This window comes from Acinetobacter sp. YH12151 (genome assembly GCF_013418355.1).
In the GTDB taxonomy this organism is placed as follows: Bacteria; Pseudomonadota; Gammaproteobacteria; order Pseudomonadales; family Moraxellaceae; genus Acinetobacter; species Acinetobacter pseudolwoffii.
On sequence record NZ_VPCG01000008.1, the window covers coordinates 1 to 97,237 of the forward strand.

Sequence of the window (97,237 nt, forward strand, 5' to 3'; positions counted from 1 at the left end):
TTGCTATAGACCACATTTAAGTTTAAATATGAACACCCCGAATCAGACGTATGAGCAAACTAAAACCGAGCTAATTGCTTAACTCGGTTTGAAGTGGAATACTGTCAATCTATTTCAGGACAAGACAGTTTTTATTTTTTCATGAGCCAGCGGTCAAAATAAGGACGTCCTACACCGACTACTCCCAGAAAAATAAACATGGTGCCAAATTGGCGGGTAAATCCTGTCTGGTTAAAGTTGCCATAACTCAGAATATTGTCGACCACACAATAGACCAAAATGGCTACCACCCAGTGCCAGATTGGCATGCGCTTGATGCCGACGGCATAAAAGGCAATCCATAAAATGGCAAAGCTAAAGATCGGCGACCAGATATTCATATTGGCACAAATCACGGCCATCAAAAAAGCCACAATCGGCAGCACGATTTTTAATACGCGATCCACTTGACGTTGATGCTGGCGCTGTTTATCGAGGACATCGAACATTTCATTTTGCTCAGGCGCGACCATAGTGAATCCTTCTTAAGTAATAAAAAACACTCTATTTAACAAAATTTATTCACGAAACACCATGCTATGATAGATATAAAATTTTCATGAGAAAAAACAGATGCACAGCATTAGTGGGGTGATTTATCTCATTTTAGCCGCTTGTCTTTTGCCTTATATATTTACTTTGATTGCAAAGAAATCGGCAGGCTTTAGCGCAAAAGACAATCAGAACCCACGAGAGTTTTTAGCAAAATCAACCGGGCTCTCGAGCCGTGCCAATGCGGTTCAACAAAATAGTTTTGAAAGTTTACCATTGTTTATTGCCGCTATTTTAATGGCTGAATATATGGTGGTCTCTCAAACCCTGGTCATGACCTTCGGGATAGCCTATCTGGTATTTCGTGTGTTGTACGGCATTTGTTATCTGGCCAATTGGGCGACTTTACGTTCGATCGTCTGGCTACTTTCAATCTTATGTCCTGTGGCTTTATTGCTGCTGATCATCAAGATCGTTTAAGCAATCAATTACAGTTCGCGGACATATTTACAGTTCGATATTTTAAAATCCAAACATTTCTTTAAAAACCGTTATAATTGTCGCGGTTTTTTAAAAGATATAACTTGTTAAAGAGTGATGCTATGAGCTACAGCAATATCCCAGCGGGTAAAGATGCGCCAAACGACATCTATGTCATTATCGAAATTCCTGCCAATGCAGCACCGATCAAATACGAAATTGATAAAGATTCTGATGCATTATTCGTAGACCGTTTCATGGGTACAGCAATGTTCTACCCAGCAAACTACGGTTATGTACCTAATACACTGTCTCTTGATGGTGATCCACTTGACGTATTGGTTGTAACGCCACACCCAGTAGAGCCAGGTTCTGTGATCCGTTGCCGTCCTGTTGGTAAACTGAACATGGAAGATGATGGTGGTGTTGATGCGAAACTGGTTGCAGTTCCACACGACAAATTGACTCCAATCTACAAAGATATTCAGGAATATACTGATCTTCCTCCATTGTTAATTAGCCAGATCGAACATTTCTTTCAGCATTACAAAGATCTTGAGCCAGGCAAATGGGTCAAGCTCAGTGGTTGGGAAGGTGCTGATGTTGCGAAACAAGAAGTACTGGATTCAATTGCAGCTTATGCAGAAGCAAACAAATAATTGCTTTCTGTGGTCTAGGTTTTAACTTTTTAAAGCCTGGAATAAAAAAACCTGCACAATGTGCAGGTTTTTTTATGGCTTGAAACTCAAGTGAATTAGAATAATTTCACAGGAATGTCTAACCAGATACGCCATTCATTAGTGTCACCAATGTAGTTTCCGTATTGGTATTCATCACTCGCACGGTAGTATGAGTGACGTACACGTAAGCTAGTGTCTTTAGCAAAACCAGATTGAACTGTATATTTTACCTGATTAAAGAATTCACGTTCTTGAGCATCACTAGTGATTAATTGAGAGCGATCATTTTGATTAGCAACATCAATATCCCAACCATAGACAAATGCAGAAGTCCAAGATAGGCCAGGAACATTCATTGCACCGAAATCATAAGTGTATTGAAGCTGTGCTGATTTTTCATCATTACCAATGAAGTCAGACAGGTATGAATTTGGCATATAAATGGTTTGATGACCATCACCTACACCTTTACCTAAACCATAGTCATAACCTGTATTACCCGTATTTTGTTGGTAAGCAAGCATGACATTGTGTGGGCCTTTATTATAGGTCGTAGAAATTGCCCAAATATTGTTGCTTAAGTTATTAAGGTCATCAGTTGTATGTGAGTATGTATATGCACTGACGTCGGATTTTTTATCCCAATCAGTATGATAGCCACTAAAGTCATGAGTTAAAGTACTACCATTCGCCAATGCATAACTATAATTGGCATTGACATAATGACGCTCTAGGCGGTCTTTAATGTCTGTACCATAGTAAGAAGCATTAACTGCATCATTAAATTTGTATTTTGCACCCCAAACTACTGCGCGATCCAATTCATTACCATCAGATTTGATCTGGCTTGAACGCTGGTTTTCAGTAAATTTACCAGCAACGAGGCTTAAGTTTTCGATTTCATTACTTTCAACCAATACACCTGTAAAGTATTCAGGCACTAAACGAGCAGTATTGCTTGCAAGTACAGGTAAGTCTAAAACCTGAGTACCATAAGTAGCAGTCGTGTTTGAAACACGTGCTTTTACATATGCGCCGCCGCGTGCCCAGTGATCATAAGCTGAACCATCGGGATGTTGAGGAATCATGTCATTACCGGCATGTGCATTTTCACCCAATTTAAATGATGCATCGCCAATAATACCGGCACCAAAGCCGACTACACCTTTGGTAAAACCAGAGTCTAATTTAACGATCGCAGTTTGAGCAGCTGAGCTTGTGTCATTAACAACTTCAAGTGCACCGGTTTGATTGTCGTCATAGTTGGTTTTATCGCGGTGCAAATAACCGGTACGGAAAAGTACAGAACCTTCTGCATCTTCTACAAAACCTTTCGATTCACTTTGCTCGCTAGCGAAAGCAGTAGAAACCAAAGCAGCCTGAATCAAAACTGCCAACATTAATTTTTTTGAATTTTGCATTGGGGAGAGAGCCTTATACAAATTGATCGGAATTTTTAGGAATTGTATAAGAATTGCTGAAAAAATGTCATTTTTTATTGAGCATATTCCACTAAAGTTAAGATTTTTTACAGATTACATAAGAATCTGATTGAATATTGAGTGGTGTATTTTTTTATCTATCATAAAAAATTTATTAAAAACAATAGTATATTTAAATATCAAAATAATGAGCTTAAGCATCTTCATCTTAGAACTGTTCAGTCTATTTACTTTTTTAAAGTTAAAATTCTACAACAAGATCAAGAGTGGTGATGATGCACTATTTTTTAGCACAAATTTTAATCATTACAAAAATAGAATCAAAATGGGGCAAATTGTAAATGATTATGTATAAGTATTAAAAAAGTGAAGAAATACTCTTAACTACATTTATTTAAAAGAAAGCTTAGATAATTCATTTTTTCATAATTTTAATTTTTATTTAAAAACAACGATTTAAATTTTATTTGTCTTTTTAGATTTATTATTTTGGTTCCTTTTAGGCAGATTGGCATAGCTCTTGCAAATTTTGAGCTTGAGTTTAATCAATGATCATAAAAACGTCTCAGACGATCTGGGGGAGCCACACAATGAAATTAACATTAAAAGTATTATCTCTTGCTTTATTGGGCGCTGTATCTTCTTTTACTTTTGCCGAAGAACCTGCTGCTGAACATACGGTATCTGGAAATATCAGCGTACTTTCAAGCTATGTATTACGTGGTAATACAACAGCAGTTGAGAATACAGGGGCGACTTTACAAGGTGGGTTGGATTATAACCACGCATCCGGTTTTTACGCAGGTTGGTGGACATCAACTTTAGGTACAGATTCTTATGGTACTACTAACCCAATGGAAAATAACTTTTACCTAGGTTACGGTGGTTCAATCAATGAAGACGTAGGCTTTACAGTAGGAACCACTTACTATTATTACTATGATGTAGACACAAGTATTTATGATGGTTTTGAGCTGCTATTAGGTCTGGATTATAAAGATGTAAGCCTGACTGCACAGACTTTATTGGAAGATACTGGTTGGGGTAATGCAGGTGATACATACTTAAAAGGGACATATAGCTATGCACTGCCAAAAGACTTTAGCCTAGATACAGCTTTGGGTTTATATATTTACGAAGAATCGGGTAAGTATATTGAAGACAGCAGTGAATCATTTGGCTTCCGCCATTTTGATATCGGTTTAAGTAAACCTCTAGCGGATACAGGTGTGACTGCAAGCATGAATTATATCTTGGGTGGTTATGACCGTGACGATAATAAATTTAAGAACAAGGTCGTATTTGGACTGGGTTATAGCTTCTAATTCTCTTTAGATAAAAAGGCGACCTTAGGTCGCCTTTTTTAATGACTTAAATCTGCTGCTGCCCGCGATAAGAGAGGGCTTCAGACAGATGCTGACTTTGAATATCTGGACTTTGACTTAAATCGGCAATGGTGCGTGCGACACGCAAGACCCGATGGTAGCCGCGTGCTGATAAATTTAGTTTTTGCTGAGCCAGTTCAAGCATATTCTGGGCAGACCGATCTAATGCGGCATATTGCTCTAGCTGCTTTGGACTCAAACTCATATTCAAGGTGTTTTGCCGTTGCATCTGAATTTCATAGGCCGCAATGACGCGTTGTCTGACCGTTTCGGAGTCTTCGGTGGGACGATTATCCTGTAACTCATGCGCCTGTAAGGGTGGTACATCAATGTGTAAATCAATCCGATCCAGCAACGGACCTGAAATCCGGTTCTGATAGCGTTTAATATTTTCTGGTGAACATTGGCAACGGATATCCTGATTAAAGGCATACCCACATGGACATGGATTCATGGCAGCCACCAACTGGAAATTGGCAGGAAAAGTAATCTGGCGTGATGCTCGGGAAATGACGATTTCTTTTGCTTCCAAAGGCTGACGCAGAACTTCCAGTACTTTGCGGTCGAATTCTGGTAGCTCGTCCAAAAATAAAACCCCTAAATGTGCCAGGGTAATTTCACCCGGTTTGGGGTGTGAGCCGCCACCGACCAATGCAACCGCAGAAGCGGTATGATGCGGTGCTCGAAACGGCCGCTGGCCAAAAGGATGATTGGCATTGGCGACTGAATAAATACTGGCAACTTCCAGATTTTCCTGGGTTTTTAAAGGCGGTAAAATACTGGCTAATCGAGATGCGAGTAAGGTTTTTCCTGTCCCCGGTGGTCCTCGAAACAGCAGGGAATGGCCACCCGCTGCTGCAATTTCCAGTGCACGCCGTGGCCGCAATTGGCCTTTGACATCGGCAAGATCACATTTATAAAAATGGTTGGTATCGACTGGGATGGTTTGTATTTCTGCTAAGCACTGCGTCTGAGCAAGATGCTCACACACCTCTTTTAGATGATTGGCAGCAAAGACCTTAAAGTCCGGGAGTTGGCAGGCTTCTTGTGCATTCGGACCCGGCAGCATCAGTTGATGCTGATCATGTTGACAGGCAATCGCAATGCTCAGGATCCCTGTGACTGGGCGAAGTTGACCATCGAGAGCCAATTCTCCAATAAACTCAAGATCATCGGTGCAGTTTTCCGGAAGCTGTCCGGAGGCGACCAAAATACCTAAAGCAATCGGTAAATCCAGACGCGAACCATCTTTCGGTAGATCTGCTGGAGCCAGATTAATGGTCAGGCGTTTGGTCGGAAACTGAAAGCCACTATTTAAAATGGCAGAACGCACCCGGTCTTTACTTTCCCGGACTGCGGCTTCAGGAAGCCCCACAATCGTGAGTGAAGGCATGCCGGAACTGACATGAACTTCGACTTCAATTAAAGGCGCGTGCAGGCCAAGCAAGCCTCGCGTATAAATTTTGGCAAAAGACATTATTATTGTTCCAATTTAGTGCATTATTTTTATCGGTCTTAGGTCTTTTGTGCACTGTACTTGTGCTTATTTTTTATTCGAAATTTTATCTTCTAAGGCTTCAACCTGTTTCAGCAAATCATTGAGGCGATGATTGGCATTATCGAGGGCAGTACGTTGACGTTCAATTTCTTCTTTGGACACCAGATCCATTTTTGTCACAGCTTCATTTAATAGAGCACGAATATTCTGTTCCAGATCTTTCTTAGGTTGTTCAACTTGCTGCAAAATTGCTTGTAATAGGGTTTCAATCATTGTCTGATCCATCGCCATCGAAAGGAAGCGACAGTTTAGCATTGCTCGAATACAGACCCTAGTATTTCAGACAAAATATAGGCTTAATCGATAAGAGATATTGTAAAAATCCACATAAAAAATGTCGGTTTTTTAAAGATTCAAAACCTTTATAAGTATAAAATAAGGTATAAATAAACCGCATGCCGGGCTTTCTAATTTCCCCCGACCTTAGGAATCTTGGCATGAAATTTGAACGTAAAACCTTACTGGTGAAATAAGCCGAAGGAAAACAAACATGAAGCTCGTAACTGCAATCGTAAAACCTTTTAAATTGGATGATGTTCGTGAAGCATTGTCTGAAATTGGTGTTCAAGGCATCACTGTAACTGAAGTGAAAGGCTTTGGTCGTCAAAAAGGCCATACTGAACTCTATCGTGGTGCTGAATACGTTGTAGATTTCCTGCCGAAAGTCAAAATTGAAATCGCGATTAGCGATGACATGGTTGACTCCGTCATTGAATCTATTACGCGTGTTGCTAGCACTGGAAAAATTGGTGACGGAAAAATTTTCGTGACGAACTTAGAACAAGTCATCCGTATTCGTACAGGTGAAACAGGTGCAGACGCTGTTTAACTTGGCACGAAGTTTGCTGAGTACCTAAGAACTCACAAAAACTTGGTTGGGGGATACGAATGAAAAAAATGCTACTTGCGTTCGGCATGGCCGGCGCACTTTTTGGTGGTTCTGTTGCATGGGCTGAAAATGCTGCAACAGCAACACCACCCGCAGAAGACATTGTGCTTGTTGAAGAAACAGGCGAAACCACACTGAATAATACGGCAGATACTCCAGCAGCAATTGCTGAAGCAGCGCCAGTTGAAACAGCAGTACCTGCAGAAGAAGAAGCAACATTAGATACAGGTGATACTGCCTGGGTTTTAACGTCCACCGCATTAGTTTTACTCATGACCATTCCGGGTCTAGCACTCTTTTATGGCGGTATGGTCCGTAAGAAAAACGTCCTGGCGACCATGGCGCATAGCTTTATTGCCGCTGCAGTCGTCAGCATTGTCTGGGTGATTATCGGTTATACCCTGGCCTTCGGGGAAGGGAATGCCTTCATTGGTAGCTTGGACAAATTTATGTTGGCCGGTATTACCACAGAGGCGCTTTCAGGCACCATTCCTGAAATTCTGTTTGTCATTTTCCAAATGACTTTTGCCATCATTACCGTTGCAATTATTAGTGGTTCGATCGCAGAACGGATGAAATTTGGTGCTTTCGTTGCTTTCATTGCACTTTGGGTGGTGATTGTCTATGCGCCGATTACTCACTGGGTCTGGGGCGGCGGCTGGTTGGGTAATGACGGTGCGCTCGATTTTGCTGGTGGTACAGTGGTTCACATCAACTCGGGTGTTGCCGGTCTGGTAGCAGCGTATATGCTGGGCAAACGTATGGGCCTGGGCCGTGAATCGATGGCGCCACACAACTTGACCCTTACTGTGGTGGGTGCATCTTTACTTTGGGTGGGCTGGTTCGGTTTCAACGGTGGTTCTGCCTTGGGTGCGAACGGCTCTGCAGGTTATGCGCTGGTGGTGACTCAGGTGGCAGCGGCAGCGGCAGCGCTCTCTTGGCTGATTACTGAAAAACTGGTACGTGGCAAAGCATCTGTATTAGGCGGCGTATCGGGTGCAGTTGCTGGTCTGGTGGTGATTACGCCAGCCGCAGGTTTTGTGACTGTCGGTGGTGCATTGGCGATGGGTCTGATCGGTGGTGTGGTGTGTTTCTGGGGGATTACTGCGCTGAAACGTGCCTTGAAAGCCGATGATTCTTTAGATGCGTTTGGCCTACATGGTGTAGGTGGTGTGGTCGGTGCAATTTTGACCGCTTTTTTTGCCAGCGAATTCATTATGGGGGATGCTGCGCCAGCCAACATGATGAGCCAGCTTTGGGTTCAAGTTGAAGGTGTACTTGCGACCATCGCTTACTCTGCCATCATGACCTTCATCATCCTGAAAGTGATTGACTTGATCATTGGTATCCGTGTCGCATCTGATGATGAGCGCATGGGTCTGGATTTGAGCCAGCATGGTGAACGTGTCGAATAATAATAAACACACAATAATCAATATATAGTGCAAAACAGCCCAAATGGGCTGTTTTTTTTCTATATGTTGCGTAAGACTCTACAAAGTTTGCAATTTTTGCTACACTCGGAATCCATCTGGATTTGTTCAATTAAACCGCTATGCATTGCCCATTTTGCAATACTGCCGACAGTAAAGTGATTGATTCACGCCTGGCAGCTGAAGGCTGTCAGATTCGTCGTCGCCGTGAATGTGTCAGTTGTAATGAACGTTTTACGACTTTTGAAAGTTATGAAGTGGTGATGCCGCGCGTGATTAAATCGGATGGCAAGAATGAACCCTTTGATGAAGCCAAATTACGTCGCTCCCTGATGCATGCCTTGCAGAAACGTCCGGTAACCCAAGAGCAGATTGAAACAGTTTTGAGCGATATCCAGTTACAGATTCGCCGTTTGGGTGAGCGTGATGTGAAATCGCGTACCATCGGTGAAATTGTCATGCAGTCTTTATTCGCACTCGATCACGTGGCCTATGTGCGTTTCGCTTCGGTTTATCAGGATTTCCAGGATGTTGAAGCTTTTCGTCATCAAATTGAACAGATGCAACAGCGAGAATCACAAGAATAAGCATGTCTGAACTGAATCAAGATCAAGTCTGGATGCGCCGCGCAATTCAGCTTGCCCAGCAAGGTCAATACTCGACCAAGCCCAATCCGAATGTCGGCTGTGTCATTGTCAAAGATGGCGTCATTATCGGTGAGGGTTTTCATCCTCAAGCAGGGCAGCCGCATGCTGAAGTATTCGCGCTGCGTCAGGCTAGTGAGCAGGCACGTGGTGCAACCGCGTATGTCACTTTGGAGCCGTGTGCGCATTATGGGCGAACGCCGCCATGTGCCAAGGGTCTGGTTGAAGCTGGTGTGGCTAAAGTGGTCGTGGCCTGTCCTGATCCAAATCCGCTGGTGGCGGGCAAGGGTGTACAGATTTTAAAAGATGCCGGTATCGATGTTGAAGTCGGGATTGGTCAGGAACAAGCGCATCAGCTGAATCAAGGTTTCCTGAAAGCCATGGCGACCGGCATGCCGTATGTGCGACTTAAAATTGCATCCAGTCTGGATGGCCGTACGGCGATGGCATCCGGTGAATCGAAATGGATTACCGGAGCCGAGGCGCGTCAGGACGTGCAGTATTGGCGGGCCATTTCCGGTGCAGTCATCACTGGGATTGAAACAGTTCTGGCCGATGACTGTCAGCTGAATGTGCGGCAACTCGATGGCATTGAAGATATTGAAACAGTAGTACAGCCCAAGCGTATCATTTTGGATCGTCAGGGGCGTTTGCCATTAACGGCGAAAATTCTAGCGCAAGCCGACACCGTGTTGGTGATGGGACCTTTTCGGCAAGAGCTGGCCGATCTGGGTGTGTTACAATTGCCGGTACAGCCTTTAAAACAATTATTGTCCCAGCTGGCTGAGCAGCATCAGATTTATGATGTCTTGGTGGAAGCAGGGGCGACCTTATCTACGGCATTTTTACAAGAACAATTGGTTGATGAACTGATCAGTTACGTTGCACCGACCTTATTGGGTCAGTCTGCACGAACTATGTTTAATGCAGAATTCAGCCTTATGGCAGAACAACTCCGATTTAAGCTGCGCGATGTGACCCGCTTGGGTGATGACGTGCGCTTCAGGTTAATTCCTTTTCAAGAGACACTATGAGTTCAGAGTCTACGGTTTATCATAAACGTCGCCATGCGGCACGTACCACCGATGAATATCTTTTCCATCAGCTGGTTCCTTATCTGGGCAACAAACGCCGTTTATTACATTTGATTCTGGAAGCACTTGAAATTACAGGAACTCTGAAGCGTGAAGATGGCCGTGCGCCGATTTTTGCTGATTTTTTTGCTGGTTCTGGTGTGGTATCACGCTTAGCCCGTCAAAATGGTTATCGCGTGATTGCCAATGACTGGGAACCCTATAGCCATGCATTGAATCATGCGGTGCTGGCCTGTACTGAAGCACCGGCGTTTAAAGAATTGGGTGGCTATCAGAAAGCCATTGATTATCTGAACCGTCTGCCGGAAGTGAAAGGCTGGGTCACGCATAACCTGTGTCCGCGCAATGATGAAATTTATGATCCCGCCCGTGACCGTTTGTTTTTCAAACGTCGTAATGGCATGCGTATTGATGCCATTCGTCAGCAGATTGCAGCTTGGCAGGCCCAAGGTGCCATTGACGATGTAGAGATGTCTGCCTTGCTGGCACCATTACTGTATTCAGCCAGTTTTGTCAGCAATACCTCGGGCGTTTTCAAGAGTTTCCACCACGGCTGGGGCGGAAAAACCCAAACGGCGCTGGAACGGATTGAATCTTTACTGTGGCTGACCCCAAGCCGCTTTTGCGAGTCGGATCAGAAGAAAGGTATGGCTGCCGAAATGTGGTGTGTCGATGCCCAGCATCTGGCCAATCAGATGAGCGGTTTTGAAGTAGATGTGGCTTATCTGGATCCACCGTATAATCAGCATGCCTATAGCAGTAATTACCATGTCCTGAATGCTTTGACCTTATGGGATCAGGCCGATTTACCGACGCCAGATACCAAGGGCTTCAAGAGCGGGATTGACCGGGCATGGCGCAAAGAGCGTCCGAGCCAGTACAACTCTTCCAAATATGCCAAAGAAGCCTATGAAAACTTGTTGGCGACCATCAATGCGCGTTTCATTCTGACCAGTTATTCAACGGATGGTAATATCAGCGCCACTGATTTATTGCAGGCCAACCTGAAACGTGGCCGGGTGACCTTGCTGACTCAGGATGTACCACGTTATCGGGTCAGCAAACAGCGCCAATCTGAACGTGCACGCGTACTGGAATTTATTGTGATTACCGATACCCATGCCAGGTCAGGTCCACCGATCCGTCAACTCCTCAGCCAGTTGCATCATTATGCAGAATTGGGCGGTGTGGATACCACTGGTGTCAGTACCCAGTTGGCACTCTGGTAAAAGAATAGAAAAGGAAATAAAAATGTTTACAGGTATTATCGAAAGCCTCGGCAAAGTAGACAGTCTGCGAATTGTGGGTGGTGATGTACGTTTACGTATCCAGACTGACCTGGACATGTCGGATGTACATCTGGGTGATTCTATTGCTACAAATGGCATCTGCCTGACAGTCATCGACTGGGGCGAAAACTGGTATGCAGCTGATGTGTCCCGTGAAAGTCTGAACCGGACGACACTGGGCAACTGGAAAGCCGGTCAACCTGTTAACGTCGAAAAAGCCATGTTGCCGACCACGCGTTTTGGCGGCCATATTGTTTCAGGTCATGTCGATGCAGTCGGCGAGATCACTTTGGTGCGTGCAGATGCACGCTCGATTTATTATGAAGTCACTGCACCGGCTGAAATTGCCAGATATCTGGCAGAAAAAGGTTCGGTCACAGTCGATGGTATTAGCCTGACCATTAATCACTTGCGTGGCTGTGTGATTAGTCTGAACTTGATTCCGCATACGGCTGAACGTACCAATATCGGTACCTGGAAAGTGGGTAGCAAGGTCAATCTGGAAGTGGATGTGTTGGCACGTTATATCGAGCGTTTATTGCTCGGTGATAAAGCCGCAGATACTACTGAACAGTCTAAGATCAGCATGGATTTTCTGGCTGAAAATGGCTTTTTAAAATAAGCGGAATGCTTAAATACTGAACAGTCTGATTGAAAAATTAGACTGTTTTTTTATTTTTCGGGATAATCAGCAATTCAATTTGCAAATATTGCCTTGGTGGACGGGTCGAATGCTCGATTTTTTACTCAACTTGGAACAGTCATTACCGCTATTGCTTGATCAATATGGGGTGTGGATCTACGCGATCCTGTTTCTGGTGATTTTTGCGGAAACCGGCTCAGTATTTTTCTTTTTTCTGCCCGGTGACAGTTTATTGCTGGCTGTAGGAGCTTTATGTGCCAGCAGCGATATATTGACCCTGCATTCGATGGGATTACTGCTCTTTACTGCATCGGTACTCGGCTACACCGTGAATTATTACACTGGAAAAGTGCTGGGCCTAAAATATTTTAATCGGCATTCACGCTATTTCAAGCCAGAATATATGGTGAAAACCAATCACTATTTTATGAAACATGGCGGTAAAACCATTCTGATTGCGCGTTTTATTCCTTTTGTTCGTTCATTTGGCCCTTTTGCTGCCGGTTCAGCCCATATGAGTTTTGCCACATTCAGCTTTTATAATATTACGGGTGGTATTCTCTGGATTGGTACTTTATTAAGTATTGGCTATTTGCTTGGAAATGCTGCCTTTATGCTGGCCGATATGCTCTAAAAGATCAAATTAAAAATCCGAATCAGCCGGATGCCAGTTAGTTAAGCAATTGACTGGCATTTTCTTTTTTAAATTCATGATTATATTTGATGGGTGGAAAAGTCATCCGCAACTGTTTGAGGCATGCGGTGTATTGCACCGCAAGATATCTTCCTTGCGAAGCTCTGCTTCTCATTTGGACAAAACCAAATTAACCAATGCTTTACAGATGTTTGATGTAAAACCTTAAGGTTTCGTCGTGAACGACTAAACAGTTAAAGGGTCTATTTCTAAACTCTTTAACTGATCAGCATTACCGAATGAGCAGGCTTTTTATATGAGTTGGGATTTTTAATCAGGTCTCACTTGCTCGGAAAATTCTGAATTTTTCAGTATATAGTCGATTTCTTCTTGGGCCGCCACACGCATTTGTTCTCTTAGTGCATTGATGGTCTGTTCAATCACCGTTTCTGCCTCAAGTTCCAGACGCAAACGCACACTCTCTAATTCGGATAAAATGGTGTGGTCTTGAATCTGGATACGACCTTGGGCAAAGTCAAAACTATGCTCAGGATTTTTCTGATAACGGGCAACATAGTGCTGCATTTCTGTCTCTAGACTGAGGTTTATGTCAGCGAGGGCTTGGGTCTGCTCAGCAAATTTACGCTGTTCATCCTGATATAGCTGTGCAATCGCAGCCTGCTCTACGGCACGTTTATCGGCCAGAGCCTGTTCGAGTGCCAGCTGTCTGCGAATACGTGCAGCCTCAATCAATTCAGCCTTGCGCTGCGCATAGGCTTCTTCAATCTTGCGTTCAGATTCCTGCTGTAAGCGCTGATCACGAATCTGCCATTCTTCTAAAGAGGTTTCAGGCTTTAAAATGTCACAGATCCGAGAGAGGTCATCGATAAAGGTCTGACGTACAGCTTCCGGAACATTTAACCAGCGCTGTTTAAAATCTGGACCTACATTTAATGCCACATGCCTCTCCTTGTGGGTGATATCGGTTAAAGCTTATGGGTGTTGGGCTCAATACCTAAACGACGATATTGTTTGAATTTTTCACGACCCAGCTGTTTAGCCGTTTCATGGTTTTCAATGATCTCAATAATGTGACTAAATTTTGCGTAAGGTTCAAGTGCTTCCGGATTAAAATTGAAAATAATCCAGTCGGACTGTTCAGGCAATGTTGCCGAAATACACACGCTCGCCTCAGGCTGATCAATGCCATGCGGAATGAAACTCGCGGGATCAAAGCTCCACAGGCGTTCATCCAGCTGCTGCTGCAAGGCTGCATCGGCACATAGTAACCAGATCCGCGCCGGCTGGCGCAGAATCTTGCGGCATAAACGACAAGCACTTTCGACTTGTCGTTCAGGACTTTTTTCAAATAAATAAAAGCTGACCTTAGCCATTCGTTTGAACGCGGTTGGCCAGGAACTGCATCAATAATGGCACTGGACGCCCAGTTGCGCCTTTATTGGCACCTGAGTTCCATGCTGTACCTGCAACATCCAGATGTGCCCAGCGATATTCACGGGTAAAACGTTGCAAGAAGCAGGCTGCAGTGACAGAACCAGCTTTTGGGCCACCGATATTGCCAATATCGGCAAATGGTGAATCGAGTTGTTCCTGATAGTCATCTATGACCGGCATACGCCATACCCGGTCAAATGAATGCTGGCCGGCAGTTTCCAGTTCTGCTGCCAATTTATCATCTGGTGTGAACAGACCTGTCAGCACGGAACCCAAAGCCACCACACATGCACCGGTCAAGGTCGCAATATCAATCACCAGAGCAGGGTTGAAACGTTTCACATAGGTCAGGGTGTCACATAACACCAGACGACCTTCGGCATCGGTATTCAGGATTTCAACCGTTTGACCGCTCATCGTCGTGACGATATCACCTGGACGAGTGGCTTTACCAGAAGGCATATTTTCTGCTGCGGCAATGGTTCCTACCACATGCAGAGCTAAGCGGGACTCACACAATGCACGCATGGTACCCAGTACAGAGGCTGCACCGCACATGTCGTATTTCATTTCATCCATACCTGCGCCAGGTTTGAGTGAAATACCACCGGTATCAAAGGTAATGCCTTTACCGACCAGTACCACTGGCGCTTCACTACGCTCTGATTGATATTCAATGCTGATAATACGACCCGGACGCTCTGAACCCTGGCTGACTGCAAGGAAGGCACCCATGCCTAAATCTGCCATCTGTTGTTCATCCAGTACCGTGACTTTCAGTAAATCCGGATATTCAGCAGCCAAGGCGATGGCCTGATCTGCCAGATATTCCGGGAAACAGATATTGCCCGGACGGTTGCCCAGATCACGTGCCAGGTTTTGCCCGCTCTGTACTGCTTGAACCAGTTGCAGCTGTTCTGTCGTTAAAACGCTATGCGTGGCAATCAGGTCGATCTGTTCAAGTACAAATTCATTCTTTTTCGACTTATATTCATCATAACCATAGCTGGCTTGAGTCAAAGCCAGAGCAAACAGATAATGCAATTCTTGTGGAAGTTGTGTCAGGTCTACAGAAATCTGTTTGAATTTTTTTTGAGTGGCCTGAATAATAGTCTGGGCAATTTTTGCGAGTTTTGCTGGTTGCAATTCAGCGACTTTGCCTAAACCGATCAGTGCTGCATGGCTGGACTGGCTGACTTGGCCAATCAGGCTCAGACTTTCAGCCAAAGCTGCTTTGAACTGAGATGCTTCAATTAATCTGTCTAAATTGTTGATTTGATAGGTTGAGGTGGTATTTTGAAGTTGTTCTGAGTCAACTAAAATCAACAAAGATTGACTTGATCCATTCTCTGGGAATGACGTATTAATTGTAAGTTTCATATTCTGTTTTCACGCCTGTCTAGATTTGTAAATCATTCAGTCATTGAACCATTTATCTGAATAGAGTTTCAATGGGTAGGGCCGTCTAGGTTTTATATTTTTGCTATTCGGGTAAACTAGCACTCGTTTTATAGACCTTATTTTGGAAGAATTAATTTGATTATTCGGCGTTATCTGGTCAAGCAAGTTGTCTCGACATCCTTGGTGGTGATTGCCTTATTGACCTTGATCATGATGGGTGGCCGACTGATCAAGTATTTTGGTGTCGCAGCGCAAGGCCGTCTGGATGCAGGCATTTTATTTAGCATCATTGGCTACCGTTTGCCTGAGTTTTTAACCTTAATTCTTCCGCTCGGTTTCTTTATTGGCCTGATGCTGGTATTTGGCCGTTTATATGTCGACCATGAAATGGCGGTGATGAATGGCAGTGGTGTCAGCCGGCATCAATTGGCGCGCCTTCTGGTGCCGATGACCTTGGTGTTTCTCATTGCCCAAGCCGGCTTGATGCTCTGGGCAGCGCCATGGGGAATCCGCCAGTTTGAAGCGCTGACCACCAGTCAGGCGGTACGCACCGGCTTTGATCTGGTACGACCCAAAGAATTTATTTCCTCTGGCCCCTATACCATTTATGCCGGTGATCTGTCTGAAGACCGTAAAAACTTAAAAGATATTTTCTTCTATCAGCGGGCAGAAAAACCCGGTAAACCGGATGTGATGATTCTGGCCCAAGAAGCCACCCGCATCGAGGTGCCAAATGATGCGGCCAATGTGGTCGATCTGGTTCAAGGTCGCCGTTATGAAATTTATCCGGGCACTCCGCAATATACCCAGGCTGAATTTGCAAGCTATCGTCTGCGTTTAGAAAATGATGAGGAAGCACAGTTTGCCAGTGCTGAAGTTGAAGCCCTGCCAACCTCGCAATTGTGGCAGAACCGTCAGGATCCTGTGGTGGCCAGTGAATTAGGCTGGCGGGTATTTGTACCATTTGTGATTCTGATTGCTTTGATTCTGGCCGTGGCCTTGTCTGAAGTGAGTCCACGCCAAGGTCGTTATCTCAAGTTATTTCCGGCGCTCATGATTTTTGCCAGTCTGATTGTGGCGTTAATGGCCGTGAAAACCCGGATCAGTAAAGAGGAAATGGGGATCTGGGCTTATCCATTGATCCTGATTGCTTATGCGATTGCGGGTGCCTTGTTCTCACGTAAACAGAATTTGGCCCCGAAAATCAAGAAACAGATTCAGCGAGTGAGGTCTTAATAATGTTGGCACGTCGTATAGTTGCAAAACATGTGACCCAAACCACTGCGCTGGCGATGCTGGGTGCAACCGCTGTGTTGGCGGGTTTACAGGTGTTATTTACTTATCTGGGTGAGCTGGGTTCACTAAAAGAAGGTTATGGCGCCTGGGATGCCTTGAAATATGTGCTCTGGGGTGCTCCGAATTATCTTTATGAAATTCTGCCGATCTCGGCGCTGATCGGTGCGGTTTTAGGTTTGGGCACATTAGCCTCAAATAGTGAACTGATTGTGATGCGCTCGATCGGGATCAGTCTGTGGCGGATTGTTGGCTGGGTGATCCGTTCAGCATTACTGCTGGTGGTCTTGTCATTTGCCTTGAGCGAGTGGGTGATTCCTTATACCAATGAACAGGCCAAGAGCGTAAAAAGTTCGAGTAAAGCCGCGCAACTGGGCGAAGTGCGGGGTTACTGGACACGGGAAGGGCAGCGCTTTATTTATATTGATTATGCCAATTCGCAAGGTCAGCTGAAAAATGTGCAGATGCTGGATTTTGATGAAAATTATCGCTTACGCGGCACCTTGCAAGCGGATCAGGGTGAATTCGTCACAGATGGCTCCTGGACATTAAGCAATACCGAGCAGTTCGATATTCTGCAAAATGGTAGTGCTACCCTGATCAAGCAGGAACAGCAACCTTTGGCACTGGCATTACAGCCAAAATATGTGCATATGGTCACCATCGATCCTGAAGACTTGTCACCGAGCCAACTGATCAGTTTCACAAGTTATATGCATGAATATAGTCAGGTGCCAAAAACCTATCAACTGGCTTTCTGGCAGAAACTCGGTTCTCCTTTTGCCCTGATTGCACTGGTGGTGATTGCCTGTTCATTTATTTTCGGGCCGCTGCGTCAGCAATCCATGGGTTTTCGTCTGGTGATTGCCTTATTTGCCGGTCTGGGCTTTTTCTATCTACAGGATTTCCTCGGCTATGCCAGTCTGGTCTATGCGCCATCTCCGGCATGGTTTGTCTTTATTCCGATTCTGATCATGTTCGGTATTGGGGGTTACCTGCTGCATCGGGCACGCTAAGACCCAGGAAAATAGAACAAATCAATCGCGATGAGCGGCTTAAACCATACTCTGGTCATGGCCTCTTTTTGCAAACTTCGCTAAAATAGAGCGATTAATTCGTAGACGAACAGAGTATTTCATTATGACGGATGCAACTGCTGGCAAAATCCCTCACGTTTTGGTGATTATGGATGGTGTGGGTCATCGCGAAGCGGTCGAAGACAACGCGTTTTTAGCAGCTAAACGACCAAATTTAACTGCAATGCAGGACAAGCATCCGCATGGTTTGATCTCGGGTTCAGGCGAAGATGTTGGTCTGCCAGATGGCCAGATGGGGAACTCGGAAGTCGGACATATGAACCTCGGTGCAGGTCGTGTGCTGTATCAGGATTTTACCCGGATTACCAAAGACATTCGTACCGGTGATTTCTTCAATCATGAAGTACTCGTCGATGCGGTGGAGAAAGCCAAAGCTTCAGGTGGTGCAGTGCATTTGCTCGGCCTTTTATCTCAAGGTGGTGTGCATTCGCATGAAGACCATATTGTTGCGATGGCTGAACTGGCACTGAAACGTGGTGTCAAAGTTTATTTGCATGCTTTCCTGGATGGTCGTGATACGCCGCCACGAAGTGCCCAACCGTCATTGGAAAAACTGGATGCGCTGTTTGCACAATATCCGGGTCAGGGTCGTATTGCCAGCATGATTGGTCGTTACTTCGCGATGGATCGTGACAACCGTTGGGATCGCGTCGAACAGGCCTATCGTTTATTGACTGAAGGCGAAGCGGCCCGTACAGCTGCCACCGCAGTTCAAGGTCTGGAACAGGCTTATGCCGCAGATGAGTCGGATGAATTTGTCAAAGCCACCCGCATTGGTGAGCTGGCAAAAATTCAGGATGGCGACAGCGTGGTCTTCATGAACTTCCGTGCCGATCGTGCCCGTGAATTGACTCGCGCATTTGTAGAAAAAGATTTTGCTGGATTTGCACGTAAAGTGGTGCCGAACTTAGCCAAGTTTGTGATGTTGACGCGTTACCAAGCAACGATTGATGCGCCTGTGGCCTATATGCCAGAAGCGTTGGTCAACTCGATTGGTGAATACCTGTCAAATCTGGGTAAAACCCAATTGCGTATTGCTGAAACTGAAAAATATGCACACGTGACGTTCTTCTTTAGTGGCGGTCGTGAAGATGAATATCCGGGTGAAAAACGTATCCTGATTCCATCACCAAATGTAGCAACTTATGACCTCAAACCGGAAATGAGTGCTTATGAAGTGACTGATGAGCTGGTCGCTGCGATCAATTCAGGCGAATTTGACCTGCTGGTGGTGAACTATGCCAATGGTGATATGGTCGGTCATACCGGTGTTTTTGATGCCGCAGTGAAAGCGGTCGAAGCGGTCGATACCTGCTTAGGCCGGGTTTATGAGGCGGTGATGGCGCAAAAAGGTCATATGATTGTGACTGCCGATCATGGTAATGTAGAGCAGATGCAGGACTATCACAGTGGTCAGGTGCATACTCAACATACCACTGAATTGGTTCCATTTATTTATGTAGGTCCAACTCAGGCCACGATCGCAGAAGGTGGCGTATTGGCAGATGTCGCACCGACCTTATTAAGTCTGATGCAAGTTCCAGTCCCTGCGGAAATGCAAGGTCGTAACCTGATTCAGCTTGATGCATAATTTTCGATAAAATTCTAAAAAGGTCAAAGAATGGAAAGAACACGCTGGAAGTCTGTTGTAATACCATGCTTACTGATGTGTTTGAGTCATTCAGCTTGGGGTGCGGGTTCAAATGAGCCCGCATTCGATGATATGGAAATGGATGGGCAGGCCTATTCTGAAATTCCTGTAGCATCCATTCAGGAATTCGTACAAATTTATGGCATCGTGAAAGACAATTATATTCAAGATAAAAATGACGATGCCTTATTTCAACAGGCTATTCAAGGTCTGGTCAGTGGCTTAGATCGCTATTCCCGTTATTTGTCGCCTGAAGATTATAAGCAGCTGCGTGAATATACCGAAGGCGATCTGGCCAGCATTGATTTCGATCTGCAATTTAACTCGCAGATGAAGCAATGGATGGTGCAGGGATTGAGCGCCGATGCCGACTCTGCCAAGCAGGGACTGCGTAATGGTGTCACGGTCTATAAAATTGATGATCAGGTACTGAGTAGCCTGAATCAGGAACAAGTCCGGCAGTTATTGAGCGGAGCAGTTGGCTCTACGCTCATGATCCAGCTTTCCCCGCAAAGTCCGGCCGTTCGTCTGGTCCGCAATACTAAACTGGATACTGAAATAAAATCGAGCTTGCACAATAATCAGGTGCTAGTTTTACAGGTCAAGGTTTTTCAGCAAGATACTGCCAATGAAATCAAACGTCTAATCGAAAGCTATGCCGACAAGCGCCTAAAAGCCGTGCTATTTGATTTGCGCAATAACCCGGGAGGCTTATTGTCTGCAGCAGTAGAATCTGCCGATTTATTTTTGAATCAGGGCGTGATTGTCTCGACCAAAAGCCGTGCTGAAGGCAACCAGCAATTTCAGGCCTTGCCGAGTTTTGAGTTCCAGAATTTAAAAGTTGGGGTGCTGATTAACAACCGCTCGGCTTCTGCAGCAGAAGTGTTTACTGCAGCCCTGAAAGAACATAACCGTGCCTGGGTCGTAGGCGAAAAAAGTTATGGCAAAGGCGTAGTACAGAAACTCTTTCCTTTAAGCAATGGTTCGGCTTTACAGATGACGGTATCGCAATACTTTAGCCCGAGCGGCCAGACGATTGAAGGGCGAGGGGTGCAGCCGCATTTCAATTATCCGTTTAAGCAGGAAATGCGTGAGGAGAGCTATCTGGAACATGTTACAGACTTGCTGCTCCTGCAAAAATAATTATTCGTCTTCTTCGGTATCCAGTCCGAACTTTTTCAAGCGATAGCGCAGGGAGCGGAATGACATACCGAGCTTTTTCGCGGCCAGTGTGCGGTTCCAGTGCGTTAGATTCAGCGCATTGAGTAGGACTTCTTTTTCAATCTTTTCTAAATATAGCTCTAGGCCTTCTTCTGGGAGCTTTCTCGGGGCAATCAGGGTGTCAGTCGCAATGATCTCGCTCGTGAGCGTATTCATCTCCTGAGCGCTGTTAAGAGCCTGACGTAACGGTGCACTTTGCAGGTGCTGAAGATCAATGCGTTCTTCATCACTCAAGGTAATTGCACGTTCCATAATATTACGCAATTCACGTACATTACCCGGATAATATTGTTCCAATAAAAATTCTTTACTGCGTTCTGTCAGTTTTTTATTGGCAATGCCCCATTCCTGGCAAATCTTCTGAATAAAATGTTCGGCGAGTAAGAGAATATCCTGACTCCGTTCACGCAGCGGCGGTAAAGTCAGATCCATCACATGAATACGGAAATATAAATCCTGACGGAATTTGCCTTGTTGTACCAAGGCTTCCAGATCCTGATGCGTGGCACTGATGACGCGGAAATCCACATCAATTTCAGTATCTGAACCGAGGGGACGAATGCGTTTTTCCTGCACCGCACGTAACAGTTTGACCTGCATAGCAAGTGGTAATTCGGCAATTTCGTCCAGAAACAGGCTGCCACCATGTGCCGATTGAATCAGCCCCTGTTTGTCCTGAGCGGCGCCAGTAAAGCTGCCTTTCTTATGCCCAAACAGTTCGCTTTCCATCAGTTCGGTGGGAATCGCGCCACAGTTAATTGCAATAAAAGGGCCTTCATTACGGTTGCTCAGGCGATGGACCAGATTGGCCACCACTTCCTTGCCAGTTCCCGATTCGCCAGTAATAAAAACCGGTGCCTGTGAGCGGGCAATTTTTTGTAAGGTAATACGTAAGTGCTGAATCGGTATCGATTGCCCAATCAGCATTTTATGTTCTAAAGCATCATTTGGATTATTATGGGAATAATCCACCGGTTTATTCAGCGCTTTTTGTAGCAGCTGTTCCAGATGTTTCTGATTGATCGGTTTGCTGACAAAGTCAAAGGCACCAGCTTTGAGCGCTGCAATCGCAATTTCCATATTGCCATAAGCAGTCAGAACTGCCACTGGAAGTGCCGGATAAAGATTGCCAATCCATTCCAGTAACTCCAGACCATTGCCATCGGGCAGGTTTAGGTCAGTCAGGCAGGCATCATACTGATGATCTGCAAGGCATTTTTTAGCATCTTGCAGACGATGGGCAATATGCGTACGAATCCCCATGCGCAGCAATGACATTTGCATCAGGGTGCACAAATCTTCTTCATCATCCACCAGTAGCACCAGTGGCTGTTGTTCCACGCTCATTTGCCTTGACCCCTTTATACCGTAATACGTTGGCAGCTAATGCGAAAGCATGCGCCCTGTTCTTGTTGTATATAGTTTAATTGTGCCTGATTTGCTTCACAAAAACTATGTGATAAGTACAGTCCTAATCCGGTTCCACTAATCGAGGTGCTGAAAAAAGGTTGAAATAATAGGGCCTGGTCGTGTATGGCTACACCTGAGCCGAAATCCCGGATATCAATCCAGACCCGATGTTCATAGGGATGTATATTCAGCTGAATGTAATTGGCATCTGCTGAATTGTGACGGATGGCATTGCGAAGCAGGTTAATCAGGACTTGACGAAATTGTGCTTCATCGAACTGAATCAGCAGCGGCACATCAATATTAAATTGAATCTGATCGCAAATATCGGCCAAATCTTCCTGGATAAATAACGGGATAAATTCATTGAGATGAATCGGCACCGGATGGGTTTCTTTATTTTTGACCATATTCAGCGTGTCCTGAATAATCCGGTCGATCCGGGTCGCCTGTCGGCCAATCATCTGGTTGAGTACTTGTTGTTGTTCATTGTCAGAGTCAAGGTATAAATCATTGGCCTGCACAATAGCTGCCAATGGATTACGAATTTCATGCGCAATACTGGCTGAAAGCTGGCCCAGTGCAGCAAGCTTGAGTTGCTGCACCTGTTGATTGAGTTTTTTGGCATCCTGTAACACCAATAACATCAGAGTTTGATGCGGCACAATCAGCTTTTGTACCTGTACATGAATGTTATAGCGACTTTGCTGTGATTCAAATTGAAAACGCTCGCCATTTTCCAGCGTTTCAAACTGGATCAGTTCAAACAAGTCATTAGACTTCCTTCATAAATCATTTTTCAACCAATTTAATTGTTTATCTTTCACCCAATCTAAATTGTATATGCCAGCAAGTAAATTAAACCGCAGGTTTAATCGTTTACGACGATTTCTATATACACAAGATAAAATCTTAAAACATTTCATCCTTCCAAATACATGCTCTACTTGAATTCGTCTACGACCAATCTCTTTATTTAACTTTTTTAATTCAGAATCTAGTTTTTCAGTTTTCTTTGCTTTAGATGGCATGAGGCATCCAAAACCCAATTTCTTTATCCCTAAATACCCCTTATCAACGATAAAAAAGGGCTTAAATTTTAATTTCCTCATGCTTTTTTTAAATATTTTAAAATCATGCATGCTTCCATGACTTCCACATACACTCAGTATTTCACCTGTTGTATAGTGCATAGATAGCTGAAATTTAAAGGTATGTCGCTTTTTTTTACCGCTATACCATTTCTTCTGTTTTTTTTGGACGTTGAACTAATATTTCAGTTGCATCAATCACAACAACTTCCCAATCCACTTCATCTCGATTAGGAAGTTGTTTTGGCAAGTTAAATTTTCCAGAACGGATTAAGGTATCTTCAATAACGCGTGTGATACGAATTGCACTCGTTTCAGATACACCGTAACTCATACCAAGATGGAAAAATGTTCGATATTCTCTCCAATATTCTATACATAAGAGCAAACGATCTTCCAACGGTAATTTATGTGGTCGTCCTTTACCAATATGACAAGGTAACTCCTTATTTAGCTCGGCCAACATGAGGTTAAATGTAGCCCAACTAACACCGGTAAGCCTACGAAACTTAACGTCTGATAATTTTTGAATATCTTTGAATTTCATCCAAGGATTATCCCTTGGATGAAATAATTTTGCTGATTAATTTAAGATCAAATAAATTGTACGTTTTTTGATTTATGACGGAAGTCTATTTTGAGATTGGTATAACGAAAATCTTTCATGGGCATACATTGGTTCAATGCCCAGCAGATGACAGGCAGCTGGATTACTGAGCACCACATGGTAATTCTCATCTAAGACCAGATAGCCAGTTTCAATCTGTTCCAGAATATAGCGGTTAATATTCTGTAAGCGATATAGTTCAAGCGATTGAGAAAAATTTAGGTTTTCTAGAATCTGAAAGCGCCGTACCGCAATTTGTCCTGAGCCATAGACGACAAAAAACAGAAAGGCCAGCAGGGCACTATTCCCGATATTGGAAAGTGAGGAAAAGGCAAAAATACTGCCGATAAAATGCTGATAGATGATACTAATTACCGCAATCAGGGTGATGATCAGGGCTTTCTTGGCATCCAGTAATAATGAGGCTGAAAAAATGGTAATAACAAAAATCAGTCCGAGATGGACATTTGGACCCTGACTGGCCAAGGTCAATAAACTAAGAAAAAAGACATCGCTGGCAAAAATCAGAATGAACTGTGGCTGAATCAGGCGCTTTACCCATCTTAGCGTAAACAGCTGCACAGTATTGACGGCGACGCCAATCATTAAGGCATAGTGATAGAGTTTAGGATACTGATAATCCGCAGTCATATCGGGATAAGTCAGCAGGAAAATCAGCAACAAACCGGTGCTGATCAGTAGGCGATAAGCGCTATACCAGATACCAAGATGATATTGATTGAGTGCAGAATAACTGGATTGTTGTGCCATATGCACCGGAACTCGTTAAAGACTAAGGTTTAATAAGTCCATAGCGCATGGCTAGATGAGTCAGTTTGACATCGCTATCGATATTCAGTTTTTCAAAAATACGGTAACGATAAGTATTCACGGTTTTAACACTTACAAAGAGCTTGTCAGCAATTTCCTGCGCGCTGATACAGTTCACCACCATCATCGCCACTTGCATTTCACGTTCTGACAGTGCATCAAAAGGCGATTGCTGTGTATCAGAAAGGTAAGAACTCGCTAACTGTTCTGCAATGTCGGCACTAAAATATTTACCGCCTTGCATGACTTTATTGATGGCGCGAACCATTTCTGAAATCGGCGCCCCTTTGGTAATATAACCTTTGGCTCCGGCTTTTAATAACAGCGAAGGATAGGGTTCTTCTGCCAGACCGCTGACAGCCAGTACTTTGGTTTCAGGGGCGCTCTGAAGCAGACGACGCGTGGTTTCTACGCCACCAATGCCCGGCATATTCACATCCAGTAAAACCACATTCGGATGATGCTGACGAACCAGAGAAATCGCTTCTTCACCAGATTCAGCCTGTCCAATCACCTGAACCTCCGCATGGTCTTCCAGCATTCTGCAAATTCCAGTACGTACTAATTCATGGTCGTCCACAACTAAAACTGTGATCACCTACGCTCTCCCTCTGTTAAAAAAATCATTTTTTTGTTACATAAAGCAAAATAAGCTTGCAATGAAAGTACAAAATTAGCAATCCTATTCGCAAGATAAAATCTGAAACTTATCACACAGTGTCAAGATCAAAAAATGTTCTGCAATGTGTTTAAATGTAAGGCATATTAGAGGTAATACGCAAATCAATCTTACCTCTGTTAGTTGAGTGAAGAAATAGTGAAGAAAATAAACAAGTCTTTAAGGCATGTATTGGGCCTGTCCGTGTTAGTCAGCATGAGTGCGACAAGTTTTGCTGAAATCATTATGAATTCTGGCACGACAGAGGGCGGATCCAGCATTAGTTGGTCTTCTGAGGAAGTCAATCAGCTGATGAGTGATGATTTCCGTGTGGCTGCTGATGAGCCTTCGCCACCCGGTTCAGCCACCGTGACCACGACCTTGCGTCAGAGTGTACCGAGCACCCAGCAGTCGGTCAGTGTTCAGCAACCAGCAAAAACAACACAGATTTTTGATACAAACAGTTATAGCAATCAACCCTCTGTAAATGCCCGTGCTGCATTGGTTATGGATGCGCAAACCGGTGAGGTACTGTTTAGCAAAAACACCAATACCGCTTTGCCGATTGCATCTATTACCAAATTAATGACAGCAGTGGTGATTTCCGATGCACGTTTAAACATGTCAGAAAAAATCACGCTGCAACAGGCTGATTTCTCTTGCGCAGGTTGTAAAAGCTCAAGCTCGACCTTACGTGCTGGCGATAGCATGAACCGTGCCGAAGCTTTATTGTTTGCTCTAATGAAGTCTGAAAACCCGGCAGCTGCAGCCTTGGCGCGAACGTATCCAGGTGGTCGCAGTGCATTTATTGCAGCGATGAACAGTAAGGCCAAGGCCTTAGGCATGAATTCATCCCGCTTTATGGAATCAACCGGCTTACACCCTGGAAATGTGGCATCAGCACGTGATTTGGGTATTTTAGTGAATACCGCTTCTCAATATGGTTTGATTCGTCAATTCTCGACCACACCAAGCTATGACTTTAACTTGGGTTATCGTGTACTGAAATCGAATAATACCAATGCACTGGTGCGTAACGGCGGCTGGAATATCAATATTTCTAAAACCGGTTTTATTAATGAAGCAGGGCGCTGTGTGGTGATGCACACAACCCTGAATAACCGTCCGGTGGCAGTGGTACTGTTAGGTGCAAATAGCTCACAGGCGCGTACCAATGATGCGACCCGTTTGATGAGCTGGGTCAGCCAGCAACCAAAACGAATCTAATCTCTGCGCTCATAAAAAACCCTGCAAATGCAGGGTTTTTTATTCTGGCTGAAATTACATGTTCGACAGAATAGAGTCTTTTACCTGAGCCATGGTTGCATCGATAGACAGCATCACCGCATCGGCACATTGTTTGATCGCGGTATCTGGATCTTTTAGACCATTACCGGTTACGGTACATACGATTACTGAACCTTCAGCGATTTTCCCTGCTTTTATATCACGGATTGCACCGCCAACAGACGCAGCAGATGCAGGTTCTACAAATACACCTTCATACATCGACAGCAGACGTTGCGCTTCAAGAATCTCCGCATCCGTCAGTTCATCAAACCAGCCGTTTGAATCACGAACGACAGCTTTGGCATGATTGAAGCTTTGCGGATTACCAATACGAATGGCAGTTGCAACAGTTTCCGGATTTTCTACTGGACCACCACGCAGGAACGGAGCAGCACCAGACGCTTGGTAACCGGCCATGATTGGCAAGCCAGCCGGTTTAGGACCAGTGAAAGCATCGGTTTCAGCATCGTAAATCACTTGCTCAAATTCTTCTTTCGACTGATTGGCCACCGCTTCGGTATAGCCCATCCAGTGTGCAGTGATATTACCTGCGTTACCCACTGGCAGGCAGTGGTAATCCGGGGCACGACCTAAAGCTTCAACGATCTCGTAAGCAATGGTTTTTTGACCTTGCAGGCGGTACGGGTTGATTGAGTTTACAATCGTTACCGGTGCCTGATCCGCAACTTCCTTCACCAGACGCATGCCGTCATCGAAGTTGCCACGAATTTGCATGGTGATTGCACCATACATCATCGCTTGGGCCATTTTACCCATGGCAATTTTGCCTTCCGGGATGAGTACGAATGCTTTGATACCGGCACGAGCAGCGTATGCAGCCGCAGCAGCAGAAGTATTACCAGTGGATGCACAGATGATGGCTTTAGAGCCTTCTTCAACGGCTTTGGTCACTGCCATAGTCATACCGCGGTCTTTAAATGAACCAGTCGGGTTTAAGCCCTCGTACTTCACATAAATTTCAACATCTTTACCAATAATGCGTGGAATATTCTCAAGCTTGATCAGTGGAGTATTACCCTCACCCAAAGAGATCGCACGAGTAGTTGCAGACACTGGTAAACGGTCGCGATAGCGGTCAACTAAACCAGTATAACGATTGGCATTCGACATGATGATGTTCCAATTGTGTGTAGAGCTTGGCAAGGGGAAATACTCCCCTTAACCCGATTAATTATCAAGCGATTCTAAACGAATTCGTACAATTTCGCCATGAATGACGGGTAATGCTTGAATTTGTGAGAGCGCTGCATCCATTTTTGATTCGACGATAGGATCGGTCAGAATCACGATCGGAATAAGGTCTTTTAAGCGAGGTTGCTGCATGATGGCATCGATACTGATTCCGGCACGACTGAGGATCGTGGTGACATCGGCAAGCACGCCCATTTGATCTTCGGCATTAATACGGATGTAATAGCCGGTGGTCATTTGTTCACGACTCAAGATCGGTAAATCGGTCAGGGCTTCAAAGGCCAGTTGCGGAATGGTTCCAGCACCGTCTTCGGTATAAATGATATCACGGACAATATCCACCACGTCTGCGACCACAGCAGAAGCCGTTGGGCCTGCACCCGCACCTGCGCCGTAGTACAGCGTTGGGCCAACCGCATTGGCTTGTACCAGTACGGCGTTTTTCACGCCATTGACGTTGGCAATCAGTTCTTCTTCAGGAATCAGGGTTGGATGAACACGGAGTTCAATCCCGGCATCGGTGCGGCGTGCAATTCCCAGGTGCTTGATACGGAAACCGAGGTCTTCTGCATATTTCACATCTTGTGCAGTGACTTTGCCAATACCTTCAGTAAAGACTTTGTCAAACTGTAGCGGAATACCAAAGGCACATGAAGCTAGAATGGTCAGCTTATGTGCAGCATCAATACCTTCCACGTCAAAGGTTGGATCGGCTTCGGCATATCCGAGTTCTTGTGCTTCTTTGAGTACGTCTTCAAAAGTACGGCCTTTTTCACGCATTTCGCTGAGAATGAAGTTACCCGTACCATTGATGATGCCCGCCAGCCATTCAATCTTGTTGGCCGCCAGACCTTCACGAATCACTTTAATAATGGGAATACCGCCAGCCACTGCCGCTTCATAGGCAATCTGCACGGCATTGTCTTCAGCCGCTTTAAACAGCTCATTCCCATGTTCAGCCAATAGCGCCTTGTTGGCAGTGACAATATGCTTGCCATGTTTCATGGCTTCCATAATGATTTCAAAAGCAGGATGAATCCCACCCATGACTTCGACCACCACGTCTACGTCAGGTTGACGCACGATGTCCATCAAGTCTGCACTTTGTTTCACTGATGCAGGTAGGTCCAGATCAGGACGTGGACGACGGGTGCCTACATAGGTAATTTCAATTTCACGACCGGTGCGACGTTTAATCTCAGCAGCATTTTCTTTTAATAGTTTCAAGGCACCACCACCTACAGTACCAAGACCGAGGATAGCCAGACGAACTGGTTTCACGTCACACTCCAAATAAACAGTTTTTTACGAGAACCTAGATCATAGCTAAAAAAACGCCATGACTCTAGGGTCATTTCAGAATATCTTTATGTATAAAATAAAGTTAAATAACGTATTAAAATGAGTTATTTAAGTCGCTTCAATAATTCAGCGCTAGACAGATATCCGCCTAGGTAAACCCCTTCCGAACTATAAATGGCAGGGGTGCCATTGACGCCCATATTCAGGCCCATGTGATATTGATCTTGAACAGGATTTTCACATTTCTCTGCACTAATCTGTGCGCCGGCAATGGCCTGATCAAAAGCACTATGACGGTCAGCACTACACCAGATTGCTTCCATGGCCGGCATATGCTGTTCACCACGCGGCCAGGCGATATAACGAACCTCAATACCTTTACTATTCATTTCATCCATTTGTTCATGGAATTTATGGCAATACGGACAGCTGACATCGGTAAAGACATAGACCACATGCTTGGCCTTGCCTTTGGCCGGATAGATCAGCAGATCTTCTGCTTTCAGTTCGGCAAAGAGTTTGTTGTTGATTCCGGCTTGCAGGTTTTCACTGACATTATGCAGCTGTTTATCACCGAGTCGGATCACGTCGCCCTGAATCAGGTATTTACCATCGCTGGTGACATAGACCGCAGACATACCTTCCAGACTGACCCAGAACAGGTTCGGTACTTCGGTGGTTTTAATATCGATAATTTTGGCACTGATCCCCGCAGTTTTGAAATGCTTTTCCAAGGTAGAGACCAGACGCTGTTGTGCATTGCGTTCGGTCAGGGTAGAGGCTTCTCCCGTTGCTGGTGCACTTGCAGTCAGTGTATCTTGCTTTTTAGTGTTGTTATCGGAATTGGAACATGCGCTAAGCCCCAAACCAGCAGCAAGTGTACAAGCCATAAAAACTTTTGAGCGGGCAAATGTCATAAATAACCCTTTTCTTCTTGGACTAAAAACAGAGCATTAGCATAACAAAAAAAAATACAAACACGTCAAACTTCTCAGTTTATTCCATGTGTAGATGTTTTAAGCCCGTGGATGATGCGCTGCATGCAGCTGCTGCATCCGCACTTGCGCCACATGGGTATAAATCTGGGTGGTCGACAGGTCACTATGTCCAAGCAGCATCTGTACCACACGTAAATCTGCGCCATGATTGAGCAGATGCGTTGCAAAGGCATGCCGCAAGGTGTGCGGTGACAGCTCGGATGCAATTCCGGCCTGTAAAGCATAGCGTTTAATCGCATACCAGAAATTTTGCCGGCTCATGATGCCGCCATGCTGAGTCAAAAACAGATAATCGGTTGAGGTCTTATACAGTTGTGGACGGGCTTCATTCAGATATTTTTCCACCCATTCACAGGCCATGTGTCCCATCGGTACCAGCCGTTCTTTATTGGCTTTACCGACGATGCGTAAATAGCCCTGTTTTAAGTTAATCAGTTCCAGACGTAAGTTAATCAGTTCAGTGACACGTAAACCGCAAGCATACAGCACTTCAAACATGGCACGGTCACGCAGGCCTAAAGCAGTATTGATATCGGGGGCATCAATCAAGGCCTCAACATCGGCTTCAGACAGGTCTTTGGGCAAGGCACGGCCAAGCTTCGGGGTTTTATGCGCTGCCACCGGATTATCACTACGCAGCTTCTGTTCACGCAGAAATTTATAAAATGAACGCAAGGCTGACAGACAGCGGGCAATTGAGCGTGGGCTTTTTTGCTGTTTGGTCAGTGCAATCAATACATCGGAAATATCGTCATGGGTCCATTCTGGCAAAGGCTTGCTCAGACATTCTGCACATTGCAGCAAATCAGATAAATAGGCATTTCGGGTGTGTGGACTAACCGTTTGCGCAATCAGATAATCACGAAAACCCTGTAAATAGCTCAAGGCTTCAGGAATTTGAACCGGGGCGGGAATACGGGGTTTTTTATTCAGCATAGGGTGCAAGGATCTGATCTGAAAAAGCGATGAATTTAATAGGTATTCTCCACTGTAGTTTAATTTCACCAGACTGTCGATGTGATATAAAAACTAATTCAGCATGTAATCAATCTTATTTGTTAATTATTCTCATTTGTTTGTATACTGTACAAAATAGTTCAGGAATTTCACGGTGCGTTTGTCTGATTTAAAAGCAAAACAAATTGCCATCATTCGAAAAGTGAGTCGAACAACTGATGGTGAAAGTGCTCTACACGATGTCGTCGCGAGTCGTTTGGAAACTCTAGGCTTTGTGCCGGGTACGAAGGTACAGGTGATTACGAAAGGTATTTTTGGTGGAGATCCCATTTTGATTCAAGTTGGATTTACCCGTTTTGCTTTGCGTAAATCAGAAGCAGCCAAAATTGAAATCGAACAGGCGGTATCGGCATGAGTGATACATTACGTATTGCCCTTGTCGGTAACCCTAATTGCGGTAAAACTTCATTATTCAACCATTTAACCGGAACACGCCAAAAAGTTGGTAACTATGCGGGGGTCACGGTTGAACGTAAAGTCGGTACGTTTCAGCTTGCTTCAGGCAAAGCGGTGCGGGTACTGGATTTGCCAGGAACTTATAGTCTGGATGCGACCAGTCCGGATGAAGAAATCACCCGTAATGTGGTGCAAGGTAAAATCGCAGAAGAACAGCAGCAGGATGCATTCTTATGTGTAGTAGATGCCACTAACCTGAAACTGCATCTGGGTCTGGTCCTAGAAATGATTGCTTTGGGTCGTCCGATTCTGGTTGTACTCAACATGATGGATGAAGCACGCCGTCGTGGGATGCAAATCAATACCCAGAAGCTGTCTGAACGTCTCGGCGTGCCCGTGGTGGAAACTGTAGCGGTACGCAGTTCAGGGATTGAAAACCTGAAGAATGCCCTGGATCAGGGAAAATTCTCGGTACCGCAGACTGAACTGAGTGGCTTAAAGGGTGACCCGCATCAGCAGGTAGAAGTCATTCTGAACGACGTGGTCAATTTCGTCGATCAGGAAGACAAACGTACTGATTTTCTCGACAGGATTTTTTTACATCCGGTACTGGGTCTACTCAGCCTGGCTGTAATGATGTTCGTGATTTTCCAAGCGGTATTTGCCTGGGCTGCGCCGTTTATGGATGGCATCGAAACCTTCTTTGGTTGGCTCGGTGAATTCCTCGGTGAATATATTGCTCATCCTTTACTGAATAGTCTGGTGGTGGACGGGATTATTGCTGGTGCCGGCGGGGTGGTGGTATTCCTGCCACAGATTCTGATTCTGTTCTTCTTTATTCTAGTCTTGGAAGAATCAGGTTATTTACCACGAGCAGCCTTCTTGCTCGATAAGCTGATGTTTAAAGCGGGCCTGTCAGGCCGTGCCTTTATTCCGTTATTGTCCAGCTTTGCCTGTGCCATTCCGGGCATCATGGCATCGCGTACCATCAGTGATCCGCGAGATCGTTTAACCACGATTTTTGTGGCACCGCTGATGACCTGTTCAGCACGTTTGCCGGTATATGCCTTGCTGATTGCAGCTTTCATTCCACAGCAAACTGTCTGGGGTTTTATGAACCTGCAAGGTCTGGTGTTATTTGGCCTGTATATGGCGGGTATTGTCAGTGCTCTGGCGGTGTCTTTTGTACTGAAATTTTTCCATAAAGATAAATCCCAGCACATGCTGTTGATGGAGCTGCCAAGCTACCGTTTCCCGGATCTGAAAAACGTCTGGATCGGCTTGCTGGATCGCGGCAAAATCTTCTTGAAGCGGGTCGGCGGTATCATCTTTGCCTTATCGATTGTACTCTGGTTCCTGTGTACCTTCCCGCAACCCCCAGAAGGTGCGACTTTGCCGGCGATTGATTATTCACTGGCAGGTATGCTCGGTCATCTGATGCAGCCAATCTTTGCACCGCTCGGTTTTAACTGGCAGATCTGTATTGCCTTGATTCCAGCCATGGCAGCACGTGAAGTGGTGGTTGCTGCATTGGGCACTGTCTATGCACTGTCTGCCGTAGATGACGATGCAATGTCCGAAGGTCTCTCTTCACTCATCAGTAGTGGTGGTGATCTGGGCTGGTCAGTGGCGACAGGTCTGTCTTTACTGGTGTGGTTTATTTATGCACCGCATTGTCTGGCAACTTTGGCGACAGTCAAACGTGAAACTGGTTCCTGGAAAACGGTCAGTATCATGACGGTTTACCTGTTTGGCTTGGCATATTTCATGTCATTCCTGACTTATCAAATTGCTTCATATTATTTGGGCTAATCTCAGGTTGGCCTCGGCCCGTTGAGCTTGCCTGAGTATATGCATGGGAGATTGAGATGATTGAAATTCTGATTGTGGCGGCACTGGTGCTGTGGAGTGCGCTGGTGGTATTTAAAAAGGTGTTTCCGAACACCTCTCACTCAGTCTTCCAGAAGCTGTCTGATGCCTGCGCAGCAAAAGGCTGGACGCGTCTGGCCAAATGGCTGCAACCGGGTATGGCTGCAGGCTGTGGTGGCAACTGTGCCTGTCCGGTGTCGGAGCAAAGTGCACAGGAAAAGCCGGCCCAGCAAGCGGTCAAATGGAAATAAGTTCCTTTTTGGCTGTAATTTTAAAAACCGTCATGAGCATGACGGTTTTTTTACGCATGGACACAAAAAAATATGCAGAAAGCTCAATCAGAAAAGGCATTCAAAACAGCAAAGTGCTACCATTTCGTCAGTTTCAAAATAGACCAAAATATGGGGCGAAAATGTTAATACAACGTGGTGGGTTAAAAGTCGTTGCAGGACTCGGAATATCAGGTGTTGCAGCAGTCAATTTCTTACATGACCAGGGCTACCGCGTTGCAATAACGGATTCTAGAGCCATCCCTCCGGGACATGACCAGATTCCGGCCGAAGTCCAGACCAGTTTCGGCCAGTTTGATGCCGAGCTGTTGCTGTCTGCAGAAGAAATCGTGATCAGTCCGGGACTGGATCCAAAATTGCCAGAAATTCAGGCGGCGATGGCGCAGGGTATTCCTGTGGTGAGTGAAATCCAGATTTTACGCCGTGCTACGGATAAGCCCATTGTCGCGATTACCGGTTCCAATGCCAAAAGTACAGTGACCACTTTGATTGGCTTAATGGCAGCCGATGCTGGCAAAAAAGTCGCGGTCGGTGGCAATCTGGGACGTCCTGCACTGGATTTAACCAAAGATGATCCTGAGTTATATATCTTAGAATTATCCAGTTTTCAGCTGGAAACTACTTCAAATCTGGCGGCTGAAGTGGCGGTGGTACTGAACATGAGTGAAGATCATCTGGATCGGCATGGCGATATGATGGGCTATCACACCGCCAAGCACCGGATTTTTCAGGGTGTGAAAAAAGTGGTGTATAACCGGGATGATTCTTTGACCCGTCCTTTGGTGCCAGATGTGACGCCGATGCAAAGTTTTGGCCTGAATGCACCCGATATGAACCAGTACGGGATTCTTAAAGATACCGATGGTGGCATCTGGTTGGCGCGTGGTCGTGAACGTCTGTTAAAAAGTACCGAGATGTATATGCAGGGCACGCATAATGTTGCCAATGCCCTGGCTTGTCTGGCACTCGGTGAAGCGATTGGTTTGCCATTGGACAGCATGCTAAACACTTTAAAAACCTTCAAAGGTCTGGAACATCGCTGCGAATTTGTCAAAGCAGTGCAGGGCGTACGTTATTATAACGACTCCAAAGGCACCAACATCGGTGCAACCTTGGCGGCTCTCGATGGTCTCGGTATGGCGATTGAAGCCCAAGGTGGCAAAGTTGCGATTATTCTCGGTGGACAGTGCAAAGGACAGGACTTTAAGGCTTTGCGTGAATCATTGAGTAAATATGCCAAGATTGCAGTGCTGATTGGTGAAGACCGTCCGATCATCGAAGCAGCGATTAGGGGCACGACTGAGCTGGTTCATGCAGAGAGTTTGCAGCAGGCCGTAGAAACCTGCCAAAAGCACACCCAGGCAGATGATGTCGTGCTATTGTCTCCTGCATGCGCAAGTTTTGATATGTTCTCGGGTTATCCTGAGCGTGGTCGCAAGTTTGTTGCGTATGTGAATGAACTCAATTAAGAATAACAAGGATTCGTGATATGGCTGGGTTTGCTCAGACTACGATCAATAAACTAAACCAATTTTATAGCCAGTGGGTACCCAAGCTCCCCGCTGAGCTAAATCCACGGAATGTACTAATTTTCTGTGTATTGGCTTTACTGTGTATTGGTTCGATCATGGTGGCATCGGCCTCGATGCCTTATGCTGAACGTATGCATGAAAATGCCTTTCATTATATTAGCCGCCATGGCATTTCGATTTTTGTGGCAGCAGTAGCCGCCTATCTAACCTATAAAATTCCCTTAAAGGTCTGGTTTAATAACACCTTCTTTTTGTGGATTATTACCATTGTACTGTTGGTGGCCGTGCTGGTGGTCGGGACTGAGGTCAATGGTTCCAAGCGCTGGATTCGGGTGGCCGGATTTACCTTGCAGGCCTCGGAAGTGGCGAAAGTGATGATGGCGATTTTTACCGCGGACTATGTGGTACGCCGTGCGGAAGAAGTCCGGAACAATATTAAAGGTTTGGTTCGTTTAAGTGCGATTATGGGTGTGACCGTCGGTTTGATTATTCTTGAGCCGGACTTGGGGGCAACCGTAGTAATTACCTTGACCATGCTTGGCGTGTTTTTCCTCGCGGGTGCGCCGTGGATTCAGTTTGGTGTGGCCTTTATGACCTTGGTCGGTGCATTTGCCGCAGCGATTTTATTAGAGCCTTATCGCTTGCAGCGTTTGATGTCTTTTTCAAATCCATGGGAAGATCCACTGGGTAGCGGTTATCAGCTCTCGAATGCACTAATGGCCTTCGGCCGTGGTGAGTGGGCCGGGGTTGGATTGGGGCACAGCATTCAGAAAATGTCTTATCTGCCTGAAGCGCATACTGATTTTATGCTGGCGATTTTAGGTGAGGAATTTGGCTTTTTAGGTATTGCGACCATCCTGATCCTGTCTTTTACCATGCTGGTCTGCTGTATCCGGATCGGACATCGTGCCTTGCAACATCAATATCTACGCGCCGGCTATCTGGCCTATGGGATCTGTATCATTTTCCTGTTACAGATTCTGGTGAATGCCGGTATGAATATGGGCGTGTTACCGACCAAAGGTTTGACCCTGCCATTTATTAGTTATGGGGGTTCATCATTGATTATCTGTGCGGTGATGATCAGTTTAGTGCTGAAAATTGATTCGACCACTCGGCAGGTCAATCCAAGCCGGGAAGAATCAAGCTTCTAGATTGGAGTTGGACCCGGGCTCCGGCTGAGCATGGTCAAGCACTGTGCTCGGCATTGCAGTTCCGCAATTGGAACAGGTCACAAAAGCAGTTTTAGGCTTGGAAAGTGGAATCAATGGAATAAAAAACAAAGAAAAATAATGACGTTGCTGTTTCAGCTCATAGCCTGTACGGGTTCGGCAGACTGGACACAGGAACTGGCTCTTTTCAATAGTTTTGGTTTTAGGGCCGAATCCAAAAATAAAAAACATCTGCTTTTCCTCTCTGATTTTAATTCTAGAATTCTAGCTTAAGCCAAAACAGGTTTTTATTGATAACAACCTTGTAGCGCTGTTGTATGTGGAATCCGTTCAATGTTCCATTGCGCAACCGCCTGTTGCAGCATGCGTTGTGGCGTATCCAGATCAACTTCAGCCTGATGCAAAGCATTAAGTGCCTGTTTTAAGAGTTGTGGGGCCTGACTTAAATCCAGTGCTTGGGCCAGATTCTGTTTTGAGAGTTTTTGTCCCTGATCATTCATCGCCAGGGGTAGATGCATATAATTCAGACGCGGATAACCGAGCAACTGCCCCAGATAGATTTGCCGTTCGGTATTGTCCAGCAGGTCAGCACCACGTACCACATGGGTCATGCCTTGCAGATAGTCATCGACCACTACCGCCAGCTGATAATTAATAATCCCGTCACGACGTTTTAAGACAAAGTCTCCCAGATCTTTCTTCAGCTTTGAGCAGTGTCGACCTTGTAATTGATCTTCAAAACAGATTTCGATATCTTCGACTTTTAAACGGATCGCTTGATTGTCGAATGCCAGAGCTAGGTCACGGCAGGTATCCTGATAGATATGATTGGAACCGAGCATTTTACGGGTACATTGACAGGCATAAACCAGACCCTGCTGACGTAATTGTTCGATCACATCTGCATAAATATCTAAACGGTCTTTCTGGAAAATGATTTCGCCGTCTGGCTCAAGCTGAAAGGCGTCCATGGCACGCAAAATATGCTCTTCACTGCCCGGATAAATACGCGGAATATCGGTATCTTCCACCCGAACCAGCCATGTGCCGTGGTTGGCTTTGGCATCGCAATAACTGGCAACTGCGGTAATGAGGGAGCCAAAATGCAAAGGGCCGGTTGGCGATGGCGCGAACCGACCCACATAAGCCATCCTATTGTCCCCCTCCTTTTTTAAAGGAGGGGTTAGGGGAGGATTATTCAACAGCATCATTAACCGTTATTTTGCTTCTCTTTGATTTCCGCCAGGGTTTTGCAGTCAATACATAAAGTAGCCGTTGGACGGGCTTCTAAACGACGCAAACCAATTTCGATGCCACAAGTTTCACAGAAACCATAGTCATCATTCTGGATCGCTTCGATTGACTGTTCGATTTTACGGATCAGTTTACGTTCACGGTCACGGGTACGCAGCTCAATTGCAAATTCTTCTTCCTGAGTGGCACGATCGTTGACATCAGGCAGGGCAGTATTCTCATCTTGCATCGTATTCAGCGTACGATCCACTTCTGACATCAACTCGGCTTTCCAGGCCAGCAAAATTTGGCGGAAATGCTGAAGCTGACCTTCAGACATGTATTCTTCATTTTTTTTAGGTTGATAAGGTTCAATACCAAATAAGCTAGCAGTAGAACCACCGTCAGTCGTTTTAGGCTTAGATTTGCGTACGCGCTTTGCAGCTTTCTCTTCTACAACTTCAATTTGATTGTCTAAGACTTGATTTTGGTTGTCATTCGCCATTTAGGGCATTCCTCATCATATGCGTATGATTGCTACGCAAAAAATATGGTGATATGCAATTTTTATCCACCCTGTAGAAGGATTATCCTCCTGTGGGGGCCGTCATCATATAGACTTTTTATGCTTATTGATAGTCTTTGATGTCTGGACTATGCATATCACATTTCCTTTGGTTGCAATAAAGTAATGCAAAAAAAACAAATTGAAAAGTTAATAACCTGAAATTTCAGTATTAATATTTTGCTGACTCAATGCCACCCGTTCAATATAGGTATCAAACTCACCATTTTGTTGCAAATGTAATACACGATAACCGGGCGCCGCCTGATCTAGCGCGAAATCCTGGCTTTTAGGTTTGAACTGCACACTGGTCGATGGCGTGGATAAAAAATAGATACCATGCCATTCATTACAGGAATCCTGATGCACATGACCAAACAAGACCAACTTTATATTCTGGTGCCGTGCCAGGACATCTTTCAGATCTTCGGCATTTTTAAGCCGGTGCTGGTCAATCCAGTGCGATTTCATCGCAAAAGGGTGATGATGACAAGCGATGATGACATGCTGATGCTTAAACTCAAGCAATAATTGGTTCAATTGATCAAGCTGAGCTTGTTCCACCCAGCCATCAACCTTGCCTTGAACCGCACTATTCAACAAAATCATGGTCCAGCTACCAAAATGAATCGCATGTACCTGATTGGCATTCTGATGAAACGGAAAGATCCGGGTGTCATCATGATTACCCGGAATCTGATAATGCGGCACGTTTAAGGACTGGATAAAGTCTAAATAACGCTGATAAGTTCGTTCCACCGGCACCTGGGCCAGATCACCGGTATGAATCAGCGCATCCATTTTGCGAAAGCGCTGCTGAATCTGCTGCATCACTTCATGAAAACTCTGCTCTGGATTCATCCGGGCAAATTCCAGCTCTTCCCGATCCATCAAATGGGTATCAGAAATCTGGATAATGGTCCAGTCTGGCTGTTCGGTTGTATTTGACTGCGAAAAACTCATGTCTTTCCCCTTAGACATATCCCTGCAGTATGAATATGTTGTTGCAACCATTGCAAGGCCATAATGACCGGTGCATTCCTTAAGCGCCCATTGCTGAGTAGTGCGGAAATATCTGCATAATCCAGAATATGCAGCTGGATATTTTCACCTTCATCCGGCATGCCAAAAATCCCGCCATGTTCAGGCAGTTCAGTTTCGGCGACATATAGATGAAACAACTCGGAACAAGCGCCCGCTGAAGGATAGAAGCTGAAAATATGCTGTAACTGATTCAAGCTACAGCCTGATTCCTCGAGTGCTTCCCGGCGGATACACTGTTCAGGCGCTTCATCGCCATCCAGAACGCCAGCAATCACTTCGAGTTGCCACGGTGAATCGACATCGTCCAGTCCGCCAATCCGGAACTGTTCAATCAGGCCGAATTTCTTCTGTTGATGGTTATAGAGCAGCACACCCGCTGCTTCTGGCCGGTGAATCAGCTCACGTTGCAAAATAGGCGTCGAGCTGTCCTGCTGGAATAAACGGTGTCGCAGGCTGACTTTTTCCACCTGAATAAATCCCCGGTACAAAAACTCACGTGCCTCTATGCGAAAGTCTTTTTTATTATAAGAGGCCTGTTTAATAATATTCATATGCTCAGATAGAATGAATTGATTTATTTTCATCCTATCTGAGTTTTTTTTGAAGACAACTGTTTTTTTTAAAGTTTTATAGTTTGTGGTACAGATTTTGGCCAGACTTATGGAAGCTGGCTTTCATCTGATCCATACCTGCTTCAATTTCGGCCTGAGAGCTTGCCGGCTGATCAGGCTTGGCCTGCTGATTGGCATAGTCTCGAACATTCTGGCTAATCTTCATTGAACAGAACTTCGGTCCACACATGGAACAGAAATGTGCAGATTTATGTGCTGCTTTGGGCATGGTTTCATCATGCATGCTACGGGCTGTATCCGGATCCAGACTCAAATTAAACTGGTCTTCCCAGCGGAATTCAAAACGTGCCTTGGACAGCGCATTGTCCCGGGCCTGTGCCCCCGGATGCCCTTTGGCCAGATCGGCTGCATGTGCTGCAATCTTGTAGGTAATAATGCCGTCTTTGACATCTTTCTTATTTGGCAAACCCAGATGCTCTTTCGGGGTGACATAGCACAGCATGGCAGTGCCATACCAGCCAATCATTGCGGCACCAATCGCTGAAGTAATATGGTCATAACCCGGGGCAATATCCGTAGTTAAAGGGCCAAGGGTATAGAAGGGCGCTTCTTTACAGACTTCCAGTTGCAGGTCCATATTTTCCTTGATCATGTGCATCGGCACATGCCCCGGACCTTCAATCATCACCTGTACATCATGTTCCCAGGCACGATGGGTCAGTTCACCCAAGGTTCTCAGTTCAGCAAATTGCGCTTCGTCATTGGCATCTTGCACACAGCCCGGACGCAGGCCATCGCCAAGGCTGAAAGACACATCGTAGGTTTTCATAATGTCGCAGATGTCATCGAAATGGGTGTAAAGGAAGTTTTCCTGATGATGCGCCAGACACCACTGTGCCATGATCGAACCGCCACGCGAAACAATCCCGGTCAGACGGTTGGCTGTGAGCGGTACATATCTTAAAAGCACGCCGGCATGAATGGTGAAATAATCCACGCCCTGTTCCGCCTGTTCAATCAGGGTATCTTTAAAGATTTCCCAAGTCAGGTCTTCGGCTACGCCGTTGACTTTTTCCAAGGCCTGATAGATCGGTACGGTGCCAATTGGCACGGGAGAATTGCGGATAATCCATTCCCGGGTTTCATGGATGTTCTGCCCGGTTGAGAGATCCATAATCGTATCTGCGCCCCAACGTGTGGCCCAGGTCATTTTCGAGACTTCTTCTTCAATCGAAGAACCCAAAGCCGAGTTGCCAATATTGGCATTGATTTTTACCAGAAAATTGCGTCCGATGATCATCGGTTCCAGTTCCGGATGATTGATATTGGCTGGAATAATCGCGCGGCCGGCAGCGACTTCCTGCCGTACAAACTCCGGGGTGATTTCAGTCAGGTTTTTAGCGCCGAAATTTTGTCCCGGATGCTGGCGCATATCGACACCCTCCAGTTGACGCAGGTTTTCACGAATGGCGATATATTCCATTTCTGGCGTAATCATGCCTTTTTTGGCATAGTGCATCTGGGTGATGTTCTGGCCACGTTTGGCTTTGCGCGGTTTTTGAATATGCGCGAAACGGATGGCCGCAGTACGGATATCACGTAAACGTTGTCGGCCAAATTCAGAGCTTAAATCGTCCAGCATTTCCGTATCGTTACGCTGTTCAATCCAGCTGTCACGGATATTGGGCAGGCCTTTATTCAGGTCAATCGTCACATTGGGGTCGGTATAGACACCAGACGTGTCATAAACCATCAAGGGCGGATTATATTCACCGCCCAAGCCGGTCGGGGTTTCACTGAGGGAAATTTCCCGCATCGGTACCTGAATATCAGGACGCGAGCCTGGCAGATAGACTTTACGTGAAGCGGGTAGAATGCGCGTTAAATCACGTGCTTCCTGTTCATGAGCGGAGAGAGAAGTTTCAGAAGAAAGATTCGTTAACTGGTTCATGGCTATGATCCTTATGAATGACATCAACGAATCAAGCACGACCAAAAACGCGGGCAGATTTATCCTGAGCAGATAAAGCAGGGGCTGGGTTTTTAGCTGGCTTGATTCCTACGCAGGTATTAACCTGATCAGGTTCAACGGTACCCATGCTCAATTCCTGATAAAGATAAAAGGAATCACATGATCTCAGCGAGGGATTACTCGCGCTCCGTCAAGCGAGGCTAAAGCTTAGCTCAGTTTATGCCGAATAAACAGGTCTAAATCTCTCAACTTTAGCGATGGTCTCTTCAGGCAGGGGAAGCTGGACTCTGGTCTAAATCGTTCCAGCTAGATACAGAATGCATCCATAAAACAGTCTTTATCATATTTTTGTGAGGGTGGACTGATCTTGGCATAATACAGAATCTGTTCAGCATCCGAACGGTTTCGATAGTCGGCAGGCAAGGCTTGCTGGCGCTGTTGCGGATTCATATCCAGAAACTCCAGAAATTGGCGAGCCTGGGTCGAAAGCGTTGATTTCTGACCGCTGGATAGACCAATAATGGTTTCCAGATGACTGGTATCGACTGCATAACGGTCACGATAATCCTCAGAAATGGGAGATGCTTCGGTGCCTCTAAACAAAAAATAGGTATATTGTTTCAGCAGGTATTCGGCATCCCGCTTATAGCTGCTCTCAGGATAGGTCTTGAGATAATCTTCCCAAAGCAGACTGCGGGCTGCAATGTCAGCTGCTTCAATTTGCAGGCGTTTTTCCACCAGTACCGGCTGCATATTCTGTTCAGCCAGATGTTCAATAAAGGCTTTTTCAGCGTCGGGTAAATAAGGCGCAAAAATGCGGGCCAGATATTCCGGACTACGACGATAATGTAAGTTGCCATCGCCAAGATCCAGCAGTTCGACATAAGCCTGACCTTTGTGTTTTAACAGGTACTGGTCACGTGAGGTGAGCTGCTGAAAATGGGCTTGCTGAATGGTCGGATGCTGGGCCATTTCCAGCGCATACTGTTCAAAGGCGCGTTGCTGGAATTCGGTACGGTCGACGGCTAAAAAGCGCTGATACATTTCAGTAGAACGCAGCATCAGATGCTTCTGCTCCGCCAATTCCATCAGGGGCAGACACACTTTAAGATCCTGATTAACCTGTTCCAGCGCAAAAGTGGTGCGCTGGTCATTAATCTGGGACATATTTTTTTCAATATTCTTGCACATCAGGCTAAAGTCATTGACTGGACTTTGCTTCTGATTGGTCTCAGTCTGTTCAACCTGGATCTGTGGTTCTGACGGCTGCTGACAGCCTGCCAGAAACAGCAGACTGCCGGAAATTAGACAGGCTTTGAATATCGACGGGAATGGCATTAACACTATGTTTCAGGACTCTGTATAGGTGAATTCAGAAAATAACGGCCTTGCTGGGAGATATATTGTATAGATCAAATAAAAATACTATGTTTAGTATTGTGAATTGCTTTGTTACATTGCGGGTATAGATCTTGAAAATTGAATTAATCGTGGATAAAACCCGAGAGTTATATTAAAAAGTTAATAAAAATCATACGCAAAAATGCAAAAAATCTCTTTAGTATGGCTTAGCTTAAAGCGCCAGAATTTTTGATCTGAATGGCTGTTAGGGGTTAACACTATAAAATGAAACTAAAACTCAGTGTCATGGCCGGTTTATTGTGCAGTAGTCCGGCGATTTTTGCCCTGGATTTGCAACAAGCCTATGCGCGCGCCCAGCAAAACGATCCGAACTGGCAAGCGAATCTGTTGCAATATCAGGCCGATCAGCTCAATCTGGGGATTGCTAGCGGAAATTTACTGCCGACCGTGAGCCTTTCAGGAAATATCACCCGTAAAAACCAGTCTGTTGATGCACCTGCCGATCCACAGTTTTCTAATTTCATTACTTCCAGTAATACCACCCGCCAGCTGGCTTTAACTGCACGCCAGCCTTTATTCCGCTGGGATGCCTGGCAAGGCTATAAACAGGTCAAAACTTCGGTCGAACTCAGCGAAGTCAACTTACGTCTGCAAAAACAGCAGCATATTTTACAGGTGGCAGAAGCCTATTTTAATGTCTTGCGTCAGCAGTCTTTGACCACGGCATATTTGCAGGAAGAACAGGCTCTATCTGAGCAGCTGCGCATGATGAATGCCAAACTAAAAGAAGGTCTGGTGGCACGTAGTGAGGTCAGTGAAGCCAATGCCCAGTATCAAAGTGCCCAAGCCAACCGGATTTCGACCCAAGTTCAGCTGGTTCTCGCTCAGGAGCAACTGGCTCAGCTGATCGGGCCTTACCGAGAAAATCTGGCGGTATTACGCAATGACTTCCAGTTTCAGAAACCGATTCCAAGTGACATGCAGTCCTGGACAGATTTGGCACAAAGCCAGAATCTGAACATTCTGCAAGCCCGTCTGCAAAAACGCTATTCTGAAGATGCCAAGCGGGTTGAGCAGGCCGCCCTCTATCCGCAGGTTGAAGCGGTCGGCACCTATGGCTATCTGAAACAGACACCAGAAACGATTATGTCCAGTAATGGTGATTTCGACCAGATTGGGGTGGAAGTCAACTGGAACCTATTTAGTGGTGGCCGTACCCAGAAAAGTATTCGTCAGGCTGGGGTCAATGTACAAAAAAGTGCAGCCCAATTAGACGCTGCGATCCGCAAAGCCAATACCGATGTAAAGCAGTCCTTCATGCAGGTAGAAACCGATCAGGCCAAACTGAATGCGCGTAAAGCAGCGATGGAATCTTCGGAAATAGTTTCACAAGCCTCTAGAGCCCAATATCAGGAGGGCTTAAAGACCATGGTCGATGTGTTGCTGGCCCAGCGCAATGCTTTTTCTGCCAAAACGGATTATCTGAATGCCAAATATGATTATCTGCTGCATGTACTACAGTTACAGGCTTCAGTCGGGCAGCTGACCGAAAAGGAGCTGGCAGAGCTGAATGCCTGGCTGATCGAATATGATTCACCTCAGCCCAGATGACGCTACGATTGTCATCAAACTTTCATCATAAATATGCTTTAATGTGCTTTATTATTGATCATCGCTATATGCCGTTTCAGGAGTAGACTTCCTTGTGTCCAAATAATCCTGTGTTAAGTCATCACATTTCTTCGCAATTTAATGAAGAGTTGCAGGACGTCAATACCAAATTCATGACTATGGGCGGACTGGTGGAACAGCAGGTGGCCAACGCCATTCATGCCTTACTGGATACCGATGTCGCCATGGCGATTGATGTGCAGTTTCAGGACAATGTTGTCAATCAGATGGAAAGAGACATTGATGAAGCACTGACCCTGATTCTGGCACGCCGGCATCCTGCTGCGATTGATTTACGGATGGTGCTTGCCATGTCCAAGGCCAATACCGATCTTGAGCGTATTGGTGATGAAGCGTCTAAAATAGGCCGGATTGCACAAAGCCTGAGCGAAGAGGGTAGCTCGCCGCGCGGTTATATGGAAACCCGGCATATTGGCAACCAGGTTCGGGTGATGATTCATGATGCACTGGATGCTTTTGCACGTCTGGATGTAGATCAGGCCTTGAAAGTGATGTTGGCAGATGCGGATATCGACCGTGAATACCAGTCAGCAACGCGTACTCTCATGACCTATATGATTGAAGATCCGCGACATATTAGTCGTGTTATCAATGTGCTATGGGTGCTTCGTTCACTCGAAAGAATTGGCGACCATGCCCGGAATATTTCTGAACAGGTGATCTATATGGTCAAAGGTTTTGACGTACGTCATACCAGCGTCGAAGAAATTGAGCAAAAAGTTCAGCGTTAAAAACAATTATCTCTCAATAAAAGACCTCCTGCTCGGAGGTTTTTTTATTGGCTTGGAAGAAGCCCTAACCATGGGTTTCTTCCTCGGCATCATCCTCAAAAGTCTTGGCGATTTTTTCAATATTCAGGCTCTTGGCCATGGCATCAAAAATTTCCTTATACACACCTTGCTGATGATAAAGCTGAGCGTGCTCACCATGTTCGGCAATCCTTCCCTCTTTCATCACATAGGTATAATCCGCGTCAATAATTTGCGACAGGCTATGTGAAATGATGATCACGGTACGGCCTTGCTTGATTTGATCCAGACTTTGCTTGATCTGTTCGGTGGCGATGGCATCCAGGCTCGCCGTCGGTTCATCCAGAAAAATAATCGGTGGGTTTTTCAGGAACATCCGCGCCAAGGCAATGCGTTGCTGCTGTCCGCCAGACAGCATGAGGGCATCACTATCATAGCCATCCGGTAACTGTAAAATCTGCGCATGAATCGAGGCTTTTTCTGCCGCCTCAATGATATCGTCCATCGAAGCTGTAGTTTTGCCATAACGGATATTCTCAAAAATGGTGCCTTGGAAAATATGATTTTTCTGCAACACCAGACCAATATGATCGCGTAGATATTGGGTGTCATAGTCTTTCAGGTCAATGCCATCCAGTTTAATCTGGCCTTGTTGCGGCTCATAAAATTTATCCAGCAAGCTGATCAGGGTGGATTTTCCCGCACCGGATAAGCCGACCAAAGCCGTGATCTTATTCGGACGAATTTCCATCTCAATATCTTTCAGGGCATGATGGCCATTCGGATAATAAAAATTCACCCCAGTCAGTTCAAATTTACCAGTCACTTGCGGTTTTTGTTGACCACTTTGTTCAATTTCCTGATCCGCTTCCAGAATCTTAAAGAAGCTTTCTGAATAGATCATGGCATCATTCACTTCATCATAAATCCGGTGCAGTGAGCGAATCGGGGCGGAGACATTATTAAACAGCAGCACATGAAACATGATCATGCCGATACTCATCTGGCCATCCAGCACAAAATAAGAGGTCAGAATAATAATCAGCACAATGCCGATCTGTTCAAGGAACGTTTTCATACCATCAAACAGGAAACTGGTCTGACGGGTTTTCATCTGGTTGTCGGTCAGTTCGCGTTGCAATCCTAGCTGCTTTTCCGATTCAATCACTTCCCGGTTAAAGGATTTGATCACGGTAATTGAATTAATAATACTGAGAATACCTTGACTCTTTTTCTCGCGGCCATCTCTTAAACTGCGGCGCCAACCACCGAGCTTTTGTGCCTGTTTATAGGTCAGCCAGAAATAGATTGGGACAATGGCGGTGGCCACCAGACCGACATACATATTGGCATAGTACATCAGGCCCAAAGCCACAATCGCACTGGTAAATAACGGTAAAATATCAATAAAAAAGATCTGTACCAGACGGGTCAGTGAGCCGATACCACGATCAATACGGGTCTGTAATTTTCCGGCCTGATTATTTTCCTGATTAAAAAATTCCAGACGATATTTTAAGAATTTTTCAATAATTCCTTGGGCCAGATCCTGAGAAACAAAAATCCGTAGCTTTTCTCCATAAAACTTCTGGCCGAACTGGACAAAGGCATTGATAATCTCTTTGCCGAGCAAGATCGCTGAAATCGTAATCAGAATATGCCAGCCTTGCTCCAGTCCCTGACCTTGTTCCAGCAGCGCATTGATACTATCGACTGCATATTGCAGGGTCAGTGCGTTGACCTGTGCGGTAAAGGAACCGATCAGGGTCAAAATCAGCGTGGCAATGACCAGTACCCGATAGGGCTGAACAAAAGGACGAAGTTTCTGAAACAGCTGCCATAAGTTCATAAATGATTATTTTTATTGTGAAAGTTAAATTCAGTTTAGGCAGGAACAGGACAAGTCACAAGAGCAAATCTTGTAGTCATTTGTGAAATACGATTGTACTTTTTCAAAGTCAATGTCAGTATTTTCAGTAAGATACTCGGTCTAATTGAGATGACTTTAGATTTATTTGCGCTCCAACCTGAAACGAATATCTTACCCTTTGATGGGGTGGTGGAGGACTATGGTCTGATTCTGGATCAGGCACAAAGCCAGCAGTATTTGCAGTATTTTCTGAGCCAGTTGGCCTGGCAACATGATGAAGTACGGTTGTTCGGCAAGCACTATGTCACAGCACGCAAGGTGGTCTGGTATGGCGATGCGCACTATCAATATCGCTATTCGGGGACGCTCAAGCAAGCTCAGTTGTGGACCCCGGGATTATTGCGTTTAAAGCAGCATATTGAACAGCTGGTGGGTCATCCCTTTAATTCCTGTCTGGCCAATTTATATGAAGATGGTTCACAAGGCTTGGGCTGGTATAGCGATGATGAGCCTGCCTTATATACAGGAAGTTCTCGGGAAAATGTCATTGCTTCTCTGAGTCTGGGCGCGATCCGTAAAATGAGTTTTAAACATAAAACTCACGGGGATAAAGTCGAGTTACTGTTACACAGTGGCCAACTGATTGTAATGCGCGGCCAGACCCAGCAGTACTGGAAACACAGCATTGGTAAAAGTAGCAAAGTTTTGACACCCAGAATTAATCTGACCTTTCGTTATTTTTATCCTTAAATCATGTTTTTAGGCATAAAAAAGCATCCCAAAGGATGCTGATTTTAAAATTTCATCAGCAGTTTAAGGGGTGATTCCGGCAGGATGGCGATACCAACTTTCAATCAATAAGGCTGCGGCGATACTATCAGCAGAAAGTTTCTTGCCGCGACCTTGCGCCTGATAATGATCCAGCTCATCGCGTGCTTCACGGGTGGTCAGACGCTCATCCACCATCAAGGTTGCAATATTGGTCTGGTGCCGTAAACGGCGCGCAAATTTACGTGCCCGTGTCGAAAGCTCCGATTCACTATCATCCATATTCAGTGGCAAACCGACCAGAAATAGATTCGGTTGATGGCTTTTTACTATTTTGAGCAGTTCATCCCAGTTCGGAATACCATCTTTCATGGGAAATAAAGGTAGGGGACTGGCACTTGCAATCAGGGATTGTCCAACAGACATTCCCATTTTTTGTGTACCAAAATCAAACGCCATAATGGTTTGTGGCGTGTTTACATCAGGCATGTCCAATCTCGGAAGATAACCAGTTGCGGTCGACGCCCATCTTTTTATAGGCAGCATCCCAACGGTCGTTATAAGGTAAGTTAAAAATCAGATCCATATCAGAATCACAAATCAGCCAGTCACCACGGGCAATTTCCTGTTCTAGCTGGTGTTTGCCCCAACTGGCATAGCCGAGTGCGATCTGATAGCGACCCACACCTTCATTATGCGCAATTGCATCCAGAATATCTTTGGAGGTGGTGATACAGACATTTTCGCCCACTGCAATAGAGGAATGCCAGGTCGGCTGACCGGTATGCAGCACAAAGCCGGCCTCAGGGCGTAAAGGGCCACCTTGCAAGACTTCATGCGGATTGACATTGTCTGCTTCAATATCAAGATCATTCAGCAATTCTTTAATTTGAATACCGGCAGGGCGATTGATGATGATGCCTTGTGCACCATCTTCATCATGGCGAGCCAGATAGATCACCGTCTGGGCAAAAAAATCATCATCCGCATGTGGCGGCGCAATCAGACAACGATGTGTCAGAAACTGTTTGGTCACCTGAGCAGTTCTCCTTAAAATCAATTTCTTCGCAAAGAAATCGTATGATCCTAACCGCTACGTTACTCGAGCTTTATGGATTTACCAACTTTTATTTGTCTGGATTGTGATATTTAAACCTGCTGAAATTTCAACTGACGTAACTGACGGGCATGTTGTAAAGTCGTTTCACTGATTTCAACACCACCGGTCATGCGCGCGAGTTCATCAATACGTGCATCTTCTTGCAAACTCAGAATGGTGCTGCTGGCCGGGTCGGTTTGCTGCTTTTTCACGAGTAAATGCTGATCGGATTGTGCGGCCACTTGTGCCTGATGGGTAATACACAGAATCTGCACATGTTGGGCCAAACCTGCCAATAAACGCCCGACAATCTCTGCTGTACCGCCACTGATCCCGACATCAATTTCGTCAAAGACCAGTACTTCGGCTTCGGTTTTTTCTGCATTCATGACCTGCATCACCAGTGCAATACGCGACAGCTCACCACCTGATGCCACGCGAGCTAAGGGTTGTGCCGGAATGCCTTTATTGGCAGTAAATAGGAGTTGAATAAAGCTGAGGCCTTCACTCGATGGCTGTTCCAAAGCTTCAAACTTAAACTCGAAATGGGCTTCTGGTAGTGCCAGTTGTTTAACCTGTTCTGTGAGCTGCTTGGCCAGAGGTGCTGCGGCTTCACGGCGAATCTGTTCCAGATGTTGGGCTTTCTCCAGAAAATCCTGATAAGAGACTGCAACCTGTTCAGCCAGTGTTTCCGGGTCTTCCAGTTGATGCAGCTGTTCTAATTCGGTTTGCCAGGTTTCATATTCTGCCTTGAGCAATTCCGGTTGAGTACGATATTTACGAGCCAGACGGTGGAAAACCTCTAAAGTTGAATTCAGTTCTTCCATGCGTTCCGGGTCAAAACTCTGACGATCCATAAACTGACGTAAATTCGCCGCAGCATCTTCAAGTTCGCTTTGTGCATTTAATAAGGAATTATAAATTCCGGAAAGCTGCTCACTACGACCGGCATGCGATTCGACCCGACGCATAATTGATGCGAGTTCCTGGGTCATGTTCTGTTCAGCCTCATCGAGTACATTCAGGCTATAGACACAATCCTGCATGATCGCTTCATGATGGGAAAGCCGGTCAAATTCCTGCTCAATCTCCTGATAATCAGTCTGAACGATGTCTTCCAGTTCTTCCAGTTGCAGCTCAAGGGTTTCGATACGCTGTTTACGGGTGGCTTGTGCATCCAGTGCTGCCTGATGCTGGCGGATATTTTTCTGCCAGGTACTGTAAGCATCCCGTACCGCTTGCGCCGGCGCATAAAAATGATAATAACGATCCAGCCAATGCTTCGGATAAGGGGGTTCGAGTAGTTGTTGCTGACTGTGCTGGCTATAGAGTTGAACCAGTAAACGTCCAATTTCTTTTAGTTCGGACAGGCTGCTCGGTCGTCCATTGATCCAGGCTTTGCTGCGACCGGTGGCAAAAATTACCCGGCGTAAATGGATTTCACCTGATTCATCATCCAGCTCATGTTCTTTTAACCACGCGGCTTCAGGACTATGTTCCTGATAGCTAAAGCTTGCAGTCACATCGGCTTTTTCGGAACCATAACGCACATAATTGGTATCGGTTCGCTCACCCAGACAGGCAGACAAGGCATCTAACAAGAGGGATTTACCTGCACCGGTTTCACCGGTTAAAACGTTAAAACCTTTATCAATATCAATAGCAAGGTGCTCAGCTAAAGCAAAATTGATTAGAGTTAAATGTGTCAGCATAAACGCATCCGGGCTGCGAAAAGTTTGAGTGAAATAGCCTGATGTTGGATTGGGGTCACAACACGGCTGTGATTATAAATCAGGATGAATCAATTTCATTCTATCTTAAATTTTAGCGATTCATATATGCTTATTTCACTGTATTTTCGAAAGAAGCTGACTCAAAAGCCGGCAAATTCACTGCTTGTTTTCATAGTTTTGACATTGTCAAAGTTTAAGCTAGAAACCAAATCTGGCGGGCTGAATATACCATCAAGCCAGTAAACAAGCGGCCAGAATACCCCTTTCGCAACAGGCATTCAGGCGAGATAGAATATTTCACCGCTGCCGACAAACTTCGATTGATTAGTTGAGAGTGCACATTTAAACTACAGCAATCAAAATATTACAAAATGCTTTATCTGGAGAAATCGCATGTCAGCTCAGTTTGATCATGTATCTGTACTTAAAAAATCAAATGTATATTTCGGCGGTTTATGTATCAGCCATATTGTTCAATTTGAAGATGGCACCAAAAAGACTTTGGGGGTCATTTTACCATCAGAAAATGCCTTAACCTTTGAAACGCATGTGCCTGAGCGCATGGAAATTGTTTCAGGTGAATGTCGTGTTCAGATCGGAGATAGCGAAGAAAGTGAGCTGTTCCGTGCAGGCCAGTCCTTCTATGTGCCGGGTAATAGCCGTTTTAAAATCGAAACCGATGATGTGCTGGACTATGTCTGCCATTTTGAAGGTTAAGTACAGCGCAAGATCAGTGCAAACCGGGCAAGAAATTTCAGTGCGAATCGGTTAAACTAATCATTCTATAGAAATCCTGTGAAGTCAGCTTTACGGGATTTTTCTTTTATATATAAATTTAATTTAGAGGTCGTTCATGGCAAAACCTGAATATTTTTATGGCGTACATTCAGTGGAGTCATTGTTAGAGCTTGAGCCTGAACGTGTCTTGACATTATTCACTCTCAAAGGACGCGATGATCAGCGTTTAAAACGTGTACTGGAACTGGCTGAACCGTTTGGCATCAGTGTGCAGCAAGCCAGCCGTGACAAACTGGAAAAATTGGCCGGTCAACCCTTTCATCAGGGTGTTGTAGCAGCCGTTCGTGCCCATCCGGTCTTGAATGAAAAAGATCTTGAGACATTATTGAGCGCAAATCCGCAAGCCTTGTTATTGGCCCTTGATCATATTACCGATCCACACAACCTCGGAGCATGTGTGCGTACCGCCGCTGCGATGGGTGTTGAGGCGGTGATTGCACCACGTGATCGTTCTGCAAGCTTGACTCCGACTGCACGTAAAGTGGCTGCCGGTGGTGCTGACAAAGTCAAATTTATTCAGGTGACTAATCTGGCGCGTACCTTGGGGCAAATCAAAGAAGACTTTAATGTGCGAGTCGTCGGTACCATGCTGGATGAAAAAGCGCTGCCGATTCAGGAGTTTGATTTCACCGGTACTGGTGTCTGTGTGGTGATGGGTGCGGAAGATACCGGTCTACGTCCAATTACACAAAGCCAATGCGATCAGACGGTGTATATCCCGATGGCGGGTAATCTGCAAAGCCTGAATGTCAGTGTTGCAACAGGTATGGCACTGTATGAAGCTTGCCGCCAGCGTAACCTGTAATTGATGATGGCATTGTCAGATCGTACACAGGGCTATGTCTTTCTACTGACGACTATGTGTATCTGGGGCGGTTTTACTTTAACCGCCCGTCTGAATGCGCTTTGGAACATCAGTGCCTGGGATATCGTGGCTCTGCGGTTTTCTCTGGCTTTTCTGATTCTGATGCCGATCTTGCTCTATCGCAAGGAGGCGGCTTTTTTACTGAAAAAAGAACCCTTTATTCTGGCCATGATTGGCGGAGTAATTTACTGTCTGTTTGCCTATAGCGCCTTTCATTATGCGCCTACCGCCCATGCCGCGATTTTCTTGAATGGCTGTATTCCGATTTGTACTGCCATCATGGCTTTTTTCCTGATGGGGCAGGCTTTTGATAAGCATACCTGGGCCAGCCTGATTATTATGATTGCGGTGCTCTGTATCATGAGTCTGTTGATGTATCAGGAAACCGGAGTGGCATTCGGGGCAGGGGATGGGCTATTTTTTATCAGTGCAATACTCTGGGCAATTTTTACCGTGTTATTGCGGAAATATCAGTTAACTGCATGGCAGGCAATGAGCGGTGTCGCGATCTGGTCAGCAGTGGTTTACGTACCTGTTTATCTACTGTTTTTACCCAAAAATTTGAGTGTGCCAGAACCCCAGCACTTATTGTTTCAAACCATCTTTCATGGGGTTTTTGTGGTAATTATTGCCACTTTAAGCTATGTCGAAGCAATCAAGCGTCTCGGTGCATTTAAAGCCGGTAGCATTACCAATCTTGCACCATTTATTGCTGCGATTCTGGCGGTGCCTTTATTAAATGAAGCGCTGAGCCTGGCGATGATCTGTGGCTTGGTGGGGATGGCAATTGGGGCCTTACAGCCTTGGCGCTGGATTGGCCGTAAAGATAGTTTAGAAGCACAACTTGCAGCACAGAAAAAGCAGTCTTAATCGGACTGCTTTTTTTATACCTCAGGCAGCTGCCATGTTTAAATATTTTTCATGCAATGGGCGGAGATGGGCATAAAGATGATCCAGATGACCATCATTCAGCACAATATCATCAGCCATGGCCTGTTTCTGTTCACGTGACATTTGTGCGGCAATAATGTTTCGGATTTGCTCAATATTTTGACCATCACGTTGTGAGGCACGTTCAATTTGCAATTCGATTGTGGCATCAATCAGTAAGCGATGCTGAGTGAGCTCATGTTGATTGGTCTCAAACAGGAGCGGTGAAACCAGAATGGCATAGGAACTTTGCGCAGCATCTAACTGCTGAATAATCGAAGTGCGAATTGCTGGATGAGTAATATTTTCCAGGGTTTTACGTGCTTCAGGAGACTGGAAAATATATTCGCGCAAGGCACGACGATTCAGTGAACCATCTTCAAGCAGTACCCAATCCCCAAAAGCCTGCTGAATCTGGGCGAGTGCAGGCTGGCCAATCTCGACCACTTCACGCGCCACCACATCGGCATCCACAACGACAATGCCTTGTGCTTCAAACCATTGACTGGCCGCAGACTTGCCACTACCAATCCCGCCGGTTAATCCGAGTATAAATTTCACTTTATTGACCTAAATACACTTTCATAATCTGCTCGCCCCACAGAAAAGCAATCCAGCCGGCAATCGCGATATAGGGACCAAAGGCAAAAGGCTGATTTTCCTTACGGACTTTCAGCAGGATAATCCCGATAATCGCACCCACTAAAGAAGAAAGGAGCACAATTAATGGTAATAGCAAAGGCCCCATCCAGGCACCCAAGGCGGCAAGCAATTTAAAATCGCCATAGCCCATACCTTCCTTGCCAGTGACAATTTTAAAGACATAATACACCACCCACAAACACAGGAAGCCAATGATATAGCCCCAGATGGCAGAACTCGGTGAGGTATAGAGGGCATAACTATTGACGCCCAGACCCAGCGCGGCCAGGGGTAGGGTATAACGGTCCGGCAATAACTGGGTGTCAAAATCAATAAAGGTCAGTGCAATTAAGACATAAGTCAGAATCAGGCCAAATAACATCTGGACAGTCGGACCAAAAACAGCCACCACCATCAGCGCACAGGCCGCGGTCAGAAGCTCAATAAATGGATAGCGGATACTGATGGGATTTTGACAGTTGCCGCACTTGCCGCGCAAGACCAGCCAGCTGATGACGGGAATATTCTGGTACCAGCGGATTGGCTGATGACATTTGGGGCAAGTCGAATCGGGTTTGCTTAAACTTAATTTGGTCTCATCAATAATTGGCTGTTCCGGATGCAGGAACATTTGGCAATCGGTACGCCATTCCTGCTCCATCATTTTGGGAGTGCGATAAATCACCACATTTAAGAAACTACCAATGCAGAGACTAAAAAGCCCAACTGCGCTATACAGCGCTGTTGGGTTTTGAATGAAATATTGAATAAGATCTTGCATTAAACCACAGAACCCACTTGGAAGATTGGAAGGTACATGGCAATCACCAGACCACCGACAAGTACACCGAGAACAGCCATGATCAAGGGCTCCATCATGGAAGTGAGACCGTCTACGGCATTGTCGACTTCATTTTCATAATGGGTAGCAACTTTATCCGGCATGGCATCTAACGCACCGGATTCCTCACCAATGGCGACCATTTGCACGGCCATAGATGGAAACTTGTTGGTCACCCGCATGGCAAACTGTAATTGCTGACCAGTGGCAACATCTTCGCGGATTTTCATGACGGCATCTTCATACACCACGTTATTGGTTGCGCCAGCAGTGGATTCCAGTGCATCAATCAAGGGTACACCGGCTGCAAAAGTGGTGGCCAAGGTACGGCTATAACGGGCAATAATCGCTTTATACACCAGATCACCGAAAATCGGTGCTTTAAGTGCTGCTTTATCCAGAAAATCGCGGAATTTTTTACTGCGTTTTTTTGCTTCCAGAAAAGCCGTAATGATGGCCCCAATGGCAATAATGAGCAGGAACCAATATTTTTGCATCCATTCCGACATATTGACTACCATTTTGGTAAAAGCCGGTAAGTCAGCACCAAATGAAGAGAATAAATCCTGGAAAACCGGGACCACTTTTACCATTAGAATAATCGTGACAATCAGCGCGACCACGACCACCGCAGCCGGGTACTTCATGGCTTTTTTAATTTTTTGCTTGAGCAGTTCACTTTTTTCCTTGTAGATCGCAACCCGATCCAGCATGGTTTCTAGCGCACCGGATTGTTCACCCGATTCGACCAGTAAACAAAATAGTTTATCGAAGTATTGCGGGTATTTACGCAGTGCACCGGCAAAGGTATTACCACCTTCCACCTCACCTTTAATCCCCAGAACGACTTCACGCATGGCTGGATTCTCCAGACCCTCTGCAACAATTTCAAAGCCTTGTACTAAAGGTACACCGGCTTTCATCATGGTCGCGAGCTGTCGAGTAAAAATCGTAATATCCAGTGTGCTGACACGTTTTTTCATTAAGCCTTCGAGAATGTTTTTTTTCTTTTCCCGAATGGTCTTGATGCTGATGCCCTGTTTTCTGAGCGTCACTTTGGCCAGTGCCATGTTGCGCGCCGGCAATTCCCCCTTGATCTTTGCCCCTTTACGATCAATTCCTTCATAGCTGAAGATCGGCATCATCGTGCAATAACCAGATTCACTGAAGTGGCAATATTAAAAGACGGCACGCCCATATTGCGTAAACGGGTCAGGGTCTCAGGCGCACTGTTGGTATGCAGCGTTGACATCACCATATGACCGGTCTGTGCCGCTTTAATGGCAATTTCTGCAGTTTCCAGATCCCGGATCTCACCGACCATCACGATATCTGGATCTTGGCGTAAGAATGACTTCAAGGCAGCAGAGAAGGTCAGGCCGACTTTATTGTTGACGTTGACCTGGTTAATTCCTTGCAGGTTGATCTCGACCGGATCTTCCGCGGTGGAAATATTGGTATCTTCACGATTCAGGATGTTCAAACCGGTATAAAGTGAAACCGTTTTACCAGAACCCGTTGGCCCGGTAATCAGCAGCATGCCTTGCGGTTTATCCAGCGCCTGCATAAACAGTTCTTTTTGTTCCGGTTCATAACCGAGTGCATCGATCCCCAGCATCGCGCTAGATGGATCTAGAATACGCAGTACCAGTTTTTCGCCAAACAGGGTCGGTAATGAGTTGACACGGAAATCAATGGCTTTGTTCTTTGAGAGTTTCAGCTTGATACGGCCATCCTGAGGAACACGTTTTTCAGAAATGTCCATTTGCGACATGACTTTTAAACGTGAAGACAGGCGGGTTGCCAACTGCAGCGGCGGTGTTGCAATTTGGCGTAATACCCCATCGACCCGATAACGAACCCGGTAGATTTTTTCATAAGGTTCAAAATGCAGATCCGAAGCACCCATACGAATCGCATCGATTAATAATTTATTGATATATTTGACAATCGGTGCTTCTTCTTCACCTTTGTCTTTTTCATCTTCTTCTTTACTCGGATCAGATGAATCGAAATCTACATCCAGATCAAAGTCTTCATCAAACTCAAAAGTGCTTTCTTCGGTAAAATTCTGCTCGATCAGTTTTACCAGTTTATTGTGTTCAACAATAATGGTTTCAATATTGAGCTTGGTTGAAAAGCGAACGGCATCAATCGCTTCAATATTGGTCGGATTACTAATGGCAATATATAAAATACTGGAATTTTTAAAAATTGGCAGGATGCGATGCTTGGTAATCAGCTTCTTATCAATGATATCCCGCAAAATTTGCGCAGGATCATAGGCACTGATATCAAACAGAGGCTCACCAAATTCGACTGAAATCGTTTCAGCAATAACGGTTGGGGAGAGCTGTTGCTGGTTAATCAGCTCCGCCACAATATCTATTTTTTCTTGCTTGGCATGTGCCAAAGCACTGCGCATATCTTCAGCCGAGATGACGCCTTCCTCGACCAAACGACGAATAAATCCGGTAAATCTTGGCGCCCCCTGTAATGCTGTCATGCTATAAATGCCTATAAATCAAATTTTTTTAATTGCTATATTAAAATTATACGTTTGTTACGTAAAAATACCATAGCTAAGAGTGCTGCTACCTTCCTCATATCCAGTAAAACTTTGAACTGGTTAGAAGAAGTTCCCATTTTTTTAAGTGATAACAAAAAACAACCATTTTGAATAGTCTAAACCTAGAATAAGTGATAAGAAAACTATTCTTTAAATTTTCCAATTCCGTGTAGAATGTGCCCAATTCGAAATATGTAAATAAAATAGGTTAATTATGTCAGTTTCGACGATTACCCCTTGGGTAATAGGTAACTGGAAAATGAATCCGCTGCAGGCAGATGCATTAACACTGGTGCACGGTATTAAAAATTTACTGGAAACTGCACCAATCGCCGCAGATAAATGTCATATCGGTGTAGCCCCGATTGCTCTTGCCCTGACCCAGATTCAGGCGGAACTGTCATCTGCGACTCGTCCTGTTTACACTGTAGCACAAGATGTTTCACGTATTTCAGGAACGGGTGCTTATACCGGTGAAGTGAGCGCTGAATTATTGCAAGACAGCCAGATTCATTATGTACTGATTGGTCATTCTGAGCGTCGTGAAGTTTTCGCAGAAAACGCAGAAGTTCTGAATGCCAAAATCAAGCATGCATTAACTGCCGGTTTAACGGTGATTTACTGCGTGGGTGAAAGCCTGGAACAACGTGAAGCAGGGCAGGCTGAAGCGGTCGTATTGCAACAGATTTGTGATATTGCAGCGGTAGTGGACGCTGAGCAATGGAAAAATATCGTGATTGCTTATGAGCCGATCTGGGCAATTGGTACCGGTAAAACCGCCTCTCCTGAAGATGCACAAGCCATGCATGCACAAATCCGTCAAGGTTTGAGCCAGATCACCGGCTATGGTGCAACCATGGCGATTTTATATGGTGGTAGTGTCAAGCCGGAAAATGCAGTAGAGTTAGCAGCCTGCCCGGATATCAATGGAGCACTGGTCGGTGGTGCATCACTCAATGCTGAGTCGTTCCATAAAATTGCTCACGCATTTGCAAATACACAATAATTAGGAGTTCAGCATGCAAACTTTTGTGCTGGTAGTACATATTATCTTAGCTGTTTTGATGATTGTCTTGATTTTGGTTCAGCATGGTAAAGGTGCAGATGCTGGTGCCTCTTTCGGTGGCGGTGGTGCGGCGACAGTATTCGGGGCATCGGGTTCCGGCAATTTTATGACCCGTTTGACTGCCATTTTAACGGCGCTATTTTTTGTGACCAGTTTGACTCTGGCTGTTTTGGCCAAGAAAGACAGCACAAATGCCTATAGTTTGGGAACGGTTCAATCTGCGCCGACCATGCCTGTGCAATCGAATGAAACTTCACCAACTGCACCAGAAACGACCGAATAGTTTTAATTAGTCCTTTCTTTTTTCCAGTGATGCGACTAGAATGCGTCACAGCTGCGGTGGTGGTGGAATTGGTAGACACGCTACCTTGAGGTGGTAGTGCTTTCGGGCGTGGGGGTTCAAGTCCCCCCTTCCGCACCAACTTATAATCCAGAAATTTAAGTTGGTGTATGCAGCTGAAAAAACTTCTGTTGATGCGGGATGGAGCAGTCTGGTAGCTCGTCGGGCTCATAACCCGAAGGTCGTTGGTTCAAATCCAGCTCCCGCTACCAATCAATCCTTTTTAAAGACGCAAACTTTTAAGAGGCAGTTTAATAAGTTATTAAGCTGAGAAATATAATTTGCATGTTGTTGCGGGATGGAGCAGTCTGGTAGCTCGTCGGGCTCATAACCCGAAGGTCGTTGGTTCAAATCCAGCTCCCGCTACCAATCTTTTAAAGATGCAAACTTTAAAAGCAGTTTAAGTTTTTTTAAGCTGAATGTTATTTGTACGCTGATGCGGGATGGAGCAGTCTGGTAGCTCGTCGGGCTCATAACCCGAAGGTCGTTGGTTCAAATCCAGCTCCCGCTACCATTTAAATGGTTTGGTAAACGTTATTTATGGATTTAGTTGATTGCTTGTCGGGCTCAACTCTCTATAAACTGGCGAAGGTTGTTGGTTTACATCCAGCACCCACTACCATTTTTTCAGTCACAGATGACAAATATGCAGAATGATGCAGTTTTGATTGAAAAGCTCTCATCTTTTGTATATAATTTTTGCACGTTGATGCGGGATGGAGCAGTCTGGTAGCTCGTCGGGCTCATAACCCGAAGGTCGTTGGTTCAAATCCAGCTCCCGCTACCAAGTTTCTAAAAAGAGGCTCACAACAAGGTGGGCCTTTTTGCACAGTGGGATTTGAAAAAAAATCGCTATTGTGCTTAATTGGGGCGATTTACGCCCTTTTTTATTGGCTATCGTGTAGTGTCGACATTATTTGGTCACGTCTCCATGTTTCACTACTACTATAGTTTGTATTGGTTTGTAGTGGTCAAATAGATCATAAAATCGCACCAGATGACGAGAGTAAATGAAGCTATCAAATAAAACTCAAGCACTTCAGGACTTGATTGCACCGGCAGTTGAAGCCTGTAATGTAAACCTTTGGGGGATTGAGTTCCTGCCACAGGGTAAACGTTCGTTATTACGTATCTACATCGACAAACCGGTCGATGCAAGCGCTGAACCGGCCGTTAATGAAGACGGTGAAGAGGAACAGGGGCGTGGTATTGGTGTTCAGGATTGTGTGCGTGTAACGCAGCAAGTCGGCGCCATGCTGGATGTTCATGATCCGATCTCGGGTGAATATTCACTTGAAGTGTCTTCTCCAGGCTGGGATCGTCCATTCTTCCAGCTCGAACAGATGTCAGGCTATATTGGTCATAGCGTAGCATTACGTCTGATTAGTGCAGTAGATAACCGTCGTAAATTCCAGGCCAAACTGGTTGCAGTCGACCTAGACAATGAAATGATTCAAGTTGAAGTAGAAAAGCAACAGGTATTGGAGATCGACAGTCACAATATCGATAAAGCAAATTTGGTCTTCCAAGATTAATTGAATAAATAAAAATTTAACGAATAGGTGACGTATGGCACGTGAAATTCTGACCGTCGTTGAAACGGTTAGTAACGAAAAGGGTGTACCTCGTGAAGCAATTTTCGAAGCGCTTGAGCAAGCTTTAGTTGCGGCGACCAAGAAAAAATTCTACGAAGGAACTCGCTCTGAAGAAGCACGTTTACGTGTGGAAATTGATCGCAAAACAGGTGACTACCGTACTTTTCGTCAGTGGGAAGTAGTCGCTGACGAAGATCATGAAATGCCAGCGTGTCAGGATGCGATTTCTGATCTTGATCCTGCACAATGGTCAATTGGTGATATTCGTGAACTCGAAGTAGAATCGATTGATTTCGGTCGTATTGCAGCACAAATTGCCAAGCAAGTGATTGTACAGAAGATCCGTGAAGCAGAACGCGCACTTGTGGCCGATGCTTACGAATCTAAAGTCGGCGAGCTGATCTATGGTGAAGTGAAGAAACAAACCAAAGATGGTTTTATCATTGACTTGGGTGATAATGCTGAAGCATACCTTGCACGTGAAGAAATGATTCCGAAAGAAATTCTTCGTCCGAAGCAACGTATGAATGCGATTCTGTTCAATGTGAACCGTGAAGGTCGTGGTGCGCAACTCCAGTTGTCACGTGCCAAGCCGGATATGCTGATCGCATTGATGAAGAAAGAGATCCCTGAGATTTCTGAAGAAATTATTGAAATTAAAGCAGCAGCTCGTCAACCAGGCGTGCGTGCTAAAATTGCAGTAAAAACAAATGATCACCGTATTGATCCGGTTGGTGCATGTATTGGTATGCGTGGTACACGTATCCAGGCTGTTCAACAAGAATTGAACGGTGAGCGTATCGATGTCGTGGTATGGTCTGACGACCCTGCCCAGTACATCGCCAGCGCACTGGAACCAGCAGATGTATCGAGTATTGTCATCGATGAAGATGCCCGTACTGCAGACATCATCTTTGCAACGAGTGATCAATTGGCTCGTGCGATTGGTTCACAAGGTCAGAACGTTCGTCTGGCATCAGAATTGACTGGCTACAAGCTGGACATGATGCTGGAAGAGGAATACTACGCCCGTCAACAAAACGAAGCGCAACAGTATCTGGACATGTTTGTAACACGTCTGGATATCGCGGAAGATTTGGCGATGGCACTGGTAGAAATGGGCTTCACCTCGCTTGAAGAAATTGCTTATGTCCCTGCAGAAACGTTTGATGAAATCGAACTTGATGCTGAACTGGTTGAATTATTGCAAAGCCGTGCGAAAGAAATTGCACTTGCTGATGCATTACAACAGCAAGAGAATATACAAGCGCCAAGTGAAGAACTTGTTGCAATGGAAGGCATGACAGCAGAGATCGCGCAAGCTCTAGCAGCTCGTGGTGTGGTAACAGTTGACGATTTGGCAGATCAGGCGACCGACGATATCGAAGATATTGAAGGTTTGGGTGCTGAGAAAGCCGGTCAACTCATTATGAAAGCGCGCGAATCATGGTTTAACTAGGAGGTAGTATATGACGGACAAGTCGATTAAAGAGTTAGCCCTCAGCGTGGGTCGTCCAGTTGAGAAGCTCCTAGAGCAGGTTCGTGAGGCAGGTTTACCACAGCGTAAAGCTGACGATATTATTACCACCGAACAACAAGATAGCTTGATGAGCCATGTGAAGAAATCACAAGGTTCAGAAAGCCAAGCAGGGCAAATCACGTTGAAACGTAAAACAACCAGTACTGCAAAAGTTGCGAGTACTTCAGGTAAGGCGAAAACGATTAATGTAGAAGTTCGCAAGAAGCATACATTTGTTAAGCCTGATCCAGAACAGATCAAAGCAGAAGCATTGGCGAAAGCCAAGGCTGAACAACAGGCCAAAGCTGCGCCTGAGCAGAATACAGCACAAGCTGCTTCTTCTGCTGAAGCTCCGAAAACTGGCGTAAATAACGCGAGTAAAGCTCTAGAAGCGATGCGTGCTGCTGCAAAACAAACCAGCGACAAGCAAGAAGTTTCTAAAGCGGCAGTCGTGGTAAAACGCAAATCGACCAACAAGCCGATTGTAAAACAGGTTGTTAAACAAACTGAAACGGCTGAACAGAAAAAAGCACGTGAAGCTCAGGCAGCGCAATTAAAAGCGACTGAAGAAGCAGCACGTCGTAAAGCGGCTGAAGAAGCGCAGCAACGTACGCTTGAACAAATGCGTCAGATGGCGTCTAAGTACACCGCTGAAGATACAACAGCAACGATTCGTGTCGTAGATGATTCTCCGCTTGCTGCCGGTCTGGTAGGTCAGGCATATGAAGACTCATTTGCCAAAGAAGACCGCGAGATCAAACGTGGTACCAATACCCCAGCTGCACGTGCACCGAAAAAAGGTGGACGTCGTGGTCAGGAAGAACAGAGCTTCAGCAAACAGCCTAAACGCGGTTTGAAAACCAGCCAGGGCAATAAGCACGGCTTCGAAAAACCTGTGAAGAAACAGGTTTACGATGTTGAAATTGGTGAAACCATTGTTGTGGCTGACCTGGCTGCGAAAATGGCGATCAAGGTTCGTGAAGTTATTAAATCTCTCATGAAAATGGGTGAGCTGGTTACTCAGAACCAAGCCATTGATCAGGAAATTGCAGCGTTAATCGTAGAAGAAATGGGTCATAACCCGGTATTGGTTTCTGATACGCAAGCTGAAGATAACTTGCTTGAAGCAGCTGAAGAAGCACGTGGTGCACAAACAACGCGCGCACCAGTGGTTACCATCATGGGCCATGTTGACCATGGTAAAACATCGCTTCTTGACCGTATCCGCCGTGCCAAAGTGGCGCAAGGCGAAGCAGGCGGTATTACCCAGCATATCGGTGCTTACCACGTTACAACCGACAAAGGTATTATTACCTTCCTTGATACTCCGGGACACGCAGCGTTTACTGCAATGCGTTCACGTGGTGCCAAAGCAACGGATATCGTGGTACTGGTTGTTGCAGCAGATGATGGTGTTATGCCACAAACTGCAGAAGCAATCGACCATGCACGTGCTGCAGGTACACCAATCATTGTTGCAATCAACAAGATGGATAAAGAATCTGCTGATCCAGATCGCGTATTGAACGAATTGACCACCAAACAGATCGTACCTGAACAATGGGGCGGTGATGTACCGGTTGCAATGGTTTCGGCGCATTCTGGTCAAGGTATCGATGAACTTCTAGACCTGATTTCGATCCAGGCTGAATTGCTTGAACTGAAAGCATCGGAAGAAGGTGCTGCACAAGGTGTGGTGATTGAAGCACGTGTAGACAACAGCCGTGGTGCGGTCACGTCTATTCTGGTTCAAAACGGTACCTTGAAAGTGGGTGACCTGGTTCTTGCCGGTTCATCTTATGGTCGCGTTCGTGCAATGACCGATGAAAATGGTCAGCGTATCAAATCTGCAGGTCCTTCGATTCCAGTGGAAATTTTGGGTCTTCCAGAAGCGCCAATGGCAGGTGACGAAGTTCTTGTTGTTAGCGATGAGAAAAAAGCACGTGAAGTTGCCGATGCACGTATGGATCGTGAACGTCAAAAACGTCTTGAGCGTCAATCTGCAATGCGTCTTGAAAACATCATGGCGTCTATGGGCAAGAAAGATGTGCCTATCGTGAACGTGGTGCTGAAAACTGACGTACGCGGTACACTGGAAGCCTTGCATGTTGCACTTGCTGAACTTGCAACGGATGAAGTGAAAGTACGTATTATTGGTTCGGGCGTTGGTGCAATCACCGAGTCTGACGTAACACTGGCTGAATCTTCAGAAGCAGTTCTACTTGGCTTTAACGTTCGTGCGGACAACACTGCGCGTCAAAAAGCCGATGCAGACAGCATCGACATTCGTTACTACTCAATTATCTATCAATTGATTGATGATGTGAAAGCAGCAATGAGTGGTAAGCTGGCACCTGAACATCGTGAAACGATTCTGGGTGTTGCACAAGTACGTGAAGTATTCCACTCAAGTAAATTCGGTGCGGCTGCGGGCTGTATGGTTCTTGAAGGCGTATTGCATCGTAACAAACCGATTCGCGTACTCCGTGATGACGTGGTGGTATTCCAGGGCGAGCTTGAATCTCTTCGTCGCTATAAAGAAGTGGTTGAAGAAGTTCGTGCCGGTATGGAATGTGGTCTTGCGGTGAAAGGTTATAAAGACATCAAAGCACTGGATAAGATCGAAGTGTACGATGTTCAACTGATTAAACGGAGTCTTTAATGGCGGGTAGTCAACGTCTGAAGCGTATGGCGGATACAGTACAACGCGAGTTGTCAGAACTGATCCGTCAGGAGCTGAAAGATCCACGCTTAGGTGGTCTGGTGACCATCTCTGCCGTGAAGGTGAGCCCGGACTTGGGATATGCGGAAGTTTATGTCACTGTTATGGGACGTGAGCTGGGCGATGAACAAAGTGAAGCGGCGAATAAAGAAACTTTAGAGGTATTAAACAAAGCCTCTGGTTTCCTGCGTCACGAACTGAGCCGTCGTATCAAAACCCGTATTACACCTCGTCTACGTTTCCATTACGACAAGACCAATGCCTATGGTAACTATATGTTTGGTCTGATTGCTGAAGCTGTGAAGGATTTACCTGAAGCTGAAGCAAAAAAAGATGATGAATAAGTCTTAGGACAATAAAAAAGCCACCTTCGGGTGGCTTTTTTATTGCTGGCTTTATTGAAACTTTAAACATTAGAAGTGAATCGACCTATCTAAAAATAATCTAAATCAAGTGAGATCATCATTTTTATGATTCATTTTTTTCTCATAAAAAGCACGGCGACGTGAACGTTGCCAAGGCAGGGGACGCTCTAGTGTTTCTGGAACCTCACCACTTAGTGAGCGTAAACGTAAATGCAATGCTGCCTGCGCCATCAGATTGGCCGATACTGGCGCAGTGATAAAGGCAAATAGGGTAATCAGCACTTCAGCAAAACCGAAACGGCCGTACATGGCAGAAAAAATAATCGCGGCAATCAGAAAACTGCCCAAGCCCAAGGTACTGGATTTGGTTGGTGCATGCAGCCGCATAAACAGATCGGGCAGGCGCACCATCCCGATCCCACCGACCAGCATGAAGAAAGCACCAATCAATAAAAAAATCGAAACTAGTATTTCTAAAATTAACGGCATTTAAAAACTCCTAGTCGATGACATGGCCAGTGGTGAAATAACGCGCCAAAGCTGCCGTAGAGACAAAGCCGAGCATCGCCACCAGTAAGGCCTCTTCAAACAGAAAAGTGCTACTCCAGTAAATTCCCAAAATGACAATCAGACAGGTGGCATTCAGGAACAGGGTATCGAGTGCCAAGAGGCGGTCAACGATAGAAGGGCCGGTAATGAGTCGGATCAGGCAGAGTAACATCGAGACAGTGACTGCACCCAGGCAAATCATTAATGCATAAGGCAGAATCGTCATATTTTTTCTCCTGTCTGTGCGCTGAAAATTTTAAGCAAGGGCTGTTCATAACGTTGTTTGATCAGCTCGATTTCAGCTGCTTCATCATCCGTGCTTAAAGCATGCACCAGAATATCACCACGATCCTGATCAATACCGGCAGTGACTGTGCCCGGTGTAGTGGTAATAATCATGGCCAGTAAGGTGTTGACTTCTTCATGCTCGGTTTCCAGAGGCACACGGAACCATTTGGGATGTAGGTTTTTGGTCGGCCCCAAGACCAGTTTTGCAACTTTAAGATTGGCCACCACAATGTCCCAGACCACGACAAAGAACAGACGCAGCGCAGGCCGCCACTGGATATTCGGGGTATAGTCAATAAACGGCGCGACCATTTTGGGAATGACAATCGCCAGAAGCAGGGCCACCAGCAAGGTTCCGGCTTCTGTGCTATGTGACAGTAAAGTCCAGCTGAGCCCCACGATTACAGAAACCAACGGGTGCGGGAACCAACGTTGCAGGAATGATTCAGCCATTAAGGTCCCTCCGCCGGTTTAAGTTGATTATCATCATGTTGGGTTTGTTCAATATGCTGCTGGTCAATCTGACGTTGTTTGAATTCAGAAATATTTTCACCTTCCAAAGTGGCTTCTGAAATCATATAAGGAATCAGATGTGCATTTGGATCCACCACCTCGCCACCATATTTGGTTTCTGGCAAATAACTTGGATCAAAGGGTTGCACACTAATAAATTGACCTTCTGCATCACGTTTTAACAGGGCAGCTTCATAGACCGGATTGTTTTTAATCTGTTCTGCCGTCTGATAGTTATATTGATAGATCGGTCCAGCAAATACAACATAAGCTGTTAAGCCGGCAAGTAGCAAATAGATCGTGTGATCATTACGTGCAGGTGCCTTACTGGGTAAAGCTTCATATTTGTGGAAATCGTCAGAATTCAAATCATCTTCAGGTTTGGTCGAGCGCCAGAACAGCATAAAGCCGACTCGAGTAAAAGCCAGAATACTGAGGAAACTCACCAGCAGAATGGTCAGGATAATGATCATCTGATGCTCTGAATTGGCAGAAGCCTGCAAAATAAAGACTTTGCCAAAGAAGCCGCTGAACGGTGGCAGACCGGCCATCATCAAGGCAATGATGAAATAGATAATCGAAACCAGCTTGTTCTGTTTCATCAGCGGTGCGATTTTAAAATGATCTTTGAACTCACCGCGCTGTGAGGTAATCCAGCCAGACAGGATATAAAATGCTGCAGCAATCAGGGTACTGTGTACCATATAGTACAGGGCGCCGGCCCAGGCTGCAGTCGTATTCATGCCAATCGCCACCAGAATCGTGCCGACTGAAGACAGCACCATAAAGCCGACAAAACGGCGCAGGCGTTCTGTACCAATCGCACAAATGACACCATAGACTGAAGTAATCAGACCGATCACCAGTAGACAGTTCATCAGAATCTGATGGCTGTATTCATCATCAAAAACAGTTCCATTGATTCGCAAAATCGCATAGATCCCGACTTTGGTCATGATGGTAAAGAGTGCGGCAACAGGGGTGGTGGCTACGGCATAGGTTTTGGGTAACCAGAAGCCCACCGGCAGCATTGCCGCCTTAATCCCGAAGACCACGAATAGCATGAGTCCACCGGCAACGGCCAGTTTATGCTGATCTGCTGCCAAGGTAGGCATTAAGCGCGCCACATCGGCCATGTTCAGACTGCCGACACTGCCATAAATCATGCCGAGTCCAATCAGGAACAGCGCAGAAGCCAGCAGGTTAATGGTGACGTAATGAATTCCCAGCTGGAAACGCGCCTTGCCCTGTCCATGTAATAGCAGCACATAGGATGCCATCAACAAGATTTCAAAGAATACGAACAGGTTGAATAAGTCACCGGTCAGGAAGGCGCCGGTCAGGCCCATCAGCAGGAAATGCACCATAGTATGGAAATAACGGCCACGGGTATCCCATTCTTTACTGGCATACCAGACCACCGGTACTGCCAGGGCATAGGTCAACACCAGCATCATGGCAGAGAGTTGGTCTAGCACCAGCACGATCCCAAAAGGTGCCGCCCATTCGCCCAGTGTATATACACTGACTTGACCCTGACTGCTGTCAATTAAATAACTGACCGCAATGATCAGACCCAAGATACCCGAGATATGGCTGATACCACGACGCCAAGGCTGACGCCAGTCTGTGGTCAGGGAGCCAGAACCCGGATTGCCTAAAAGTACCAGACTAAAAGCGGTAAGGGCCGGTAAAAGAATACTGAAAATTGGCGTATGTTGAGACCAGAAGTGAAGAAAATCAGTCATTAAGGCTCATCCTCACGTGGGTCAATCTGAGGTGTTTCTTCTTTTGAATCAACGTGGTCTGTTCCTGATTCATAACGGCTACGCAGTGCCAGCTGAACAATAAAGGCAGTGGTGGCAAAGCCAATCACGATGGCGGTCAGCACCAGTGCCTGCGGAAGGGGATCGGTGACTCTGGAGGCCTCGGTCAATACGGCAGGCGAATTCATCTGGATCCGCCCCATGGCAAATAAAAACAGGTTGACCGCATAACCAATCATGGCCAAGCCCAGCACCACCGGAAAAGTACGCGCACGCAGAATCAGATAGATTCCGGTGGCGGCGAGTAGACCAATGGCGGAGGCTAATAAAAATTCTAAACTCATCATTCTATTATCCTCTTGGTACTGGGCCAGTCATACTGGAGTGACGTGAATCGCCCAGCACAGAAATCATCAGCATGGTCGCACCGACTACAGTGACATAGACACCGACATCAAACAGCGCCGCCGAAGCCAGATGCATTTCTCCAATCACGGGTGGCGAGACATAAATATGCGCACTGGTCAGGAATGGGCGTGACCAGAACCAGGCTGCAACCCCGGTCAAACCGGCAATGGTTAAACCCACGCCAATCCAGATTTCATACAAACGACCAGATTTGGCACCCAGCAACTGTTCAGTTTTATCCTGTCCCACTGCAATATATTGAATAATTAAGGCCAGTGAGGTGACTAATCCTGCAATGAATCCACCGCCCGGCAGGTTATGGCCACGCATAAAGATATACAGGCTGACTACCAGAGCTACAGGTAAAATCCATGATGCCGTGATACGTAACATCAAGGGGGAGGGATTAAATCGATAGGTCAAACCTTGGGTCATGGTGGTGCCATGCGCACGCATGCCATCCATCAGGCTAAGCACACCAATCGCGGCAATCCCGAGTACAGTAATTTCGCCGAAGGTATCGAAACCACGGAAGTCGACCAGAATCACATTGACCACATTGGTGCCGCCGCCGAGTGGAATTGACTGCTGCAGGAAGAACCATGAAATAGAATTATGATCACGGGTCATAATCAGCCAGGCGATGGTGGCAATACCGAGACCGCCGCCCAAGGCAATAATGGCATCACGCCAGCGACGGGTCGGACTCGATTCATACGGAGTTAGTTGTGGCAGTAAAGATAAACTCATCAGGAGCAGAACCGTGGTGACCACATCGACTGTAATTTGGGTCAATGCCAGGTCAGGTGCCGAGAAGCCAATAAAGACCATGGTCACCACCAGACCTACTGCACCACTGATCAGTACCGCTTTAATCCGTTCATGATGGAACCATAGCAGCATCCAGCAGGCAGAGAACAGCAACATCCACAAGACAATGGCCAGGGCAGGGGCATGGGTCAGCTCACGCGTACCGCTACCGATACCATTGGATAACAATGGGAAACCAACCAGGCCGATGGTAAAGATCACAATCCACAATAAATAGCTTTGTAATTTGCCAGTTTCAGTGGCACGGCGGAAACGACGTGAATTTAACAGCAGATTTTTCAGGAACAGGTCAAACAGGATCCGACCCTGTAAGCGGCCCAGTTTTGGATCCAGATCAATTTCACGTAAGGCACCACCTTTGGCCAGAGAAAAGTAAAATACTGCACCACCGGCCAAAGCAATCACACTCATTAATAATGGCAGATTAAACCCATGCCAGAGGGCCAGATGCGTACCTTCAAAAGCAAAATTTTGAGTCGTTGCCTGCGTGGTACTATTCACGATTTTTTCGACTAAAAGTGCTGGCAATAGACCCACTAAAATACATAAAAATGCCAGTAAAGTGGCGGGTGCGCGCATGCCAAATGGTGGCTCATGCGCATTTTTATTCGGGACTTGCTTGCCCAGTGGGCCGTCGAAAAATACCCCATGCACCAGACGAATCGAATAAGTGACTGCAAAAATTCCGGCCAATGTCGCCACAATGGCTGAACCGACCAGCACTGGCCCGCTTAAATTGGCCACCAGCTCAGTAAAGAACATCTCTTTGGAGAGGAAACCATTGGTCAATGGAACACCGGCCATAGAGGCCGCAGTGATCATGGTCAGCGTTGCAGTAAAGGGCAGCAGTTGCCATAGACCTGAAAGCTTACGTAAATCACGGGTACCAGATTCATGATCGATAATACCGGCAATCATAAACAGGGCCGCTTTAAAGGTGGCATGGTTAATAATATGGAAAATTGCCGCTGCGACTGCCAGTGGAGAACCAATCCCGAGCAGACACATGATCAGACCCAGATGACTGATGGTTGAATAGGCCAACAAGCCTTTCAGATCTTCCTTAAAAATGGCAAAAAAGGCGGCCATGCACAGGGTAAACAGACCGACAAAGGTCACAATATTATGAAACAGTGCCGCGCCCGCAAAAATCGGGAGTAAACGTGCGACCAGAAACAGGCCGGCTTTGACCATGGTGGCCGAGTGTAAATAGGCAGAGACCGGTGTCGGTGCTGCCATGGCATTGGGTAACCAGAAATGGAAGGGGAACTGCGCACTCTTGGTAAAGGCACCGAGTAAAATCAGCAACAAAGTGGGAACAAATAGCGCATGTGACTGGATCTGTTCAGTCATCGTCAGGATTTGATCAATCTGATAAGTGCCGGTAATTTGACCCAGCAGGATGAAGCCACCAAGCATGGCCAAGCCACCCATGCCGGTAATGGTCAAGGCCATACGTGAGCCGCGCTGTGCGGCTTCGTAATTGCTCCAATAGCCCACCAGTAAAAATGATGAAATACTGGTAAGTTCCCAGAAAACCAGCAGGATCAGCAAGTTATTCGACAATGAAATTCCGAGCATGGCTGCCATAAACAGCATCAGCAAGAAATAAAGTTTGCTCAGCGAATTTTTAGGATTGAGATAATAATAGGCATAAATATAGATCAGGGTGCCTATGCCACTGATCAGCAAGGCAAACAGCAGGGCCAGAGAATCCAGACGGAAACTGAAATCGATCCCGAGCTGGGGCAGCCAGGACCAGGTCTGAATGATCACGGCACCATCAAAGATGGCAGGCGCCTGACTCAATAATAATAAGAAACTGCTGAGGCTGACACCAATTGCCCCTAAAGCCGTTACCCCGCGCGAAAATTGCTTCAGCCACGAGACAAGGGTTGTGCCTAATACTAACGGTAACAATATAATAATCGGCAGCACACTCGTATCCATTGTCGTGATTTAGGTTGTGACCAACCTAGGGTGAATCTTCATCTTTCAAGGACTACAGGATTACAAGGAGCAACCCAAACTTCTCAATCTTGAAAGCCAAAAGAATATTCAAAAAGAATATAAAAACAGTTGTATTGCGCAACTTATAAACGATAGCAAATTCCGATTTTACAATGAAATTCGCAAATAAAACCGATCATATTACAGGATAACAACAACATCAACGTTTTTATGTCGAACTTATAAATTATACGCGAGCAGGCTTTTGGCGTGGGGTGGATGCTTAAACAGTTCATCCAGAAGTGACCGAAAATTAAGATTAAATTGCAAGCATTGATTGTAAATATGACTAAATGCAGTTTTACAATTGCAAAAAGACAGCACTAAAATGGTCTGGATAAATCTCGATATTCATCGAAACGATCATTACTGTTTTTCAACGTTACTTAGAGCGATTGCGGTAGCGTCGGCTGATCCTGAGCAAGTAAACGTAACAATTCCTGCTGCTGTTCAGGATTCAACTGTTGCTGAATCCGCTGTAATACAGCAAGCGGTGTAGTCGGTTCGGTGACGGTTTCTATTAGCGCTTCTTCGGCAGGAATTGCGTCTGGATCAGTATGTAGACCCATTTCGGCATAGATCTGATCAAACTGGATTTTCATGCTTTCAAGATGAATTGGATGCAACTGTTTATTTTCGAGTCTTAAGCACTGAAAGGCCTGTGCATGTTCCAGTAACTCAGGTCGGTTGCCGGTGGCAATAATTTGCAAGTTAGGAAATGCCTGATGCAGACGTGGCAGAATCTCTGCTGCCAGATCCTGATCCAGCTGATGATCAATGGCATCAATCAACAACACTCCTGTACCTTCCTGACATGGAAATAAACTGTTCGGGTTGAGCAGACAAAGACGCCGTACAATATCGCCCACCAGTGCAATCCAGGTACGGATGCTATTGGGAAGCTGCTGAAAAGTAAAACGCTTGTCCTGATAGGTCAGCATCAGTTGCAGCCTGGGCTGGTATTTTAACTCAATCTGGCTGATGTCAGGCAGTACCTGCGACAGGGCATTTTTTAAGGCCGTTAAATGTGGGGTATGCAGCTGTGCCTGGGCTTTCTCGATCTGCCACGCCAGTTCATCTCCCCGAATATCTTCAGGCTGCTGCAAGGCACGCGCTAAAATCTGATCCATGATCTTGGCGCTTTGCGCATTTTCAATATCACTGACTTCACGCAACCATTCAAAGAAACGGGCAAAGGTCGTAAACGGAATCGCGCCAATGTCGTAAGCATACGCTGTATGGAAAATGGCTGGATTGTTTTTGCTGATCAGATTGACGTCATTGACAAAGCGGTCGGCAGGATAATAGGCAATCAGCGGCAAGCCGAGCAGAGGATCATTGAATCGGGCTTTCTGATAAAGGCCAAGCATGCTGTCCAGTTGTGCAGTTTCGGCTTTGCTAAAGCCGAGTCCCTGACTATTTAAAGTCTTATAGACTTGCCAGGAAAAACTCTGTTGCTGTGCAGCTTCAGTCTGGCTGGATTCTGTAAGCGCTGAAACCTCTTCGGGAAAGCCAACCCGGATATCAATTTTGGATTGCAGCCGGTGTTGCATGATGTCCTGATCAGGTATCACCAGACCGGCAGCCCGGCTATCGCGATAACGCGCTGCAAACCAGGTCAGCGCCTGATAAGCACAGCGTAACAAAGTGGTTTTGCCAGTACCCTGATTGCCCAAAATTAAGGTAAGCGGATATTGTGAATAATCAAGCTGGAGCTGAATCTCTGGAAAATGCAGGATGTGTTTCAGTTGAAGCGCTTCGATGTGCATAGGTCACCTGTACCATGATTTTACATCCATACCTTAACCGACGGCTTGACGAAGCGACTGCGGCATCTTGATCTTCAGTTGTTGAATCAGGTCATAAATGTGATGAATATTTAAGCTTACTTTAGCACGTGTACAGGCCACGTAAAGTAAACGTAGCTCTTCATCACTAATTTTATGATCTTTTTCATTCAGCTTAAACTGATAGTCATCTTCAATATGCACCCGTTCCCACTCCAGACCTTTGGCCTTATGTGCAGTGGAAATAATATAGTCCGCCTGTCCAATCGGGGTGATTTTGGCCAAGGCTTTTTTCAATGGATCGGTGCCATGTTCATCGACTAGTTTAACCAGCGGTTTGATATCGCTGCCTTCATTGGTTTCACAGTATTCATGCACATCATGCCAGGAATTAAACCAGGCCAGTTCCGGCACATCAATCACCCGTTTGCCTTGTTTGAGCATGGCAGCCGCATCGACAAAACGATTCAGTTTGACATGATCGGCTTGCAGGCTGACTTTATCGCCACGAACTAAACCTGCTAATAACAACTCCATGGCCCGGGCATTGGTCCGGCACAGAATCGCATCACGCATTTTGGTATGCGGTTTATTCACGACTTTAGAATCTAACAACGGATTGCCAAGCAAAGGCACGGTTTCATTCAGTGCACCTAAAATGGCATTGGCATTTAACGCGATTTCAGGGCCAAAACGAAACGATGTGGTCAGGCGTGATTCGGGTAAAGGCAGTTGCTGCATGGCATTCACCGCACCGCGCCAGGCATAAATCTGCTGATGCGCATCACCGACATAAATCACCTGAGTATTCCGCTGTTTCAGCAAAATTCCGAGCATGAGTGGGTCGGCATCTTGCGCTTCATCAAACAGCACATAATCGGCCGGAATATTCGGTTCAGACAGCGCCCAGAGTTTCAGGTAAATATCATGGCCAATCCCGGCCTGATGATTGGGATCGATTGATTCTAGCCAGCGCCGTTCTACGGCCGGATAGAGTTTCTTTTGCAGGATCTCAATATCATCTGGATGCAACCAGCTCGGTGCCTGAATATGCCGCGGAGCAGGATATTGCGAACTGGTCGAACAGAAATAGCCAACCGCATTGGCGACTAAACTCGCCAGACGCGAAGGCATCAAGACATATTTTTCATAACGCCCACCCATCATACGGCGCATGGTCATCGGTTCCAGACGGTATTCTTTGGCAATAAAGCTTGGACTTAAACGGGGCAGACGCAGCTTGTCGGTGATTCCACGTGGAACACTGCGAAATGCCAGCGAGTGAAAAGTGCGGCAATCTACGCCGCGATGAAATTTGGCTTGCGCTTCACTGGCAATGGCTTTGTTGAAAGCCAGATACATGCCACGCCGTTCAGGCATGGCATCACTGATCATTTGTAATGTGGTGGTTTTACCTGTGCCGGCATAGGCAATCACTTTAAAGGAATTACCCAGACGGGCATTATCGATGGCAGTGGCCTGCTCATAAGTGGCCTTGGGTTTTTGCAGATCAGACACAGGCATATTCATCATTTAATGCTGACGGCTGGCTTTTTCAACCAGACCGGATAAGCCCTGACGACGTGCCAGCTCATTCAAGACCAGTTGCGGTTCGATATCGAAATAGCCGAGCATGACGATAGTATGGAACCACAGATCTGCCACCTCATAAATCAGATCATTTTTATTGTCTTCAGAGACCTGAGCGTTGAAATCTTTGGCAGCCAGCACAGTTTCAAAGCTTTCTTCACCGACTTTTTCTAAAATCTTGTTCAGGCCTTTGTGATAGAGCTTGGCCACATAAGAGGAATCCGGATCGGCCTGTTTGCGTTCTGCCATCATTTGGCCCAGATAGGACAAGACTTCGACCTGTTCAGATTGAGCGGTTGACGCTTCCATCGCCAGCGTATGCGGATTTGTGGATTTTTCACCATAAATCGCAGACGGGTGTTTCAGCTGTGCATCGACAATTTCCCAGCCATTTGGCGTGAGTTTGCGATAGAAACAGGATTCGCGACCGGTATGGCAGGCAATGCCGCCATGCTGTTCAATTTGCAGCACAATTACATCGGCATCACAGTCCAGACGGATTTCATGTACCGTTTGAAAGTGTCCTGATTCTTCGCCCTTATGCCATAACTTGCTACGTGAACGGGAGAAATACACGGCTTGGTTTTTCTCAGCCGTCAGTGCCAGCGCTTCACGATTCATCCAAGCCACCATCAAGACACGACCAGTTTGATGATGCTGGGCAATGGCAGGGACTAATCCTTGTTCGTTAAATTTTACTTCATCGAGCCATTGCGCGTTGTTCATAAGGGTTTCCATCATTTCAATCAAAATATAAAAATACGGATAGGAAATATCCGCAGATAGTGTACGTGATCTCGCAGCATTTGCGGCAAAAATCTGTGTCGATAAAGACAGGCTATGTCGTGTGTGATCCAGATGAGCTTGCTTTCACCTAGAGATTTAAAACTGAGACATCAAAAAAGCCGCCCGATCGGCGGCTCGTATTTTCAGGAAATTATCCCAGTAAAAATTACCAGTGTTCGCCCGGGAACAGCCGTGCATATGCTTTTTGCACCAAATTTAATTTTTGTGGTTGACCCACAGAGGCACTTGAACTTGGGAACAGGTTATAACCAATCGACATCAGAACATTGTTGATATCCGGAGCAATCGAATAAGTAATCGAGGCCAGACGACCCAAACCGGTCGCAACTTTCTTCGGACGTTTCACGATGGCATAGGCAATCAGGTCAGCTGCCTGTTCCGGAGAAAGTGTCGGGACGTATTTATAAATTTTGGTTGGTGCAATCATCGGAGTGCGTACCAAAGGCATATAGATCGAGGTGATGGCGATTTTATGCGAATGTACTTCTGCAGACAGACAGCGACTAAAGGCATCCAGCGCAGCTTTTGAAGCAACATAGGCCGAAAAACGGGTGGCATTGGCCAGTACGCCAATCGAACTGATGTTAATGATATGACCCGCGCGACGAATCATCATTTGCGGCAGGATATTCATGACCAGACGCACGGCGCCGAAATAGTTCAGCTGCATGGTTCGTTCAAAATCATGGAAGCGGTCGACCGATTCATGCACGGCGCGACGAATCGAACGACCCGCATTATTGATCAGAATATCAATATGATCGACTGAGGCAATGATCTGTTTGGAGACCTCATCAATCGCCTCCATATTGTTTAAATCGCATGGAAAGATTGAGGCTTTGCCGCCTTTGGCTTCAATGTCTGCTTTTACTTGTTCTAGGGTTTCTTGAGTACGGGCCACTAGTAAAACATGCGCACCTGCATCGGCCAGTTGATGTGCCGTCGTTAACCCAATACCGCTGGATGCGCCGGTGATCAGGACGGTTTTACCTGCAACAGATTTTTCCAGTTGTTTGTGTAGTCTAGTTTTCACATTTGTTATCCCTAATTTGAAGTCAGCGTTCAAATTATTTTTATTAAAGGTGTATGGCGCTCTAACAGGAGATGAGAGCGAAGGTGAGTACAGATATGATAACCAATTCTTCAGGAAAATCTATAAATTAAACTATTGAAATTAAAATTAGAGTAATTACTCTATTTGTGTTCGCTATTTCATTTAACTTTTACCATGAAAATAAAAAGCAAAGCAAGTGGCTGTTTTAGAATATAAATAAAAAAAACTCCACCAGAAAGGGTGGAGTTTTGAGTCAGATGAAACACGCCTTTAAACGGTCGCTAGCGCCTGTTCCAGATCCGCGATCAGGTCATCAATATGTTCAATCCCAATCGAGAGTCGCACCATATCTTCACTGACACCTGCTGATTTTAACTCCTCGGCATTGAGTTGGCGATGTGTGGTGGTCGCTGGATGGCAGGCCAGACTTTTGGCATCGCCGATATTAACCAGACGGGTAAACAGTTGCAGCGCATCAATAAAACGTGTGCCGCCTTCAAGACCATGCTCTACACCAAAGGTCAGAATTGCAGACGGTTTACCTTTCACATATTTTTGTGCCAAGGCATGTTGTGGATGATCTTTCAGACCAGCGTAATTGACCCATTTTACTTTAGGATGCTGCTGTAAATATTCCGCAATTTTAAGCGCATTTTCAGTATGACGCTCCATACGCAGACTTAAAGTTTCCAAACCTTGCAGGATCAGAAATACATTTTGCGGGCTGATCGCGGCCCCAGTATTGCGTAGTGGCACCACACGCGCTCGAGCGATATAAGCTGCTTCACCGAGAACTTCGACATAGTTTACGCCATGATAACTTGGATCGGGGGTATTCAGCGCGGGAAAGCGTTCAGGATATTTACCCCACGGGAATTTACCGCTATCGACAATGATGCCACCAATCGAATTGCCATGACCGCCGATATATTTGGTCAATGAATGCACGATAATGTCGGCACCAAAATCAAAAGATTTTTGTAGCACTGGCGTTGCCACCGTATTGTCAACAATCACGGGCACACCGTACTCATGCGCGATTTTTGCAATCTCTTCCAGATCAATAATATTACCCAGTGGATTACCAATGGATTCCACAAAGACCAGTTTGGTCTTGTCATCAATTAAACTACGCAAGCTTTCCGGTTTTTCATAATCAAAGAAACGCACGTCAATACCTTGCTTCGGCAGGGTGTGTGCGAACAGGTTATAGGTGCCGCCATAGAGCGTAGATACGGATGCAATATTGTCACCGGCTTCAGCAATGGTCTGAATCGCATAGGTAATTGCAGCCATACCAGACGCTAAAGCAAGTGCGCCAATCCCGCCTTCAAGTGCGGCAATACGTTGCTCTAACACCGCCGTGGTCGGGTTCATGATCCGGGTATAGATATTGCCCTGTACCTTTAAATCGAACAAATCGGCCCCATGTTGAGTATTGTCAAAGGCATAAGATGTGGTTTGGTAAATTGGCACTGCTACTGCTTTGGTGGTGGCTTCAGGGCTATAACCTGCATGAATCGCAAGGGTTTCTGCTTTATAACTCATTATGACTGATCTTCTTGTGTTTAAGTTTATGACTTGAGTGTAACATTTTCATATATAAGTAAAAGTGCAATTTTACTGAAATAGATAGATGAAATAATCATATATAAATTGGGATTCGACGCACTTATTTGACTTAAATCAGCTGTTTGAAAAATCACCATAAATAAACTTGTAACAATGCATTGAAGTTCATGGCAATGGCTTATGTTTTCGCAGCTTTCTGCGTATAATAGCCGATTATTTTTTCGCTCTTTTTTGAGCTGGGGTGGTTGTTTTAACCCCATTTGGTTTTTCAGTTGAGGAGTCCTACGTGGCCCAATATATTTATACGATGAACCGAGTGTCTAAGATGGTGCCGCCGAAACGCGAAATCCTGAAAGATATCTCCTTATCATTTTTCCCGGGCGCAAAAATTGGTGTGCTTGGTCTAAACGGTGCAGGTAAATCGACTTTGCTTCGTATTATGGCGGGCGTAGATAAAGATTTCTCTGGTGAAGCACGTGCACAACCAGGTACTAAAATCGGTTATCTCGAGCAAGAGCCGCCTTTAGATGAAACTAAAGACGTGCGTGGCAACGTTGAAGATGGTCTGCGTGAACCGCTGGATGCTTTGGCACGTCTTGACGAAGTATTTGCAGAATATGCAGCAGAAGATGCTGACTTTGATGCACTTGCAAAAGAGCAGGAAAAGCTCGAAGCCATTATCCATGCATGGGATGCACATAACCTTGCCAATCAGATGGATCAGGCAGCTGCTGCACTGAACCTTCCAGCTTGGGATGCCGATGTTAAACTGCTTTCAGGTGGTGAACGCCGCCGTGTGGCACTGTGCCGTTTGCTCTTGTCTAAGCCAGACATGTTGCTTCTTGATGAACCGACGAACCATTTAGATGCATCATCTGTTGCCTGGTTAGAACGTTTCTTGAAAGACTTCCCGGGCACCATCGTTGCGATTACGCACGACCGTTATTTCCTGGATAACGTGGCTGAGTGGATTCTTGAGCTTGACCGTGGCATGGGTATTCCATACCAAGGCAACTACTCTTCTTGGTTAGAACAGAAAAATGCGCGTCTAGAGCAAGAGAACAAGCAAGAAGAATCTTTTGCCAAAGCATTGAAAAAAGAACTTGAATGGGTTCGCTCAAATGCCAAAGGCCAGCAAAAGAAAAACAAAGCGCGTATGGAGCGTTTTGAAGAGCTTAACTCGCGTGAATTCCAACAGCGTAACGAAACCTCTGAAATCTACATTCCACCTGGTCCACGTCTAGGCAACAAGGTTGTAGAAGTTGAAGGCATCAGCAAATCGTTTGGTGATCGTACCCTGTATAAAGATTTATCATTCGTTGTACCGCCTGCTGCGATCGTGGGTATCGTCGGTGAGAACGGTGCAGGTAAAACCACACTGTTCCGTATGATGACCGGTGAGCAACAACCGGATACCGGTTCTGTGGTACTGGGTGAGTCGGTGAAAGTGGCTTATGTGGGTCAGATTCGTGACACGCTTGATGACAACAAAACCGTTTGGGAAGAAGTTTCTGGTGGTTTAGACATCTTGAAGATTGGCGAATACGAAATTGCATCTCGTGCATATATCGGTCGCTTTAACTTTAAAGGCCAGGATCAGCAAAAACGTGTCGGTCAATTGTCAGGTGGTGAGCGTAACCGTTTACAACTGGCGAAAATCCTGCAAATGGGCGCAAACGTAATCTTGCTCGATGAACCGTCAAACGACCTGGATATCGAAACCTTACGTGCGCTTGAGGATGCCATTCTGGTGTTCCCGGGTACTGTGATGGTGATCTCGCATGACCGTTGGTTCCTGGACCGTATTGCAACGCACATTTTGTCATTTGAAGGCGAAACACCTGAATTCTTCACTGGTAACTATGCTGAGTTTGAAGAATATCGCCGTAAGCGTGATGGTGATGATCTGGTTGCGAAGCGTCAAAAATACCGTAAAATTGGTGTTTAATCCCTGATTTTAAAATAAAAAACCAGCCTTCGGGCTGGTTTTTGTGCTTATAGGGTGGTGGGTAATGACTTAGATTTCCCACTCATGATTACATTCGCGACATTTCCATTTCTTTTGGGTCTGCATGAAGGCCTGCATGGAAATTTTAAAATCAGGCAAATCTTTATAGAATATAAAGCCTGCAATCAAAGAAAGAATAAAGACGATGACGGTTGCAGTCTGTAAAGTTGTACCTGCACCATCACCAAAGATCCACATCGCGATACTGATGATCACCAGCAATAATAATAGGAACAGGGCGGGCACCAGAAACATCAGGCTTTTAGGAACCACCGGACGTGGAGCTGCTTGACCTGGCTGGGCCACCGGCATGATTTTCGGGCTTTGACACTTAGGGCAACGATATTGCATTACAACTCCAAAATTCTAAATTACTGATTATTTTATCGGAAGATGCGAAGAAACCGAAATATTGCCCAACATAAAATATACAGGCAATAAAAAACCCAAGTCATAATGCTTGGGTTTTTTAAAAGACCACTTCAAAAGTAATCTTGAATATGGCGTCCCTACGGGGATTCGAACCCCGGTTACCGCCGTGAAAGGGCGATGTCCTAGGCCTCTAGACGATAGGGACAATTGAGGCGTTACACAGCTAAAGCAAGACTTGATTTGGTGGAGTCAAGGAGGATCGAACTCCTGACCTCTACAATGCCATTGTAGCGCTCTACCAACTGAGCTATGACCCCAGTCTGTGTGAGCGCTATATTAGGGATATCGCGCTCACACGTCAACAAAAAAATTAATTAAGCTTGATCAACCGCTTCATTTTTCGGCAATTTTAAGCTTTCATTGAGTTTTTCCCAGACTTTCAGCTCTTTTTTGCTTGGGCCACCGACAATTTCCAGCGCATGACGTAAACGTGCGAAGGTCAAATCAGGGCCAATGGTGACCATAGTCTGCATCACCGGGGTAGACGCAGTTGAACCGGCAATGGCAATAAAAAAGGCCGGCATGAAGTCACGCAGTTTAATTTCCATTTGTGCTGCCAAATCCATCAAGGTTTGGCTGACCGTGTCGTTGTTCCAGGTGAACAGGCTTTCTAAACGCCAAATGGCAAACTGCAAGCTCTGACGTACCTGTTCGTCAGACAGTTTTTTGCTGACAAACTGCTCCTGAGTCAGTGTCGGGAAGTGGTTGAAGTAATGCGCAGACCAGTTCACTGCTTCAGACAGCAAGTTGATACGTGGTTGAATCGCAGCTGCAATTTCTTCTAATTTGGCACGGTCTGCTTTCCATGCCAGCAGCGTATCGAGCAATTCAGCAGGAGAAAGGGCTTTGATCCATTGACCATTGAGCCAGTTGAGTTTTTCAACATCAAAGATTGGACCACCGAGTGATACGCGTTTGATATCAAAATGTTCAATCATTTCTGCCAATGTGAATTTTTCACTTTCATCTGGCATTGACCAGCCCATACGACCCAAGTAGTTCAACAAGGCTTCAGGCAGTACACCGATATCTTTGTAATAGTTGATTGAAGTTGGGTTTTTACGCTTAGACAATTTTGATTTGTCCGGGTTGCGTAGCAGTGGCATGTGACACAGTACCGGCATCTCCCAACCGAAATACTGGTACAGCAACTGATGCTTCGGTGCAGACGGAATCCATTCTTCACCACGAATCACATGCGTGATTTGCATTAAATGGTCATCCACCACGTTGGCCAAATGATAAGTTGGCAAGCCGTCAGTTTTCAGCAGAATCTGCATGTCGACCTGCGCCCATGGAATCTCGACTTCACCACGCAGCATGTCATTAAATTTACAAATACCTTCAGTCGGTACTTTCATGCGAATCACATGTGCTTCGCCAGCAGCCAAACGACGCTCGACCTCTTCTTGAGAAAGGTTTAAGCCTCGACCGTCATAACGTGGAGATTCACCACGTGCTTGCTGTTCAGCACGCATTTGATCCAGTTCTTCGGCAGTAGCGAAACAGTAGAAGGCATGACCTTTTTCAACCAGTTCCAGCGCATAGTTTTTATAAATATCCATGCGTTCTGACTGGCGGTACGGTGCATGTGGGCCACCCACATCTGGACCTTCAGACCAGTTGAGACCGAGCCAGCGCAATGAATCCAGGATCATTTTTTCAGATTCAGGTGTTGAGCGCAGTTGGTCGGTATCTTCAATACGAAGGATGAATTCACCCCCATGCTGTTTAGCAAAACATAAGTTAAACAAGGCAATATAGGCAGTACCTACATGAGGAAAACCTGTAGGAGAAGGTGCAATACGAGTACGAACAGTCATAGCCGGATATAATCTAGAATATAAATTTGGTTCTATTATAGCGAAAAAGCCACATCACTTAATGCTTTATTCAACATTCAGTGATGTGGCTTTAAATCCTGCTGTTATTCGAGTTGGTTAAAACTGATTAAGAATGATCGCTAGAAAATATGCTTTGTACGAAGCGGGTAAAGCGATAATTTTGTGCTGCAAAGAAATTTTGTGAAGGTGCGACTTTCAGCGCAGTTAAGACTTTAAGATTATCGTCTGTATGCAGGGTTTTTTCGCTTTTTTGTTGTTGAATTGCTTTTTCAATCGGCGATGTCTTGCTTTCAACAGTAGTGACTGAGGCCTTCTGCAAATCTGTCTTCACAACGACGGCATGACCCAGTTGAATCGAAAACAGCATGATCAGACTTAGGATGCTAGCTGTGAATAATTTAAATTTCATATCCAAACTTCCTCCTTGCTTCTGGTTGGTTTTATTCTGTTAAAAATGTTTTTTTAATACTCCGTCTACAATTTAATCACAGTTGATTATAAAGAAGTAGAACCAAGTCACATTTTTTACAAAAAATTAATATAATATCTATGGAAAATTACTAAAAATCGTAATTCTCTCTTTTGGCGGCCTATTTTTAACAGACAACTGTGAAGAGAACGTGAAGAACTGTCTTATATTGTAGCAGGAGATTAATTTTTTAGCAGAATATGTATCCAGGTTTAATTGTTAGCAGATATCTCAAAATCAGAAATAGATCATCAATATTATTATAAATACATGATTGTTATATTTATTTTTTATTTATACAGTGTGGTTATCTCAATAATGAGTCACATAACATGAAAAAAATAATAGCAACCGCAATCTTGACAATATTTACTGCAACCACCATGCAAAATGTAATGGCCAAAGATTTCCTGAATGTCTCCTATGATCCGACCCGTGAATTTTACCAAGAATATAATCAGGAGTTTGGCCAGTTCTGGAAGCAGGAAACCGGACAGACAATCAATTTTAAACAGTCACATGGCGGTTCAGGCAAGCAGGCACGTTCGGTCGTCGATGGTTTGCAGGCCGATGTGGTGACTTTGGCTTTGGCCAATGACATTGAGGAAATCGTCAATGCCGGTTTAATCGAGAAAGGCTGGCAAAAAGAGTTTTCAAATAATTCAGCACCGTATACATCGACAATCGTTTTTTTGGTGCGTAAGGCTAATCCCAAGCAAATCAAGGACTGGAATGATCTGACCAAACCGGGTGTCGAGATTATTACGCCTAACCCGAAAACTGGTGGAGCGCCACGTTGGATCTATCTGTCTGCTTGGGGCTATGCGCTGAAACAGCCCGGTGGCAATGATGCCAAAGCCCGAGATCTGGTCAAAAAGCTTTATCAAAATGTCAAAGTGTTGGATTCCGGTGCCCGTGGTTCACTGACGACTTTTGCCGAGCGCGGTATTGGCGATGTACTATTATCTTGGGAAAATGAAGCCTTGCTGGCAACGCAAGGTCTAGGTAAGGACAAGTACGATATCATCTATCCCTCTATTTCAATTCTGGCCGAGCCATCGGTGGCGATCGTTGATAAAAATGTGAATAAAAATGGCAATGCCAATCTGGCGAAAGGCTATTTGAATTATCTGTATTCCCCGAAAGGGCAGGAGTTGGCTGCGAAATATTTCTTCCGTCCACGCGATGCTAAAGTGGCTGCCAAATATTCCGCCCAATTTCCGAAAATTCAAACCTTTACCATTGATAAAGTCTTTGGTGGCTGGGAAAAAGCGCAAAAAACCCATTTTGTGAATGGGGCGATTTATGACCAGATTTATAATGAAAAGCGATAACAAGCTTGAATCTAAATTGAATGAAGAAAACGGATAAAGCGTTATCCGTTTTTTTTATATTTAATGCATAAAATTCTATATATTCGAAATAAGTGAAATGACTGGCTATATTTTGTTTTTAAAAACAGATGATTAAGAGCAAAAAACCTTTGATTATATCGTGTTGTGATGTTGTAGGTTGAATTGCGATAAATGATTTTATTTCATATAGTTATATCTATACAAGATAAACTCCCGTGCGCTCATGAAAAATCAATTAAAATCCTTATTTAGCGTTGCCTTATTGGCTACAGGTCTAGGCTTGACAGCGACTGTCTCACAGGCGGCTGATCGTCAATTTCTAAACGTGTCTTATGATGCAACCCGTGAATTCTATGATGAATTCAATAAATCATTTGGTGCTTACTGGAAAAACCGGACCGGTCTGGATGTGAACTTTAAACAGTCACATGGTGGTTCGGGCAAGCAGGCACGTTCGGTGGTCGATGGCCTAAAAGGCGATGTGGTGACTTTGGCGCTGGCCAATGACATCGAAGAAATCGTGAAATCTGGTCAGATTCAACCCGGCTGGCAAAAAGAGTTTCCGCATAATTCTGCACCTTATACCTCAACCATCGTGTTTATGGTGCGCAAGGGCAATCCGAAGGGCATCAAGGACTGGAGTGATCTGACCAAGCCAGGCGTAGAAATTATTACCCCCAACCCGAAAACCGGTGGTTTGCCACGTTGGGTATACCTGTCTGCCTGGGGCTATGCCGAGAAACAGCCGGGGGGTAATAAAGCCAAAGCACAGGACTTTGTCGGTAAACTCTATAAAAATGTCAAAGTGATGGACTCAGCAGCACGTGCTTCGATGACCACGTTTGCTGAGCGTGGCATTGGTGATGTATTGCTGACTTGGGAAAATGAAGCACTGGTTACCCAAAAGACTTTGGGTAAAGACAAGTTTGATATTATTTATCCGTCAATTACGATTTTGACCGAGCCATCGGTGGCCATTGTCGATCGTACCGTGGATAAAAATGGCAATAAATGGTTGGCAACAGGTTATATCAACTACCTGTACTCCCCATTGGGTCAGGAAATGGCAGCCAAACATTTCTACCGTCCGCGCAATGAGAAAGTATTAGCCAAATATTCAGCACAATTCCCGAAAATCAAAACCTTTACCATTGATGAAGTGTTTGGTGGCTGGGCCAATGCACAGAAAACCCATTTTGTGAATGGCGCGATTTTTGATCAGATCTATAACTCAAAACGTTAATCTGCTGATTTGAAGACGAATTACAGATAAACAGGCCTCCCTTGCGGAGGCTTTTTTATTGACGACACTCAAATAAAAACGGTTTTCTCTATGGAAAGTAATATTTATCTACAAAAAGTCGTTTGGAGCTTTGCTGAAACAGGGTGATAATGTGCAGTTAAATTTTTCGCCCTATTGATTGAGTTTTTATGTCACATATTTCTGTATTACTTCACGAAACGATTGATGCCTTGTTGGCAGGTCGCAATACGGGAATTTATGTAGACGGTACTTTTGGTCGTGGCGGACATACCCGTTTATTGTTATCAAAATTAGATGAACATGCACGTGTGTATGGCTTTGATAAAGATCCTCAGGCCCTAGAGACGGCAGCAATCTTAGAACAAGAGGATCCACGTTTTAAAATTATTCATGCCAGCTTTGCCGATCTGAAAGACGCACTGGCTGAGCTTGGGATTGAGACCGTGGATGGGGTGATGGCAGATTTAGGCGTGTCTTCGCCGCAGCTGGATCAGGCCGAACGTGGTTTCAGTTTTATGAAAGATGGCCCGCTAGACATGCGCATGGACAATTCTCAAGGTCCAACTGCAGCAGAATGGCTGCTTGAAATTGAAGAAGAAGCACTGGCCAATATCATTTTTAAATACGGTGAAGAGCGTTATAGTCGCCGGATTGCCAAAGCCATCAAGGCGGCAGGGCAGATTGAGACCACGGCTCAACTTGCGGAAATTGTGAAAGTCGCGCATCCAAAATGGGAAAAAAATAAGCATGCTGCGACGCGTACTTTCCAGGCGATTCGTATTGCTATTAATAAAGAATTAGAAGATATTGAAATCTTCTTGCCTCAAGCAGTTGAGGTTTTAAAACCTGAGGCACGTTTGGCCGTAATTAGCTTTCACTCTCTGGAAGACCGTTTGATCAAACAATTTATTCAAAAAGAATCTACATTAGACGAAGATTTTGGCTGGGGAATGCCGGGGCAGCAAAAAGATACACGACGTTTAAAGAAGGTATCCCGCGTAAAAGCCAGTGACGAAGAAGTCAAAGCCAATCCTCGTTCACGTAGTGCATGGCTCCGGGTCGCAGAACGTTTAGCTTAATAGGCACATCATGAAAACTGAAGTGGTTGATAAAAAAACAGAAAAGTTGTGGCTTAAACAAGCCTGCATCTATCTCGTTTTGATACTGATGGTCTTCATCAGTGCAGTCTTTGTGGTATTTCAGGTGTTTGAATATCGTCAGGACACCAGAAAATTGAGCACTTATCTGCGTGAGCGTGATGACCTGAATGCAGATTGGGGTCGTTTGTTAATTGAACAGCAAACTTTTGGTGCAACTGCGCAGATTGGCACACGTGCTGTTACCCAGCTGCGCATGTATTCTCCCCCGGTTTCACAAAGTGTCGTCATTTCTTTACCACAAACTTCAGATGAGAAAAAATAAGGCTAGCGCTCGGACATGATAGACAAAAGAAAGAAGCAAGCGGTACGTAAAAAACAATCAGTTACCGACAAAAACGCCTCAAATGTGTATATCAATCGTTTCTATATCATGTGGGCGGTGGTGTTGCTGTGTTTTATTACACTGATTTGCCGTGCCTTCTATGTGCAGATTATCAATAAGGATTTTTTGCAAAATAAAGCCAATGCCAATATTTTAAGAACCAATACCATCAAGGCCATGCGTGGCGTGATTTATGACCGTAATGGGGTGCCGCTGGCGATCAGTACGCCGATCATGAAAATCGTGATTGATCCACGTGACTATTTTGACAATAAAAAACTCTATGACGAGACCATACTGGCACTGGAAAAAGAGCCAGATAGCCGCAAGTTGAAACGCCAGTTGCCGGATAAAAACCTGAATCTGGATGAACTGGCCGATGCAGTCGGTATGGATCGGGCAGAACTACGCAAAAAAATGCAAGAACGCCCGCGTTCTCGTTATCTGATCCTGAAAAAAGAAGTTCCGCCACAACAGGCTGAACTGATCATGAAGCGTAATTTTCAAGGTGTGTATACCGAGAAAAACTACAAACGTTATTATCCGCAGCCACAGCCCAATTCACAGATTATTGGTCTGACCAATAGTGAAGGCACCGGGATTGAAGGTCTGGAAATGCAGCTCAATACCCGTCTGGCAGGTGAAGATGGTGAGCAGCAGATTATCCGGGATAAAAAAGGCAACCGGGTTAAAGAGCCGGAAGTGATTAAAGAAGTCGAGCCGGGCGAGAATATCACCCTGAGTATTGACTCGCGTCTGCAATATATTATGTACCGTGAACTGACTGCGGCAGGTGTGGCCAATAATGCCCGTTCTGCGACTGCGATTGCGGTCGATGTGAAAACCGGGGAAATTCTGGCCTTGTCATCTTGGCCATCATATAACCCGAATGATAAAAATGGTCTGCTGAACAAGGATGCCATGCGTAACCGTGGTGCAGTGGATTCCTTCGAGCCGGGTTCGACCATGAAGCCCTTCACTGTGGCAATGGCCCTGGAAAGTGGTAAATATACGGCCAATTCAGTGGTCAACACCACACCGGGCAGTATGCGAATTGGCAATCACACCATTCGTGATACGCATAACTATGGTCAGTTAACACTGGGCGGTATTATCCAGAAATCTTCGAACGTGGGTGTCGCCAAACTGGCCTTGTCTTTGCCGTATGAAACTCTACCCACTTTCTATAAACGCTTGGGTTTTGGCTCACGCTCAGCAGTAAGATTCCCGGGTGAAAGTGCCGGTCTGATCTTGCCACCAAGTAAATGGAATGTGTCAGAAGTGGCAACCATGTCCTATGGTTATGGCCTGAATGCTACTGTGCTGCAAATGGCGGATGCCTATGCCATGCTGGCCAATAAGGGTGTGAGAATGCCGCTGAGCCTGTACAAGCTGGAAGAACAGCCGCAGGGTGAGCAAATGATTGATGCCAATATTGCAGATCAGGTCTTGCTTATGCTGGAAGTAGCAACTCTGCCTGGCGGTACCGCCACGCGCGCGACAATTCCGGGTTATCGTGTGGCAGGGAAAACCGGTACTGCGCATAAACTGCGTGCCGATCGTAAAGGCTATTCTACCAATGAATACCGGGCTTTGTTTGCTGGCGTAGCGCCCGTGAGTGATCCGCGTATTGCCATGGTGGTGGTGGTCGAAAATCCGCAAGGCACCTATTACGGCGGTACGGTATCGGCACCGGTATTTGCACGCGTGATGCAGGAATCCTTGCGTCTGCTAAATGTCCCTCTGGACAAACCTTTAGAATCTCCCAAAGTCCAGTAAATAGGTGATCAATGTCTATTACATTTAAAGATCTCTACGCCGTTCAGGATACTGCTGAATGGATGACCCAAGCCTTTCAGGGTTTCGAACTGGATAGCCGTAAAGTTAAGGCAGGGCAAATTTTTATTGCCCTGACCAGTCTGTCACAACCAGAAAAAACGGCAGTATTTGCACAAAAAGCTTTAGAGCAGGGTGCCTTAGCGGTGATTTCTGAAATCGAATTGGATATCTCACCCAATCTGGTGGTTGCTAATGTCCGACATTTGATGGGACAGTGGCAAAAACAATACTTACAAGCCAGCCAACCTGTTCAGGCTGCAGGTATTCTTGCAGTGACTGGTACCAATGGTAAAACCACGATTTCACGTTTGGTTGCGGAATTGTTCATGTTGCAAAGCAAAGCTTGTGCAGTGATGGGGACGACAGGTAACGGGATTTTACCAAATCTGGAAGCCTCGTCACATACCACGCTCGATGCTTTGCAATTGCAAAATGCTTTACATGTTTATGCTCAAGCCGGTGCTAAATTTGCCTCGATTGAAGCCAGTTCGCATGGTCTGGAGCAAGGTCGCTTGAATGGCTGTGATATCGAGATTGCGGGCTATAGTAATTTAAGTCGCGATCATCTGGATTATCACGGGACGCTGCAAGCCTATGCAGAAGCCAAATCTGCTTTATTTAAATTTGAAAGTTTAAAAGTGGCTGTCATCAACCTGGATGATGCGCATGCTCATATCATGATTGATGCAGCGCGCAACAATCCCTCACAGCCAGAAATTTTGACCTATTCAACCCGTCAAGCTGCGGATTATCAGGTTCAGGATATTCAATACAGCATTTCAGGTGCGGCCTTTAAGCTGAAAACGGCTTCTGCTGAATATGTTGTGAACAGTCCGCTGCTTGGACATTTTAATATTGAAAATCTGGTCGCCAGTCTGATCATGGCAGAGCAGGCCGGATTTGATTTAAGCAGCTTGATTGCGACTGTGCCACAGCTTAAAGGTGCACCAGGCCGGATGCAGGTGCTGCGTGATGGCGAGCGCCTATTTGTAGTGGATTATGCGCATACACCTGATGCCTTGACTCAGGTTCTCATCACTTTAAAACGTCATGTTTCACAAAATCTCTGGGCCGTCTTTGGCTGTGGCGGCGATCGTGACCGCGGCAAGCGTCCACTCATGACCCAAGCAGCATTAGAAGGTTCGGATATTGCGGTCTTGACTTCCGATAACCCGCGAACCGAAGATCCGGCACAAATTTTTGCCGATATGAAAAATGGCATCGACTTTTTAGGCAAAAGCTACCATGAAATTCATGACCGTCGTGAAGCGATCAAGTTTGCCGTTAAACACGCGCAGGCAGGGGACATCGTAGTGATTGCAGGCAAAGGTCACGAAAATTATCAGGAAATTGATGGTGTACGTCACTGGTTTGATGATGTGGTCGAAGTGCAAGCTGCGATTGATGCCCAGCATCACAGCACAGATTCAGCTTATCCAGCGTATTAGGATTCAGATATGCATACCTCAACAACCAGTACCGTGCCACTTGCACCTTGGACAGCAGAACAGCTTGAACAAGCGACTCAAGGCAATTGGCTCAATAATAAAAAACCGGCAGACGCCATCAAACGTATTCTGACCGATTCGCGTGATGCTGAACAAGGGGATGCTTTCCTTGCGCTGCAAGGTGAGCGCTTTGATGCCCATGATTTTGTGGCACAAGTAGCAGCAAGCGGCTGTCAGATTGCGATCGTCAGTCGACCGCTCGATATCGATATCTGCCAGCTTGTCGTAGACGATACCCGTTTGGCACTGGGGCGGTTAGGCGCATACCGTCGTCAGCAGAATTCTCAGCTCAAAGTCATTGCCTTGACCGGCAGCAGTGGCAAGACCACCACCAAGGAAATGCTGGGGAGCATCTTGTCTCGTCTTGCGCCGACATTGATCACGCGTGGCAACCTGAATAATGACCTCGGCGTACCGGTGATGTTGCTCGAATTACGTCCCGAACATCAGTATGCAGTGATGGAGCTGGGTGCCAGTCATCAGGGCGAAATTGATTACACCTCAAACATGGTACAGCCGCATGTAGCCGGGATCATTAATATCGGCACTGCGCATTTGGGTGAATTCGGTGGCCGTGATGGCATTTGTACTGCCAAATCTGAAATTTATGCGCATATTACAGAAACCTCGATTATTCCTGCCGCAGATGATTTTACTGAAACCATTCGTCAGGCGGTCAAAACTGAACAAAGCTTAAGTTTTGGTGCCGGCGGTGAGGTGTATGCCAGCGATGTCGTGCTTGATGCGCAATCTTCTACCTTTACCCTGCATACACCACAAGCTTCGAAAACAGTTCAGCTGCCCTTTGCCGGTGAACATAATGTTGAAAATGCCACAGCAGCAGCTGCCTTTGCTTTGGCAATCGGGATTGGTCTGGATGATATTGTGGCCGGTCTGGAGCAGGCTGTGGGTGCCAAAGGCCGTTTGAATTTTATTCAACACAAACAGTATTTGCTGATTGATGATACCTACAATGCCAATCCTGGTTCAATGCGTGCAGCAGCTGAAGTTTTGGCACAGCAGCAGGGCATTCGGGTCATGGTGACCGGTGATATCGGTGAACTCGGTTCATCGGCTGCGATGGAACATTATAAGCTGGGTCGAGATCTGGTCTCGGTCAAAGGCATTAACTTTGTGGTGGCTGTGGGTGAATTTGCACCTGCCGCACAGGAAGGTGCACGTAGTACCCAATATGGCAAGAAAATGCAGGCTTTCCTGAATCAGGAGCAGGCATTGTCATTTTTAATTCATTTGATTGAAACACATCAACCTCAGCCGATGTCATTTCTGTTTAAAGGGTCGCGTTATACCCATATGGAAACATTGATGGCTGCATTGATGGAGAAACTCTAAATGCTGTTATGGCTCTTTGAACATTTGGCGGGCTTTGACAGCACGTTTCAGGTGGTTCGTTATTTAACTTTACGTGCGTTGCTCAGTGTCCTGACGGCATTGACCATTGGTCTGGTGCTGGGTCCTATCATGATTCGCAAGCTTCAGGCACTCAAATATGGTCAGGCGGTCAGCTCGTATGCCCCTGAAAACCATGCCAAGAAAATGGGTACACCGACCATGGGTGGGGTACTAATCCTGCTTTCAATCGGTATTTCGACCCTGCTTTGGGCGGATCTTTCAAATCCTTATGTCTGGATTGTACTGGCGGTGATGGTCATCTTCGGTGCCGTGGGTTGGGCGGATGACTGGATTAAAATCCGTTATAAAGACAATGCCGGTCTGCCTGCGAAGAAAAAATTCTTCTGGACTTCGGTCGGTGCATTGGGAGTCGGTATTGCCCTGTATGTGATTGCACAGCAGCAGACCAATCCGGTACATACCGCGAATATGCTGGATCTTTTGATTCCATTCTTTAAAGATTTGACGATTCCGCTGTCGGCTATTCCACTGGGGATTGGCTTCATTATTTTCACTTATTTTGTGATCAATGGTGCATCCAATGCGGTAAACCTCACCGATGGTCTGGATGGTCTGGCGATTATGCCAATTGTACTGGTTGCAGCAGGTCTGGGTGTATTTGCTTATCTGGCCGGAGACGTGCGTTTTGCCAATTACCTGCATATTCCCTATGTGAAATATTCCTCTGAACTGGTGGTGATCTGTGCGGCGATGATTGGTGCCGGTCTGGCATTCCTGTGGTACAACGCCCATCCTGCGCAAGTGTTTATGGGTGATGTCGGTGCTTTATCGCTGGGTGCGATGTTGGGGACGATTGCCGTGATGGTACGTCAGGAAATCGTCTTTGCGATTATGGCGGGTGTATTCTTGGTCGAAGCGATTTCAGTATTCTTGCAGATTGGTTCATTAAGAATGCGCAATAAACGCGTGTTCCTGATGGCACCGCTGCATCATCATTATGAAAAGAAAGGCTGGCGTGAAACTCAAGTCGTCATTCGTTTCTGGATTATTACAATTATGCTGGTGGTTTTGGGTCTAATGACCTTAAAATTGCGTTAAGAGATGCATTGAAAAAAGTCGGCGCAGGCCGGCTTTTTTGTTTTGGAGAGAATGATGAATTTACTCATGTGCCCAGTCTGTCGCCAGCAGTTGAGCTTAAATGAAAGAACATGGCGATGTGAGAATTATCATAGCTACGATGTGGCCAAGCAAGGCTATGTGAACCTGCATGTGGTGCAACATAAACACAGTAAAAATCCTGGGGATACGCCTGAGTCCGTCCAGGCACGTCGTGCATTTTTGAGTGCGGGTCATTATGCGCCTTTGCAACAGGCCGTGGTGGAGAAGCTGCGAGAGCTGTGTATTGAAAATCTTTTAGATATTGGTTGTGGTGAAGGCTACTATACTGATGCCATGCAGACTGAAGTGCTGCAATGCGTCGGGGTGGATATTGCCAAAAATGCCGTTCAGGTCGCGGCCAAGCTCAATAAAAATATCACCTGGGTCGTAGGAACCGGGGCGACTTTACCGGTGCTGGATGGGTCGATTGATATGTGTACCAGCCTGTTCAGTCCGATCCCAAAACAGGAAATTTTACGGGTTTTAAAAGCTGAAGGTTATTTAATGGTGGTGACACCTGCGCCACAGCATTTATATGCGATGCGTGAGGCACTTTTTGAAGAAGTGAAACCCCACGAACCGCAAAAGTTTGTTGAGCAACTGCAAGATGAGTTTGATCTGCTCAGTGAGCAGGTGATTGATGCCCCGATGACTTTGCCACAGACAGATTTAAAAAACCTGATTGCTATGACGCCGTATGCTTACAAGGCCAAACCTGAACGCCGTCTGGCACTTGAACAGCAGGATCAGTTTAAATTGCTGGCGCAATATCAGATCTATCTGTTTCAGAAAAAATAAAAATTCACCGATAAAAAAGCCCTCATTGTTGAGGGCTTTTTTATACTAGTTTGTCGGTTGTGGTTATTGCACTTCTTGAATCAGGTTTTCTAAAGCGTCCACTTTGCTTGGTTGAAGCGGCTGTTCTGGCGGAGCAGTTGTTTCAGCAGCATCTGGCACAGCAATTTCCTGTCCCGGCAGATCTTCGAAATCTGTTTCTGTCCGTTTCGGGACGACCACAGGTGCCGGGCGGTAAAGCGCAGTGGCCATTGGTGGTGAAGGCGGATCATTCTGCGCTTCATCACCCTGAACTACCTTGCTTCGATTCACTGGTGCCTTGGCATTACGGTCTAAACGCACCCATGCTTCTGGCTGACCTTTTAAGGCATTGCCCATAAAGTCGGTCCAGATTGGTAAGGCTGCCACACCACCATATTCACGGCGTCCCAAGGTTTTAGGCTGGTCAAAGCCGACCCAGGTGATGGTAACCAGTTTGCCATTGAACCCTGCGAACCAGGCATCTTTGGCGTCATTGGTGGTTCCGGTTTTGCCCCCAATATCATTTCGCCCGATTCTTAATGCCGCACGGCCGGTACCGTGCTGAATCACATCACGCAGAATATTGGCCATGTCATAGGCAGAGCTGGATTTTAAAATACGCTGTGCCTGACGATAATTACTGTCTTCAGCAGAGACTTTGGGTGCAGCCTGTTTCTGTTCTAGACTTGTATTGTTGATTGCAATCGCTTCGTCATCTGCGGTCATGGTGTCGGCAGGTTGAGCAGGTTCTTCTTCGGTATTGATACATGAAATACAAGCATATTCAGGCTGAGCCTCAAAAATGGTATGACCATAGGCATCTTCAATACGGGTAATGAAATGTGGCTGGATCCGGTAACCGCCGTTGGCAAAAGTCGCATAACCTGTCGCCATCTGAATCGGCAGAACCTGAGGCGTGCCGAGTGCGATGGTGTAGTTACGCGGAATCTGATTGTCCTGTAAACCAAAATCCATAAACAGCTGACGGGTACGTTCAATCCCGACAGCCTGTAATAAACGCACTGAAACGGTATTGCGCGAAAGATAAAGTGCGCGGCGTAGCGGGATCATCCCCAGATAACGGCCATCTGAATTACGAGGTGTCCATTTGCCAATGGTAATTGGCGCATCATTCACCATGGTATGCGGTGTCATGCCTCGTTCTAAAGCCAGTGCATAAACAAAAGGCTTAATCGTAGAGCCGGGTTGACGCCAGCCCTGGATTGCACGGTTAAATTTCGACTGATAAAAGTTGTATCCGCCCACAATGGCTTCAATTGCACCATTATTTGGATTGATGGCAATCAACTGTCCTTGCACATTTGGAATTTGTACCAGCGACCACGAGGTTTTATTCTGATTCGGTCGTAAACGTATAATATCTTTGACTTTGACAATCTCGGAAGCTTTGCTAGGCGCACCACCTACACTGTTGACATTGCGAAAGGGGCGCGCCCAAGACATACCGGACCACGGTACAGTTACCGTGGTGCCATCCTGCATCAACGCTTCAAAACTGGAATTGCCAATCTTGGTCACTTGAGCAGGGTAGGTGTTGGCATAGGCACGGAAATTTTCCAGCGGTTGATCATGTGCTTCAGCACCACGCCAGCCATGTCGACGGTCATAAGCTTCCAGACCCTCTTGTACCGCCTGTTCTGCATAGGTCTGGCGTTCACTATGGATGGTGGTATAGACCTTGTAGCCAGAATCTACCGCCTGTTCGCCAAAGTTTTGTACCAGTTCAGAACGCACCATCTCACCGACATACGGGAATTTATTGCGGGTACTGCGGTCAGGCATATCCAGATTGATGGGTTCAGCAATCGCTTGTTGATACTGACTCTGGTTCAGATAGCCCAGTTGCAGCATACGTCCTAAAATCCAGTTGCGACGTTCGAGAGCACGTTTGGGGTTGGCCACCGGATTATATCGAGAAGGCGCTTTAGGTAAGCCCGAAATCATGGCCATCTGCGCAATCGAAAGCTCTTCTAAACTCTTGTTATAGTAAATTTTGGCTGCTGCTGCGATCCCGTAGGCATTCTTACCCAAGAAGATTTTATTCACATAGAGTGTCAGAATTTCTTCTTTAGTCAGGCTTTGCTCAATCTTACGGGCCAGAAAAATTTCAGTCAGTTTACGCTTGAGTGTTCGTTCAGGGCTGAGATAATAGTTTTTCGCCACTTGCATGGTGATAGTGGAACCACCGGTCTGCACATCCGAACCCGTGATACTTTCACTGACTGCACGGCCTAAGCTTTTAAAACTGATTCCGCTATGCTCGAAAAAGCTGGAATCTTCAGCGGCGAGGAAAGCATGAATAAACTCGGATGGAATTTGTTCATATTTCACGGGAACAGAAAGCTTGCCACCATACTCAGCAATTAATTCATTATCTGAACTAAAAACTTGTAAAGGCTTTAATAAAGGCGCCTTTTTAAGCGTGGACATTTCAGGCAAAGATGGGGCAATATAGAGATACATGCCATAGAAACCCATCGGAATTGAGATCAGGATAATGATAATGATCAAAAAAAATGGGTGAACAAGGCCTGAACAAGATAGCTTTTTCATAACAAGTAAGTTTTAATAAGAGCTAATGGCGAACTAATTGCCGATCAGTATATCCTTTAGATATACATATTGTTAGATGAGTTATTGTATCTATACGCCAATCTCAACTTTTAATTAAGTTTTCCAACTGTAAAGGAGGATTACCTAATTGAGAATTTAAAACGACTGAAATTGTATGTGAAAGAATTTTTCGAGTGATACGATGAGATAAATGCCATAGATCTCTAGCCCTGACTTTTTGTATATTAAACTGCGCTGTTAAGTTGTCCTATGACTGTTTCAATTTTCCTTCGGGTATTCATTAGTATTCTCATAGCTTCTTTCGGTCGATGATCAACCATATTTTTTCTAAATGGTGTTTGTAAATCAACAGACTGTAAATCATAGTATTTTTTTAGTTCAGGTCGGCTTTGTTGCACAAAGATTTGAAATGCAAAGCGCCCCTAATTGAGCCAAATTTAAGGCGTAACTTGGGTAAGTGGTCGACCTAATTCCGTAAATCTGTTAAGGACTGCTACACGTACATGGATCTC

85 protein-coding genes, 7 tRNA genes, 5 pseudogenes and 1 riboswitch are annotated in these 97,237 nt (G+C 45.6%); of the genes and pseudogenes, 47 read left to right on the forward strand and 50 right to left on the reverse strand.

The window, feature by feature from the left end:
* Window positions 1-131: 131 nt before the first annotated feature.
* Window positions 132-512: a hypothetical protein gene (locus FTU82_RS04440; protein ID WP_074383676.1), complete on the reverse strand. Its 381-nt coding sequence runs from the start codon at window positions 510-512 to the stop codon at window positions 132-134.
* A gap of 100 nt (window positions 513-612) precedes the next feature.
* On the opposite strand from FTU82_RS04440, the gene FTU82_RS04445 reads away from it, so the two are divergent.
* Both FTU82_RS04445 and ppa read left to right on the forward strand, forming a co-directional pair.
* Window positions 613-1,011 (forward strand): MAPEG family protein, encoded by a 399-nt coding sequence (locus FTU82_RS04445; RefSeq protein ID WP_180101058.1) that lies wholly within the window; start codon window positions 613-615, stop codon window positions 1,009-1,011.
* A gap of 122 nt (window positions 1,012-1,133) precedes the next feature.
* Entirely contained in the window at window positions 1,134-1,670 is a 537-nt protein-coding gene (gene ppa / locus FTU82_RS04450) for an inorganic diphosphatase (RefSeq protein WP_074383675.1), read from the forward strand.
* 95 nt (window positions 1,671-1,765) lie between these two features.
* Here the strand turns inward: ppa and FTU82_RS04455 are convergent, their stop codons facing one another.
* Window positions 1,766-3,112, reverse strand: coding sequence for an OprD family outer membrane porin (locus tag FTU82_RS04455; protein ID WP_180101059.1), 1,347 nt, complete (start codon window positions 3,110-3,112; stop codon window positions 1,766-1,768).
* Window positions 3,113-3,723: 611 nt separating this feature from the next.
* Here FTU82_RS04455 and FTU82_RS04460 point away from each other — a divergent pair.
* Window positions 3,724-4,458, forward strand: coding sequence for a TorF family putative porin (locus FTU82_RS04460; RefSeq protein WP_074383673.1), 735 nt, complete (start codon window positions 3,724-3,726; stop codon window positions 4,456-4,458).
* 46 nt (window positions 4,459-4,504) lie between these two features.
* Here FTU82_RS04460 and FTU82_RS04465 read toward each other — a convergent pair whose 3' ends face one another.
* Together FTU82_RS04465 and FTU82_RS04470 are read right to left on the reverse strand one after the other, a co-directional pair.
* Complete coding sequence (locus FTU82_RS04465; protein ID WP_180101060.1) at window positions 4,505-5,995, reverse strand: YifB family Mg chelatase-like AAA ATPase; 1,491 nt, start codon at window positions 5,993-5,995, stop codon at window positions 4,505-4,507.
* Window positions 5,996-6,061: 66 nt separating this feature from the next.
* A complete protein-coding gene (locus FTU82_RS04470) occupies window positions 6,062-6,289 on the reverse strand; it encodes an accessory factor UbiK family protein (RefSeq protein WP_005094487.1) in 228 nt (75 codons plus the stop codon).
* A 277-nt stretch (window positions 6,290-6,566) separates the two neighbouring features.
* Between FTU82_RS04470 and glnK the strand changes: the two genes are divergently transcribed.
* The 7 genes from glnK (at window position 6,567) to FTU82_RS04505 (ending at window position 12,702) form a co-directional block, all read left to right on the forward strand.
* A complete protein-coding gene (glnK, locus tag FTU82_RS04475) occupies window positions 6,567-6,905 on the forward strand; it encodes a P-II family nitrogen regulator (RefSeq protein WP_005094485.1) in 339 nt (112 codons plus the stop codon).
* A gap of 59 nt (window positions 6,906-6,964) precedes the next feature.
* Complete coding sequence (locus tag FTU82_RS04480) at window positions 6,965-8,380, forward strand: ammonium transporter (protein WP_180101061.1); 1,416 nt, start codon at window positions 6,965-6,967, stop codon at window positions 8,378-8,380.
* A gap of 140 nt (window positions 8,381-8,520) precedes the next feature.
* Window positions 8,521-8,985, forward strand: a complete 465-nt coding sequence (gene nrdR, locus FTU82_RS04485) for a transcriptional regulator NrdR (RefSeq protein ID WP_005094481.1) — start codon at window positions 8,521-8,523, stop codon at window positions 8,983-8,985.
* 2 nt (window positions 8,986-8,987) lie between these two features.
* Window positions 8,988-10,076 carry a bifunctional diaminohydroxyphosphoribosylaminopyrimidine deaminase/5-amino-6-(5-phosphoribosylamino)uracil reductase RibD gene (gene ribD / locus FTU82_RS04490; RefSeq protein WP_005169044.1) on the forward strand — a complete coding sequence of 363 codons (1,089 nt, stop codon included), beginning with the start codon at window positions 8,988-8,990 and terminating at the stop codon, window positions 10,074-10,076.
* Window positions 10,073-11,365: a DNA adenine methylase gene (locus FTU82_RS04495; protein ID WP_005094477.1), complete on the forward strand. Its 1,293-nt coding sequence runs from the start codon at window positions 10,073-10,075 to the stop codon at window positions 11,363-11,365. Before ribD ends, FTU82_RS04495 begins: the two co-directional genes overlap by 4 nt.
* 22 nt (window positions 11,366-11,387) lie before the next feature.
* Entirely contained in the window at window positions 11,388-12,047 is a 660-nt protein-coding gene (locus FTU82_RS04500; protein WP_100329432.1) for a riboflavin synthase, read from the forward strand.
* 109 nt (window positions 12,048-12,156) lie between these two features.
* A complete protein-coding gene (locus FTU82_RS04505; RefSeq protein ID WP_180101062.1) occupies window positions 12,157-12,702 on the forward strand; it encodes a VTT domain-containing protein in 546 nt (181 codons plus the stop codon).
* Window positions 12,703-13,032: 330 nt separating this feature from the next.
* Here FTU82_RS04505 and FTU82_RS04510 read toward each other — a convergent pair whose 3' ends face one another.
* The 3 genes from FTU82_RS04510 to FTU82_RS04520 are packed head-to-tail and all read right to left on the reverse strand — an operon-like array spanning window position 13,033 to window position 15,537.
* Window positions 13,033-13,662, reverse strand: coding sequence for a hypothetical protein (locus tag FTU82_RS04510; RefSeq protein WP_180101063.1), 630 nt, complete (start codon window positions 13,660-13,662; stop codon window positions 13,033-13,035).
* Between the two features lie 26 nt (window positions 13,663-13,688).
* Window positions 13,689-14,096, reverse strand: a complete 408-nt coding sequence (locus FTU82_RS04515; RefSeq protein WP_005169032.1) for a DNA polymerase III subunit chi — start codon at window positions 14,094-14,096, stop codon at window positions 13,689-13,691.
* A complete protein-coding gene (locus tag FTU82_RS04520; protein WP_005094464.1) occupies window positions 14,089-15,537 on the reverse strand; it encodes a leucyl aminopeptidase in 1,449 nt (482 codons plus the stop codon). The genes FTU82_RS04515 and FTU82_RS04520 overlap by 8 nt, the downstream gene beginning before the upstream one ends.
* Before the next feature lie 156 nt (window positions 15,538-15,693).
* On the opposite strand from FTU82_RS04520, the gene lptF reads away from it, so the two are divergent.
* From lptF to FTU82_RS04540, 4 genes are all read left to right on the forward strand, one after another.
* Window positions 15,694-16,794, forward strand: a complete 1,101-nt coding sequence (gene lptF, locus FTU82_RS04525; RefSeq protein ID WP_180101064.1) for an LPS export ABC transporter permease LptF — start codon at window positions 15,694-15,696, stop codon at window positions 16,792-16,794.
* A gap of 2 nt (window positions 16,795-16,796) precedes the next feature.
* Window positions 16,797-17,867: an LPS export ABC transporter permease LptG gene (lptG, locus tag FTU82_RS04530; protein WP_005094459.1), complete on the forward strand. Its 1,071-nt coding sequence runs from the start codon at window positions 16,797-16,799 to the stop codon at window positions 17,865-17,867.
* Between the two features lie 124 nt (window positions 17,868-17,991).
* Window positions 17,992-19,539: a 2,3-bisphosphoglycerate-independent phosphoglycerate mutase gene (gene gpmI / locus FTU82_RS04535; RefSeq protein ID WP_180101065.1), complete on the forward strand. Its 1,548-nt coding sequence runs from the start codon at window positions 17,992-17,994 to the stop codon at window positions 19,537-19,539.
* A gap of 30 nt (window positions 19,540-19,569) precedes the next feature.
* Complete coding sequence (locus FTU82_RS04540; RefSeq protein ID WP_180101066.1) at window positions 19,570-20,742, forward strand: S41 family peptidase; 1,173 nt, start codon at window positions 19,570-19,572, stop codon at window positions 20,740-20,742.
* Here the strand turns inward: FTU82_RS04540 and FTU82_RS04545 are convergent, their stop codons facing one another.
* The 6 genes and pseudogenes from FTU82_RS04545 to FTU82_RS04570 form a co-directional block, all read right to left on the reverse strand.
* Complete coding sequence (locus FTU82_RS04545) at window positions 20,743-22,167, reverse strand: sigma-54 dependent transcriptional regulator (protein ID WP_180101067.1); 1,425 nt, start codon at window positions 22,165-22,167, stop codon at window positions 20,743-20,745. It lies immediately after the preceding gene.
* 14 nt (window positions 22,168-22,181) lie between these two features.
* Window positions 22,182-23,003 (reverse strand): annotated as a pseudogene (locus FTU82_RS04550) (PAS domain-containing sensor histidine kinase); the annotation flags it as partial.
* Window positions 23,004-23,015: 12 nt separating this feature from the next.
* A pseudogene (locus tag FTU82_RS04555) lies at window positions 23,016-23,426 on the reverse strand (transposase family protein); the annotation flags it as partial.
* Window positions 23,427-23,463: 37 nt separating this feature from the next.
* On the reverse strand, window positions 23,464-23,868 hold the full coding sequence (locus FTU82_RS04560) for a transposase family protein (protein WP_152872730.1): 405 nt from the start codon (window positions 23,866-23,868) through the stop codon (window positions 23,464-23,466).
* 90 nt (window positions 23,869-23,958) lie between these two features.
* Window positions 23,959-24,699: pseudogene (locus tag FTU82_RS04565) on the reverse strand (histidine kinase); the annotation flags it as partial.
* 22 nt (window positions 24,700-24,721) lie between these two features.
* Window positions 24,722-25,357: a response regulator gene (locus FTU82_RS04570; RefSeq protein ID WP_005108454.1), complete on the reverse strand. Its 636-nt coding sequence runs from the start codon at window positions 25,355-25,357 to the stop codon at window positions 24,722-24,724.
* 219 nt (window positions 25,358-25,576) lie between these two features.
* On the opposite strand from FTU82_RS04570, the gene FTU82_RS04575 reads away from it, so the two are divergent.
* Complete coding sequence (locus tag FTU82_RS04575; protein ID WP_141667085.1) at window positions 25,577-26,644, forward strand: serine hydrolase; 1,068 nt, start codon at window positions 25,577-25,579, stop codon at window positions 26,642-26,644.
* 54 nt (window positions 26,645-26,698) lie between these two features.
* On the opposite strand, the gene thrC is transcribed toward FTU82_RS04575, so the two are convergent.
* From thrC to xerD, 4 genes are all read right to left on the reverse strand, one after another.
* A complete protein-coding gene (gene thrC / locus FTU82_RS04580; protein ID WP_005094446.1) occupies window positions 26,699-27,838 on the reverse strand; it encodes a threonine synthase in 1,140 nt (379 codons plus the stop codon).
* Between the two features lie 57 nt (window positions 27,839-27,895).
* Window positions 27,896-29,200: a homoserine dehydrogenase gene (locus tag FTU82_RS04585; RefSeq protein ID WP_005094444.1), complete on the reverse strand. Its 1,305-nt coding sequence runs from the start codon at window positions 29,198-29,200 to the stop codon at window positions 27,896-27,898.
* Window positions 29,201-29,325: 125 nt separating this feature from the next.
* Window positions 29,326-30,138, reverse strand: a complete 813-nt coding sequence (locus tag FTU82_RS04590; RefSeq protein WP_100329427.1) for a DsbC family protein — start codon at window positions 30,136-30,138, stop codon at window positions 29,326-29,328.
* 99 nt (window positions 30,139-30,237) lie between these two features.
* The gene (gene xerD / locus FTU82_RS04595) at window positions 30,238-31,155 is read right to left on the reverse strand and encodes a site-specific tyrosine recombinase XerD (protein ID WP_180000939.1); all 918 of its coding nucleotides are present in this window, start codon (window positions 31,153-31,155) and stop codon (window positions 30,238-30,240) included.
* A 175-nt stretch (window positions 31,156-31,330) separates the two neighbouring features.
* Between xerD and FTU82_RS04600 the strand changes: the two genes are divergently transcribed.
* The 5 genes from FTU82_RS04600 (at window position 31,331) to ftsW (ending at window position 36,477) form a co-directional block, all read left to right on the forward strand.
* Window positions 31,331-31,591: a FeoA family protein gene (locus tag FTU82_RS04600; RefSeq protein WP_004281065.1), complete on the forward strand. Its 261-nt coding sequence runs from the start codon at window positions 31,331-31,333 to the stop codon at window positions 31,589-31,591.
* On the forward strand, window positions 31,588-33,444 hold the full coding sequence (locus tag FTU82_RS04605; RefSeq protein ID WP_005094440.1) for a ferrous iron transporter B: 1,857 nt from the start codon (window positions 31,588-31,590) through the stop codon (window positions 33,442-33,444). Before FTU82_RS04600 ends, FTU82_RS04605 begins: the two co-directional genes overlap by 4 nt.
* Window positions 33,445-33,500: 56 nt before the next feature.
* Window positions 33,501-33,752 (forward strand): DUF6587 family protein, encoded by a 252-nt coding sequence (locus FTU82_RS04610; protein ID WP_005094438.1) that lies wholly within the window; start codon window positions 33,501-33,503, stop codon window positions 33,750-33,752.
* 161 nt (window positions 33,753-33,913) lie between these two features.
* Window positions 33,914-35,260: a UDP-N-acetylmuramoyl-L-alanine--D-glutamate ligase gene (gene murD, locus FTU82_RS04615; protein WP_180101068.1), complete on the forward strand. Its 1,347-nt coding sequence runs from the start codon at window positions 33,914-33,916 to the stop codon at window positions 35,258-35,260.
* 20 nt (window positions 35,261-35,280) lie between these two features.
* The gene (ftsW, locus tag FTU82_RS04620) at window positions 35,281-36,477 is read left to right on the forward strand and encodes a putative lipid II flippase FtsW (RefSeq protein WP_005094435.1); all 1,197 of its coding nucleotides are present in this window, start codon (window positions 35,281-35,283) and stop codon (window positions 36,475-36,477) included.
* Here ftsW and FTU82_RS04625 read toward each other — a convergent pair.
* From FTU82_RS04625 to FTU82_RS04655, 7 genes are all read right to left on the reverse strand, one after another.
* Window positions 36,466-36,726 (reverse strand): zinc ribbon domain-containing protein, encoded by a 261-nt coding sequence (locus tag FTU82_RS04625; protein ID WP_005094432.1) that lies wholly within the window; start codon window positions 36,724-36,726, stop codon window positions 36,466-36,468. The two genes, ftsW and FTU82_RS04625, sit on opposite strands and share 12 nt — an antisense overlap.
* 56 nt (window positions 36,727-36,782) lie before the next feature.
* The gene (gene gluQRS, locus FTU82_RS04630; protein ID WP_225553535.1) at window positions 36,783-37,703 is read right to left on the reverse strand and encodes a tRNA glutamyl-Q(34) synthetase GluQRS; all 921 of its coding nucleotides are present in this window, start codon (window positions 37,701-37,703) and stop codon (window positions 36,783-36,785) included.
* A 2-nt stretch (window positions 37,704-37,705) separates the two neighbouring features.
* The gene (gene dksA, locus FTU82_RS04635; protein ID WP_005094428.1) at window positions 37,706-38,233 is read right to left on the reverse strand and encodes an RNA polymerase-binding protein DksA; all 528 of its coding nucleotides are present in this window, start codon (window positions 38,231-38,233) and stop codon (window positions 37,706-37,708) included.
* Window positions 38,234-38,443: 210 nt separating this feature from the next.
* On the reverse strand, window positions 38,444-39,256 hold the full coding sequence (cpdA, locus tag FTU82_RS04640) for a 3',5'-cyclic-AMP phosphodiesterase (protein ID WP_100357775.1): 813 nt from the start codon (window positions 39,254-39,256) through the stop codon (window positions 38,444-38,446).
* The gene (locus FTU82_RS04645; RefSeq protein WP_100357774.1) at window positions 39,253-39,888 is read right to left on the reverse strand and encodes an NUDIX domain-containing protein; all 636 of its coding nucleotides are present in this window, start codon (window positions 39,886-39,888) and stop codon (window positions 39,253-39,255) included. The genes cpdA and FTU82_RS04645 overlap by 4 nt, the downstream gene beginning before the upstream one ends.
* Window positions 39,889-39,964: 76 nt before the next feature.
* On the reverse strand, window positions 39,965-41,860 hold the full coding sequence (thiC, locus tag FTU82_RS04650; RefSeq protein ID WP_180000937.1) for a phosphomethylpyrimidine synthase ThiC: 1,896 nt from the start codon (window positions 41,858-41,860) through the stop codon (window positions 39,965-39,967).
* 88 nt (window positions 41,861-41,948) lie between these two features.
* Window positions 41,949-42,081: riboswitch (TPP riboswitch) on the reverse strand.
* A gap of 106 nt (window positions 42,082-42,187) precedes the next feature.
* Window positions 42,188-43,219, reverse strand: coding sequence for a hypothetical protein (locus tag FTU82_RS04655; RefSeq protein ID WP_180000956.1), 1,032 nt, complete (start codon window positions 43,217-43,219; stop codon window positions 42,188-42,190).
* A gap of 288 nt (window positions 43,220-43,507) precedes the next feature.
* On the opposite strand from FTU82_RS04655, the gene FTU82_RS04660 reads away from it, so the two are divergent.
* Both FTU82_RS04660 and phoU read left to right on the forward strand, forming a co-directional pair.
* Window positions 43,508-44,854 (forward strand): TolC family outer membrane protein, encoded by a 1,347-nt coding sequence (locus tag FTU82_RS04660; RefSeq protein WP_180000936.1) that lies wholly within the window; start codon window positions 43,508-43,510, stop codon window positions 44,852-44,854.
* A gap of 92 nt (window positions 44,855-44,946) precedes the next feature.
* Window positions 44,947-45,666: a phosphate signaling complex protein PhoU gene (phoU, locus tag FTU82_RS04665; protein WP_005094412.1), complete on the forward strand. Its 720-nt coding sequence runs from the start codon at window positions 44,947-44,949 to the stop codon at window positions 45,664-45,666.
* 64 nt (window positions 45,667-45,730) lie between these two features.
* Here phoU and FTU82_RS04670 read toward each other — a convergent pair whose 3' ends face one another.
* Window positions 45,731-47,533 (reverse strand): ABC transporter ATP-binding protein, encoded by a 1,803-nt coding sequence (locus FTU82_RS04670; RefSeq protein WP_180000935.1) that lies wholly within the window; start codon window positions 47,531-47,533, stop codon window positions 45,731-45,733.
* Window positions 47,534-47,683: 150 nt separating this feature from the next.
* Here FTU82_RS04670 and FTU82_RS04675 point away from each other — a divergent pair, with 150 nt between their 5' ends.
* A complete protein-coding gene (locus tag FTU82_RS04675) occupies window positions 47,684-48,304 on the forward strand; it encodes an alpha-ketoglutarate-dependent dioxygenase AlkB (protein WP_180101069.1) in 621 nt (206 codons plus the stop codon).
* Between the two features lie 63 nt (window positions 48,305-48,367).
* On the opposite strand, the gene ruvX is transcribed toward FTU82_RS04675, so the two are convergent.
* The 3 genes from ruvX to recN all read right to left on the reverse strand — a co-directional run bounded on the left by ruvX (window position 48,368) and on the right by recN (window position 51,133).
* Entirely contained in the window at window positions 48,368-48,811 is a 444-nt protein-coding gene (ruvX, locus tag FTU82_RS04680) for a Holliday junction resolvase RuvX (protein WP_005094407.1), read from the reverse strand.
* The gene (locus tag FTU82_RS04685) at window positions 48,804-49,358 is read right to left on the reverse strand and encodes a YqgE/AlgH family protein (protein ID WP_005094405.1); all 555 of its coding nucleotides are present in this window, start codon (window positions 49,356-49,358) and stop codon (window positions 48,804-48,806) included. The genes ruvX and FTU82_RS04685 overlap by 8 nt, the downstream gene beginning before the upstream one ends.
* A 113-nt stretch (window positions 49,359-49,471) precedes the next feature.
* Window positions 49,472-51,133: a DNA repair protein RecN gene (recN, locus tag FTU82_RS04690; protein ID WP_005094403.1), complete on the reverse strand. Its 1,662-nt coding sequence runs from the start codon at window positions 51,131-51,133 to the stop codon at window positions 49,472-49,474.
* A 414-nt stretch (window positions 51,134-51,547) separates the two neighbouring features.
* On the opposite strand from recN, the gene FTU82_RS04695 reads away from it, so the two are divergent.
* The 3 genes from FTU82_RS04695 (at window position 51,548) to FTU82_RS04705 (ending at window position 53,687) form a co-directional block, all read left to right on the forward strand.
* Window positions 51,548-51,871: a pyrimidine/purine nucleoside phosphorylase gene (locus tag FTU82_RS04695; protein WP_004281089.1), complete on the forward strand. Its 324-nt coding sequence runs from the start codon at window positions 51,548-51,550 to the stop codon at window positions 51,869-51,871.
* 136 nt (window positions 51,872-52,007) lie between these two features.
* Window positions 52,008-52,757: a 23S rRNA (guanosine(2251)-2'-O)-methyltransferase RlmB gene (gene rlmB / locus FTU82_RS04700; protein ID WP_005168959.1), complete on the forward strand. Its 750-nt coding sequence runs from the start codon at window positions 52,008-52,010 to the stop codon at window positions 52,755-52,757.
* Window positions 52,758-52,763: 6 nt separating this feature from the next.
* Window positions 52,764-53,687, forward strand: a complete 924-nt coding sequence (locus FTU82_RS04705) for a DMT family transporter (protein WP_005094400.1) — start codon at window positions 52,764-52,766, stop codon at window positions 53,685-53,687.
* 21 nt (window positions 53,688-53,708) lie between these two features.
* Here the strand turns inward: FTU82_RS04705 and coaE are convergent, their stop codons facing one another.
* The 4 genes and pseudogenes from coaE to pilB all read right to left on the reverse strand — a co-directional run.
* Window positions 53,709-54,308 (reverse strand): dephospho-CoA kinase, encoded by a 600-nt coding sequence (gene coaE, locus FTU82_RS04710; protein ID WP_074383651.1) that lies wholly within the window; start codon window positions 54,306-54,308, stop codon window positions 53,709-53,711.
* A gap of 1 nt (window position 54,309) precedes the next feature.
* On the reverse strand, window positions 54,310-55,170 hold the full coding sequence (locus FTU82_RS04715; protein WP_074383650.1) for an A24 family peptidase: 861 nt from the start codon (window positions 55,168-55,170) through the stop codon (window positions 54,310-54,312).
* Window positions 55,170-56,375, reverse strand: coding sequence for a type II secretion system F family protein (locus FTU82_RS04720; protein ID WP_180101070.1), 1,206 nt, complete (start codon window positions 56,373-56,375; stop codon window positions 55,170-55,172). Before FTU82_RS04720 ends, FTU82_RS04715 begins: the two co-directional genes overlap by 1 nt.
* Window positions 56,375-57,736: pseudogene (pilB, locus tag FTU82_RS04725) on the reverse strand (type IV-A pilus assembly ATPase PilB); the annotation flags it as partial. The pseudogene pilB and the gene FTU82_RS04720, both read right to left, overlap by 1 nt.
* A 277-nt stretch (window positions 57,737-58,013) precedes the next feature.
* Between pilB and tpiA the strand changes: the two are divergent.
* From tpiA to FTU82_RS04780, 11 genes are all read left to right on the forward strand, one after another.
* Window positions 58,014-58,805 (forward strand): triose-phosphate isomerase, encoded by a 792-nt coding sequence (tpiA, locus tag FTU82_RS04730; RefSeq protein ID WP_005094392.1) that lies wholly within the window; start codon window positions 58,014-58,016, stop codon window positions 58,803-58,805.
* Between the two features lie 13 nt (window positions 58,806-58,818).
* Window positions 58,819-59,148: a preprotein translocase subunit SecG gene (gene secG, locus FTU82_RS04735; protein ID WP_005094388.1), complete on the forward strand. Its 330-nt coding sequence runs from the start codon at window positions 58,819-58,821 to the stop codon at window positions 59,146-59,148.
* A gap of 53 nt (window positions 59,149-59,201) precedes the next feature.
* Window positions 59,202-59,286: transfer RNA gene (locus FTU82_RS04740), tRNA-Leu, on the forward strand.
* A gap of 54 nt (window positions 59,287-59,340) precedes the next feature.
* A tRNA-Met gene (locus tag FTU82_RS04745) sits at window positions 59,341-59,417 on the forward strand.
* Window positions 59,418-59,497: 80 nt separating this feature from the next.
* Window positions 59,498-59,574, forward strand: a tRNA-Met gene (locus FTU82_RS04750).
* Between the two features lie 68 nt (window positions 59,575-59,642).
* Window positions 59,643-59,719 (forward strand) — tRNA-Met (locus FTU82_RS04755).
* Between the two features lie 196 nt (window positions 59,720-59,915).
* Window positions 59,916-59,992 (forward strand) — tRNA-Met (locus tag FTU82_RS04760).
* A 223-nt stretch (window positions 59,993-60,215) separates the two neighbouring features.
* Window positions 60,216-60,740, forward strand: coding sequence for a ribosome maturation factor RimP (gene rimP / locus FTU82_RS04765; RefSeq protein ID WP_005094386.1), 525 nt, complete (start codon window positions 60,216-60,218; stop codon window positions 60,738-60,740).
* Window positions 60,741-60,774: 34 nt separating this feature from the next.
* On the forward strand, window positions 60,775-62,259 hold the full coding sequence (gene nusA / locus FTU82_RS04770; RefSeq protein WP_005094384.1) for a transcription termination factor NusA: 1,485 nt from the start codon (window positions 60,775-60,777) through the stop codon (window positions 62,257-62,259).
* A 10-nt stretch (window positions 62,260-62,269) separates the two neighbouring features.
* Entirely contained in the window at window positions 62,270-64,981 is a 2,712-nt protein-coding gene (gene infB, locus FTU82_RS04775; RefSeq protein WP_005094383.1) for a translation initiation factor IF-2, read from the forward strand.
* Window positions 64,981-65,385: a ribosome-binding factor A gene (locus FTU82_RS04780; protein ID WP_005094380.1), complete on the forward strand. Its 405-nt coding sequence runs from the start codon at window positions 64,981-64,983 to the stop codon at window positions 65,383-65,385. Before infB ends, FTU82_RS04780 begins: the two co-directional genes overlap by 1 nt.
* 105 nt (window positions 65,386-65,490) lie before the next feature.
* On the opposite strand, the gene FTU82_RS04785 is transcribed toward FTU82_RS04780, so the two are convergent.
* From FTU82_RS04785 to FTU82_RS04835, 11 genes are all read right to left on the reverse strand, one after another.
* Window positions 65,491-65,895 (reverse strand): Na+/H+ antiporter subunit G, encoded by a 405-nt coding sequence (locus tag FTU82_RS04785; RefSeq protein ID WP_005094378.1) that lies wholly within the window; start codon window positions 65,893-65,895, stop codon window positions 65,491-65,493.
* 10 nt (window positions 65,896-65,905) lie between these two features.
* Window positions 65,906-66,181, reverse strand: a complete 276-nt coding sequence (locus tag FTU82_RS04790; RefSeq protein WP_005094376.1) for a monovalent cation/H+ antiporter subunit F — start codon at window positions 66,179-66,181, stop codon at window positions 65,906-65,908.
* A complete protein-coding gene (locus FTU82_RS04795; protein ID WP_005094373.1) occupies window positions 66,178-66,696 on the reverse strand; it encodes a Na+/H+ antiporter subunit E in 519 nt (172 codons plus the stop codon). The genes FTU82_RS04790 and FTU82_RS04795 overlap by 4 nt, the downstream gene beginning before the upstream one ends.
* Window positions 66,696-68,504 carry a monovalent cation/H+ antiporter subunit D gene (locus FTU82_RS04800; RefSeq protein ID WP_100357765.1) on the reverse strand — a complete coding sequence of 603 codons (1,809 nt, stop codon included), beginning with the start codon at window positions 68,502-68,504 and terminating at the stop codon, window positions 66,696-66,698. Before FTU82_RS04800 ends, FTU82_RS04795 begins: the two co-directional genes overlap by 1 nt.
* Entirely contained in the window at window positions 68,504-68,869 is a 366-nt protein-coding gene (locus tag FTU82_RS04805) for a Na+/H+ antiporter subunit C (RefSeq protein ID WP_005168933.1), read from the reverse strand. Before FTU82_RS04805 ends, FTU82_RS04800 begins: the two co-directional genes overlap by 1 nt.
* 4 nt (window positions 68,870-68,873) lie before the next feature.
* Window positions 68,874-71,711 carry a monovalent cation/H+ antiporter subunit A gene (locus FTU82_RS04810; RefSeq protein WP_074383643.1) on the reverse strand — a complete coding sequence of 946 codons (2,838 nt, stop codon included), beginning with the start codon at window positions 71,709-71,711 and terminating at the stop codon, window positions 68,874-68,876.
* A 446-nt stretch (window positions 71,712-72,157) separates the two neighbouring features.
* Entirely contained in the window at window positions 72,158-73,540 is a 1,383-nt protein-coding gene (locus FTU82_RS04815; RefSeq protein WP_100357764.1) for an AAA family ATPase, read from the reverse strand.
* A gap of 33 nt (window positions 73,541-73,573) precedes the next feature.
* Entirely contained in the window at window positions 73,574-75,076 is a 1,503-nt protein-coding gene (locus tag FTU82_RS04820; RefSeq protein WP_100357801.1) for a UvrD-helicase domain-containing protein, read from the reverse strand.
* Between the two features lie 15 nt (window positions 75,077-75,091).
* Window positions 75,092-75,874 carry a bifunctional phosphoribosyl-AMP cyclohydrolase/phosphoribosyl-ATP diphosphatase HisIE gene (hisIE, locus tag FTU82_RS04825; protein WP_179999320.1) on the reverse strand — a complete coding sequence of 261 codons (783 nt, stop codon included), beginning with the start codon at window positions 75,872-75,874 and terminating at the stop codon, window positions 75,092-75,094.
* 226 nt (window positions 75,875-76,100) lie between these two features.
* Window positions 76,101-76,988 carry an SDR family NAD(P)-dependent oxidoreductase gene (locus FTU82_RS04830; RefSeq protein ID WP_044108999.1) on the reverse strand — a complete coding sequence of 296 codons (888 nt, stop codon included), beginning with the start codon at window positions 76,986-76,988 and terminating at the stop codon, window positions 76,101-76,103.
* Between the two features lie 291 nt (window positions 76,989-77,279).
* Window positions 77,280-78,557 carry an O-acetylhomoserine aminocarboxypropyltransferase/cysteine synthase family protein gene (locus FTU82_RS04835; protein ID WP_074383639.1) on the reverse strand — a complete coding sequence of 426 codons (1,278 nt, stop codon included), beginning with the start codon at window positions 78,555-78,557 and terminating at the stop codon, window positions 77,280-77,282.
* A 310-nt stretch (window positions 78,558-78,867) separates the two neighbouring features.
* On the opposite strand from FTU82_RS04835, the gene ettA reads away from it, so the two are divergent.
* On the forward strand, window positions 78,868-80,529 hold the full coding sequence (gene ettA, locus FTU82_RS04840) for an energy-dependent translational throttle protein EttA (RefSeq protein ID WP_005168915.1): 1,662 nt from the start codon (window positions 78,868-78,870) through the stop codon (window positions 80,527-80,529).
* 69 nt (window positions 80,530-80,598) lie between these two features.
* Here ettA and FTU82_RS04845 read toward each other — a convergent pair whose 3' ends face one another.
* The 5 genes from FTU82_RS04845 to FTU82_RS04865 form a co-directional block, all read right to left on the reverse strand.
* Entirely contained in the window at window positions 80,599-80,940 is a 342-nt protein-coding gene (locus FTU82_RS04845) for a hypothetical protein (RefSeq protein WP_074383638.1), read from the reverse strand.
* Between the two features lie 150 nt (window positions 80,941-81,090).
* Window positions 81,091-81,166 (reverse strand) — tRNA-Glu (locus FTU82_RS04850).
* A 36-nt stretch (window positions 81,167-81,202) separates the two neighbouring features.
* Window positions 81,203-81,278 (reverse strand) — tRNA-Ala (locus FTU82_RS04855).
* 57 nt (window positions 81,279-81,335) lie between these two features.
* On the reverse strand, window positions 81,336-82,844 hold the full coding sequence (gltX, locus tag FTU82_RS04860; RefSeq protein ID WP_005168912.1) for a glutamate--tRNA ligase: 1,509 nt from the start codon (window positions 82,842-82,844) through the stop codon (window positions 81,336-81,338).
* A 127-nt stretch (window positions 82,845-82,971) separates the two neighbouring features.
* The gene (locus FTU82_RS04865) at window positions 82,972-83,274 is read right to left on the reverse strand and encodes a hypothetical protein (protein WP_005094351.1); all 303 of its coding nucleotides are present in this window, start codon (window positions 83,272-83,274) and stop codon (window positions 82,972-82,974) included.
* A 392-nt stretch (window positions 83,275-83,666) separates the two neighbouring features.
* On the opposite strand from FTU82_RS04865, the gene FTU82_RS04870 reads away from it, so the two are divergent.
* The 9 genes from FTU82_RS04870 to FTU82_RS04910 all read left to right on the forward strand — a co-directional run bounded on the left by FTU82_RS04870 (window position 83,667) and on the right by FTU82_RS04910 (window position 94,112).
* Window positions 83,667-84,668: a sulfate ABC transporter substrate-binding protein gene (locus tag FTU82_RS04870; protein ID WP_100357760.1), complete on the forward strand. Its 1,002-nt coding sequence runs from the start codon at window positions 83,667-83,669 to the stop codon at window positions 84,666-84,668.
* A gap of 244 nt (window positions 84,669-84,912) precedes the next feature.
* Window positions 84,913-85,932 (forward strand): sulfate ABC transporter substrate-binding protein, encoded by a 1,020-nt coding sequence (locus tag FTU82_RS04875; RefSeq protein ID WP_005094348.1) that lies wholly within the window; start codon window positions 84,913-84,915, stop codon window positions 85,930-85,932.
* Between the two features lie 188 nt (window positions 85,933-86,120).
* Window positions 86,121-87,032, forward strand: coding sequence for a 16S rRNA (cytosine(1402)-N(4))-methyltransferase RsmH (gene rsmH / locus FTU82_RS04880; protein ID WP_005094346.1), 912 nt, complete (start codon window positions 86,121-86,123; stop codon window positions 87,030-87,032).
* 10 nt (window positions 87,033-87,042) lie between these two features.
* Entirely contained in the window at window positions 87,043-87,375 is a 333-nt protein-coding gene (ftsL, locus tag FTU82_RS04885) for a cell division protein FtsL (RefSeq protein ID WP_005094344.1), read from the forward strand.
* A gap of 15 nt (window positions 87,376-87,390) precedes the next feature.
* Window positions 87,391-89,214, forward strand: coding sequence for a penicillin-binding protein PBP3 (ftsI, locus tag FTU82_RS04890; RefSeq protein WP_074383637.1), 1,824 nt, complete (start codon window positions 87,391-87,393; stop codon window positions 89,212-89,214).
* Window positions 89,215-89,225: 11 nt separating this feature from the next.
* Window positions 89,226-90,722: a UDP-N-acetylmuramoyl-L-alanyl-D-glutamate--2,6-diaminopimelate ligase gene (locus FTU82_RS04895; RefSeq protein ID WP_180000930.1), complete on the forward strand. Its 1,497-nt coding sequence runs from the start codon at window positions 89,226-89,228 to the stop codon at window positions 90,720-90,722.
* A 9-nt stretch (window positions 90,723-90,731) separates the two neighbouring features.
* Window positions 90,732-92,135 carry a UDP-N-acetylmuramoyl-tripeptide--D-alanyl-D-alanine ligase gene (gene murF, locus FTU82_RS04900; RefSeq protein ID WP_180000929.1) on the forward strand — a complete coding sequence of 468 codons (1,404 nt, stop codon included), beginning with the start codon at window positions 90,732-90,734 and terminating at the stop codon, window positions 92,133-92,135.
* Window positions 92,136-93,254 carry a phospho-N-acetylmuramoyl-pentapeptide-transferase gene (mraY, locus tag FTU82_RS04905; RefSeq protein ID WP_005094334.1) on the forward strand — a complete coding sequence of 373 codons (1,119 nt, stop codon included), beginning with the start codon at window positions 92,136-92,138 and terminating at the stop codon, window positions 93,252-93,254.
* 54 nt (window positions 93,255-93,308) lie between these two features.
* Window positions 93,309-94,112: a putative RNA methyltransferase gene (locus tag FTU82_RS04910; protein ID WP_100357757.1), complete on the forward strand. Its 804-nt coding sequence runs from the start codon at window positions 93,309-93,311 to the stop codon at window positions 94,110-94,112.
* A gap of 63 nt (window positions 94,113-94,175) precedes the next feature.
* Here FTU82_RS04910 and ponA read toward each other — a convergent pair whose 3' ends face one another.
* Entirely contained in the window at window positions 94,176-96,704 is a 2,529-nt protein-coding gene (gene ponA / locus FTU82_RS04915; protein ID WP_100357756.1) for a penicillin-binding protein PBP1a, read from the reverse strand.
* A 103-nt stretch (window positions 96,705-96,807) separates the two neighbouring features.
* Window positions 96,808-97,111: pseudogene (locus FTU82_RS04920) on the reverse strand (IS982 family transposase); the annotation flags it as partial.
* Window positions 97,112-97,237 lie beyond the last annotated feature (126 nt).

Coding starts and splice junctions, on each gene's coding strand:
- FTU82_RS04440 (WP_074383676.1), bottom strand. CDS start 512: ATGGTCGCGCCTGAGCAAAATGAAATGTTCGATGTCCTCGATAAACAG.
- FTU82_RS04445 (WP_180101058.1), top strand. CDS start 613: ATGCACAGCATTAGTGGGGTGATTTATCTCATTTTAGCCGCTTGTCTT.
- ppa (WP_074383675.1), top strand. CDS start 1,134: ATGAGCTACAGCAATATCCCAGCGGGTAAAGATGCGCCAAACGACATC.
- FTU82_RS04455 (WP_180101059.1), bottom strand. CDS start 3,112: ATGCAAAATTCAAAAAAATTAATGTTGGCAGTTTTGATTCAGGCTGCT.
- FTU82_RS04460 (WP_074383673.1), top strand. CDS start 3,724: ATGAAATTAACATTAAAAGTATTATCTCTTGCTTTATTGGGCGCTGTA.
- FTU82_RS04465 (WP_180101060.1), bottom strand. CDS start 5,995: ATGTCTTTTGCCAAAATTTATACGCGAGGCTTGCTTGGCCTGCACGCG.
- FTU82_RS04470 (WP_005094487.1), bottom strand. CDS start 6,289: ATGATTGAAACCCTATTACAAGCAATTTTGCAGCAAGTTGAACAACCT.
- glnK (WP_005094485.1), top strand. CDS start 6,567: ATGAAGCTCGTAACTGCAATCGTAAAACCTTTTAAATTGGATGATGTT.
- FTU82_RS04480 (WP_180101061.1), top strand. CDS start 6,965: ATGAAAAAAATGCTACTTGCGTTCGGCATGGCCGGCGCACTTTTTGGT.
- nrdR (WP_005094481.1), top strand. CDS start 8,521: ATGCATTGCCCATTTTGCAATACTGCCGACAGTAAAGTGATTGATTCA.
- ribD (WP_005169044.1), top strand. CDS start 8,988: ATGTCTGAACTGAATCAAGATCAAGTCTGGATGCGCCGCGCAATTCAG.
- FTU82_RS04495 (WP_005094477.1), top strand. CDS start 10,073: ATGAGTTCAGAGTCTACGGTTTATCATAAACGTCGCCATGCGGCACGT.
- FTU82_RS04500 (WP_100329432.1), top strand. CDS start 11,388: ATGTTTACAGGTATTATCGAAAGCCTCGGCAAAGTAGACAGTCTGCGA.
- FTU82_RS04505 (WP_180101062.1), top strand. CDS start 12,157: ATGCTCGATTTTTTACTCAACTTGGAACAGTCATTACCGCTATTGCTT.
- FTU82_RS04515 (WP_005169032.1), bottom strand. CDS start 14,096: ATGGCTAAGGTCAGCTTTTATTTATTTGAAAAAAGTCCTGAACGACAA.
- FTU82_RS04520 (WP_005094464.1), bottom strand. CDS start 15,537: ATGAAACTTACAATTAATACGTCATTCCCAGAGAATGGATCAAGTCAA.
- lptG (WP_005094459.1), top strand. CDS start 16,797: ATGTTGGCACGTCGTATAGTTGCAAAACATGTGACCCAAACCACTGCG.
- gpmI (WP_180101065.1), top strand. CDS start 17,992: ATGACGGATGCAACTGCTGGCAAAATCCCTCACGTTTTGGTGATTATG.
- FTU82_RS04540 (WP_180101066.1), top strand. CDS start 19,570: ATGGAAAGAACACGCTGGAAGTCTGTTGTAATACCATGCTTACTGATG.
- FTU82_RS04545 (WP_180101067.1), bottom strand. CDS start 22,167: ATGAGCGTGGAACAACAGCCACTGGTGCTACTGGTGGATGATGAAGAA.
- FTU82_RS04560 (WP_152872730.1), bottom strand. CDS start 23,868: ATGAAATTCAAAGATATTCAAAAATTATCAGACGTTAAGTTTCGTAGG.
- thrC (WP_005094446.1), bottom strand. CDS start 27,838: ATGTCGAATGCCAATCGTTATACTGGTTTAGTTGACCGCTATCGCGAC.
- FTU82_RS04590 (WP_100329427.1), bottom strand. CDS start 30,138: ATGACATTTGCCCGCTCAAAAGTTTTTATGGCTTGTACACTTGCTGCT.
- xerD (WP_180000939.1), bottom strand. CDS start 31,155: ATGCTGAATAAAAAACCCCGTATTCCCGCCCCGGTTCAAATTCCTGAA.
- FTU82_RS04605 (WP_005094440.1), top strand. CDS start 31,588: ATGAGTGATACATTACGTATTGCCCTTGTCGGTAACCCTAATTGCGGT.
- FTU82_RS04610 (WP_005094438.1), top strand. CDS start 33,501: ATGATTGAAATTCTGATTGTGGCGGCACTGGTGCTGTGGAGTGCGCTG.
- murD (WP_180101068.1), top strand. CDS start 33,914: ATGTTAATACAACGTGGTGGGTTAAAAGTCGTTGCAGGACTCGGAATA.
- ftsW (WP_005094435.1), top strand. CDS start 35,281: ATGGCTGGGTTTGCTCAGACTACGATCAATAAACTAAACCAATTTTAT.
- FTU82_RS04625 (WP_005094432.1), bottom strand. CDS start 36,726: ATGTTTTTTATTTTTGGATTCGGCCCTAAAACCAAAACTATTGAAAAG.
- gluQRS (WP_225553535.1), bottom strand. CDS start 37,703: ATGCTGTTGAATAATCCTCCCCTAACCCCTCCTTTAAAAAAGGAGGGG.
- dksA (WP_005094428.1), bottom strand. CDS start 38,233: ATGGCGAATGACAACCAAAATCAAGTCTTAGACAATCAAATTGAAGTT.
- cpdA (WP_100357775.1), bottom strand. CDS start 39,256: ATGAGTTTTTCGCAGTCAAATACAACCGAACAGCCAGACTGGACCATT.
- FTU82_RS04645 (WP_100357774.1), bottom strand. CDS start 39,888: ATGAATATTATTAAACAGGCCTCTTATAATAAAAAAGACTTTCGCATA.
- thiC (WP_180000937.1), bottom strand. CDS start 41,860: ATGAACCAGTTAACGAATCTTTCTTCTGAAACTTCTCTCTCCGCTCAT.
- FTU82_RS04655 (WP_180000956.1), bottom strand. CDS start 43,219: ATGCCATTCCCGTCGATATTCAAAGCCTGTCTAATTTCCGGCAGTCTG.
- FTU82_RS04660 (WP_180000936.1), top strand. CDS start 43,508: ATGAAACTAAAACTCAGTGTCATGGCCGGTTTATTGTGCAGTAGTCCG.
- FTU82_RS04670 (WP_180000935.1), bottom strand. CDS start 47,533: ATGAACTTATGGCAGCTGTTTCAGAAACTTCGTCCTTTTGTTCAGCCC.
- FTU82_RS04675 (WP_180101069.1), top strand. CDS start 47,684: ATGACTTTAGATTTATTTGCGCTCCAACCTGAAACGAATATCTTACCC.
- ruvX (WP_005094407.1), bottom strand. CDS start 48,811: ATGCCTGATGTAAACACGCCACAAACCATTATGGCGTTTGATTTTGGT.
- recN (WP_005094403.1), bottom strand. CDS start 51,133: ATGCTGACACATTTAACTCTAATCAATTTTGCTTTAGCTGAGCACCTT.
- FTU82_RS04695 (WP_004281089.1), top strand. CDS start 51,548: ATGTCAGCTCAGTTTGATCATGTATCTGTACTTAAAAAATCAAATGTA.
- rlmB (WP_005168959.1), top strand. CDS start 52,008: ATGGCAAAACCTGAATATTTTTATGGCGTACATTCAGTGGAGTCATTG.
- FTU82_RS04705 (WP_005094400.1), top strand. CDS start 52,764: ATGGCATTGTCAGATCGTACACAGGGCTATGTCTTTCTACTGACGACT.
- FTU82_RS04715 (WP_074383650.1), bottom strand. CDS start 55,170: ATGCAAGATCTTATTCAATATTTCATTCAAAACCCAACAGCGCTGTAT.
- FTU82_RS04720 (WP_180101070.1), bottom strand. CDS start 56,375: ATGATGCCGATCTTCAGCTATGAAGGAATTGATCGTAAAGGGGCAAAG.
- tpiA (WP_005094392.1), top strand. CDS start 58,014: ATGTCAGTTTCGACGATTACCCCTTGGGTAATAGGTAACTGGAAAATG.
- secG (WP_005094388.1), top strand. CDS start 58,819: ATGCAAACTTTTGTGCTGGTAGTACATATTATCTTAGCTGTTTTGATG.
- rimP (WP_005094386.1), top strand. CDS start 60,216: ATGAAGCTATCAAATAAAACTCAAGCACTTCAGGACTTGATTGCACCG.
- nusA (WP_005094384.1), top strand. CDS start 60,775: ATGGCACGTGAAATTCTGACCGTCGTTGAAACGGTTAGTAACGAAAAG.
- infB (WP_005094383.1), top strand. CDS start 62,270: ATGACGGACAAGTCGATTAAAGAGTTAGCCCTCAGCGTGGGTCGTCCA.
- FTU82_RS04780 (WP_005094380.1), top strand. CDS start 64,981: ATGGCGGGTAGTCAACGTCTGAAGCGTATGGCGGATACAGTACAACGC.
- FTU82_RS04785 (WP_005094378.1), bottom strand. CDS start 65,895: ATGCCGTTAATTTTAGAAATACTAGTTTCGATTTTTTTATTGATTGGT.
- FTU82_RS04790 (WP_005094376.1), bottom strand. CDS start 66,181: ATGACGATTCTGCCTTATGCATTAATGATTTGCCTGGGTGCAGTCACT.
- FTU82_RS04795 (WP_005094373.1), bottom strand. CDS start 66,696: ATGGCTGAATCATTCCTGCAACGTTGGTTCCCGCACCCGTTGGTTTCT.
- FTU82_RS04800 (WP_100357765.1), bottom strand. CDS start 68,504: ATGACTGATTTTCTTCACTTCTGGTCTCAACATACGCCAATTTTCAGT.
- FTU82_RS04805 (WP_005168933.1), bottom strand. CDS start 68,869: ATGATGAGTTTAGAATTTTTATTAGCCTCCGCCATTGGTCTACTCGCC.
- FTU82_RS04810 (WP_074383643.1), bottom strand. CDS start 71,711: ATGGATACGAGTGTGCTGCCGATTATTATATTGTTACCGTTAGTATTA.
- FTU82_RS04815 (WP_100357764.1), bottom strand. CDS start 73,540: ATGCACATCGAAGCGCTTCAACTGAAACACATCCTGCATTTTCCAGAG.
- hisIE (WP_179999320.1), bottom strand. CDS start 75,874: ATGAACAACGCGCAATGGCTCGATGAAGTAAAATTTAACGAACAAGGA.
- FTU82_RS04835 (WP_074383639.1), bottom strand. CDS start 78,557: ATGAGTTATAAAGCAGAAACCCTTGCGATTCATGCAGGTTATAGCCCT.
- FTU82_RS04845 (WP_074383638.1), bottom strand. CDS start 80,940: ATGCAATATCGTTGCCCTAAGTGTCAAAGCCCGAAAATCATGCCGGTG.
- gltX (WP_005168912.1), bottom strand. CDS start 82,844: ATGACTGTTCGTACTCGTATTGCACCTTCTCCTACAGGTTTTCCTCAT.
- FTU82_RS04865 (WP_005094351.1), bottom strand. CDS start 83,274: ATGAAATTTAAATTATTCACAGCTAGCATCCTAAGTCTGATCATGCTG.
- FTU82_RS04870 (WP_100357760.1), top strand. CDS start 83,667: ATGAAAAAAATAATAGCAACCGCAATCTTGACAATATTTACTGCAACC.
- FTU82_RS04875 (WP_005094348.1), top strand. CDS start 84,913: ATGAAAAATCAATTAAAATCCTTATTTAGCGTTGCCTTATTGGCTACA.
- rsmH (WP_005094346.1), top strand. CDS start 86,121: ATGTCACATATTTCTGTATTACTTCACGAAACGATTGATGCCTTGTTG.
- ftsL (WP_005094344.1), top strand. CDS start 87,043: ATGAAAACTGAAGTGGTTGATAAAAAAACAGAAAAGTTGTGGCTTAAA.
- ftsI (WP_074383637.1), top strand. CDS start 87,391: ATGATAGACAAAAGAAAGAAGCAAGCGGTACGTAAAAAACAATCAGTT.
- FTU82_RS04895 (WP_180000930.1), top strand. CDS start 89,226: ATGTCTATTACATTTAAAGATCTCTACGCCGTTCAGGATACTGCTGAA.
- murF (WP_180000929.1), top strand. CDS start 90,732: ATGCATACCTCAACAACCAGTACCGTGCCACTTGCACCTTGGACAGCA.
- mraY (WP_005094334.1), top strand. CDS start 92,136: ATGCTGTTATGGCTCTTTGAACATTTGGCGGGCTTTGACAGCACGTTT.
- FTU82_RS04910 (WP_100357757.1), top strand. CDS start 93,309: ATGAATTTACTCATGTGCCCAGTCTGTCGCCAGCAGTTGAGCTTAAAT.
- ponA (WP_100357756.1), bottom strand. CDS start 96,704: ATGAAAAAGCTATCTTGTTCAGGCCTTGTTCACCCATTTTTTTTGATC.